Source organism: Rhizobium indigoferae, assembly GCF_034554815.1.
In the GTDB taxonomy this organism is placed as follows: domain Bacteria; phylum Pseudomonadota; class Alphaproteobacteria; order Rhizobiales; family Rhizobiaceae; genus Rhizobium; species Rhizobium leguminosarum.
The window spans coordinates 3322151-3433133 of sequence record NZ_CP140635.1 but is presented as its reverse complement, the minus strand read 5'-3'; the positions used below and the strand labels follow the sequence as shown (position 1 = coordinate 3433133).

The following is a 110983-nucleotide window of genomic DNA, read 5'->3' as shown; positions in this document are numbered from 1 at the left end:
CGGCAAGGCTGACGCGATCGTTCGGATTCCTTTCCGCAGCATCCAACAGCAGTGTGCGGATCGGTGAGGAGGGACCTTCGTTAAGTGCGGTCAGCGCCACCATATTGGCGGCGATCGAGGCGATCTCCTCGCGGATCGCGCCATCGCGCCCGGTTGAGGTCTTTGCCTTTTCCAGGCGCTCGGCAAGGGCGGCACTGCGCGTGCGGACATCTTCGCCGATCTCAGACGTGACGACGGCGGTGTCGAGCGCGGATGCGACCGTGTCTTCGGCCGGCATTTCCGCCGGCAGGTCCGCCACCATCCCGGCAAGGCCGGCGTCGCGCAGCACCCGGTTGACCTTGCGGATTTCGGCGTTGGCGGCCTTCAACTGCTCCTTCAACTTGGTGATCTCCTGCTGGCGGCGCGCGACCAGGGTTTCCTTTTCGGTGGCGGAAGCGCTCTCGCGCGCGGCCTTATCCTCCAGACGGATTACCATATGCTGCTGCTGCGTCAGTTTCTGTTCGGCATCCTTGGCGCGCTTCTGCAGCAGGCTGACGTCCTGGCGCAGCGTGTCGCGTTCGTCGCGCAGCGCGTTGACACGGAATTTCAGGCTCTCCGCCTCGGTCTCGCGCGCGGCCAGGTCGATCCTCAGCCCATCGGCCTGTTCACCGAGCTTGCTCAGGCGCGTCCGCATCGTCGCCAGTTCGCTTTCCTTGTTGGCAGCGGACTGCTCGGCAATATGCAGGTTGGTCTTCAACTGGCTGATATAGTTCTCGGCCTTGCGCAGATGCGAGCGCTGGTCGGCTGCTTCGACATGCATCTCGCCGATCTGCGCCTGCAAATCGCCGATCTCGGCGGCAAGCCTGCCGGCGTCGACGGCGAGGGCGTCGTGGCGAAGCTGGAACGACAGGGATTTCTCGCGCTCACGCAGAAGGTCCTGGGTGGTGCGGGCGTTTTCGGCGGCATAAAGCGCGCGCACCATGTCTTTCTGGGCGCGAACCTCTTGTGGGCTCAGCGGCATCGTCGCTTTCAGCCGGTTCTCTGTATACCAGACAATACGGCGGTGAACGGCCGGCGAGACCAGAAAGACGAGGAAGGCCGCGGTCAGGAAGCCCAATCCGAACAAGAGAGCATATTCGATCACGGCGCGGCCATCGGTAAGAAGGTTGATACGGGTCAGCCGCGATGATTAAGCAGGCATGACGCGCATGGCAAGGCCGCCGGTGGGGACGGCGGCAGATTCCGGCGGCTTTGCGGCCTCAGAAGGGGTTCCAGGTCGGCGCCTGAGTGATCTTGAGATAGCCGACGTTGACGCCGAGGCGGGCGCCGACGCCGGTGCGGATCGGCACGACCAGCACGTCGTTGTTCTTGAGCAGCGTCATGCCGAAGCCGGCGATCACATAGGCCGAGCCGCTGACGCCGCCGAAGCGGGCATAGATGCCGTTGATAGAGGGCAGGTCGTAGACCAGCATCATCACGCGCGAGCCCTGGCCGCCGTAATCGAGGCCGAGCGAGGGTCCCTGCCAGTAGAGATTATGTTCGCCAGCGTTCTTGGTGTTCAGCTGGCCCTCGCCATAGGTAAGGCCGGCGATGAAGGCGCCGCCACCTTCTTGTCCGAGGATATAGCCGTTCGGCAGGCCGTATTTCTGGAAGGCACTCTCGACGACCTTGGCAAGTCCGCCGCTGGCGGAACCGAAGAAGGAGTGGCCGGCGTCAACGATTTCCTGCATCGTGTACTGGCCGTTGTCCTGGGCAGCGGCCGGTGCGGCAACCATCAGCGAGGAGAAGACGAGGGCCGAAAGCAACCTGCAGAAGCCGATGAATCGGTGCGGAAATCGAGGGCGCATTGTGTCATCCGTTCGTCGTTTGGCTAGGAGCGGGCAACCGCTCGCGGCGATTGGTGCATTTTGCGCCGATGATCTTAACAATCGGTTTACCAAATATGGTGTCATTATGGCATCGAGTACGACCGCAAACTTCGCGCAATTTTGATGAAGTATATTCCGGGCGCAATGAAATTGCCGCCCCTCAGGAGACGATGATGTCCAAGAACCCCAATCTCACCCTGTCCGGCCCGGATCTGGCCGCGCTTCTTTGCAGCCGCGTTTGCCACGATGTCATCTCGCCCGTCGGCGCGATCAATAACGGGCTGGAACTGCTGGACGAGGGCGGCGCCGATTCCGATGCGATGGACCTGATCCGCACCAGCGCCCTCAACGCGTCCGTCCGCCTGAAATTCGCACGCCTCGCCTTTGGTGCGTCGGGCTCCGTCGGCGCCTCGATCGACACGGGCGAGGCCGAACGCGCTGCCAAGGATTTTGCCGTCGCCGAGAAGAAGACCGAGGTGATCTGGAACGGACCGCGCGCCATCGTCGCCAAGAATCGTGTCAAGCTGCTGCTCAACCTCTTCCTCGTTGCCTATTCTGCCATTCCGCGCGGCGGTGTACTCGAGGTAACGCTCGAAAATCCCGAATTCGATGCCAGGTTCAAGCTCACGGCCAAAGGCAAACTGATGCGCTTGCCGCCGAAATTCGTCGAGATATCGACCGGCAACATCGAGGAGGCGATCGACGCCCATTCGATCCAGCCCTATTACACGGTGCTTCTGGCGCAAGAGTGCGGAATGACGCTCGATCACAGCGCCAGCGCAGACGAACTGGTGTTCACGGCAGTGGCCGCGGTGGCCTGATTTCGGAGCGCGGACGCGTGTCGGCGCCCGTCCGGTAACGATTCGTTAGCCTGATGGACCTATTCTCCAGGGTTGTAAGAGGCCTCTTGCTGCGACGAATGCGGGGGCAAAGGAGCGGCCATGCAAAGGTTCATGATCACCGATAATTCGGACATCGTCCGCAAGGTCGGCAAGCGCATTCTCTCCGAACTCGATTTTCTCGTCAGCGAAGCCTCCAACGCCGGCGAGGCGCTGCAGCGCTGCCAGGCGGAGCTGCCGGAATATCTGATCGTCGATTCCGGCATGGAAGGCGCCCTCGATCTCATCGCCGCCATCCGCGCCATGGACGGCGGCAAAGAGGTCAAGATCTATTACTGCGTCGTCGAGGCGGATCTGAAGAAGCTGATGGCGGGCAAACGGGCCGGTGCGACCGACTTCCTGCTGAAGCCGTTCGATCGCAAGATCCTGACCGCGGTTTTCGGAAACCGCGCGATCGCCGCCTGACGCAGATTTCTTCCGCCAATATCGGCGTCGCTCGAGCATCATGCCGAACGTGCAAGTGCGTTCGGCCGACACCACGTTCCATTTTCTTTAACGAGATATAGAGGATCAGGCCGGTCTAGCCTGAATCTTTCGTCATGGTGGTTCCTTATTTGCTCAGGGCAGAAACGAAAAATCCCGCCGGAAAGGCGGGATCTTCGTTTATCCGATAAGGGGGATCGGGAAAAATCAGGCGGTTTCGGCGTATTCGGCCCCATCCGGCTCGCGAAGTACGTAACCACGGCCCCAGACGGTCTCGATATAGTTGGCGCCGCCGGCAGCGTTGGCGAGCTTCTTGCGGAGCTTGCAGATGAAGACGTCGATGATCTTGAGTTCCGGCTCGTCCATGCCGCCGTAAAGGTGGTTCAGGAACATTTCCTTGGTGAGGGTGGTGCCCTTGCGGAGCGAAAGCAGCTCCAGCATCTGATATTCCTTGCCCGTCAGGTGGACGCGCTGGCCGCCGACTTCGACAGTCTTGGCGTCGAGGTTGACGATCAACTCGCCGGTCATGATGACCGACTGGGCATGGCCCTTGGAGCGGCGGACGATGGCGTGGATGCGAGCGACGAGCTCGTCCTTGTGGAACGGCTTGGTCATGTAGTCGTCGGCGCCGAAGCCGAGGCCACGAACCTTGTCTTCGATGCCGGCCATGCCCGACAGGATGAGGATCGGTGTCTTGACCTTGGACAACCGGAGAGTGCGAAGCACTTCATATCCGGACATGTCGGGCAGGTTCAGATCGAGAAGGATGATGTCATAATCATACAGCTTGCCCAGATCGACGCCTTCTTCACCGAGATCGGTGGTATAAACATTAAAACTCTCTGATTTCAGCATCAACTCGATGCTCTGCGCCGTCGCGCTGTCATCCTCGATTAGAAGTACCCGCATAATTATCCCCTTTACCGCCGCCGAAAGGTGGTCTGGCCCCCTACACGATACCGAACACGCTACGTGATTTGGAAGCTGCCACGAAATGGTTAACAAATTCTAATTCACTCTGGCAAGGAGTATCGAATTTATTAAATAATTTTTCCATTTCTCTGTTTTCCAATAGGAATCTCAAAAAGGCGTTCCTCAACTTTAACATTAGGAAACAGCGCTAAGTGATTCATCCGACTCGCCAATGAAAAGGTTCGAACTTCATGCCGTGGCATTTACCGACCCTTAAATCATAGGGCCTATCATTAACGATGCCCGTAAACGAAAGGTTACCAGCGGTAGGTATTTGTTAATATCGCAGGAAATTTTTTAGCAAACCGTGTCAAAGCGGCGCGCAGGGCGGTTTCAAGTTGAGCCGGGGTCTCGCATCACGGGAGTAATGCGTATGAAGTCGCGAGAAAGTCTCGTTCGCCTGAAGGAATTTCAGGTGAACGAAAAACGACGTCAGTTGCAGCAATTGCAAATGATGATGTCTGAATTCGAACGGATGACGAAGGATCTGGAGAGCCAGATCGTCGTCGAGGAAAAGAAGTCCGGTATTTCCGACCCGAATCACTTTGCTTATCCGACCTTCGCCAAGGCCGCGCGTCAGCGGGCCGATAACCTGCAGGTTTCGATCAAGGAACTGAAGATGCAGGAAGAGACGCTGGAAATGGCGCTCGAGGAGATGCAGGCGGAATATGCAAGGGCGACGGCGCTGGAAGAGCGTGACAGCGGCGCCCGAGCAAGGGCGTAAGTGAAAAACGGTGGGCGCCGGTTTCGGCGCCTGGGATCGCCGCTGAGAAGCCATGTATGACGGGCGCGCTGTCCGTCATACATGGCTTTTGGTGTTTTCGCCTATCGGCGAGCGCCTCGGCGCAGCTGTCGCCGAAATCGAGGCTGTCACGCCGAAGGCGATTGAAGAAGCTACCTCCAAAGCGGGTCACATCGAGCGTGATTCAGGCGACGCGAGTCATGACTTTTTATGCGCCGCCCCAAACCTGCAGCCTGTCTTTGAGCGACGCGCATTAGAGCGCCGTGCGTCCTTTCGGACGCGCAAAGGACGCTCCAACTCTTTCAATCCGCGCATCGTGCTTTCTGACAACCGATTCCGATTTTCGGGCAGATGCGCTAGTTCACGACATCCTTCCATTCCGGATGGCGTTGCGCCTGCGCCTTGAAGAAGGGGCAAAGCGGAATGATCTTCCATCCGCCGGTGCGGGCTGCTTCCACGGCGTGGAGCGCCAATGCCTGGCCGACACCCTTGCCGCGCAACGCATCGGGAACGGCCGTGTGATCGATGATGATGAGCTTCGGCGATGTGCGCGAATAGGTCATCTCGGCCTCGTGCCCCTCCACCTCGGCCGCATACCGGCCGCCGGAGGCGCCTTCCTCGTTTCGAATGTTCATTGTCTTTCCTCGTAACGGATAGTGTCGTAGCGGACCGTGACATGGCCGCGCGGTCGTGCCAAGCCGTGGAGGCAAGACAGATACAAGACGGAGTGTTCATGCAAAATATCGGATCGATACGAGGTTCAGGGCAATGAAGGCGCTCTCGATGATTCGCCCCGTGCTTCTCGTGGCCGCGCCGTTCTTCCTGGCGCTCGGCCTCGTGTTACCGCTGGTCCATTTCGAGACGCTGTATTTCTTCGACGAGACGCCGTCCCTCATCGAAGTCATCGTCTCGCTTTGGCAAGGCGGGGATGGGCTGCTGGCGGCGATCGTTGCACTGGTTTCGATCCTGCTCCCGTCTCTGAAGATGATCGGGATCGCCGCAGAAGCGACGGCCACCGGCGGTCAGGCCGGCAGCCTGTTCTATCGTCGTGTCGTACCGCATCTGTCCAAGTGGTCGATGATGGACGTGCTGCTGGTCGCGATCGTCATTGCGGCGGCGAAGACGACGGGGCTGGCGGATGCCTTCACGCAGCCAGGCCTCTGGTGCTATGCGGCCTCGTCAATGATTTCGGGCCTTCTTCATTCCCTGATGGGAGATGCGTCCGGCCCGAAATAGATGTCGTCGATGCTGGCGAGTGATCAGTGACGATATTGCTGAATGCGCGTGGTGCGCAGGCCAGCGAGACCGTGGCTGTTGATCGACGACTGCCAGGAGAGGAATTCTTCGACCGTGAGCGTATAACGCTCGCAGGCCTCTTCCAAGCTCAACAAGCCACCGCGAACAGCCGCGACAACCTCTGCCTTCCGGCGAATCACCCAGCGCCGCGTATTCGGCGGCGGAAGATCCGCGATCGTCAGGGGGCTGCCATCGGGGCCGATGACATATTTTACTCGGGGACGTATCATTTCGGTCATTGGACTCTCTACACAACGCAAGACCACGAACCCCACTCTAGCCTGCCACATTTAAAAATTGCCTAAACCCATCGTAAGACTTTGATAACAAATTTAGATGCCCTCGGGCCGCGGATTTGGGGGCGGCCGCCTGCCGCTACGTCAATTTGTAGCGCCCGCATGGGAGCCATGCGGAATAAAGATTAGCTGATTTCCCGGGATGATCTTCTAAGTGCTGCAACAAAGGAATGAGCGCAAGACTTCGACTCCGCTCTTCCCGCTGCATTAGTCCAGTTTGCGCTTTTGACGCTTCGTGTCCTCGGAATGCGGGGCAGAATCTGCTGCTGCTCCGGCGCGAGCTTCTCGCCGCCGGCAGCGAGGCCGAGCCGATGCTGGCCTTACGAGGATACGAAGATGGAAAGACCTGAGCGCGCAGTCGACGACTGCGCTGAGGATGCTGCATTTTCGCCGTCGAAGGCCGTGGGCGCCGGGGCTTCGTTTAACGACGGCAAGGAACGGCTCGGGGAGATGGCGAAGCTTGCGGGCTTCGATTTTTATCTGCTCTCGGTTTTCCCGCGCGGCGACCGTACGGCTTTCATCGAAAACCGGCTGATCAGCAACTGGCCGCTAAGCCTGGTCGGCTTTTACGAGGCCGCCGATCCCTTCTATTGCAGCAGACTGTTGACCGCGATGAAGCGGACGATCGTGCCGATCTTCTGCAAAGAGGGGTCGTTTGCGGGCAGCGCCGCCAATCAGGAAAACCGCAGACTCAACACGCTCTTTCAGATGCACGGGCTGAAGAATACCTTCGCCTTCGCGCTTGCATGACGCTGACCTGAAACAATACATCTTCGCCTTCTCAGGCGACTGTCCTATGCCCACGCGGGAGCAGGCGATGGCGCTGCTTTACGGCTGCATGGAGCTTCTGGACAAGGTTTCGCGCAATGGCAACCCGGAAACGGTCCGTCGGAGACGCTCACCCGGCGCGAAATCGAATGCCTGCGACGCCGCCTGATTCCTTAAATCGGAATCGACTTAAGGAATCAGGCGGCAATTCAAAGTGCTACAGCGTCCTTTGCGCGTCTAAAAAGACGCGCGGCGCTGTAGTCGGCGGCCGGCAAGAGCGGCGACGAGATCGCGATCGTTCTCGATCTCTCGTCGCATACGGTGGCAGGTTATCTGAAGAGCGCGATGCGCAAACTCGACTCGGCCAACCGCATGCAGGCGGTCGCCAGAGCATTCCGGTGCCGGATGCTCTAAAGCGCGTGGCATCGCGCTTTAGGTCTTTGTTTTATGCATGTCGGTTTCGCAAAACCGCTGCACACTTTTCGGCGACATGCACAAGGCAGCCGGTCTCTTCTCACAAAGCTTAAAGCTTAGAAGCCTTTTCCGCGGGTCAGCTCCGACACGACGGTTCCGAAAATGATGCGCATGTCCATCACGATCGAAAAATTCCCGACGTAATAGAGATCGCTGGCGATGCGGGCGCGCGCCTTGGCCGGACGATCGGTCGGGCCGCGCAAGCCGCGCATCTGGGCAAGACCCGTCATGCCGGGGCGCATCGCATGGCGCTGATGGTATTCCGGTACGAGCTCTTCGTAGAGCATGCCGCCGGCGCGCATGCCGATTGCATGGCAACGCGGGCCGACGACCGACATGTGGCCCAGCAACACGTTCAGCAGCTGCGGCAACTCATCGACATTCGTGCGGCGCAGGATGGCGCCGATGCGAGTTATGCGCGGATCGTTCTTCACCGTCTGGGCAACGCCGGAGACGTCGCAGAGGTCGGTGCGCATGGAACGGAACTTGTAGACCTTGATGGCCTTGCAGTTCTTGCCCCAGCGGGTCTGCTTGAAGAGCACCGGTCCCGGGCTGTCGAGCTTGATCAGCAGGGCGACGAACAGAAGGAACGGGGCGAGGACGAGGAGGGCGCTCAACGACGAAAAAATGTCGAACGCCCGCTTCAGGACCAGATCCACCAACGGCGCCTGCGGCGCATCGCTATGGATAACAGGGGTCTGGATCTTCAGGCTCGGCTGCTGGCGGCGGCTCGGCCGGAAGGAGTCTGTCGAAATGCTGTTGTTTAGTTCCGTGATGCTCAAGGATCGTACTCTGTTGTCTTCGAGGGGGGCGCGGCGGCAATAGGCGATCAATGGTTAACCCTGTCACCAGGGCTGCACTCAGGTCTTGGTAACCCTACTAAAACGGAAAAATGCGACAATTGTGTAATGGTGTCCAGAGAAATATCGCATCGCAGCAAATCTTTCGCATGTGCGTTAAGTTGAGGCAAGCTCATGATATTTCGTTAAGAATTGGAATTTTGTCAAAGTTTCTAGGCCTTTGGCAGGGCTTTACAGGGGGGTGGCGACGTGCCGTTTCGACACGTGACCCAGGTCTCTTAAGCATATTTCTTAACGGAACACGGGGCGAAATTTTTCTGATGAAGATATCGATCACTGTCGAAGCCGTGCCGAAATGTGACAAAATCAAGGCAGGATTGATGGCGCGCAGCGTCTTGAAAAGATGCAGGGCAACGAATTTGCGGCCCGAATCGCTCAGTGAGGCCCGATAACGCGAATCACTTCACAGCTGGAGAGGGGATCGTGGATGCGCTTTACGGAGGGACGCTTGCGCAGTTGAGGCGCGCATGCCCGAGGCCGGTCGCGGATTGTCGCGACAGGTCTGAGCTCATGGTTACGATGCAGAGAATCGCGCCGCTTGCCGGTATTCAACGATCCCAAGGATGGTCCCTAAGGATGGTCACGCCGGTTCGAGGACGCGTTTCCTGCCGCCCCAGGAGATGAAGTTCGGGTTGGCGAAGTCGAAATCGGCCGCGGTTCCCGTCTTGCCATAGGTCAGCGGCGTTCCGTCCAGCGTCACCGTCGAACCGCCAGCGGCGCGCAGCACCGCATCGCCGGCCGCGGTGTCCCATTCCATCGTGCGGGTGAAACGCGGGTAGACGTCGGCCTTGCCTTCGGCCAGCAGGCAGAACTTCAGCGAGGAGCCGATATTGGTGCATTTGAAGATCGCGTGGTCGGCGAGGAAGCTTCCGGTCTCCGGGCTGTTGTGGCGAAGGCTTGCAAGCGCCAGCCTGTCTTCAGGCTGTTCGCGCACAGTGATTGTGCTGCGTGCGCCAACCGTGAAATCGTCCGCGACGACAAGCCTTTCGGCGTGGCCGCGTTCTCCCGAGAAGGCAAGTCCGAGCGCTGGCGCGTAGACGATGCCCGCCACCGGGGCGCCGTTCTCGATATAGGCGATGTTGACGGTGAATTCCTGCCGTCCGTCGACGAACTCGCGGGTACCGTCGAGAGGGTCGACAAGAAAGAAGCCACGGCCGGCAATGTCGGGCACTTTTCCGGCGGCGACCGATTCTTCCGCCACGACGGGTATTTCGGGATAATCTCTGGCGAGATGAGCGAGGATGATGCGTTCAGCCTCCTCGTCGGCGACCGTGACCGGACTGGCATCCGCCTTCATGGCGACGGGGAAGCCTTCGCGCAAGACCGTGATGATGGCCTTGCCGGCTTCGAGTGCCGCCTTTTCAAATGTCCTCAGCATTGTCCTTTTGCCGTTCGCCACGCGGCGAGCACCCCGTTGTCGCTCGTCCGCAAACCATCCCTATTACAACCAGATACTTAAGTTATATGGTGTTCCCCGTCATGCTCTGCATCCCTCAATGCACAGCTTGATGATGCTACCATAAGTTTTCGGCCTTGTCAGACGAAGATGGGGCATTGTTCGTGAAATGGCATTCGTCAAAGAGGCTGCCTTGGGGTCTGAATTTGCTCCATCTTCCAATTCTGTGGAATAGCTTACGCAGCAAGCGGGGCAGGAAATCGACGGCGATATCTCCGCATGGTTAAGCCAGTGGCAGTTTCTGGCTAAAAATAGGCCCTGCTCTGCCGTTTTTCTGTGGATTTTGGTTCAAAACGCGCCAGTTAGGCCTGTTCTGACAAGAATCTGTCGGAGTAAATCCTTTTTGTCTTCACATTTCCAACGAAACCGCTATGCATTCGGCCTATGAGGTTCTCTGAAACGGAGAACTGAAGAACCAAAAAGAGATGCAGCGTGTTTCGCTCGCATCCAGGGGAAAACGACATATGGAGTATTTCGTCCAGCAGCTCTTAAATGGGCTGACGCTCGGATCCATTTATGGCCTTGTGGCTATTGGCTATACGATGGTTTACGGCATTATCGGCATGATCAATTTCGCCCATGGCGACATCTTCATGCTCGGTGGTTTCGCCGCTCTTATCGTCTTCCTCGTCCTCACATCCATCTTCGCAGGTCTTCCGGTGGCAGTTCTGCTGCTGGCGATGCTTGTCGTCGCGATGTTGATGACGAGCTTGTGGAACTGGACGATTGAGCGCGTCGCATACCGTCCCCTGCGCGGTTCCTTCCGCCTGGCGCCGCTGATTACCGCGATCGGCATGTCGATCACGCTGTCCAACTTCATCCAGGTCACACAGGGTCCACGCAACAAGCCGATTCCGCCGATGGTGAGCTCGGTCTACCAGTTCGGCAACATCTCGGTGTCGCTGAAACAGATCATCATCATCGTGATCACGGCAGTGCTGCTCACGATCTTCTGGTACATCGTCAATCGTACCGCACTCGGCCGTGCCCAGCGCGCCACTGAGCAGGATCGCAAGATGGCAGCGCTCCTCGGCGTCAACGTCGACCAGACGATCTCGATCACTTTCGTTATGGGTGCGGCACTCGCAGCCGTCGCCGGCACGATGTACCTGATGTATTATGGCGTCGCCTCTTTTAACGACGGCTTCACGCCCGGTGTGAAGGCCTTCACGGCAGCCGTTCTCGGCGGTATCGGTTCGTTACCCGGCGCCGTCTTCGGCGGCCTCCTTATCGGCCTTATCGAGTCGCTGTGGTCGGCATACTTCACCATCGCCTATAAGGACGTCGCGACCTTTGCGATCCTGGCTTTCGTGTTGATCTTCAAGCCGACCGGCATCCTCGGGCGGCCGGAAGTCGAGAAGGTATAACGTCATGGCAAACATCGAAAATTCTGCAGGCAAGCCCGATGCCGGACTTGTCCGCAAAGGCCTTACCGAAGCTCTTTTCGCCGCCGTCCTGTCGTTCGGCATGTTCGTTCTCTATGTCGGCCTCAAGACCGACCAGAACATCAGCAACGAGCTGATCATTGTCCAGCGCTGGGGCCTGCTTGCGATCTTCGTCGCGGTCGCCGCCATCGGCCGCTTCGCCACGGTGGTTTTCCTGCGGCCGCATCTCGATAGCCGCAAGCTGGCAAAGTCGAGACAGGGCGAACTCGACATCTCAACCGAGAAGAGCTTCTTCCACCGGCATTTCCTGAAGATCGCGCTGATCGCGCTGCTGCTTTATCCCATGGTGGTGGTGGCGATCAAAGGCCCTCAGGGCTCGCTGACATATGTCGACAATTTCGGCATCCAGATCCTGATCTATGTGATGCTCGCCTGGGGGCTGAACATCGTCGTCGGCCTCGCCGGCCTGCTCGACCTCGGTTATGTCGCCTTCTATGCTGTTGGCGCTTATTCCTACGCACTGCTTTCGAGCTATTTCGGCCTGTCCTTCTGGGTGCTGCTGCCGCTTTCGGGCATCTTCGCGGCACTCTGGGGTGTCATTCTCGGCTTCCCGGTGCTGCGCCTGCGCGGCGATTACCTGGCCATCGTGACGCTTGCCTTCGGTGAAATCATTCGTCTCGTCCTCATCAACTGGACTGAAGTGACGAAGGGCACTTTCGGTATCTCGAGCATCCCGAAGGCAACACTCTTCGGCATTCCCTTCGATGCGACGGCCGGCGGCTTTGCCAAGCTCTTTCACCTGCCGATCTCCTCGGCCTATTACAAGATCTTCCTCTTTTACCTGATCCTGGCGCTCTGCATGCTGACGGCCTATGTCACCATCCGGCTGCGCCGCATGCCGATCGGACGCGCCTGGGAAGCCTTGCGCGAAGACGAGATCGCCTGCCGTTCGCTCGGCATCAACACGGTCACGACCAAGCTCACCGCCTTTGCTACGGGCGCGATGTTTGCCGGTTTCGCCGGCTCGTTCTTCGCCGCCCGCCAGGGCTTCGTCTCGCCGGAATCCTTCGTCTTCCTGGAATCGGCCGTCATTCTCGCTATCGTCGTTCTCGGCGGCATGGGTTCGTTGACCGGCATCGCGATCGCGGCCATCGTCATGGTCGGCGGCACCGAGTTGTTGCGCAGCATGGACTTCCTAAAACTCGTCTTCGGACCCGATTTTACGCCGGAACTCTACCGCATGTTGATCTTCGGCCTCGCCATGGTCGTCGTCATGCTGTTCAAGCCGCGCGGCTTCGTCGGCTCGCGTGAGCCGACAGCCTTCCTCCGAGAGCGCAAGGCGATATCCGGAAGCTTCATCAAGGAGGGCCATGGTTGATGAGCCCCGTAACGAATACGATGTCTGACGACACTCTTCTCAAGGTCGAACACCTGTCGATGAAGTTCGGCGGCCTGATGGCCATCAACGACTTCTCCTTCGAAGCCAAGCGCGGCGATATCACCGCGCTGATCGGGCCGAACGGCGCCGGCAAGACCACCGTCTTCAACTGCATCACCGGCTTCTACAAGCCGACGATGGGCATGATCACGTTCAACCAGAAGAGCGGCAAGCAATACCTGCTGGAGCGCCTTCCGGACTTTCGCATCACCAGGGAAGCCAAGGTCGCACGTACCTTCCAGAACATCCGGCTGTTCTCCGGCCTGACCGTTCTAGAAAACCTGCTGGTTGCCCAGCACAACAAGCTGATGAAGGCATCGGGTTATACGATCCTCGGCCTCATCGGTGTCGGCCCCTATAGGCGGGAAGCGGCCGGGGCGATCGAGCTTGCCCGTTTCTGGCTTGAGAAGGCCGACCTGATCGACCGCGCCGACGACCCCGCCGGCGACCTGCCCTACGGCGCCCAGCGGCGTCTCGAAATTGCCCGCGCCATGTGCACTGGCCCCGAGCTGCTTTGCCTGGATGAACCGGCTGCCGGCCTCAACCCACGGGAATCGGCAACGCTCAACGCGCTGCTGAAGAGCATTCGCGCCGAAACAGGAACGTCGATCCTGCTGATCGAGCACGACATGTCGGTGGTCATGGAAATCTCCGACCACGTCGTCGTCCTCGAATATGGTCAGAAGATTTCCGATGGCACGCCGGATCACGTGAAGAACGATCCGAGGGTTATCGCGGCCTATCTCGGTGTCGAGGATGAAGAAGTGGAAAAGGTGATCGCAGCCGTCGAGCAGCTCGAAGGAGGCGCAAACTGATGGGCGATGAAGTAATGACCGGTCAACCGCTCCTTCAGGTCAACAGCGTCGAAACCTATTACGGCAATATCCGCGCGCTGGCCGGCGTCGATGTCCACGTCAACAAGGGCGAGATCGTCAGCCTGATCGGCGCCAATGGCGCCGGCAAGTCGACACTGATGATGACGATCTGCGGCAGCCCGCAGGCCCGCACCGGTTCGGTGGTCTTCGAGGGCCGCGACATCACCCGCATGCCGACGCATGAAATTGCCCGTCTACGCATTGCACAGTCGCCAGAAGGCCGCCGCATCTTCCCGCGCATGACGGTTCTGGAAAATCTTCAGATGGGCGCAGGCCTCGACAATCTGAAACACTTCGCCGAAGACGTTGAGAAGATCTTCACGCTCTTCCCGCGTCTCAAGGAACGTCACGCCCAGCGCGGCGGAACACTTTCGGGCGGTGAGCAGCAGATGCTGTCGATCGGCCGCGCGCTGATGGCGCGCCCGAAGTTGCTGCTTCTCGACGAACCCTCGCTCGGTCTTGCGCCGCTGATCGTCAAGGGCATCTTCGAGGCGATCAAGAAGCTCAACGAGGCGGAGGGGCTGACCGTTTTCCTCGTCGAGCAGAACGCGTTCGCCGCACTCAGGCTTTCTCACCGCGCCTACGTGATGGTGAACGGCAAGGTGACGATGAGCGGCTCCGGCAAGGAGCTTCTTGCCAATCCCGAGGTCCGCGCCGCCTATCTCGAAGGCGGAAGACACTAGGTCGAAAGGAGAGTTTGACATGCAGGGACTTTTCTTCGAAGCGGATGTCGGCCCCCTTGTGGCGATCCGTGTCATCGTCTTGCTCTTAGGCTTCTGGACGGCCTGGCGCGCCGGCAAAGCGGTTGCCGAGGGCTGGAGCGACTATCCACTGGTCATCGTCTATACATTTCTGCTCGCCTGGGCGATGCAGTTCCTGCATCATGCCCTGTTCAATGGGCCGATGCTTAGCACCTTCTACTATATCCTCGATTTCGTGACGCTGCTGGTCTTCTCGACGGCCGGCTTCCGCCACCGCCGCACCAATCAGATGGTTAACAACTATTACTGGCTGTACGAAAAGACTTCCGCGTTTTCGTGGAAGGACAAACATTGACAGTCCGTTGAAACTAGGCATGAATTGCCTTCCGAGTGGAACAGCTTTCCTGGCGCAGTCAATGGTGGGTAGTGCGCTGGGCCTTGGACCGGAACCCGCCCAAAAATTGGGAGTAATAATATGAAGAAGTCTCTTCTGTCGGCAGTGGCTCTGACGGCGATGCTCGCCTTCAGCGGCAACGCGTGGGCCGACGTTCTCATCGCTGTCGCTGGTCCGCTGACTGGTCCGAACGCCGCGTTCGGCGCTCAGCTCCAGAAGGGTGCCGAGCAGGCGGCCGCCGACATCAACGCTGCTGGCGGCATTAACGGCGAGCAGATCAAGATCGAACTCGGCGACGACGTCTCCGACCCGAAGCAGGGCATTTCGGTTGCCAACAAGTTCGCTGCTGACGGCGTCAAGTTCGTCATCGGCCACTTCAACTCGGGCGTTTCGATTCCGGCTTCGGAAGTCTATGCCGAAAACGGCATCCTCGAAATCACCCCGGCCGCGACGAACCCGACCTTCACGGAACGGGGCCTCTGGAACACGTTCCGCACCTGCGGCCGTGACGACCAGCAGGGTGCCATCGCCGGCAAGTATCTTGCCGATCACTTCAAGGACGCCAAGATCGCTGTCGTTCACGACAAGACCCCCTACGGTCAGGGCCTTGCCGACGAAACCAAGAAGGCTATGAACGCCGCCGGCGTGACGGAAGTCATTTACGAAGGCATCAATGTCGGCGACAAGGACTTCTCGGCCCTCATCGCCAAGATGAAGGAAGCCGGCGTCTCGATCATCTATTGGGGTGGTCTGCACACCGAAGCCGGTCTCATCATCCGCCAGGCGGCTGACCAGGGCCTGAAGGCGACGCTGGTTTCGGGCGACGGTATCGTTTCGAACGAACTGGCCTCGATCGCTGGCGACGCTGTCGCCGGTACGCTGAACACCTTCGGCCCCGATCCGACGGCGAACCCTGCGAACAAGGAACTCGTCGAAAAGTTCAAGGCCGCTGGTTTCAATCCGGAAGCCTACACGCTCTATTCCTACGCTGCGATGCAGACGATTGCCGGGGCCGCCAAGGCTGCCGGCTCGCTGGATCCTGAGGCCGTTGCCAAGGCCATGAAGGAAAAGGGCCCGTTCCCGACCGTTCTCGGCGACATTTCGTTCGATGAAAAGGGCGATCCGAAGATCCCCGGCTACATCATGTACGAATGGAAGAAGGGTCCGGACGGCAAGTACAGCTACTTCCCGCAGGGCATGTAAGCTTCGCTCCCCTTTATGGGACATGATTATCGAAGCCCGGTTCCGACCGGGCTTCTTTCTTTTTGCGGACGTTTCAATTTTCGCCTGGCTGGTCTAACTCTTGGCATCGTTTTGAAGCGTTGAGTGGAACCGTCATGTCCAAACCCCGCATTCTCGTCACCCGGCGCTGGCCAGCCACGGTGGAAGCCGTCCTTGCCGAACGTTTCGACGTGACGTTCAATCCTGACGATATTCCGCTCGGTGAAAACGAGCTAAGGCTGGCGTTCTCGACTTATGATGCCGTATTGCCGACGGTTTCCGATCGGTTGCCCGCCGCTGTCTTCGACGGCGTGCCTGTTGTCACCAAGATCCTTGGCAATTTCGGCGTCGGCTACAATCACATCGATATATCCGCTGCCAGGGAGAGAGGCATTGCGGTCACAAACACGCCGGGCGTGCTGACCGACTGCACGGCCGATATCGCCATGTTGCTGCTGCTCTCCGTTGCCCGGCGCGGCGGTGAGGGCGAGCGGCAGGTACGCGCTGGTGCATGGAAGGGCTGGTGCCCGACGCATATGGTCGGCGCCAAGGTGACCGGGAAGACGGTCGGCATCATCGGTTTCGGCCGGATCGGCAAGGCCTTCGCGCAACGCTGCCATTTCGGCTTCGGCATGGACGTGGTGTTCTTCAACCGTTCGCCGGTCGATCCACCGGAGGCGGCGCGTTACGGCGCGCGGCAGCTGCCGACGATCGAGGCCGTGCTGGCGGTGGCTGATTTCGTCTCGCTGCATTGCCCCGGTGGAGCGGAGAACCGACACCTGATAAATGCGGCACGGCTTACGGCGATGAAGCCGGGCGCCTTTCTCATCAATACGGCGCGTGGCGACGTGGTGGATGAGGCGGCGCTGATTGCAGCGCTCAAGGCGGGCACAATCCGCGGCGCCGGGCTTGACGTCTACGAGGCGGAACCTGATGTGCCGGAGGCGCTGCGGCGGATGGAGAACGTCATGGTGCTGCCGCATCTCGGCAGCGCCACGGAAGAGACGCGGACCGCCATGGGCATGAAGGTGGTCGACAACGTGGCGGCGTTTTTCGAGGGCAGGGATGTGCCGGATCGGGTGGTTTAGCGACCAGCCGCCAACGCCATCTCACATCTCGTGCAGCACATGCGTGGCCTTCACGGCGGCTGAGGCACGGTTCTCGACGCCGAGCTTCACATAAATCTGTTCGAGGTGCTTGTTCACCGTTCGCGCCGACAGTCCCAATATTTCGCCGATGTCGCGGTTGGCCTTGCCCTTGGCAATCCAGAGCAGCACTTCGGATTCGCGCTGGGTGAGCGAAAACCGCTGGCGCAGCACCGCGTCGTCGCTGCGCTGATTGGCGGCAGTGAGGCGGAAGAGATATTCGTCAGGGCCGATTGCGCCGAGGAAGGCGAGCTGCAGCGCCGCTTGGCCGGCATGGGCAACGGAGATGATGCCGTCGCGCACCGCGGCGACGCGGTCGCGCATCCAGTCGGCGATATGGTGGACGACGATTTCCATGCCGTCGTCGCTGCCCATGGCCGCATTGACCAGCCGTGTGGCTTGCGGCGTTGACCAGTGGATGGCACCGTCGCCCTTGACAGCCAGCAGATGGCGGCCGGCCGCGTCCAGCGCGATGCGGGCGCTTTGGGCCGAGCGAGCGTTGCGCAGATGGACACGGATGCGGGCGCGCAGTTCATCGATGTTGATTGGCTTGCTGAGATAATCGACGCCGCCGGATTCCAGCGCGTGCACGACATGCTCGGTCTCGGTCAGGCCGGTCATGAAGATGACAGGCACCTGTGCCACAGCGGCATTCGCCTTCAGCCGACGGCAGGTCTCGAAGCCGTCCATGGCGGGCATCACCGCGTCGAGCAGGATGATATCGGGCGTGATGCGCTCGACGATACCAAGTGCGGCCGTGCCCGACGTGGCGATCAGCACCGAGAAGCCGGATTGTTCGAGTGCGTCGGTCAAGAAGCCGAGTGCTTCGGCCGAGTCGTCGACGAGCAGAACGATGTCGCGGGGGAGGGCCGGCTCAGGCAATGGGTTCCACCTTTTCGTCGAAGTCGTGCAGGAAGGTCATGAAGCCGGCGAGATCGAAGGCGGCGACATAGGCGCGAAGTTCCTCTGTGAATGGCTGATTTGCCTCCACCTTGGCAAGGTCGGAAAGCTTGGCTTCGATACCTCTGATATAGCCGATCTCGCCGAGCCGCAGCAATTCCTGGATATGGGCAGCACCTGGGCTCAGCATCGGCGCTTCGATCTTAACAGGAACGGCTGGCGCGGCATCGGCAAAGATCCATTTCAGGCCAAGATGCAGGGCGAGCTTGTCGCGCAGCTGGCGGATGTCGACCGGTTTGCCGATCGCATCGTTATGGCTGTCGTCACTGTCGCTGAGAACCGCTGCATCACCAATATTGGCCGAAAGCATCAGCACTGGCGCCGTCTGACCGGCCTCGCGCAGACGCGAGACGAGCTGCCAGCCGTTCATGCCGGGCATCAGGATATCGACAAGGAAGAGGTCCGGTATGATGCCCTCGATCAGCGTCAGGCATTCGCCGCCGCCTGCCGCCGTCAGCACGATGAAATCGAGCGGCGCCAGGATTTCGCGCATCATCTCGCGGTGGTCCTCGTTATCGTCGACGACCACGACCGTGCGGCGCGGGCCGTCGTAACCGACAATGCGCTTTTCTTGCGGTGCGGCGGCCACGGCGCGCATGACGGCGGACAGCATCAGCCGGACGCGGAAGGTCGAGCCTTCGTCCTTCACGCTCGAGACCGAAATCTCGCCGCCGAGCGTGTTGGTCAGAAGCCGGGTGATGGTGAGGCCGAGGCCAAGCCCCGGCATTGGCCGCACGCTTTCAGCCTCGCCGCGCTGGAAGGGTTCGTAGATGCGGGTCAGGTCTTTCTCCGTGATGCCGCGGCCGGTGTCAGTGACGGTGAAGGTCGCGACTTGGCTGCGATAGCCGACATCGAAGGTGACGCTGCCTTCGTCGGTGAACTTGATGGCATTGGAGAGCAGGTTGACCAGGATCTGGCGCAGGCGCTTTTCGTCGGTGCGGACGAATTGTGGTAAGGTCGGCGATCGCTCATGGATGAAGGTGAGCCCCTTTGCCTGCGCCTGCGGGCGGAACATATCGACGATTTGGTCGAGGAAATCCTGGATGTTGATCTCGTTGGAATAGACCTGCAGGCGGCCGGCCTCGATCTTGGAAATATCGAGCAGGCCGTCGATCAGCCCGGAGAGGTGTTCGGCGCTGCGGCGAATGACCTTGATCGAGGATTGGCGCGGCGCCGGGATGGTCTCGTCGCGTTCGAGGATTTGGGCATAGCCGAGTACGGCGTTCAGCGGCGTCCGCAGTTCATGGCTGAGCCCGACGACGTAGCGGCTCTTGGCGCGGTTGGCGGCCTCGGCCGTCTCCTTGGCGTTCTGCAGGGCGGCGTCGGTCTTCTTGTGGGCGGCGATTTCCTTGAGCAGCAGTGTGTTCTGGCGCGAGGATTCCTCCTCGGCAACGACGCGGCTGTCATGGGCGAGCACATAGAACCAGCAGACAACGCCTGAGATTACCGAGAAGACGAAGAAGACGATGAAGATGGTGCGGTTGACGACTTCGGCGGTCGCGGGTGAGGCGGAGGCGACCTGATGGGCGATCATCGCCAGGATCGCGCCGATGGCCGTCAATGCCAGCACGACGGCGATGCCGTAGCGGCCGAGGCGCGTCGTCAGCTTCCCCAGAATGGTTTCCGGCAGCAGCGCCTTGGCGACGGTGCCGACCTGCGCGTTGAAACGGGCGGCGGGCTTGCACATGTCGTGGCAGCGGCTGTCGAGCGAACAGCAGAGCGAGCAGATCGGCGCGGCATAGGCCGGGCACCAGGCCATGTCCTCCGGTTCGAAAGGATGTTCGCAGACGGAGCAGGTAATGCTCGTCAGGTTCTTCCAGCTCTGGCGCGGCTTGCGGGCGAGGTAGAACTTGCCCTTCGTCGCCCAGGCGATGACAGGCGAGGTGATCAGCGCGATGACGAGGGTGATATAGGGGGCGAGCGAGGCGGCGATGTCGCCGAAGGCACCGAAATGGGCGATCAGCGACACCGTCGCCGACAGCGTCATGGCGCCGAGGCCAACCGGGTTGATGTCGTAGAGATGGGCGCGCTTGAACTCGATGCCGGGGGGAGCAAGGCCCAGCGGCTTGTTGATGAAGAGATCGGCGGAGATCGTGCAGAGCCAGGCCATGGCGATGATCGAGAAGATGCCGAGCGTTTCCTCCAGCAGCCGGTAGATGCCGAGTTCCATCAAAAGCAGGGCGATTGCGACGTTGAAGACCAACCAGATGACGCGGCCGGGATGGCTGTGGGTGAGCCGCGAGAAGAAGTTCGACCAGGCGAGCGAGCCGGCATAGGCGTTCATCACGTTGATCTTCAGCTGCGAGACGACGACGAATGCGGCCATCAACAGCAGCGCCGCATTGTGCCAGGGGACCATGTAGCCGAAGGCTGTCAGATACATCTGCGCCGGGTCGGCGGCGCGATCGAGGGGGACGCCCGAGGTGAAGGTCAGCACGACCAGGAAGGAACCAGCAAGCAGCTTCGGGGCGCCGATGATGACCCAGCCGGGCCCGGCGAGAAAGATCGCCAGGCGATGGCGCCACTTGCGCTGTGGGTCCGGCGGCAGGAAGCGCAAGAAGTCGGCCTGTTCGCCGATCTGCGACATCAGCGCCAGGATGACGGCAGAAGCAGCGCCGAACTCCACAAGATCGAATTCGGCGATGGTGCCGGGCGGGCCGGAGGCATGGCGGATGCCGGCGAAGGCGCGCCAGAGATCGAATTTTTCCCAGTCCAGCAAGGCGATGAAGATGAAGGGAAGGATATTCAGCACGATCCAGAAGGGCTGGGTCATCAGCTGGAACTTGCTGATCAGCCGCACGCCGTGCGTCACCAGCGGGATGACCATGACGGCGCTGATGATGTAGCCGATCCAGAGCGGGATGCCGAGAGTGAGCTCCAGCGCTCCGGACATGATCGATGCCTCGATCGCAAACAGCATGAAGGTGAAGCTTGCATAGATCAGCGAGGTGATGGTCGAGCCGATATAGCCGAAGCCCGCGCCGCGCGTCAGAAGATCGATGTCGACGCCGTGGCGGATGGCGTAGCGGCTGATCGGCAGGCCGATCGCCAGCATGGCGACCGAGGCGACGATAATGGCGTAAAAGGCGTTGGTGGTGCCGTAGGAGAGGGTGATCGCGCCGCCGATCGCCTCCAGCGCCAGGAAGGAGATCGCGCCGATCGCCGTCTGCGAGATGCGCTGCGAGGAGAAATGGCGAGCGCTCTTTGCGGTGAAGCGCAACGCGTAATCTTCCAGCGTCTGGTTGGCGACCCAGCGATTGTATTCGCGTCTCACCGGAATGATGCGTTGGCGCGCTGCCATGTCTTCCTTTCCGGCATTCCGGTTGGGCTCATCGTCTCTCTGGCAGTTTTGGCGGGATGGTTGGGAAAGGCAAGAGGCGGGCACCGACTGGTTCACAGAATGGCAATATATTTGCAATTGATCCGTCACATAAGAGCTCTAACTCTCCCGGCGTTCGTTCAACCATTTCGGGTATCACCATGTCTGTTTTAAGCCTCTGCCGCCTGAGCACCGCCCTCGTCTGCCTTCTTTCGATCGTGCCATCGCTTGCCAGCGCCGAGCAGGCCACGGCGGCCAACGTTCCTTATGTGGAGGCCGGAAACACCAACAAGCGCGGTGACGCCTGCTTCTCGACGGCAGACACCAACGCCGCCGTTCACCTTCTCTCCGGCTTCCTCGAAATCTGGACTCCGCGCACGCCTTTCGTCGATGCGGGTGTCGAGGCCCCGGCCAAGGACAATTGCCCGGCTGTCGCCAAGACGGATTGGGACGGTATTCCCGCCAGCAAGACCGACGGCCATATCGTCAACCAGGCCGTCCATGATGCGAACATCGCCTATGTCGTCAATGCGACGCGGGCGCGGACGGCCGATCAAGCGGTGGCCGCCTATCTCGACGATCGGCGCGGCAAGAATGCCAGTATCGTCGACGGCCTCGGCCCGCTGACGGCTGCCTGGAAGGCCGGCTCGAAGCAGAACACCACGATCACCGCGGTGGCGGTCGATGCGACGACGGTCAAATACGATGACAAGGGCAACAATCGCGGCGCCGGCAGCAAGCCGGATACGGAAAACAAGACCGATGCCAACCCCGACATGGGCCTTGCAATCGACTTCATCAACGCCGCAAGCGGTGACGGTTCGACGGAACCGGCCAAGCGCTATTTCAAATATGGCCGTCCCTACCGCTGGAGCCAGGACGTATCGGTCGTCCCGACGCTGGAGCCCGCCAAGAGCGGCAAGCCGGTCGAGGACGGCGGTTTCCCCAGCGGGCATACGGCGGAAGCCTGGCGGGATGCGCTGGCCATGGCCTACCTCGTGCCGCAGCGTTTTCAGGAAATGATCACGCGCGCCAGCGAGCTGGGTGAAGACCGCATCCTCGCCGGCATGCATTCTCCTCTCGACGTGATGGGCGGCCGGATGCTCGGCACCGCTACGGTCGTCTACAATCTGAACAAGGCCGACAATGCGGCGCTGAAGAGCGATGCTTACGCCCAAGCGCAGGCATGGCTTATCGCCAAGTCAGGCGTTGCGGATGCAGGAGCGCTGGAAGTCGCTGCCCACGCGGCACCGCTTGCCGCAGACCGTTTCGCCGATCAGGACGCCAATCGCGCCTTCGTGCTGCAGCGCCTGAGCTACGGCCTGCCGACGATCCATGCGACCGATCAGCCGGCGCGGGTGCCGCAGGGCGCCGAAGCGCTTCTCGAAACGCGTCTGCCCTATCTGGACGGCGAGCAGCGCCGCGACGTGCTGAAGACGACGGAGATCGCCTCCGGCTACCCGCTCCTCGACGATGCGGAAGGTTACGGCCGTCTCAACCTGTTTGCCGCCGCCGACGGTTACGCTGCGTTCGAACAGGAGGTGACCGTGACGATGGACGCGGCAAAGGGCGGGTTCAATTCGATCGACACCTGGCGGAACGACATTACCGGCAAGGGCAGGCTGGTGAAGCGCGGCAACGGCATCCTCGGGCTTTCAGGCGCCAACAGCTATTCCGGCGGCACCGTGCTGGAAGAGGGCGCGCTGGTGGCCTTGTCGCCGTCGGCCTTCGGTCGTGGCGGGCTGACGCTCAATGGCGGCTCGCTCGTTCTGGCGGCCGACAAGCCTTTGACCGTGAGCGGTGACTATCAGCAGGTCGCCAATGCCACGGCGAAGTCGGCGCTCGGCGAAAACGGCGCGGGCACGCTGGTTGTCGAAGGCAAGGCAGTGCTGGCCGGTGACCTCGACGTGACGATTGCCGATGGCTATGCCCCAACGCCCGGAACGAAGATCGAAATCCTGAAGGCGAGTGCCGTGACTGGCACCTTCGGCAAGGTCACGGTTTCCGGCCACAAGGCGAGCCTCTCTTACGGCCCGACATCAGTCACTTTGACGATCGACGGATAAATTCCGGTATCGAGACAGGGCATCTCCCGCTGCGGGGATGCCCTTCCTTCCCTGGTCTGCCTGTTTGACCCCCGCGCCTACGTCATTTTGCGTATGTGTTTTTGCGCCGCAGCGCCCGATAGTCCCTTAAGCAACAGTTAATCTCCGTTTCCGGCCTGTTGCGGAACAAGAAGAGGGGCTCAACCAGATGAATCTCAGAACTACTATTACGGGCGCTGCACTCGGCGCCGTCATGGCGGCCTCGGCTGCCTTCAGCGGTGCTGTTGCCGCCGACGACACGATCAAGGTCGGCATTCTGCACTCGCTTTCCGGCACCATGGCCATCTCCGAGACCACGCTCAAGGACGCCATGCTGATGCTCATCGACGAGCAGAACAAGAAGGGCGGCCTTCTCGGCAAGAAGCTTGAGGCCGTCGTCGTCGACCCGGCTTCCGACTGGCCGCTGTTTGCCGAAAAGGCACGTGAGTTGATCCAGAAGGACAAGGTTGCGGCCGTCTTCGGTTGCTGGACGTCCTCGTCGCGCAAGTCCGTTCTGCCGGTTTTCGAAGAGACCAACTCGATCCTCTTCTACCCGGTCCAGTATGAAGGCGAAGAGTCCTCGCGCAACATCTTCTACACCGGTGCTGCTCCGAACCAGCAGGCCATTCCTGCTGTCGACTACCTGATGGAAAAAGAGGGCGTCAAGCGCTTCGTTCTCGAAGGTACGGACTACGTTTATCCGCGCACGACCAACAAGATTCTCGAGGCATATCTGATTTCGAAGGGTATTCCGAAAGAAGATATCATGACCAACTACACGCCGTTCGGCTTCTCCGACTGGCAGACCGAAGTTTCCAAGATCAAGGAATTCGGTTCGGCCGGCAAGAAGACCGCCGTCGTCTCGACGATCAACGGCGATGCCAACGTTCCCTTCTACAAGGAACTGGGGAACAAGGGCATCAAGGCAACCGACATTCCCGTCGTCGCCTTCTCGGTCGGCGAAGAAGAGCTTGCCGGTCTCGACACCAAGCCGCTCGTCGGCCATCTCGCTGCCTGGAACTACTTCGAGTCGGTCGAAAGCCCTGCCAACAAGAAGTTCATCAAGGACTGGCACGCTTTCACCAAGAACGACAAGCGCGTGACGAACGACCCGATGGAAGCCGCCTATATCGGTTTCAACGCATGGGTTAAGGCCGTCCAGGCTGCCGGCACGACCGACACCGACAAGGTTCTCGACACCATCATCGGCGTCAGCGTTCCGAACCTCTCCGGCGGTTATGCGACCGTCATGCCGAACCACCACATCACCAAACCGGTGCTGATCGGTGAAATCCAGGCTGACGGCCAGTTCGAAATCGTCCAGCAGACACCTGCCGTCGTCGGTGACGAATGGTCGGATTACCTGCCTGATTCCAAGGACCTGATCTCCGATTGGCGCAAGCCGATGTCCTGCGGCAACTTCAACGTTGCTACGGGCAAGTGCGGTGGCAAGGGTTCCTAAGTACGACCCCGATCCAATGATTGCCTGAAGGCTTCCGTCCGGGTTTGATCCCGGGCGGAAGCTCCGTCCCAGCGATTGCGCCGCGAGGCCAACACTATCAAGGGCGAGAAAGCCGATGTATCGCGCCATAAAGATTTTCCTCATCACGGTTTGCCTGACATTTTCGGGCCTGACATTTTCGGGCGTGATGATCTCGAGCGAAGCCCAGGCTCAGGACGATATCCATGTGCTCATCGACGCGCTCGGCGTCGGCGACTTCCCGGAACGCGAAGCGGCCATCAAAGCGCTGGTCGCCTCCAAGGGCCAGCATGTCAGCCAGATCCTGCAGCAGTTGAGCGACGGCCTTCTCTACGTCAATTCTGATGGCGGCCCGGTTCTTCTCCAGGGGGGTACCGATGACGAACCGACCTATTCCGATCCGATCACCGGCGAACTCGCTGCAGATGTCGATCCGGATCTGATGACGAAGGTCAAGATCAACAACGCGCTTCGCGGCGTCATCAGCGCCGCCACCAGCCAACTGACGCTGATGAGCCCGGACCGTTCCGCGCGGCTTGCCGCGGCGCAGGGCCTCCTGAAAGATGCCGACCCCGCCAATCTCGACCTGCTGAACTCGGCGCTGGCGGCCGAAAAGGACGCAGAGATCAAGAATACGATGGAAGCGGCGCGCGCGGTGCTGCTGCTCAAGACGGATGCGAGCGTCGAAGACAAGAAGGCTGCGATCGATACGATCGCGGCGCGCGGCAATCGCGATGCGCTGACCATCCTCACGACCACACTCGAAACCGCGCCTGAAGATCTGAAGCCGGCGATCCAGGCGGATATCAGTTCCATCAATCGCAGCCTGGCGCTGTGGGATATCGTCCAGAACATCTGGTACGGATTGTCTCTCGGCTCGGTACTGCTGCTTGCCGCGATCGGCCTTGCCATCACCTTCGGCGTCATGGGCGTCATCAACATGGCGCATGGCGAAATGGTGATGATCGGTGCCTATACGACCTATGTCGTGCAGGAATACATAACCTCCGCCTTTCCTGAGCTTGCCGATTATTCGCTGGCCTTTGCTGTGCCTGCGGCCTTCGTCTTTACCGGCTTCGTCGGTCTGTTGATCGAACGCGCCGTCATCCGCTATCTCTACGGTCGGCCGCTCGAAACGCTGCTCGCCACCTGGGGTGTGTCGCTGATCCTGCAGCAGGCGGTGCGCAGCATTTTCGGCCCGACCAACCGCGAGGTCCGCAATCCGACCTGGATGTCCGGCGTCTTCGATCTCGGCGGGCTCTCCATCACCTGGAACCGACTGTGGATCATCGTCTTTTCGATGGTGGTCTTTGTGGCGCTGCTCCTGCTGCTCAAGCGGTCCGCCTTTGGCCTGCAGATGCGCGCCGTTACGCAGAATCGCCGCATGGCATCGTCGATGGGCATCCGCACCGGTTGGGTCGATGCCTTCACCTTCGCGCTCGGCTCGGGCATTGCCGGCATCGCCGGCGTGGCGCTCAGCCAGATTGACAACGTCTCGCCAAACCTCGGTCAATCCTACATCATCGACAGCTTCATGGTCGTCGTCTTCGGCGGTGTCGGCAATCTCTGGGGTACGCTGGTCGGTGCCCTCTCGCTCGGCGTCGTCAACAAGTTCCTCGAGCCCTTTGCCGGCGCCGTGCTCGGCAAGATCCTGGTGCTCGTCCTCATCATTCTCTTCATCCAGAAGCGTCCCCGCGGGCTCTTCGCACTCAAAGGAAGGGCGGTGGAAGCATGATTACGGCCTTCCTTCTCCGATCACTCGATCGCAAGATCGTCATTGCCATCGCCCTCCTGCTTCTGGTCGCGGTCCTCGTGCCGGTCCTGAACCTGATGACGGGGCCGACCAATCCGCTACACGTGCCGACTTATATCATGTCGCTGTTCGGCAAGTATCTGACCTATGCGCTGCTGGCGCTGGCGCTCGACCTCGTCTGGGGCTTCTGCGGCATCCTCTCCCTCGGCCACGGTGCCTTCTTTGCGCTCGGCGGCTATGCGATGGGCATGTATCTGATGCGCCAGATCGGCACGCGCGGCAGCTACGGAGATCCTGTTCTGCCCGACTTCATGGTGTTCCTGAACTGGAAGGATCTGCCTTGGTTCTGGTACGGCTTCAACCATTTCTGGTTTGCGGCGCTGATGGTGCTCGTCGTACCCGGTCTGCTCGCCTTCGTCTTCGGCTGGTTTGCCTTCCGCTCACGCGTCAACGGCGTCTATCTCTCGATCATCACCCAGGCGATGACCTACGCGCTGCTGCTGGCCTTCTTCCGCAACGACATGGGCTTCGGCGGCAATAACGGCCTTACTGATTTCAAGGACATTATCGGTTTCAACGTACAGGCTGACGGCACGCGTGCAGCCCTCTTTGCCGCAACTGCGATCTTCCTCGCTCTATCGCTGATGATTGCTTCGGCGATCGTACGCTCGAAGTTCGGCAAGGTGCTGGTCGGCGTGCGCGATGCCGAAAGCCGCACGCGCTTCCTCGGCTACCGCGTTGAGCATTTCAAGCTCTTCACCTTCGTCGTCTCGGCGATGATGGCGGGCATTGCCGGCGCGCTCTACGTGCCGCAGGTGGGCATTATCAATCCCGGCGAATTCGCCCCTGCCAATTCGATCGAAGTCGTCATCTGGACCGCGGTCGGCGGGCGGGCGACGCTGATCGGGCCGATCATCGGCGCGATCCTCGTCAACGGCGGCAAGACGATCTTCACCGGCCTCTTCCCGGAGTTCTGGCTGTTTGCACTCGGCGGTCTCTTCGTCGCCGTCACTCTGTTCCTGCCGAAGGGCGTCGTCGGCACGATTGCGCAATATCTTGGCAAGCGGAAGCTTGTCTCCAAGGCGGCCCCGCCGGCGGCTGAGGAAGACGGTATCGAGCCGAAAATCCAGGCAGCGGAGTGAGCGCCATGATTCCCGACGTCAAACCCAATAGCGTGCTTTATCTCAACGGCGTTTCGGTTTCCTTCGACGGCTTCAAGGCGCTGAATTCGCTGTCGATCGTCATCGAGCCCGGTGAACTTCGCGCCATCATCGGCCCTAACGGCGCCGGCAAGACGACGATGATGGATATCATCACCGGCAAGACCCGGCCCGATGAGGGTGAGGTGTTCTTCAACGGTACGATTGATCTCACCAAGAAGGATGAAGCCGATATCGCTCAGCTCGGCATCGGCCGCAAGTTTCAGAAGCCGACAGTCTTCGAAAGCCATACGGTGTGGGACAATCTGGAGCTGGCGCTGAACCGACGTCGTGGTGTGTTCTCGACGCTGTTCTACCGGCTTTCGGGCGAGGACAAGGCACGCATCGAGGAAATCCTCGACACGGTGCGGCTGACGCACCGCCGCGACGAATTCGCCGCCAATCTCTCGCACGGGCAGAAGCAGTGGCTGGAGATCGGCATGTTATTGGCTCAGGAGCCGAAGCTTCTGCTCGTCGACGAACCGGTGGCCGGCATGACCGATGCGGAGACTGCGGAAACCGCAATCCTGCTCAAGGATATCGCCAAGACCCGGTCGGTCGTCGTCGTCGAGCACGACATGGGCTTCATCCGCGATCTCGGCGTCAAGGTGACCTGCCTCGCGGAAGGCTCGGTGCTGGCGGAAGGGTCGATCGATTTCGTCAGCTCCGATCCGAAGGTGATCGAGAACTATCTGGGGCGGTGAGGATGATGGGTCCATTGAATGATGGGGAGGGGTCTATTGCGGTCCCACAAAGATTCGGGAGACGGCATCATGCTGACAGTTGAAAACGCAAACCTGCATTATGGCGCCGCTCAGGCGCTGCGCGGCATCTCGATCAAGGCCGAGATGGGCAAGATCACCTGCGTGCTGGGGCGTAACGGCGTGGGGAAGAGTTCTCTTCTGCGCGCCGTTACCGGCCAGCATCCGCTGTCGGCGGGCACGGTCACCTTCAACGACACCAGGCTCAACGGCTTGCCGCCCTTTGCCCGTGCCAAGCAGGGCATCGGCTATGTGCCGCAGGGACGGGAGATCTTCCCGCTGCTCACCGTCAAGGAAAATCTCGAAACCGGCTTTGCACCGCTTGGCCGCCGCGACCGCAACATCCCCGATGATATCTTCAGCCTCTTCCCGGTGCTGAAGTCGATGTTGTCACGTCGCGGCGGCGATCTTTCCGGCGGGCAGCAGCAGCAGTTGGCGATTGGGCGCGCCATGGTGACGCGGCCTAGGATTCTCGTGCTCGACGAACCGACAGAGGGCATTCAGCCCTCGATTATCAAGGACATCGGCCGGGCGATCCGCTACTTGCGTGACTCCACCGGCATGGCGATCCTTCTCGTCGAACAATATCTGGATTTCTGCCGAGAGCTCGCCGACTACGTCTACATCATGGATCGCGGCGAGATCGTCCATGAAGGGCTTGCCGAAACGCTGGATACACCGGAGGCCCGCCGCCACCTGACTGTCTGACCGGCAAATGCCGCATTTTGCAGCAAGGGACACGGAGCCTGGAAAATCTTCCTCTGCCTCTGCTGGTCTGCTCCAGACGGCATAGGAATTGCTTGCTTTCCGTCATCCGCGCGATTGAATGAAAACGGTGGCGCGACCGAAAGGGACGATATGACGACCGTGGCGGCGAGTACGAGACCGCAGAGAGCGGAAGGGCGCGGGCATCTGGCGGCGAAGCTGTTCGATGGCCGCACGCGCATTCGTGAACTCTATCAGGAAGGGGCGGCAAAGATCCGCCTGCCGGATACCTTCGATGCCTCGATGGAAGCAGTCATCATCAACACAGCAGGCGGACTGACGGGCGGCGACCGGATGGACTGGAGTGTTGATGCCGGCGCCGGCACGCGCATCGACGTCACCACCCAGGCTTGCGAGAAGATCTACAAGGCATCGGCCGGTACCGCCGAGGTGACAACCAGCATCAAGGTTGGAGCTCAAGCCCGTGTCGACTGGCTGCCGCAGGAAACGATCCTCTTCGACCGGGCAGCGCTTTCCCGCCGCTTGGATGTCGATCTTGACGAAGACTCCGAATTTCTGGCCGTCGAAGCCGTGCTGCTCGGCCGCAAGGCAATGGGTGAGACGGTGGAGACCGGGTTGTTTCGCGATCGCTGGCGCATCCGCCGCTCGGGGCGGTTGATCCATGCCGAAGAACTGAGGTTGTCCGACGGCGTAGCGGCCCTTGCCGCGCGCCAGGCCGTGCTCGGCGGGCAGGTGGCGTTTGCGACGCTGCTTTATGCCGGGCCGCTTTCGGAAGCCTATCTTGGCAAAGTCCGGCCGCTCGTCGAAGGATCGATGGGCGGTGCAAGCGCCTGGGACGGCAAGCTCGTTGTCCGCCTTGCAGCAGCCGACGGCTTCTCACTCAGAAAAATCCTGATCCCGGTCATTTCCGCCTTGCGAAATGGTGCGCCTGTGCCGAAAGTCTGGAATCTATGAATCTGGAGCATGATGCCGAAAAGTGTGAGCGGTTTTCGGGCGACGTCATACTCTAACTCTTTAATGTAGAACAGGATCATCCTGTTCCAGGCATGAAGCTGATGGGCAAGCAATGAACCTCACTCCGAGAGAAAAAGACAAGCTGTTGATATCAATGGCGGCGATGGTGGCACGCCGGCGGCTGGAGCGCGGCGTCAAGCTGAACTATCCCGAAGCGATCGCGTTGATCAGCGATTTCGTCGTCGAAGGCGCTCGCGACGGTCGCCCGGTTGCCGAGCTGATGGAAGCCGGCGCCCATGTGATCGGCCGCTCCCAGGTGATGGAGGGTGTTGCCGAGATGATCCACGACGTGCAGGTGGAGGCGACGTTCCCGGATGGAACCAAGCTCGTCACCGTGCACGAGCCGATCCGGTGAGGAGATAGGAATGCTCGAGCTCAGGCCCAATTGCGAATGCTGCGACAAGGATCTGCTGCCTGATAGCACTGAGGCACGGATCTGCACCTATGAATGCACTTTCTGCGCGGATTGCGTGGACGGTGTGTTGAAGGGTGTCTGCCCGAACTGCGGCGGTAATCTCGTCGCGAGACCTATTCGGCCGGCGGCCATGCTTGCTAAAAATCCGGCTTCGAGGAAGCGTGTGCTGAAGGCCGAGGGCTGTGCGCCCAAGGCGGCTTAAGGAGGACGAGATGATTCCAGGTGAGATCATTGCCGCAAGCGGCGACATCGAACTGAATGCCGGCGCGCAGACGGTGACGCTGGAGGTTTCCAATACAGGCGACCGACCGGTCCAGGTCGGCAGCCACTATCATTTCGCCGAGACCAATGCCGGGCTTTCCTTCGATCGCGCGGCGGCGCATGGCAAGCGGCTCGATATTCCGGCGGGAACGGCCGTGCGCTTCGAGCCGGGGCAAACGCGCTCGGTGACGCTGATCCCACTTTCCGGCAAGCGCGAGGTCTATGGCTTCCGTCAGCTGGTGATGGGTAAGCTTTAAGAACAACAGGCTGGAGGAATGCATGCGTTTAAATGTCTGCCTCGTCGGGGCGGCGATGCTGCTGACGGCAGGTGCTGCCTCCGCTCAGGATATCGATTGCAACAATCCCAAGACGCAATCGGACATGACTGGCTGCGAGGCGGCGCGCCATGAGGCCGCCGACAAGGCGCTCAATGCGCAATACAAGAAGACCCGGGCCGCCATGGTGGCGATCGACAAGGATCTCGACGGCGATATGAAGGGCGCAGAGCAGGCGCTGGTCAAGGCGCAGCGCGCCTGGATCGATTATCGGGACGCCGAATGCGACGCCTTCGGCTTTCAGGCCCGCGGCGGCACGATGGAGCCGATGCTGGTCGCCGGATGTCTCGCCAACATCACGGACAAACGTACAAAAGAGCTGAAAGAGCTCGAAGACACGATGAGCAATTAAGGTGATCAGGAAGATCATGATCGTCGGCAATGGTGAGATCGCGGAGGCAGAGGCAGGCATCATCGATGCCGCCGATTTCGTCGTCCGCTTCAACGATTGCCGCTCCTATGACACCGGCGGCCGGCGCACGGATGCCGTCGCAGTCTGCAATACCGGCCGGCCGGCGAAGGCGATGCTCGGTTCGCTTGAGTGGCGCGCTCATCCCGGCGTCGTTTCGGCTCGCGAAATCTGGAGCGTGCGCGACCCGGAAAAATTCGCGGCGATGCGGGCGCCGCTTGCCGTCTCGCATCCGGAACTCGACGATTTCTGCGACGACTACACCGATGAGTTCAGCGCCTTCTGCGTCGACACCGACAAGGCGCACATCGTCATCGGCAAATCGGTTCACGAGGCCGTCGATGCCTCGCTTTCGGCCCTTGCTCCGGCGCCCTATGTCGTGCCGAGCAGTGGCATGATCGTCATTGCCGAGGTTTTGAACACATATGCCGAGGCCGAGGTGACGCTTGCCGGCTTCGGTCACGCCGGCTGGGAATGGCATCCATTTGCGGCCGAACGACAGCTTGTCGATAGTTATATTGCCGCCGGCCGCCTCACACGGCTTGGCGGAGAAACACCTGTTTCTTCCTCCCAAGGAGCCTGATGGATGCCCTATAAGATCTCGCGCGCCGCCTATGCCGGCATGTTCGGACCGACCACCGGCGACAAGGTGCGCCTTGCCGATACGGAGCTTTTTATCGAGATCGAGAAGGATTTCACCACCTATGGCGAGGAGGTGAAGTTCGGCGGCGGCAAGGTGATCCGCGACGGCATGGGCCAGAGCCAGGTGACGCGGGCGGATGGCGCGGTCGACACGGTCATCACCAATGCGGTGATCGTTGATCATTCGGGCATCTACAAAGCCGATATCGGGCTCAAGGACGGGCGCATCGTTGCGATCGGCAAGGCGGGCAATCCCGACATGCAGCCTGGCGTCAATATCATCGTCGGCCCGGGCACGGAGGCGATCGCCGCCGAAGGCAAAATTATCACCGCCGGCGGCATGGACAGCCATATCCATTTCATCGCGCCGCAGCAGATCGAGGAAGCGCTGATGAGCGGCATGACCTGCATGCTCGGCGGCGGCACGGGACCGGCGCACGGCACGCTTGCCACCACCTGCACGCCCGGTCCCTGGCATCTCGCGCGCATGATCGAGGCGGCCGACGCCTTTCCGATGAACCTTGCCTTTGCCGGCAAGGGCAATGCCTCGCTGCCGGGGGCGCTGACCGAAATGGTGCTGGCCGGCGCCACCTCGCTGAAACTGCACGAGGATTGGGGCACGACGCCAGGCGCCATCGACTGCTGCCTGTCGGTTGCCGACGAATACGACGTGCAGGTGATGATCCACACGGATACGCTGAACGAAAGCGGTTTCGTCGAGGATACGATCGGCGCCATCAAGGGCCGCACCATCCATGCCTTCCACACGGAAGGGGCGGGCGGCGGCCACGCGCCTGACATCATCAAGATCTGCGGCCAGCCAAACGTCATTCCGTCGTCGACCAATCCAACACGGCCCTATACGGTCAATACGATCGCCGAGCATCTCGACATGCTGATGGTCTGCCACCATCTGTCGCCGTCGATTCCCGAAGACATCGCCTTTGCCGAAAGCCGCATCCGCAAGGAAACAATCGCTGCCGAAGATATTCTGCACGATATCGGCGCCTTCTCGATCATTTCGTCCGACAGCCAGGCGATGGGCCGCGTCGGCGAAGTGGCGATCCGCACCTGGCAGACGGCCGACAAGATGAAGCGTCAGCGCGGCCGGCTGAAGGAGGAGAAGGGTGACAACGACAATTTCCGCGTCCGCCGCTATATCGCCAAATACACGATCAACCCGGCGATCGCCCATGGCCTCAGCCGTGAGATCGGCTCGGTCGAAGTCGGCAAACGTGCCGACCTCGTGCTGTGGAATCCGGCCTTCTTCGGCGTGAAGCCCGACATGGTGCTGCTCGGGGGCTCGATCGCGGCCGCGCCGATGGGTGATCCAAACGCTTCGATCCCGACGCCGCAACCGGTGCACTACCGGCCGATGTTTGCCTCCTACGGCAAGAGCCTCACCAATTCCTCCGTCACCTTCGTCAGCCAGGCGTCGCTCGATGCCGGCCTGAAGGGCCGGCTCGGCGTCGCCAAGGAGCTGGTCGCGGTGAAGAATACACGGGGCGGCATCTCCAAGGCATCGATGATCCACAACGACCTTACACCCGAGATCGAGGTCGATCCGGAAACCTATGAGGTCAGGGCGAACGGGGAATTGCTGACTTGCGAGCCGGCGACGGTGCTGCCGATGGCGCAGCGCTATTTCCTGTTCTAGACCCACGTCCGATGTGCAACGGGCGGTTCCGATGAGGACAGGTATCCGCTGGTTGTTGCGGATCGTATTCCTGCTTGTGCTTTTGGTGGCCTGCGGAACCTTCATTCCCCGGCCGCTGATTGCGCCGGTCAAGGCGTCGTCCGTCGCAGTGACACATCGGATTCTCCTGCTGTCGGGACCAATCCATACCGATATTGCCATTCCGCTCGACGAGGAGACGCGGGCTGCCTTTTCCTTCCTTGGTAATACCGATTTTCCGCTCGCCCATCCGAATGCGGAGTGGCTCATTATCGGCTGGGGCGGTCGTGCTTTCTATCTGGAAACGCCCACATGGGCGGAACTGAAAGCACTGCCGGTGCTGCGCGCGCTGACGATCGACCGTTCAGTGCTGCATGTGGACCTTGCCGGTCATATCACCGAGCCGCAGTCCAACGTCGCGGCATTCAATGTCAGTGACGATCAATTGATGCGGCTGCGCGACTTTATCTCGGACAGTTTCGTGCGCGACGCGGGCGCGGTCGTGCCGATCCCGGATGCGGGCTACGGCGAGATCGACCGGTTCTTCGAGGCCAAGGGATACTTCAATGCGCTCTTCGGCTGCAATACCTGGACTGCCGCTGCCCTCCGCTCGGCCGGGCTTCGAACCGGCTTATGGAACCCGTTTCCACAAGCATTGCGATTGTCTGTTGCTGTCTACAATTGAAGCAACCGTCGGGCCATCCCGCTCTTAAAGTGAATTGTGAACAGCACTCTCCATCCGGTTGTAAAAATCGGTGAAAAAATCGCTGTTTTCCCCAGCTAAACCATTCTGGAACAACGGCACTGCACAATTGAATAAATCAGTTATATATCAATAGTTTAAGTGTATCTCGATAGTGTTCGATTCAGGGATTGGAAAGCTGCATCCCCTGCTAGAAAAATTCTGTCCACCGAATCGTCCAAAGTGGCTCGAATTTTAACGAGTTGATTAAGAACCCCGCAGCAATTGGGCTCTTATCAATGCCTTGAAACGCCGGGCAAGAAGGTTGATTCTCATGAGAAACTGGATTTCGCTGCAGGCCGATTTTGGCGATCTTCAATACCGCAGGAACGTCTATGTCTTCGCCCTGAAGATGAGCTTTCTTGCCGTCATTCTCTCCGGCGTCATTATTGCGCTGACGATGCCGTCGCTTGATCTTCTCGGACTTTTGCCGGTGACGCTCGCACACGCAATTGGCTTCAGCGCGATCTTTTCCTGGCTGATCGGCGGCACGGTTTCCGGCATGCTGTCGCTGTTTGCCGGCTTTGCCATGCGCGATCTTGCGCTCTCGCGGGCGGAATTCGAAAAGCTGAGCCGCACGGATACGCTTTCGGGACTGCTCAACCGGCGTGCCTTTACTGAGGCGCTCGATAACGTCGATAGCAACGCGTCGCTGGTGATTTTCGATGTCGACCGTTTCAAGGCGATCAACGACCGCTTTGGCCACGGTTGCGGCGATTCCGTCATCATCGCAGTTTCGGCCATGCTGACATCCGCCTTCGATGAGATGTCCGTCGTCGCACGCCTGGGTGGCGAGGAGTTCGGCGTCATTGTCTCCGGCGAACCTCTTGAGGCGCGGATTGAGCGGATCGAGGGTGTCCGGGCTCGGATTGCTAGCGGCGCCATCAAGGCCGAGGGGCACGAGATCCGCATCACCGTTTCCGGCGGTGTTGCCGATCTCGTCGCCGGGCGTAACAAGCAGGCGGTCTATGCCTCCGCCGACCGGGCGCTCTATCTCGCCAAGGCGCTCGGGCGCAATCGCGTCGTACACGAACGGGAAGGCCTTCATCACGCCTGGCACGGGCTCGTCGATAACGGCGTTGATGGCGAGAACAGAGGCCCGGAGAGCGACAATGTGATGCAGGCTTACGGAATATAAAAGCCCAAGCCGGACGAAAGGCCATTGGTGCTTGCATCGGGAAGAGCTATTTTGCATGGTCGTCCTCTCAGCAAAACGGACATGTCATGCAGCGCGTCACCTCCTATCTTCCCGCCGGAACCCCTTCCTCCCACCCGATCGCCCAGGTCAAGCTGCCGCATGATCTGCGCCATCTGCGCCGCAAGCTGCTGCATCTGGAAAATGGCGAGATGGTCATGCTCGATCTCAAGGATCCGGTGCTTTTCGCCAATGGCGACCTGCTGGTGCGCGACGACGGCGAACTGATCGAGATCCTCGCCGCCGACGAGAAACTTTTCGAAATCCGCGGTCGCGACCGCACCCATCTGGTCGAGCTCGCCTGGCATCTCGGCAACCGGCATCTTGCCGCTCAGATCGAGGAAGACCGCATCGTCATCCTCCGCGATCATGTCATCCGCACCATGCTGCAGGGCCTCGGCGCCGTCGTCCTCGAGATCGACGAGCCGTTCCAGCCGGCGCGGGGCGCCTATCATTCTCAAGGCGGGCATTCGCATGGGCATGATCACGATCACAATCATGACCACGGGCATGACCACGGGCATGATCATAGTCACAGCCATGACCATGATCACGAACATGGCTATGAGCATGAGCATGAGCACCGCCACGATCGCGGTCATGATCATGACCACAAGCACGACTGAGCCTTGATGACCAGGGATCGCGAGCTGCAGGCATTGCTGCGCCTGACGGCATGGCTGTCACCAGCCTTTCCGATCGGAGGCTTTGCCTATTCGGGCGGGCTGGAGCGGGCGGTGGCCGACGGGCTCGTTACGGATGCGGCCTCGCTTGCGGCCTGGATCGGCACGCTGGTCGGCAATGGTTCGGCCTGGAACGATGCGGTGCTTCTGGCCGAAAGCCATAGGCAACAGGCACAGCCCGCACGCCTTGCCGAAGTCGCTGCACTCGCCGAGGCGCTGGCCGGATCACGCGAGCGGCATCAGGAAACGATGCTGCTCGGCGAGGCTTTCCTCGCAGCGGCGCGGGCCTGGCCGGACGGGGTGTTCGAGCGGCTACCTGACAAGGTCGCTTATCCCATTGCGGTCGGGGCGGTTACAGGCGCCCATGGCATAATGCCCGAGAAGGCGCTCGCCGCCTTTCTGCATGCCTATGTCTCACAAGCGGTTTCATCCGGCATCCGCCTCGGTGTCGCCGGGCAAAGGGATGGCCTCGCCGTTCTTGCCGGTCTGGAAGACCATATCGCGGAGGTCGCCCGGCGGGCGGCAGCCTCGGCGCTTGACGATCTGGGTTCGGCGACGGTGCAGGCCGATATTGCCAGCCTGCGCCACGAGACGCAGGCGACGCGGCTGTTCCGTTCGTGATTGTCTGAAATTATCGCTGTGGCTGCGTCATTTGACGGTGGCGCCGGCGGGCGGCTTCGCTATCATCAAGGTTCGATTGGAGTAAGGCATATGAAATCAAGAAACGGACCTTTGCGTGTCGGCATCGGCGGGCCGGTCGGCTCGGGCAAGACGGCGCTGACCGAAAAGCTCTGCAAGGCGATGCGCGACGACTATTCTGTCGCCGTCGTCACCAACGATATCTACACGACAGAGGATGCCGAGGCGCTGGTGCGGATGCAGGCATTGCCTTCGGACCGCATCGTCGGTGTCGAAACGGGCGGCTGCCCGCATACAGCCATTCGCGAGGATGCGACGATCAATTTGCAGGCGATCGCCGGCCTGAACCAGCGGATTCCCGATCTCGACGTCGTCTTCATCGAATCCGGCGGCGACAATCTGGCGGCGACCTTTTCGCCCGATCTTGCCGATATCACCATCTATGTCATTTCCGTTTGCCAGGGCGAGGAAATCCCGCGCAAGGGCGGGCCTGGTATCACCCGGTCGGACCTGCTCGTCATCAACAAGAAGGATCTGGCGCCTTATGTCGGCGCCGATCTCGAGGTGATGGACCGGGATGCGACGCGCATGCGCGCTTCGCGCCCCTTCGTCTTCTCCGACATGAAGCGCGGCGACGGTGTCAGCTCGATCGTCAGCTTCCTCAGGGAGCAGGGCGGTCTCTAGATCCAGATTTTAGGCCGGATCAAAGTCGAAGAATTAGAGGATGATATCGTCCGAAAACCGCTCACACTTTTCGGCATCATGCTCTGACGGTTAGATCCGTCGGAGCAGGTTGACGTCGCTGATGGCGATCGTCCGGCCGCGCACCGTGACACCTTTCGTCTTCAACGTCGAGAAGGCGCGCGAGAGCGCCTCCGGTGCGAGGCCAAGCTTGCGGGCGAGCAGGTTTTTCGGAAAGGGCAGCCGCAGCGAAGCGGCCGCACCGTTCTCGGCGCAGTGGGTCAGCAGATAATGCGCCACGCGCTGCGGCGCGGTCTGCATGCGGTCGCTTGCCAGGCATTCCATCATCGAGATCAGATGCAGTGACAGGCTGCGCGTGATCGCCTTGCCGATCCGCGGCCGCTCCTCCAGCAACAGCCGAACCTTTGCGATATCAAAGCACGCCAGCACGGCATGATCCATTGCTTGCGCGCCGTAGTGATAGGTTTCGTCGGCGTGGATCAGGCATTCCGCGAAGCTGTCGCCGGGCTCGCAGATGCGGATATCGGCCTGCCTGCCGTCGCCGTTGCGACGATAGAGCCTGACATAACCGCTCAGCACGCAATAGAAATAGGCCGCCTTGTCGGCCTCCTCGATGAGAACGTCATGCGGGTCGCAGAGGCGAACGGTGGCGCAGGCGCGCAGGGCTTCAGCCTCGTTGTGGTCGAGCCCGGCCATGAGGGCGGCCTTGGCGAGCACAGCGGCCTCTTGGCCGTTGAATGTCAGCGTCCTGTTCATCTCCCGGTCTCCTGATATGGCCGGTCTTTCCAATTCCATGTGCATGCCGGGCAAAATACGGGAAGGAGATGGCGGTGGATTTGATTTCGGTCAATCGCCAGAAGTGAACAGCAAAAACGAAACGGGCCGGGAGATCGCTCCCGGCCCGTTCATTTCCTGGGCTTTGCCTATTCCGCCGCGAAGGGCGGCAGGCGCAGCACGTTGGTGTCGTTGCCCTTGGCGCTCTTGCGCTTGCCTTCCGGCTTTTCGATTGCGGTCAGGCGCTCCTCCAGCGAGTCGATTTCGCTGCGGTTCTCGCGGGTGACGCGGGTGAGATCCTCGCGCGACAGCGGCAGCTCCTCCTCGTCCTTCCTGCCGACCAGGCGGCCGAAAGCCCAGCCGAGCAGGCGGGACAGGTCGTCCATGATCAGGAAGAAGGAGGGCACGACGACGAGCGAGAGTACGGTCGAAACGATGATGCCGCCGATCACTGCAATTGCCATCGGCGCGCGGAACGAGCCGCCTTCGCCGACACCAAGCGCGGAAGGCAGCATGCCCGCCGACATGGCGATCGAGGTCATGATGATCGGCCGGGCGCGCTTGCGGCCGGCTTCGACCATGGCCTCGACACGAGGCATGCCCTGATGGCGCATCTCGATTGCGAAATCGACCAGCAGGATGGCGTTCTTGGTGACGACACCCATCAGCATGAGGATGCCGATCATGACAGGCATCGACAGCGGATTGCTGGTGAGGATCAGGCCGGCTGCGACGCCGCCAATGGCGAGCGGCAGTGAGAACAGGATGGTGAAGGGCTGGATCACGTCCTTGAAGAGCAGGATCAGCACCGTCAGCACCAGCAGCAGGCCCATCAACATGGCGTTGACGAAACTCTGCTGCATCTCGGTCTGCACCTTGGTGTCGCCGCTTTCGGCAAGGTGCACCGTGGCCGGGATATTGGCGTCGTTGACGATCTGACGGAAGCGGGCCGAAGCCGTGTCGAGTGCCACGCCCTGCGGCAGGTCGGAGCCGATCGAGACGACGCGGTTGCGGTTGTTGCGCTTGATCGAGCTTACGCCTTCCGAATAGTCGATATTGGCGACGCTCGCGAGCGGAACGGTGCCGCCGCTGGCGGTCTGGATCTTCAATGTCCGGATGGCCGCCAGATCGCGACGCATGTCGAGTGCGGCCTGAACGCGGATCGGGATCTGGCGATCGTCGAGCGAGATCTTGGCAAGGGCGGCATCGACATCGCCGATGGTGGCGACGCGGATCGTCTCGGAGATCTGCTGCGGCGTAATGCCGAGGCGGGCCGCCTCATCCATGCGCGGGTGAACCTGCAGCTCCGGACGGGGCAGGGAGCCGTCGGCGCTGACATTGGCAAGCAGCGGATCGGCGCGCAGCTTGGATTCCAGAATGCCTACGGCGTCGTTCAGGTCCTTGTCGTTCTTGGAAAGGAAGTTGAAGGAGAGGTCGCGTTCGCCGCGGTCATTGAGCTTCAGGATCCGGACGTCGGGAATATCGCGCAGCTTGGCGAAGACTTCCTTTTCGATATCCCATTGCGGGCGTTCACGGCCGTGGACCTCCACCTTCGGCAGTTTCGGGCCAATGACGGGGATATGGCCGAGCACGTCGTTGACCATCTTCTTGACCAGCGATTGGTCGAGCTTGTCGAGTGCCAGCGTGATGGTCGCACGGCGCAGTTCGAGATCACCCTTCGGCGACGCGCCGCCGAGGACGAAGACGCTTTCGACGCCATTGATGTCCTTGACCCTGTCATAGATCGCATCCGTCGTCTTCTCGGTATCGTCAAGGCGCGCATTGGGCGGCAGCTCGACGGAGAGAACGATGCGTGAGGCATCTTCCGGCGGCAGGAAGCTGCCGGGAACCTGCATCAGCAGCAAAACGGAGCCGACCAGGAAAGCGAACGCGACAATCAGCGTTGCATACCGCGTGTACCAGCGTCCAGTCGTGCCACGTATGAGACGGGTGTATCCCCGCATCAGCAGGCTGTCATTGTCGTGATGGTCTTCCATGCCGTCTTCGGCGCGCATCAGATAAGCGGCCATCATCGGGGTGATCAGTCGCGCGACCATCAGCGAGAAGAAGACGGAGAAGGCGACGGTCAGACCGAACTGGATGAAGTACTGGCCCGGAATGCCCGGCATGAAGGAAACAGGCACGAAAACGGCGATGATGGTGAAGGTGGTGGCGATGACGGCAAGGCCGATTTCGTCAGCCGCCTCGATCGCCGCTCGATAGGGCGTCTTGCCCATCTTGATGTGGCGGGCAATGTTTTCGATTTCGACGATCGCATCGTCGACAAGGATACCGGTGGCCAGCGTCAGAGCGAGGAAGCTGACGAGGTTCAGCGAAAAGCCCATCATGTCCATGACCCAGAAGGTCGGGATCGCAGACAGCGGAAGGGCGATTGCAGAGATCAGGGTCGCACGCCAGTTCCTGAGGAACAGGAGGACGACGATGACGGCGAGCAGCGCACCTTCGAGGAGCGTATGAATGGCGGCTTCATAGTTGCCGTAGGTGAAATAGACCGAATCGTCGATCAGTTCGATCTTCACATTGGGGTTTTCGGCCCGCACCTTGTCGAGGTTCTGCGCCACGGTTTCGGCGACGCTGACCTCACTGGCGCCCTTGGAGCGGAAAACGCCGAAGGTAACGACCGGCGTATCGTTGAAGCGCGAGAAGGATTTCGGCTCCTCATAGGTGTCCTTGATGACGCCGAGATCGGACAGTTTGACGAAGCGGCCGTTCGGCAGGCCGATCGTCGTGTTGGCGAGGTCGGCGACGTTGCGGGCGTCGCCGAGAACACGGATCGCCTGTTCGCTGCCCGCCACCTGGCCACGGCCTGAGCCGAGGTCGATGTTGGTGCCGCGCAGCTGCTGGTTCACGCTCGCGGCGGTGATGCCGTAGGCATTGAGCTTGTCAGGGGTGAGTTCGATGCGTACTTCGCGCTCTGCACCGCCGTAACGGTCGACACGGCCGATGCCGGCCTGGCCCTGCAGTGAACGCTTGATCGTATCGTCGACGAACCAGGAAAGTTCTTCCAGCGACATGGCAGGCGAGGAAACGGCGAAGGTCTGGATCGCCTGTCCCTCGACATCGACCTTGGAGACGATCGGTGCTTCGGCCGTCGCCGGCAGATCGCTGCGGATGCGGTCGATCGCATCCTTGGTGTCCTGTACGGCCTGTTCGGTCGGCACTTCCATCCGGAACATGACGTTGGTTTGCGAGCTGCCGTCGGTCACCGTCGACTGGATTTCGTCGATGCCGGTGATGGAGGCGACTGCGTCTTCAATCTCCTTCGTCACCTGCATTTCGAGTTCAGCCGGCGAAGCGCCGCTCTGCGTCACGCTGATCGAGACGAGCGGCACGTCGATATTTGGAAAACGCGTGATCGGCAGCGAATTAAAGGACTGCATGCCGATGAACACCAGCAGGCAGAAGGCCAGCAGCGGCGCAATGGGATTTCGAATGGACCAGGCTGAAAAATTCATCGGATGGTCTCTTTAGTTGGAAGCCGGGAGCTGTTCACGCACCGGCGTGATGTGGTCGCCGTCGCGGACGTAAGCGCCCGCCTTGGCCACGACCTCGTCGCCGGTCTTCAATCCATTGATGACCTCGACATAGGCGCCGTCCTGGATGCCGGTCTCGATCTTGGCGAATTTCACCACGCCGTCCTCGACTTTGCGGGCGGAGGAACCTTCGTTGCCGGTGAGTACCGCGGTCAGGGGAAGCGCTACGCCTTGCGTCTCGCGCACGATGATCTCGGCGCTGCCATACATGCCGGAACGCGCCTTGCTGTCATCATCGATGGAGATATGGACGAGGCCAAGGCGGGTAACCGGATCGACAGTCGGCGAAACCAGGCGGACGGCGCCCGAAAGCTTGTCGCGGCTGCCGGAAAGCGAAATTGTTGCCTTTTGGCCGGCCATGATCCTGACAACATCGCTTTCGGCGACCTCAGCGACAAGCTCGATATCGCCATCGCGGATGATGGTGAACAGCGGATCGCCATTGCCAGCGGCAATGGCGCCGACCTTGGCGTTCTTTGCCGAGACCGTGCCGGCGACCGGCGTCTTCACATCGGTGCGCGCCAACTTCAAATCTGCATCGGCGATCTGGCTGTCGAAGACCTTGAGATCCGCTTCGGAGACCTCGATCGCCTGTTCGGCGGAGACGACGCGGGCATTGGCTGCGGCGGCAGTCGCATCGGCCTGTTCGACCTGGGCGGTGGAAACGGTGCCCTTCTTGCCCATTTCCTGGGCGCGGGCCTGCTGCTGCCTTGCCTGTTCGGCATTGGCCTGCGCCTCGATGAGCTGGGCGCGCAGCTGGGCGAGGCTTGCCTCGCCCTTGGCCTTCGTCGCCATCATCTGGCTCTTTTCCAAGACCAGTGCGTCATCGTTGAGCGTCGCCAGCGTGCTTTCCGCCTGAACCTTGTCGCCGACATCGGCTTTCAGCGTGCGAATCGAGAGGCCTTCGACCTGCGGCTGGATATAGACTTCCTCGACGGGCTTGACCGTTCCTGTGCCGATGACACGGTCGACGAGGGTGCGGTTCACCGCCGTGGTGACGACGATCGCCGGCAGGTTCTGCTGCGGTTTTGCGACCGGCGCTTCCTGCGATAATGCGGTAGATGCAGCAAGTACCGCTGCAAAAAGAGTAAAGGCGCCTAGAATTCCAATCGGCTTGCGTGCCATGCGTCTTCGTCCAATCTTATGATAAGGTTGGCCGAACTCGAGCGTCTGCCACTCAGCGCGCGATCAGGCCACTGCCCTTCCTGCATTCTCAGAGGTATCCGCCGATCCTTTGCCGTCTTCATCCCTCGTCGGCAAATTCGGCTTGTAGGTGGTATCGATTTGCTCGATCTACAAGTCCGGCAGAAAACAATTCCCCATTAGGCGATAATAATTACCATTCTGACGTCAATCAATCACCGCAAGGTTATGTCAACATTACGAAGATTGATCGCGCCTCTATCTCTAAGACGTTTGACGCCCGATAAATGCGACAGTTGCAAGGGATTTTTTTCGGTTGCCGGCTGCTGATGATTTAGGCCGGCCGGCCTCAAATCTGAATCACCATCCAAATCAAATAAATAGAGCACGATGTCGTCCGAAACCCGCGTACACTTTTCGGCATCATGCTCCAGAGCATGTCGCGCAAAAGTGTGCAGCGGTTTTGCGATATCGACATGCGTAAAAACAAAGACCTAAAGCGCAACAAGCGAAATTGAAAGATCGCGACGCGCTTTAGAAAAAGATAAAACGCGCGGGAAAACTCCCGCGCGTTTCGCTTGGCATCTTGCCGAAACTACTTGGAAGCGGCGTCGGTGATGTCGTGCGTCCAGGCGCCTGATGGCTCCTTGCTGATGATCTTCTGGTCGAGCAGCGCCTTTGCCGTGCGGGCATAGAGCGCCTCATCCAGCTTGCCGGAGCTGTCGCCGACCAGCTTGGCGACTTCACCCATCATGCGCTTCTGATGGTTGTCGTCCTGGCCGCCATTGTCCATGACGATCTCGGCGGCTTCGTCGGGATTCTCGGTGGCATATTTCCAGCCCTTCATCGAAGCGCGGACGAACTTGACCATCTTCTCCTTGAAGGCCGGGTCCTTCAGCTTGTCTTCCATGGCATAGAGGCCGTCTTCAAGAAGGTCGTTGCCCATTTCAGTGTAATTGAAGACCGTCAGTTCTTCCGGCTTGAAGCCGGCATCGATCGCCTGCCAGTATTCGTTATAGGTCATGACGGAGATGCAGTCGGCCTGCTTCTGGACGAGCGGCTGCACATCGAAGCTCTGCTTCAGCACGGTGACGCCGTTCGGACCGCCTTCTGTGGACAGGCCGAGCTTGTTCATCCAGGCGAAGAAGGGATACTCGTTGCCGAAGAACCAGACGCCGAGCGTGTGGCCCTTGAAGTCGGCTTCGGTCTTGATCGGGCCGTCCTTGCGGCAGACCATTTCCAGGCCAGCCTTCTGGTAGGGCTGGGCGATGTTGACGAGCGGAACGCCCTTTTCGCGGGCAACCAGGGCGCCGCCCATCCAGTCGACGATGACATCGGCGCCGCCGCCGGCGATCACCTGCTCGGGGGCGATATCGGGGCCGCCTGGCTTGATGTCGACGTCGAGGCCTTCCTCCTTATAGAAGCCCTTGTCCTTGGCGACGTAGTAACCGCCGAACTGGCTCTGCGTGACCCATTTCAGCTGCAGCACCACCTTGTCGGCGGCCATGGCATGGGCCGATGCAAGCGACATCGCGCTCGCCATCATTGCAACCATCAACTTTCTCATTTTCTTATCCTTACCCTCTGAAGTTATGCCCGGGATCCGTTTCTGGAGCCCGTGCGCGCCTAGCCACCACGGATAGACGGATGCCAGAACGTCACCGCCCGTTCGGTCAGGGCGATGATGCCATAGAAGATCGAGCCGGCCAGCGCCGCGACGGCGATTTCCGCCCAGACCATGTCGACATTCATGCGGCCGATCTCGGTGGAGATGCGGAAGCCCATGCCGACGATCGGCGTTCCGAAGAATTCCGCAACGATGGCACCAATCAGCGCCAGCGTCGAGTTGATCTTCAGTGCGTTGAAAATGAAGGGCATTGCCGCTGGAAGCCTGAGCTTCAGCAGCGTCTGCCAATAGCCTGAGGCATAGGTGCGCATCAGGTCGCGCTCCATGCTGCCGGAGGCGGCAAGGCCGGCGACGGTATTCACCAGCATCGGGAAGAAGGTCATGATGATGACGACGGCGGCCTTCGACGGCCAGTCGAAGCCGAACCACATGACCATGACAGGGGCGACGCCGATGATCGGCAGGGCCGAAACCATGTTGCCGATCGGCAGAAGGCCGCGGCGCAAGAAGGCGATGCGGTCGGCGAGCACCGCGACGACGAAGCCACTGAGGCAGCCGACGATATAACCGATCAGCACCGCCTTGAAGATCGTCTGCCTGACGTCCGCGCCGAGGATCGGCAGCGACGCCATGAACCGCGCGCCGATGGCGCTCGGTGGCGGCAGCAGGATGAAGGGAACGCCGGCGCCACGCGTGACCGCCTCCCAGAGAATGAGGATCCAGGCGCCGAAGATCGCCGGGATCAGCAACTGCAGTGTCGACTTGCCGAAAGTGGTGACGGGCTGCAGTTTCGACAGCTCGGTGACGCATCGCCAGGCAAGCAGCCAGCAGGCGAAGAGCAGTAGGAAGAAAGCCCGCGTCCCTGCGCCCTCGTTGCCGGAAAGAGCGGAAAGCAGCATCCAGGCGGCGCCATGCGCGCCGATAAACAGCACGGTGGCTCGATAGGCCGGCGGTTGCGGCGCTAGGGACAGCAGGGCAGCCGCGATGACGATGATGAAGATGAGGCTTGCCGTGCCGTCGGTGAGGGGTCGCGTCGCGCCCTCGGCCAGGAGCGGCAGGGCCGTCAGTGCCCCGATGCAGAGGAGGAGAGCAACCACGCCTTGCCAGGAGAAGGTCAGATGTCTCATGCTGGCCTCCCGCCCATGGCGCGGTCGACGATTTTCGCCGCAACGCCGACAATCGCAACCAGGATGCCGGCCAGCAGCGATCCGGCGACAAGTGCCGCCCAGATATCGATGGTCTGGCTGTAATAGGAGCCGGCGAGCAGCTTCGAGCCGATGCCGGCGACAGCACCCGTCGGCAACTCCCCGACGATGGCGCCGACGAGGCTGGCGGCGATCGCAACCTTCATCGAGGTGAAGAGGAAAGGGATCGACGCGGGAACGCGCAGCTTCCAGAAGGTCTGCATCGGGCTGGCATAGTAGGTGCGCATCAGGTCGAGATGCATGATCTCGGGCGAACGCAGACCCTTCACCATGCCGACGGCGACCGGAAAGAAGGAGAGGTAGGTGGAGATCAGCGCCTTCGAGACGAGGCGGGAGGCGTCGGAATCGAGATTGAGGAGATGTGCAACGGCATTGTCGCCGGTCAGCACGTTATAAGAGATGATGACGATCATCGGCGCGATGGCGAGGATCGGTATGGTCTGGCTCGCCACCAGCCAGGGCATCAGCGAGCGGTCCATGGCGCGGTTATGGACGATCAATACGGCGAGAAGGATGCCGAGCAGCATGCCGAAGCCGAATCCGAGCAGAGTGGAGGAGAGCGTTACCCAGCTGTGATAGACGAGGCTGCGGTTGCTCGAAAGGCTGCGCAGGAAGGTGTTCTCGTAGACGTTCTGCGCCACCTGGTGCGGCGCCGGCAGGATCGGCTTCGGCTGGGCGAGCGTCTTGCCGATGAATTCGAGGGTCGAAGGTGTGGCGCCGGCGCGGCCGTCCATGTCGCGCTGGAACGGCGCGTTCATGAGGATGGCGGCGACATACCAGATGACGACGAGCGCCAGCAGGATGGTGGTGACGGGGACGATCTTGTCCTTGAGGGTGTCGGCTTTCATGGGATTCGCTCCCATGTGGTGTTGAGCCTGCAGAGCCCGGAAATCAAACCCCTATTCCTCATGCGTGCCCCGTCCTCAGCCCTTCGCGGACGCGATGGGCAATCTCCAGGAACTCGGGAGTTTCGCGGATGTCGAGCGGGCGCTCGGCCGGCAGGGTCGAGTCGATGATATCGGTCACGCGGCCCGGGCGCGGAGACATCACCACGATCTTGGTCGAGAGATAGACCGCCTCGGGGATGGAATGAGTGACGAAGCAGATTGTCTTGTTGGTGCGGGTCCAGAGTTTCAGCAGCTCTTCGTTCAGATGGTCGCGCACGATCTCGTCCAGGGCGCCGAAGGGCTCGTCCATCAACAGCAGGTCGGCGTCGAAGGCGAGCGCGCGGGCGATCGAGGCGCGCTGCTGCATGCCGCCGGAAAGCTGCCAGGGGAATTTCTTCTCGAAGCCCGAAAGACTGACGAGATCGAGCGCTTCGGCGACGCGCCTCGTCCGGTCGGCGCTGGAATAGCCCATGATCTCCAGCGGCAGGGCGATGTTGTTTTCAATGGTGCGCCAGGGATAGAGCGCCGGCGCCTGGAAGACATAGCCATAGGCACGGGCCTTGCGGGCTTCCTCCGGCGTCATGCCATTGATCAAAATCTCGCCCGAAGTGCTCTTTTCGAGATCGGCGATGACACGCAGGAAAGTGGTCTTGCCGCAGCCCGATGGACCGATGAAAGAAACGAAATCGCCCTTGCGGACGTCGAGATTGACATTGCTCAGTGCACGCACCGGGCCGTCATTCGCCTGGTAGGTGAGACAGAGATCCTTGGCGGATACGACGGAGGGTGCTTGCATCAATGCGACCAGTCTTGTTTTCCCCGCGGGAGCGCGGTTTGCATGTTATCATTACCGCCGGTTTTATCGACGACACACTCCATGGAGGATGAGGATGGACGCGACATCAAAGCCCACCTGCCACATCGTTCGCCCCAATCATGCCTATGACGGCAAGCAGGGGCTCAGCTATTTCGCAGGCATCGCCGCCGAGACGGTCGGCGCCAAGGGTATCTGCATGCACCTTCTGACGATCCCGCCAGGCGTCCGCGCCAAGGCGCATCTGCACGAGGCGCACGAGACGGCGATCTACATGCTCTCCGGCGAGGCCCATACCTGGTACGGAGACGAACTTGAGCATCACGTCATCGTCCATGCCGGCGAACTTTTCTATATCCCGGCCGGTGTGCCGCACCTGCCGGCGAACCTCAGCAGCACGCCGTGCACGGCGATCATCGCGCGCACCGATCCGAACGAGCAGGAAAGCGTCGTGCTTCTGCCGGAGTTGGACGCTTTGGTGCCGGCGTGAGGTCATTGGCATAGAGGAAGCGGTCTCCGATTGATGGCCGTATCGTCATGCGCCATCGTCATACGCCGCTTGCCGGAATGCCGCTGCGAGTCACCTTGCGCGGCGCGGTGATGTCCTTCCACTGGGAAAGCGCCTTGCTGACAGCCGTGACCGGCTCGCGCCTGACGAATTCGCCGTGGCCCTCGCGGGTCTTGATCGCGCCTTCCTCGATCGCCACGACGCCGCGTGTCAGCGTGTAGCGGGGCAGGCCGGTTACTTCCTTGCCTTCGAAGACGTTGTAGTCGATCGCCGACTGCTGGGCCTTGGACGAAATGGTCTTGGAACGTTGCGGGTCCCAGACGACGATGTCGGCATCGGCGCCGACAAGGATCGCGCCCTTCTTCGGATAGATGTTGAGAATCTTGGCGATGTTGGTCGAGGTGACGGCGACGAATTCGTTCATCGTCAGCCGGCCGGTGTTGACGCCATGCGTCCAGAGCATCGGCATGCGGTCTTCGAGGCCGCCGGTGCCGTTCGGGATCTTGGTGAAATCGCCGACGCCGAAGCGCTTCTGCGCCGTGGTGAAGGCGCAATGGTCGGTGGCGACCACCTGCAGCGAGCCGGAGGCAAGGCCTGCCCAAAGCGAGTCCTGATGCTGCTTGTTGCGGAAGGGTGGCGACATCACCCGGCGAGCCGCATGATCCCAGTCGGGATTGGAATATTCGCTCTCGTCGAGCGTCAGGTGCTGGATCAGCGGTTCGCCATAGACACGCATGCCTTTGGCGCGGGCGCGGCGGATCGCCTCGTGTGCCTGTTCGCAGGAGGTGTGGACGATATAGACCGGGCAACCGGCCATATCGGCGATCATGATGGCGCGGTTGGTGGCTTCGCCTTCCACCTCGGCCGGGCGGGAATAGGCATGCGCCTCGGGGCCGTTATTGCCCTCGGCGAGCAGCTTTGCCGACATCGAGGCGACGACGTCGCCGTTTTCGGCGTGCACCAGCGGCAGAGCGCCGAGTTCGGCGCAGCGCTGGAACGACGCGAACATCTCGTCATCGTCCACCATCAGCGCGCCCTTGTAGGCCATGAAGTGCTTGAAGGTGTTGATGCCCTTGTCGCGGACGATGGTCTCCATCTCCTTGAAGACCTGCTCGCTCCACCAGGTGACCGCCATGTGGAAGGAATAGTCGCAATTGGCGCGGGTCGATTTGTTGTCCCACATGGTCAGCGCCTCGAGCAGCGACTGGCCGGGGGCGGGCAGGGCGAAATCGACCACCATCGTCGTGCCGCCGGAAAGGGCGGCGCGCGTGCCGCTTTCGAAATCGTCGGAGGAATAGGTGCCCATGAAGGGCATTTCGAGATGCGTGTGCGGATCGATGCCGCCCGGCATGACGTAACAGCCGGTCGCATCCAGCGTCTCGTCGCCCGAGAGGTTCGGCCCGATCTCGATGATCTTGCCGCCGTCGATTTTCACGTCAGCCTTATAGGTCAGGTCGGCGGTGACGATGGTGCCGTTCTTGATGACAGTGGTCATGGCTGCTGTTCCTTTTCCCTGCGGTCTTATTGCTCTGGCGGCTCTGTTGCCATTGTCGGCGTGCCTTTTCTAAAGAGCGCTGAACCCTTGGCAACAAGGCTGTAGACTGCCTCTTCACTCAACTCATCGGCCAAGTCATGCTCTTCCTCATAATGCCAGTCGGGCCGCTCAACGACATCGGCGCCGCCGACTGACAAGGACCAAAAACCATCGCTTTCGCGAAAGTAGAAATCCTTGCCATCGATCAGTCCGGTTGCTTGTATGGGTTGGCTGCCTTTGGGACGTTCGATCAAGATTCCGGGCATGGGAGGGCCGAGTTCGATCCGAACGACACCGGGCCCAGGCCCAGAGATATAGTAGGTTTGGTGGAGCGAATCTGGGGCTCGGTCATCTGAATCGGCCAGTTGAACCCCAGAAGGTTTATATCGCCAAAAACTCGATATTTGCGGAAGCCTGATCCGCTCGCCTGCCGTATTGATGCCAATGTAGAATATCTGCACACCAGGGACGTCGCCCCACGGTCCTTCGCTCACTGGCGTCACATTGGCGGTGGCCCATGCGAGGTCGTCGGCAGTTCGCTGAATTCCGAACTTAAAGGCATCGGCATAGTCGAGATAAGTCGTTGGCAAGTCTGGCGCCATCACACCACAATCTCCGCCGTCTCCACCACCGCATGGAATAGCACATCGGCTCCCGCCATCGCCCATTCCTTGGAGATTTCCTCAGCCTCGTTATGCGAGAGCCCGCCGACGCAGGGGCACATGACCATCGTTGCAGGAGCGACCTTGGCGGCCCAGCAGGCGTCGTGGCCGGCGCCGGAGATGATGTTCATGTGGCTATAGCCGAGCCGCTCGGCGGCTTCGCGCACCGACGTGACCAGTTTCGGATCGAAGGTGATCGGCTCGAAGTGGCCGATCGCTTCGATGGAACAGCCGACACCGAGCGCATCGGTGATCTCAGGCGCCTTCGCCTCGATCTTTGCCCGCATGCGATCAAGCTTCTCCTTGTCAGGCGAGCGGATGTCGACGGTGAAGACCACTTTGCCGGGCAGCACGTTGCGCGAATTCGGCGAGAAGAATACCTGTCCGACGCCGCCGACGGCGCCCGGCTGTTCGCCCATCGCCACGTCCTGGACCATTTCCAGAATGCGGGCCATGGCGAGACCGGCATTGACGCGCAGGTTCATCGGTGTCGAACCGGTATGGGCTTCCTTGCCGGTCAGCGTGAATTCCAGCCACCAGAGGCCCTGGCAATGGGTGACGACGCCGATCTGCTTTTCCTCGGCTTCGAGAATCGGCCCCTGCTCGATGTGATATTCGAAATAGGCGTGCATCTTGCGGGCGCCCACTTCTTCATCGCCGACCCAGCCGATGCGCTTCAGTTCGTCGCCGAACAGATTGCCGTCGGGGTCCCTGCGGTTATAGGCAAAGTCCAGGCTGTGCACCCCGGCGAAAACGCCTGACGCCAGCATGGCAGGGGCAAAACGCGCGCCTTCCTCATTCGTCCAGTTGGTAACGACGATCGGATGTTTGGTCTTGATGCCGAGATCGTTCATGGTGCGGACGACTTCGAGGGCCGCAAGTACGCCGAGCACACCGTCATATTTGCCGCCGGTCGGCTGGGTGTCGAGATGCGAACCGACATAGACGGGCAGGGCATCGGGATCGGTGCCCGGGCGGGTGGCGAACATCGTGCCCATGCGGTCGATACCCATGGTCAAACCGGCATCGTCACACCATTTTTTGAAAAGGCTGCGGCCCTGCGCATCGGCATCCGTCAGCGTCTGGCGATTGTTGCCGCCAGCGATGCCGGGGCCGATCTTCGCCATGTCCATGAGACTGTCCCAGAGACGGTCGCCATTGACGCGCATGTTCTCGCCTGGTGCTGCCACCATTCTTTATGCCCTCACCTGTTTGCGGCAGTCATGCAAAGAGGCATGCCCGCCTGTTCCCGTGGTCCTTTCCTGCGCCCCCTTATTGGTTTTGTCGAGCGCCGGAAAATCGCCAGTTGCCTTTGTTTTGCATCTGACGGATAATTTGACCGATTGGTAAACATTACAACTTCCACCGCCGGGCTCAAGACGAAAATCACGAAAATTGCTGATAAAAATGCGGGCAGTTGCTCAAGGACGCGGCGAGGGTCGTCCCCAACCCAAATTTGAGCGAAGAAGTTGAATTTCAAGGGGAAACGACAGCCTGTGACCATACCGAGAGCAGCGAAAACCCTGAGGCGGACGCGAATCCAGGAGGAGAAGGAAGAGCAGATCCTGGAAGCGGCGCTCGACGTGTTTTCGGCAAGCGGCTTCCGCGGCTCGACCATCGACCAGATCGCCGAAGTGGCCGGCATGTCGAAACCCAACCTGCTCTATTACTTCCGCACCAAGGAAGCCATGCACCGGGCGCTGATCGACCGGGTGCTCTACACCTGGTTGGAGCCGTTACGGGCCTTCGACGCCGAGGGCAATCCCGAAGCGGAAATCCGTAGCTACATCCGTCGCAAGCTGGAAATGGCGCGCGACTTTCCGCGCGAAAGCCGGCTCTTCGCCAATGAGGTGCTGCAGGGCGCGCCGCATATCGAGGACGAGCTGAAGGGGCCGCTGAAGGAGTTGGTCGATGAGAAAGCCGAGGTCATCCGCGCCTGGGCGAAAGCCGGCAAGATCGTCAAATGCGATCCCTACCACCTGATCTTCTCCATCTGGTCGACGACGCAACATTACGCCGATTTCGACGTCCAGGTGCGTGCCGTGCTGGGGCAGGAACATTCCGGCGAAGGGCGTTTCGAGGATGCGGCGCGGTTTCTGGAACAGCTCTTCATCGGCGGGCTGCGACCGGATCCCCTTGGCGGCTGAGAGTTTTACCCTCTCCTCGGAAGCGGCACCCGGGCAAGAATATCCGTCACGCCTTCCATCGTATAAGGCTTCTGTAGCACAGGCGCGTCCGAGTGGCTGTTTGCCTGGGCGATGCCTTCCCCATACCCCGTGGCAAAAACGAAGGGCACGCCATCGGCTGCCAGCCGGTCGGCAATCCCGAAACTCGTCTCATCGCCAAGATTGACATCGAGAAGCGCCAGATCGAAGGACTGGCCGGCGAGAATTTCCATCGCCTCAGTGACACTTGGTGCCGTTGCTACGTTGGCGCCCAGGCGGCGCAGGATGTCTTCGCCATCCATGGCGATGATCAGATTATTTTCCACCAGTAGCACGTTCAGGCCGGAGAGCGGCTGATCGTCGGGAATCGTCTTGCGTCCGGTCGCTCCGACCGGAAGCGGATTTGACCGTTCGCTCGTCGGGCCGACGACATGTCGCGCCGGAATAGAGAAATCGGCCTCGAGCCCATCCTCGACGTAGCGGACCTCCGCCTTGCCGCCAAGGTCATAGGGGATCGAGCGGCGGATGATGGTCGAACCGAAGCCATGACGTTTGGGTTCGACGACGGGCGGGCCATCCTTTTCGCGCCAGCCAATGCGCAGATTACCCTCGTCGTCGCGATGCCAGCGGAGTTGGACCGTGCCGCTGCCGGTACCGGAAAGGCTGCCATATTTGGCGCTGTTGGTCATCAGCTCATGGAAGACAAGGGCGGCGGTGGAAAAAGCCTGCGGTTCCAGCAGCACGTCCTCGCCGCCCATCTGAATGCGTTGCGCATTTTTCCCGAGATAGGCGGCGGTCTCTGCCAGCAGCAATTGCCGGAGCGAAGCGGGCGCCCAATGATCGCGGGTGATCTGGTCGTGGGCGCGGGCGAGCGACTGGATGCGGCCCTCGAGCTGGCGAATGTAATCGCCAAGGCTGACCGACGTTGCCTGCGACTGCCGAATGATGCCGGTGATGAGGCTCAATATGTTGCGGACGCGGTGGTTCAGCTCGGCGATCAGCAATTCCTGGCGCTCGTTTGCCGTCTGGCGCGCCATGCTGACCTCGTCGGTGAGGCGCAACACCACCTCGATCAATGTGACGCGGATGGTTTCGGCGACACGGCGCTCGGCTTCCGTGAAGGGGAGGGAGCGGCCACGCACCAGTTCCGACCAGGCCTCGAAACTCTTGCGCGGCGTCAGCCGCGGACCATTGGGCCCGTATTCCACCGGCTTGTGCGGGTCGCCGCCCCAGCGAACAGTGCGCACCAATTCCTGACGGAAAAGCACGACATAATCGCGCGGCGATCGTGAGATCGGGATGGCGAGCATGCCTGCCACCGTATCGTCGACCTCAAGATCCGGATAGGTTTCTGCGAGCCTGTCCACGGCGTAGATGCGGCCGGCGGCGTTGCGGTTGAGGTGTCGGACGAGGGCTGCGAAACTTCTCTCATCCGGCCCGATGCCGGCAAGTGCCAGTCGGCCGTTGATCCAGACGCCGATCCCGTCGGCAGGAATGGCGTCGGCGAGCGCCTCGATCAGCCAAGCCGGATCGTCGAGCAGGCTGGCATTGTCTGCGACGGAGGTGAGAAGCCGGTCGGCGATGCGGCGCGCCTTGGTCTCGTAATCGAGAGCCAGTCGCCGTTCGCGGCTTTCAAGGCGCGAGGCAAACATCTGGCCGAAGAGTTCGGCGGTGGAGCGGCTTTGGGCCGAAGGCAGACGTGGACCGTAGTGGTGGCAGGCAAATAGGCCCCAGAGCTTGCCGTCGACGACGATCGATATGGAAAGCGAGGCGCCAACGCCCATGTTTTTCAGATATTCGATATGGATCGGCGAGACTGAACGCAAGACCGACATGGAGAGGTCGAGCGGCTCGCCGTGCTCGTCGAGCGGCGGCAGGATCGGGACCGGGACGGAGTCGACATCGGCAATGATTCGGAACAGGTTGCGCAGATAAAGCGCGCGCGCCTGAACCGGAATGTCGGAAGCCGGATAGTGCAGCCCGAGGAACGATCCGATGCCGGCCCGGGCGGCTTCCGCCACCACTTCGCCGGAACCGCTTTCGTCGAAACGGTAGACCATGACCCGATCGAAGCCGGTGAGCGCCCGCGCCTGTCTTGCGCCTTCGCGGAAGAAAGCTTCCAGTGTTTCCGTGTGATCGAGGCGGGACATCATGCTGCGCATGGAGAGCGACGCAGCGTCGTGCCGGTCTTCCTGGCAGCGCTCGCCTTCGATGATGACCTGACCTTCGTTCAGATGCACGGCAAGGTCGAACCTGTTTTGATCGGGCGTCAGAGCAATGCCGAAAATACGCTCGACGACGTAGGAACCGCGCAGCGTGGTAAGTTTGTTGCGGATTGCGTGGAGTGCTTCGGGGCTGATCAGAGAGATAACGGGACGGCCGAGCGCATTGGCCTCTGTCACTCCGAGAAACTCCGCCAGATTTGCGGAGGCGCGGATGACAATCCAGTCTGAGGATACCGCCAAGAGAAAGCCGAAGGGCTGGACCGAGCCGAGCTGGTGGATCGGCTCACGGTCGCAATTGGTGAGATCGACGGGTTCGTGCGTGCCGCTCATGGGACGGCTTCCAGTTCGACTTGCCCCGCTTTGAGGAAGAGATCGAAGACATCGCGGGCTGCGGCGACAGCAGCACCGGGATCGTCCACCTTGCTCGCGTCAAGACGATCCATGAAAAGCCGCATGGCGCCCTTCGGCCCTTGCGGGCTCAAGTAGCTGCTGGGCAAGTGGTCAGGCACGGCCTTGGCGAGCAGCGCGCCGCCGAGCTTGGAGCCCTCAAGGACATAGGCGGCACCCCAGACTGCCGCTTCGCAGCGCAATGCCGGTCGCGGAAGCGGTACGGGCAATCGATCATCGAGTTCCCTTATATCGGCGGCCAGCAGATGCGCGCGTCTTCGTTCCGGCCAGTCCGGCAGCAGGCTGTTGATTCCGGCTTCCTCAAGCGCATGTTCGACTGATGGTACGACCCGGGCATGCGCGCGCAGGAACGCTTTGTAATCCTGGGTGCGTGAGAGGTTGAAACTGCCGAAGAGGGTGTCGACCGCGGCGTGGCAATCTGCAGTTTGTGCGCGGAGGGCGCTGCGAAGTGACATGCTGACGTTTTTCCGAGTGATATGGCCGCCGCCCAAAAGGGACGACGAACTAGCGGATATACTGCGGCATCGCGTTATTTCCAGAGAAACGCCTAGGAATAACATGGGTTTCTCGCCGCTCGCAGACGCGCGGCGAGCGCTTCAGCCCATCATTGCCGGCAGCCCCGCGGCGAGCGTATCAATCGCGAGCCGCACCTTCGGCAGCATCACCGGGGAGCGCAGCCAAACGGCATGGGCATCGAAGACATTGGCCGGTTCATGCTTCAACACCTGAATGAGCCGGCCCGCCAGCACCTCCTCGCGGACCAGCCAGCAGGGCAGCCAGGCAAGACCGCGCCCGGCGACGGCCGCATCGGAAATCGAAGCGAGGTCGTCGAGCCGCAGTCGCGCCTTTGGCGCCAGCCGCCGCCCGGGATCGGCTGCAGTCGGAAAGATCCAACCCTTGTCATCGTCGCCCCGCCTGTAGACGATGCCTTCATGCTGGGGAATATCGAAGACTGTCTGCGGCGCGCCATGTTTTTCCAGATAGGCGGGTGATGCGCAGACGGTCATGCGCTGGCGGGCGATCGCCCGGGCCATCAGATCCGGATTGTCCTTCAGCGGTCCGTTGCGGATGACAAGATCGAAGCCGTCCTCGAGCAGGTCGACGATGCGGTCGTTGAAGGAAAGGTCGAGTTCGAGGTTCGGGTGTTCATCGAGCAGGCGTGCGAGAATCGGCGCGATGCAATGGCGGCCGAAGAGCACGGGCATCGAGATGCGCAATCGGCCGCGCACATCGCGCCGGCCGGATTCCAACATGGCTTCGCCCAGGCGGATTTCCTCGACCGCCCGCAGGCAGCGCTCGTAGAAGAAGCGGCCTTCCTCGGTCAGGCTCTGCATGCGCGTCGTACGGTTGAAAAGCCGCACGCCGAGACGCTGTTCCAGCCGTGCGATGGTCTTGCCGACCGCCGAACGCGTGAGATGAAGCCGCTCGGCAGCGGCCGAAAAGCCACCTGCCTCGACGGCTTCGACAAAGATCGAGATACCCTTCAACTGTTCCATTTGTTTCCTTCTTGGAACCATTCTGGAGAATAAATATCGCAACTGGTGCGAAATATTCAACGATATGGTTTCGGCTCCCTGCAATGGACAAGGAGCAAGACAATGCAGACAACACGGCAATGGCAGATCGACACGATCGGACCGGAGCGCCAGCTGACGATCGGCGAGCGGAGGCTCGAGCCGGTTTCGGGAAACAAAGTTCTGGTCCGGACGGAAGCCGTTTCGCTCAATTTCCGCGACCGGCTGGTGCTGGAGAGCGGCATGGGATTGCCGCTGCAATTTCCCTTCGTCCCGGCTTCCGATATGGCGGGGGTTGTGGAGGCGGTCGGACCCGAAGTCAGCCGTTTCAAGCCGGGCGACCGGGTCATCTCGACGTTTTCGCCCGACTGGATCGACGGACGCGGGTTGGGCGATGCGCGCACGCCACCCTACAAGACACGCGGCGGCTTCTATCCTGGCGTGCTCTCGCAATATACCGTGCTGTCGGAGGAGTGGTATTCACGCGCGCCTGAGACGCTCGATGCGGCGCAGGCAAGCACCTTGCCCTGCGCCGGGCTGACTGCCTGGTTCGCACTGATCGAATGCGGCGGTCTGAAGGCCGGCGACAAGGTGCTGGTGCAAGGCACCGGCGGCGTGGCGCTCTTCGGTCTGCAGATCGCCAAGGCGCACGGCGCGGTGGTCTTCATCACATCAGGCAGCGCCGAGAAGCTCGGGCGCGCCGCTGCCCTCGGCGCAGATCACGTGATCAACCGCCATGAGGGCGACTGGGTTGAGCAACTCTATCAGTTGACCGGCGGCTATGGCGCCGATCACGTGCTTGAGATCGTCGGCGGCCCGCATCTCGGCCAGGCGCTGAAGGCGGTGGCGATCAATGGCCGTATTTCCGTTATCGGCGTGTTCGAGGGGTTCGAGGTTTCCGGCCCGGCCGGCCCGCTGCTGCTCAAGGCGCCTGTTGTGCAGGGCATTTCCGTCGGCCATCGCCGTGCGCTGGAAGACTTGGTGCGGGCAATCGACCAGACCGGGCTGAAGCCCGTGATCGACAAGCGCTACGCCTTCGACGAATTCCCTGAGGCGCTCGATCATCTCTATCGCGGGCCTTTCGGCAAGGTGGTCGTCGAGTTCTGACGGTCGCGATTTGCGCTTCTGCCTGCTGCATAAAATTATGCCGCAATTCAAAGTGCGACAGCGCCGCGCGTCTGAAAAGATGCGCGGCGCTGTCGGCGGAGAAGGGAGGCTGATCAGGCGGCAGCGGGAACGCCCTCTTCGAAAGCGAAGCCTTCATCGGCCCAGCCGGTCACGCCGCCGATCATCAGTTTCACCGACAGGCCGAGGCGGGAGAGGCGAAGTGCGGCCTTGTCAGCGCCGTTGCAATGCGGGCCGGCGCAATAGACGACGAAAAGCGTGTCGGAGGGCCAGGCCGACATGCGGTGCGCAGTCATCTTGCCATGCGGCAGATTGAGGGCACCGGGAACGTGGGACTGTGCAAAGAGCGTCGGCGAGCGCGCGTCGAGCAGAACGAAATCGACCTTGCCCGACGCAAAGGCGGCGTGAACATCGGAGCAATCGGTCTCGAAGGCAAGCTTGGCTCCAAAATGGGCGGCGGCGATTTCAGCGGCGGCGGCGGGGATTTCTGCGACAGGGCTTGGCATTGCGATTTCCTCTTGGGTTCGAATTGCCGCCTGGTATCGCCGATGCTAAAGCTTTGCGAAATTGGCCATCATGACTGACAGCGTAAAGATCATGCCAAACTCATCGCCACAGCAGACGAAAGGACCGCTGGTCGCAGTGCTTGCCTATGACGGGCTCTGCACCTTCGAATTCGGCATCGCCTACGAGGTCTTCGGCCTGCCGCGCCCGGAGATGGGTGAGGATTGGTATCGCTTCTCGGTCTGCGCCATCGAGCCGGGGCCGCTTCGCGCTGCGGGAGGGCTGACGGTCGCGGTCGACAAGGGCCTGGAGGTACTCGATGAGGCGGACCTGATCGTCGTGCCCGGCTGGCGGGCAATCGATGCGCCGGTACCGGCACCACTCGGCGCAGCGCTCAGGGCAGCGCATCAGCGCGGCGCGCGCATCATGTCGCTCTGCTCGGGCGTTGCGGTTCTTGCCGGATCGGGGCTGCTTGCCAACCGCAGGGCGACGACACATTGGCGCTATGTCGCCTCGATCGCCGCACGTTATCCCGACATCAGGCTTGATGCCGACGTTCTCTACATGGATGAAGGCAGCCTGCTGACGGCGGCGGGGAGTGCCGCCGGCATTGATCTTTGCCTGCATGTGGTGCGCGGCGATTTCGGTTCGGAGGCTGCAAACAGCGTGGCAAGACGGCTCGTCGTGCCGCCGCACCGCGAAGGCGGACAGGCGCAGTTCATTCACGCGCCGGTTCCCGAGGAGCGCGAGGGCATCCGCTTGGGGCCGCTGATCGAATGGATGCGCGAAAGCCTGTCCGAGGACCAGCCGATCAGCCTGCTTGCCAAAAGAGCCGGCATGAGCATGCGCACCTTCCAGCGGCGCTTCGAAGCGACAACGGGTGTCAGCGTCGGCGAATGGTTGCTCACGGAGCGGCTGCGGCATGCCCGCGATCTGCTGGAGAGGGAGCTTGCCGTTTCGCTCGACGATATCGCCGCCGCCAGCGGCTTTGGAACACTGGCGACGATGCGCCATCATTTCCGCAGGCGTCTGGGGACGAGTCCCAATGCCTATCGGAAGTCATTCGGCAGGTAGACTGGCCTAACGCTTTCGAACGTTGCCGGCAAGATTGCAACGCCGCGGATCGATCTATTCCGCGGCGGTGCAGATCCTTACTCCGCCGCCTGGCGCGCCATCGGGTTGTTCGGGTGCGTCGTCCAGTTGGCATAGTTGGGGTCGACGACGCGGCCGGTGCGCTTGTCGAGAGTGCCGGCGGGAAGCTGTTCCATGGTGATGCAGTTCTCGACCGGACAGACGCTGACGCAGAGATTGCAGCCGACGCATTCCTCGTCCATCACCTCGAAATGACGCGCGCCATCGACGAAGTTGGTGATCGCCTGGTGCGAGGTATCTTCGCAGGCGATGTAGCAGCGGCCGCATTTGATGCAGGCGTCCTGGTCGATCTTCGCCTTGGCGATGTAGTTGAGGTTCAGATACTGCCAGTCGGTGACGTTGGGCACGGCGCGCCCGGTAATGTCGTCGAGGCTGCGATGGCCTTTTTCGTCCATCCAGTCGGAGAGGCCAGTGATCATCTCCTGGACGATCTTGAAGCCGTAGGTCATCGCCGCCGTGCAGACCTGAACGTTGCCGGCCCCGAGCACGAGGAATTCGGCCGCGTCACGCCAGGTGGTGATGCCGCCGATGCCCGAGATCGGCAGGCCGTAGGTTTCGGGATCACGGGCGATCTCGGCCACCATGTTGAGCGCGATCGGCTTTACCGCCGGGCCGCAATAACCACCATGGCTGCCCTTGCCGCCGACCGTCGGGTTGGGGGCGAAGTTGTCGAGATCGACGGAGACGATCGAATTGATCGTGTTGATCAGCGACACGGCATCGGTGCCGCCGGCCTTGGCGGCGCGGGCGGGACGGCGGACATCGGTGATGTTGGGAGTCAGCTTGGTGATGACGGGCATGCGGGTGTACTGCTTGCACCAGCGCACGACCATCTCGATATATTCCGGCACCTGGCCGACCGCCGACCCCATGCCGCGCTCCGACATGCCGTGCGGACAGCCGAAATTGAGCTCGATGCCGTCGGCGCCGGTCTCTTCGACCAAGGGTAGGATCGCCTTCCAGGCCTGCTCCTCGCAGGGTACCATGATCGAGGCGATCAGTGCCCGGTCCGGCCAGTTCATCTTCACCTGCTTCATTTCGCGCAGGTTGGTGTAGAGGTCGCGGTCGGTGATGAGCTCGATATTGTTCAGACCGAGCAGGCGGCGGTCGGCGCCCCAGATCGCGCCGTAGCGCGGGCCGTTGACGTTGACGACGGGCGGGCCTTCCTCGCCCAGCGTCTTCCAGACCACGCCGCCCCAGCCGGCCTTGAAGGCGCGCTCGACATTGTAGGCCTTGTCGGTCGGCGGCGCAGACGCCAGCCAGAACGGGTTCGGGGATTTAATACCGACGAAATTATTGCGGAGATCAGCCATTGTTCATTCTCCCCTTCAAGCAACCGCGACAGCCGGAGCGGCTGCTGCGGACAGGGTGCGATGGATGGATTCAGCCGCGTCGCGACCGTGGGCGACGGCGGAAACCGTGAGATCTTCACCGCCGAAGACGCAGTCGCCGCCCGCCCAGACGCGGTCGAGCGAGGTATGGCCGTCGCCATCGACGGCGATGCGGCCGGATTCCATGCGCAACGAACCGAGTCCAGAGGCGTCAAAGGTCTGACCGATCGCCTTGAAGATCTGGTCGGCGGCAATGACACCGGTTTCGCCGGTGCCGACCAGGCGGCCTTCGAGAATCCTCGTATATTCCACCTCGATGGCGGCGACTTTGCCGTCCTGTGACAGGATCGATTTCGGCGCCAGCCAGTGGCGGATGATGACACCCTTAGAGCTAGCCAGATCCTGCTCGAATTCGGAGGCGTTCATGTGTTCCTTGCCACGGCGGTAACAGATCGTCACCTCCTCGGCGCCGAGCAGCTTTGCCTGCACGGCGGCGTCGATCGCCGTCATGCCGCCGCCAAGGACGACGACGCGGCGGCCGACGGCGATTTCGCTCTTGTTTTCGGCCTGACGGAGAGCCGCGATGAAATCAACGGCGTCGTCGACGCCTGCGAGGTTCTCGCCCTCGATGCGCAGCGCGTTGACGCCGGCAAGGCCGATACCGAGGAAGACGCCATCATATTGCGCTTCCAGATCGGAAAGCGAGAAATCGCGGCCGAGACGCTGCCCATGCCGGACCTCGATGCCGCCGATCGAGAGGACGTAATCGACTTCCTTCTGGGCGAAGTCGTCGACGGTCTTGTAAGTGGCGATGCCGTATTCGTTGAGGCCGCCGGATTTTTCCCTGGCATCATAGATAGTGACGGAATGGCCCTTGACGGCCAGGCGATGGGCGGCGGCAAGGCCGGCTGGGCCTGCGCCGACAACGGCGATCGTCTTTCCGGTCGGTTCGGCCCGGGCATAGAACTGCTTGCCGGCCTGCATGGCGGCATCGGTCGCATAACGCTGCAGGCGACCGATCTCGACGGGCCGCTCCTCGGCCGTGTTGCGCACACAGGCCTGTTCGCAGAGTTCTTCGGTGGGACAGACGCGGGCGCACATGCCGCCGAGGATGTTCTGGTCGAAGATCGTCTTTGCCGAGCCGATCGGATTGCCGGTCGAAATCTGGCGGATGAACAGCGGAATGTCGATCGAGGTGGGACAGGCCGTCATGCACGGCGCGTCATAACAGAAATAACAGCGGTCGGCGGCGACCAGCGCCTCGTGATTGTCGAGGCGCGGATGAAGATCGGAAAAATTAGCCTCATACTCGGCGGGCGAAAGCCGGCCGGCATGAATCCCAGTTTCCAGTCGTTCCATTGAAGTTCCCTCATTATTGGTAAACGGCCTGTGAGGGAAAGCGTAACTCAGGTTTAAAAATTTATCAAACGGTAAAATTTTGACGATTTTCTCTCGCTGTCACGCCAGTAATCCGCTGTTTTTGCTGGAAGAATTTATTCGGCCTGCATCGGTAAAACGGCTGAACGCGCGACGAGGGAAGGGCATCCGAAAAAAGATTCAAAAAAGTCGAATTTTTTTCGGATGGCAGGGAACCAAAGTTTGATGTCGTCGTTATTGCGATATCCGGATGGTGATCGCATCGACCCAACATGCGCGCCCCCAACCCACTATCCGGACGTACTCACGGTCCCCTCCCGGTGAGTGAAGACAGCCGGTGCGCCGCCCTCGCACCGGCTGTTTTTCGTTCTCGATTGTCTCCAGGGCTTTCACACTCGCTTGAAGATCTCGAATTCGGTTTCCGGAATGGTCAGACGATATTCAATGCGGCCGGGAACGAGGTTCAACTCCGCTTTGCCATTGACCGACGATGGCACGACACGCTCCAGCACGGTGCGGCCGAAGCTGTTGTCGCTGAATTCGTGGACTTCCGACTGATCGTGCAGAACTTCCGCCCAGGCGACTTCGATTGCCTTCCTGTCGTTGATCATGGCTTCGCGGCAATTCAGCGTGATGGAGGCGGCGCCGCCTGATATCGCGCCAAAGGAGGCGGAGTTGACGATGAGTTCGTGGAGGGCGAGCCCGAGATGCACGGCGGCATTCGGTGTCAGGTGAGCGTTGATGCCATAGATCGGCATGGAGCCGGCCGTCTCCGGCCAATAGGGGGCGAACTGCTTTTCGGCGAGTTCGAAGAGGTAGGCGCCGCGCCAGCTGGAATCCGTGATCAGGTCCTGCGAGTTGGAAAGTGATTGCAGCCGCCCGCGGAACTTGAGGAGGAAGCTGTCGAGAGAGAGCGTGTTGCGCGCCGTCTGCGTGGCAATGCCCTGGATGATGGCGAGAAGGTTTTTCGAGCGATGAGAGAGTTCGCGCAGCAGTGATTTCAGAACTTTTTCGCGATGCCGGCTTTCGGTGACTTCAGTCATGACGGACAGAAGTCCATGTACGCCGCGTTCGCCGGTGCGCTGGATCTTCAGTTCATACGTGCGCCTTTCGCCGTCGACGTCGATCTCAACTTCGGCATTGTTGGGGATGCCGGTTTCCAGCACCTTGTGTTTCAGCGCGGTCAGATATCGCCCATGGGCGTCGCCGAAAAGGGCGGCGTCGCTGCCGCCGGGCATAAAGAGCGCTGCGAAATGCGGCGGCAGATTTTCGGCGTAGAAGATCGACAGCCGGGCGTCCTGGCAGAGGATCGAAATCCCGGCGCTGCCGAGCGCGCGTTCCATCATTGCGGCTTTGCCTTCGAAGGTGAAAGGCATGCCGTACAATGGTTCAGTCGTATTCACGCGGCCGCCTTTCCTTGTGACATCTTGAACGTCGCTGAAGGGAGCGCCCTTACAGACACCGCCTGCCAACTCTAGAACAAAGCGCTGCAAAAACCGTTAAAGCCACCGGAGCGTCCCGGTAGCACCGGAACGCCTGCTTTGGCGATTTGGTTCCGAAGGCCGGAAAATTGCGTCTCAGGCGGCTACTCTGGTCGATTCATTGAAGAAAAGCGCTTGGCTGATCAGTGCCTTGACCATGTCGGGATTGAACGGCTTGGTGACAAGGAAAGTCGGTTCCGGGCGCTCGCCGGTCAGAAGCCGTTCCGGGAAAGCGGTGATGAAGATCACCGGCACGCTCGACGTCTTGAGGATGTCGTTGACTGCGTCGATACCGGAGCTGCCGTCGGCAAGCTGGATGTCGGCCAGCACCATGCTCGGCTTGGTCTTGTTGTAGAGCGCCACGGCCTCGGCATGCGTACGGGCAATGCCGGTGACGCGATGGCCGAGGCTCTCGACCATCTGCTCGATATCCATGGCGATCAGCGGTTCGTCCTCGATGATCATGATATCGGTTGCGACCTGACGGGAAATCTCCTGCGACGCCACGTCGAGCAGATGCATGACATCCTGTTCTTCGGTTTCCAGGATTTCGGCGATTTCAGCGACGCGGAAATTCTCTACGGAGGCGAGCAGGAAGGCCTGACGGGCGCGCGGCGAAACCTTGGCAAGGTTCAGCGTGGCACGTTGCTCCCAGGCATAGGGCGAGGTCGGCTCTGGAATCTGGACTGCGGTGGAACCAAACAGTTGCGTGAACAGTTTGTAGAGTGCGACCCGGTCATTCGCCGTATCCGGGAAAATCGACAGATCGGCGATGATGGCTTCGAGAACGGCGGCGACGTAAGCGTCGCCTGAAGTCTGAGTGCCGGTAAGGGCGCGGGAATAGCGGCGCAGATAAGGAAGGTGCGGCGCAATCCGAGTAGAAAGTGTCATTCATGGCTCCTGCATACAGGCCGGCATTGGCTTCAATGAGCGGTTAACGCCGCCTTGGTAAAAAAGTTCCGGAATCGCAGGAACTTTTTTCGTCGCGCCGCATTATTCCAGCCGACGAAGAAAGGGCGTAGCGTTTTGACCCATGCAGCGGCAAATACCAGCGACATCGACAATCGAACGTTCGATGTCGATGGTTGAAATTGTGATTGATCCCATCCACGCCCCGCGAACAGACAACCGGCGAGAAGACGAATTGATGACTACACGCAAGAAAGAAGCAGCCGATCAGCGAAAGCTGGAGCTGCGGGCAAGCGACATCTTGGACCCGAACAATCAGATCGGCGTCAGGCTGAGGTCGCTTTATGCGGCCGCACAGGATGAGGCGATCCCCGATCGTTTTCTCGACCTTCTCGAAAAGCTCGACCATGCTGAAATGATGGCTTCTGCCAAGATGGCCGAATAGGATCGCCCGCATGGAAGATAAATCGCAACCCAGCTTCAAGCGGGAATTGCTGGCGGCACTCCCAAGTCTTCGCGCTTTCGCAATCTCGCTCATCGGGCGGCACGACCGTGCCGACGATCTCGTCCAGGACACCATCATGAAAGCCTGGGCCAAACAGGATCATTTCGAGATGGGCACCAATATGAAGGCCTGGCTCTTTACGATCCTGCGCAACGAACTCTACAGCCAGATGCGCAAGAGCGGCCGCGAAGTGCAGGACAGCGACGGGCTGTTCACTGAATCGATGGCGATGCACCCCTCGCAATATGGCGCTCTCGATCTGCAGGACTTCAAGAAGGCGCTCGACCAGCTGCCGCCGGATCAACGCGAGGCGATCATCCTCGTCGGCGCCTCGGGTTTTTCCTACGAGGAGGCGGCCGAAATCTGTGGCTGTGCCGTGGGCACCATCAAGAGCCGCGTCAACCGGGCCCGCCAGCGGCTGCAGGAGTTGCTGCAGATATCTGGAGAGGCTGATTTTGGCCCCGACGCCACCTCGGCGCCGCTAACGTCGAAGGCCTTCGCGTTCTGACAAGAGTTATATTTGGGAGGAAAGCCGGTCGCCCCTCGGGGCGCCGGCTTTTTGTTTTGGGAGAAGGGCGCATATCCAAGTCGTGGATAGCTGTTCAAGGCAACTACCTCACGCTCCCTCATTCCTGTGACACGCGCACAGCGTGAGGGAGCGTGAGATGGCGCCCTTGCCTAATTTTCCGCTCGTATGTGAGGGGGAAAGTGTTCACTCTCTCCATTTTCGTAGCGAGTACGCATAGAGCGAGTCCCTCAATCAATCGTCGCGCTTCGAGCCCACCAGATTGGCTGCGACGATTGCTGCCAGAACACCGGCGGTCAGCAGCGGCTGGGCGCGGATAAGGCCGAGTCCGACCGTTGCCAGAGATTCCACCGCAGCACGGCGTTCACGGGCGCGGCGTGCTTCCCGGGTGTTGATGATCGACATCGCGACCAGGGCGATGATGGCGATCAGCAGCGCGCAGGCGGCCAGGAAGAGGGCAGCCCCGACTGGGCCGTAGATGCCGGCGAGCCAGATGGCGCCGGCGGTGACGGCCAGCGCGTAGGCGGTGAGAAGGAAGAGCACGGCAAGCGCAATGAAGATGCCATTGCGCTTGGCGCGCGCAACGGTCCGGTGCACGCTTGCGCCCGTCAGCAGGCTGAGGATCGAAAACAGCATCGCGCTTCCTCAGCGCCGGGCGAGGAAGGCGATGGCAAGGCCGAAAGCGGCTGCGGCGCCGATGGTTGCCAGCGGATGCTTGCGTACGGTATCGCGCATTTCCGTCGCGCCGCGCTCATAGCCGTGCTGCAATTCGCGCAGCAGATCCTCGCTGCGGCCAAGCAGTTCTTCGTAACCGGCGCCGGCCTGGCTGCGGATTTTCTCGCCTTGGTGGCGCGAGCTCTTGCCGACGAGGCGCGTCAGTTCCGCGAGTTCGTCGCGCAGCGCCTCGATCTGCTCCTCGATGCCGGATTCCAGATTGTGGAAGGTGCCGTTGCGGCGGCTGCGGGCGGACTGGAAGATAGAATAGCTCATGGCTGTCTCCATTGGCTGGGGCGCGCGCAAGCCCGCCTGTTTCGCACGAGGGTCACCACCGTCCGTTGCATGAATGATATCGCCCGGCATTGACCCAGATCATGCCGAAAACGTGCCGGACGATCAAAAGTTCCGCGGAGCAGTGCTCAGGGGCGGGAAACGGCACTGTGGGCGAGCACGAAGGGCGTGCCGTCGGCCGGCACCTGGTTGATGCGCAGCGCGCAACCGAACACCGACAGCATCGTTTCGTCCGTCAGCACTTCAACGATCCTGCCGGCGGCCGCGAGCCGGCCGGATTTCATCAGCACGATGCGGTCGGCAAAGAGCGCCGTCAGATTGAGATCGTGCATGACGGCGATGACACCGCCGCCGCGTTCGCAGAAATTGCGGGCAAGCGTCATGATGGTCAACTGGTGGCTGATGTCGAGGCTCGAGACCGGTTCGTCGAGCAGCAGCCAGGAGGGCTTGCCGTCGACGACGGGCTCGGCGATCTGGCAGAGAACGCGGGCAAGCTGCACACGCTGCTGCTCGCCGCCGGAGAGCTCCTGATAGAAACGGCCTTCGAAGCCGGTCAAGTCGACGGAGGCTAGTGCTGTGGCGGCCGTTTGCTCGGCCTTGTCGGGATGCAGGTTGAGGCCTGATGTCAGGCCCATGCGGACGATCTCGCGTACGGTAAAGGGAAAGGAGATGGTGCTCGCCTGCGGCAGCACACCACGAATGGCGGCAAGCTGCCAGGGTTTCAGCCCCTGCACCTCGTCGCCGCCGATGCGCACCGAGCCGCTATAGGCAAGTTCGCCGGAGATGGCTTTCATCGTCGTCGTCTTGCCGGAGCCGTTCGGCCCGGCAATCGCCGTCAGTTCGCCGGCCTTTGCCGTGAAGGCGACGTCGCTGATGATGGTCTTGCCGGAAAGGCGCACGGAGACGCCGGAAACTTCGATCATCGCAATGTCACTCACGGGGTCACTCACCGGGGTCACTCACAGGGCAAGGCGCGAACGCTGTCTCAGCAGGATCCACAGGAAGAACGGGCCGCCGACCGCCGCGGTGATGATGCCGATCGGCAGCTCGGCCGGGGCAACCAGGGTGCGAGCCAGGACATCCGCGAAGATCAGAAGAGAGCCGCCGAGCAGTGCTGCGGCCGGCAGCAGGAAACGATGGTCGGGGCCGATCGCCATACGCAGGATATGCGGCACGACGATCCCGACGAAACCGATACCGCCACTGACGGCGACGGACGCGCCGGTCGCCGCGGCGACGCCGACGATCGCGACATTCTTCAGCCGCTGCACCGGCACGCCCATATGAAAGGCGGCCGCTTCGCCGAGCGTGATGGCATTGAGGCCGCGGGCCATGAAGGGCAGGGCGATGAAGGACAAGAGGATGATCGGGCTGGCGGAAGCGATTTTCGTCCATGTGGCGCCGGCAAGCGAGCCCATGCTCCAGAAGGTCAAGTCGCGCAGCTGCTGGTCGTTGGCCATGTAGATCAGCAGTCCTGTTATGGCGAGGGCGAGCGCACCGAGCGCGATGCCGGCAAGCAGCATTGTCGCAACCGAGGTCTGGCCATGACGGGTGGCGATTCTGTAGAGCAGTAGCGTCGTGACGAGGCCGCCGCCGAAAGCGGCCGCCGGCAGAGCGTAGATGCCGAGAAGCGCCTGGAGTGGAGCTGCAAGGCCGCCGCCGAGCACGATCATCGCCACCGCGCCGAGGCTTGAGCCGGCGGAGACGCCGACCAGGCCGGGATCGGCCAGCGGATTGCGGAACAGGCCTTGCATCACCGTGCCGGAGACGGCCAGCGAGGCGCCGATCAGGAAGCCGAGGATCGCCCTGGGCAGGCGGATATCGAAGATGATGATCCGGTCACGCGTGCTCAGCGCAGTCTCAGGGCCGGACATGTTGCTGATGACGTCGAGGATCGAGGCATCCGAGGCGCCTGTCGTCACGGAAAACAGCATCGAAAAGACCGAGCCGACGACGAGCAGCGCGATCGCCAGCAAGGCGAGCCGCGTCCTGTCGCCCGCCTGCCTGATTTCGCGGATGTCCGCCATCGGGAATGGTCGCCTTCGTTCCGTCATGGCTTGCGGCAGGGCCATGATCAGCCCCCGTAGATCGCCGTGTTGAGCTCCCGCGCGGCGGCTGCGGTGCGCGGGCCGAAGCCGAGCAGGTAGACGCCGTCCATTCGGATGATCGCTTTTTTCTCGCCAGCCGGCGTCAGCGCGATCGCCGGCTGAGCCAGCAGGTCCTCGTTCTTGGTGCCGGCGCCATCGCCGCGGTTCATCATCAGGATGATGTCGGGCTTGGCTTCGATGATCGCCTCGTCCGTCAGCGGCTTATAGCCCGGGAATGCGCCGACGGCGTTGATGGCGCCGGCGAGCTTGACGATGCCATCGGCGGCCGTGCCGGTGCCCGATGCCATGATCCGGCCGTTCTGGGCGCTGAGGATGAAGAGAACGCGCTTGCGCTCGGCCTCCGGGCGCTTTTCGGCATCGGCGATCGCCGCGTCGAGATCGGCCGCGACCTTTGCTTCAAGTGCCTTCGCCTTGTCGGGCACGCCAAGCAGCGTGCCGACACGGTCGATCTTGGCGATGATACCGTCGCGGGTAAAAGCGCTCGGCACGGTTTCGAAGGGCACGCTGGCATTCTTCAGCACGGTCAGCGCCTCCTGCGGGCCTGAACCGTCGACGGCGATGATCGCCGTCGGGTTCATGGCGAGGATGCCTTCCGGCGAGAGCGCGCGCATGTAACCGACGTTGGGCAGCTTCAACGCCGCCTCCGGATACATGCTCGTCGTGTCGCGGGCAATCAGCCGGCTTTCTTCGCCGAGCGCATAGACGATCTCGGTGATGTCGCCGCCGACCGAAACCAGGCGCGAGGTGTCGAGCTTCTTTTCTTCAGCGTGGGCGGCGCGGACGAAGGCGAAGCCTTCGATTGGGCGCGCCGTCGGGATCAGCGGCAGCGCCATGACGGCCGCCGTCAGGGCCAGTTCCCAAGGGCGGATCCGGCGCAGATTGTTACGCATCGTCATCGTTGCGATCCTTATGCGGCCACGCTTGCTGCCCGCGGCAGGTTTTCCATGATCTCGCGCCATGCGGCGCGTTCGTCGGAACCTTCCTGCCGCTTGCCGAAGAACTGGATGATCATCTCGCCTTCTGCGTTGTAAGCCTCCAGCGAGGTGACGTGGCCGTCCGTGGTCGGCTTGCGCACGGCCCAGGTCTCGGCGATGTGATCCTGGCGCAGATGCAGGTGGAAAGTCGGGTCCATGATATTGATCCACGGTCCCATCGACTGCACGTTGAAGATCGGGCCGGAATGGATCTGGACGATGCCGTCATTGGCGACAAAGCACATGATCGGCAGGCCAGATTTCACAGAGGCATGCATCATGTCTGCCGTTGCGCTGTTGTCGAGCCTCCAGGCATAGTCGTCGCCGACAGTGCGCACCGCCGCCTGGCGGCCGATCTTCAGGCGCTTCAGCATGCCGAAGAACTGATGCGTATCGGTGAGCTTGCTCCAGTTGTCGCGCAGTTCGTCGCGGCTGACGTCGGCAGTATCATCGGCGGCGTTCGAGGTTTCAGCCTCGACAAATTCCTGCGATTGGTCTTCCAGCTTCAACTCGGCGACGATCGCCTGATAGGCCTCGAGATTCGAGCTCGGGCGCATGTGCACCTTGTGCACGGCGTTGCCTGTCTTGTCGAAATATTGCAGGCTAAGGCGCTCCTGGTCGCCATCCTTCTTGGATACGGCGAAACCATGCTCCCAGCGGCTCGGGAAGATGCGCAGGTCGATATTCTCGCCGAGAACGATCGCGGCCTGCGCACCGCTCTTGATGTTTTCGAAGACACCGATCTTCTCGTGCACGGCACTTTCGTTGCGCGACAGCGCCATCACTTCGCCGAGGCCTGCCACGCGTTCGAGAAGCTTCAGTGCACTGCCATCGATGCGGGTCACGCTGATGCCGGTTTCGGCGGCGACGAGGGCTGCCTCGGAAATCTTCAGCTGCGCGGCGATATCGCGCTCGCGCATTTTCGGATTCTCGGCGCGAAACGCGCGGATTTCGGCTGGCGCCGGTCTTGTCTGTTCGGTCATGTCCTACCCTACTTATTGAGAATGAGCTTGCCCTGACGGGTGATCTTCAGGCGATAGACCAAGCCGTCGTGTCTAATCATGATCTCGTTCGTGCCGCGGAAGAGATCCGCGCTTTCGACGATCCGGTGCTGCGCCGCAGGCTCGCTCTGCAGCGGCACGTGCTTAAAGTTATCTGGCTTTTCAACCATCATTTCAGTTGGCAATTCCGTGAGACCGGTGATCAGGGTCCCCGGTTGTGATGACAATTATCTTGACTTTCTTACTCATAGTTTTTTAAAGACGCAATAGGAGACTAATACAGTCAAGTTTTTGAGATTGCTGATATGAAGCCGCCTGGGCGGCGGTTCGCGACAATGGCGGAGAAGATGATGACGGTTAGGTTTGCGGCTGTTGCAGCCGGCATGGTGATGGCGGTTTCAAGCGTATGCCAGGCGCAGGATGCGGCAACCGCCAAGCTGGATGTCGAACTCAACGCTTTGGCGCCGTCGCAAAAGGGCTGCATGATGACCTTCGTCGCCGAGAACAATCTTCAGGCGCCGATCAACAAGATCTCCTTCGAGCTCGCTTTCTTCAACGACAAGAATGCCGTCGACCGCATCACCGTGCTCGATTTCCGCGATCTGCCGCAGGGCAAGAAGCGCGTGCGCCAGTTCGATATGCCGAATGTGAAGTGCGAAACGGTCACGCGCATCATCATCAACGACACGCCGGTCTGCGACGGCCCGGCGACGGGCGAATGCATGAAGGGTCTTGTTACCCGTTCACAGATTTCCGTTCCCTTCGAGGGCTAAGAATACGCCGGGAATGAATCCCGGCGGGCATGGTCAGACTGTCCGAGGCATACAAATGGCAATTTCAGCGAAGTCCAGATCGAGACAGGTGCTCATCGGGGAGCCGGACGCTGACGGCAGTCTGAACGACAATAACATACATCCCGGCCACGAGCTTTCCGACCTGCGCAATGTGCAGCGGCAGCCGGCTGGCGAGGCTGTGGTCCACTACGCGCGTTTCGCGCAGATACCCTCCTTTCCCGATCATCCGGTAGCCGAGCCGATAGCCTCCGTTCCTGCGCCGCCGCTGGATGCGGCGGTGGAAAAGCAGGAGGACGAGAAAGCGCCGGTGCGGCGACGGATGGCGCTGACTTGTATTGGTTCGTTCTTTTTTCATGCAGGTCTGGTGGTTGCGCTTAGCGTGTTCATGCCGACGCCGCCGAACGAAGCGATTGAAGATGCTGGTGAGGCTGTCAGCGTCGTCGTGTATGGCGACTCTGACGTTGACCAGACATCGGCCGGCGATCCAGAGTTAGAGCGCCAGCCCGAGCAAGTTGCCTCTGAGGAGGTTGAGCCGGATACAGTTCAATCGGAGGAGGCCACGGAACTAGATGCCACGACCGTGCCGCCGGAGCAGGCCCAGCCGGTCGAAACTGAAACGATGGAGACCGTTCAGTCGGTGCAGGAAGTTACGCGGGTTTCCCCTGAGGCCGTTGTTGCCGCCGAGCCAGAGGTGCTTGTCTCCGAGAGCCCTGCAGAATCTTTCGTCGCTCAGCCGATGGCAACGGCTGTGCCCGAACAGCCCATGCCTGATATCGCGCAGGCAACAGTACCGGAAGAAGTAGTGCCAACGGCTGTCCAGCCCACCGCAGTTCCGCCGGAAGAAGTAAAGCCTGTCGAGACTGTCGAAGTCTCGCCGGAACCTGAAGACAAGCCGGTGCCGAAGGCTGAAAAACCGAAACCCGTTGAAAAGAAGCAGTCTCAGAAGAGGGCCAAGCCTGCTGGTGGGAAAGAGGGCTCAGATCGTGAGGACTCGACGAGGGGCATGGTGAACGGCCAGGACGGGCCGCAAACTGACGGCACGTCAACCACGACAGGCGGAACTGACGGTATGGGAAGTGCTGCCGTAGCCAACTACCCTGGTAAGATACAGAAGCGGATCCGTCGTGCTGTTCGCGTGCCTGATGAATACAAAAACAAGAGCGGCGGTATGACCGTAAGGATTCAATTGACGATTAACGGAACAGGCAGGGTAGCGTCGGTCTCTGTTGCTCGCAGTTCGGGTATTGCAGAATTGGATAAAGCTGTTCTGGATGGTGTGCGGCGCGCGGCGCCGTTTCCGCCGCTGCCCTCGGAGTGGGGTAAGCCTAGCTGGACTTTCGCCCAGGAAGTTCAGGTCACTAGATAATATGATAAAAATAATCAACTTTATACTTTACTCTAAAAATCGAGTTTAATAAGGTCCGCTCGCACACGCAGGAATCGTGTGACGATCAACGAGCGAACGGGTGGTATATGGCTCGCAAGGGCAAGAAGGGTTCGAACCGGGAGGTCCGCGACAGCGCGGGCGAGGACGCCGGTCAGGCATCCCTTGGGCGATCCAAACTGGATGGCCGCAGTTTCCTCTATGTCGGCGGCCGTGACTGCCAGGTGGCGCATCTTCGTCAGATATGCAGCAATTTCGGTGCAGAGCTCATTCATCACGACGGCGGCTTACGCGAAGCGGTTTCGCGCATCGATACCGTCCTTCCCTCGGTCGACTGCGTGTTCTGCCCGATCGACTGTATCAGCCACGATGCCTGCCTGCGCGTGAAGACCGGCTGCAAGAAGTTCGGCAAGGCCTTCATCCCGCTTCGCAACGGCAGCAAGTCCAGCCTGGAGCGTGCGCTGCAGACGATGAACGAACGAGACAATTCCCGATGAACGACCAGCGCCCCGACGGCTTCACCATGATCGGCCTGCACAAGCTTGCCGCGCAGACAGGCGAGGGCCTCGTGCCCGAACTCTACGAGCTTTTCCAGCAGCATGCCGAACGCCAGCAGATCTACCAGAATGTGATGTTCTTTCCGACCTGGGAAGCGCGCATGCCCGGAGAGGCGGCAACAAGACCGCTTGGCCCGGCGGCGGCAAACGGCGATAATGTTCTCGCCTTTCCCTCGCGTGCGGCAAGGGCGGGCAAGAGGAAGGCGTAAGGAGATTTCATGTATATCGCAATGAACCGCTTCAAGGTTGCAACCGGGAGCGAAGGCGATTTCGAGACGGTCTGGCGCAATCGCGATTCCAGCCTGCCCGAGGTGCCCGGTTTCGTCGAATTCCGCCTGCTGCGCGGCAAGGTCAACGACGAGGAAGGCTACACGCTCTATTCCTCGCACACGGTCTGGAAAAGCGAAGCGGATTTTCAGAACTGGACGAAGTCCGAGAGCTTTCGTGCAGCGCACCGCAATGCCAGCGATCACAAGGCGATCTACAAGGGACCGCCAGTCTTCGAAGGCTTCAACGTCGTCGACGGCATATGAACGAAGGGCCGGATCGCATCGCGGTTCTGCCGGTCCTGCCGTCGCTCGATATCGATGAGACGCTTGCCTTCTACCGCGATGCGCTCGGCTTTACCGAGATCGTCTATCGGGCGGCGGACTATCTCGTCCTGCGGCGCGACGACATGGAGCTGCATTTCTGGCGGACGCAGGATGCCACGCTTTGCCAGAACAGCTCCGTCTATCTCCGAGGCGGCGGCATCGGCGCCCTCCACGCGGAATATCGCGAAAAGGGCGTCGAGCGCCTGAGCAATATGGAGGTGCGGCCATGGAACATGGAGGAGTTCTACATCCATGATCCGCACGGCAATCTGCTGCGCTTCGGCCGTGTGCCGCAGCCGCGTGACTAGAGCAACTCCAGCCAAAGTGCGCAGCGGTTTTGGGTCCGGATTGCGAGAAAACAAAACATAGAGAAATTCCCTCGCTCGGGAATAACGGAAATGCCCTATGCCTTGACGCGGAAGACAGCGCCTGCCGCAACGGCCAGCCAGCCAAGCATCATCGCCCAGCCGCCGGTCGGCGCGGCATAGGGGAAGAGGCCGGAGCCGGTAAAGCGCAGGGTGACGAGATCGCCCGCAAAAAGCAGCGTTCCGACAATCAACAGGAAACCGGCCAGCCAGGCGGTTCTGAGCCTGGTGTTGCCGAGAGCCAATGCCAGCAGGGCAGGGGCGTGGACAAGGCACATGGCAGATGCGGATGCCGCAAGATTGGCCTCGCCGCCGCCATGGGCAGCAAGGGCGGCAAGCGCCACGCCGGCTACGCCGAACAGGCCGGCAAAGAGATAAAGCACCGGTTCCAGACGCGCGTTCAAGCTCATGGTTGTTCCTTGTTGTCAGGCGCCCTGTTCTGCATATGGTAGGCGAGCCGTTCGACCGGCGCCCAGATGAGATCGCGCAGCGATTGGCTTGCGATCGTCTCGTCCAGGGCGCGGCGGAAGCAGAGCAGCCATTCGTCGCGTTCGACAGGGCCGATCTCGGCGACGAAATGGCGGCTGCGCAGGCGCGGATGGCCGCGCTTATCGGTATAGAGCGGCGGGCCGCCGAGATAACCGCTCATATATTCGTAGAATTTCTCTTCACTGCCGTTAAGGCTCGGCGGATGCACGGCGCGCACGTTTCTCGCCTCCGGCAGCGTGTCCATCAGCTCATAGAAGCGGTGCGTCAGCGCCCGTACGACAGGATCGCCGCCGACCGCCTGATAGAGTGTGGTGACCTTCTCCGTCATGAAACCATCCCATGCCATCCTAATACCCAGGCCCTTCATGCACCGGGCGGAAAATGATCGCAACTGTCATCAAGGTGCCGCGGCATTTCGCGCATAATGCAGGCACGGCAGGGGTAGTGCCGATTCTCCTTGACAAAACCGTCCGGACGGTATCTTTTAATTTGCATGTCGAACGCTCATCATCGCAAGAAGCAGCCCGTCCTCGTGCGCCAGCAGTTGCTGGAGGTCGCCGCGCGCCTTGCTGCCAGCGAAGGCATGGCCGCCGTCACGCTCGATGCGGTTTCCGCCGCGTCCAGCGTCAGCAAGGGCGGGCTGCTGCATCACTTCCCGACGAAGAATGCGCTGCTCGACGCCTTGTTCGAGAGCCTGCTCGAAAAGTTCGACGCCGATATAGAGGAACTGATGCGCGGCGATCCGCTGCCGCAGGGCCGCTTCACCCGCGCCTATCTCAGGGCGGTATCCGGTCTCAAGGATCGTCCCGACGATTCCAGGAATTGGACGCAGGTGACGATCGCGCTTCTTGCCGAACCCCGGTTGCGTCTTCGCTGGCGCCAATGGGTACAGGCGCGGTCGGAGGAATATATCGGCACCGATTCCTCCCTCGACGCACAAGTCGTGCGTTTCGCCGCCGACGGACTTTGGTTCGCAGATACGTTGGAAAGCCATGATATCAACGGCGTTCTGAGGCGGGATCTCATCGATCGCCTTGTCGAACTGACCGGCAAGTAATTCGAAAGGGATTTGCCATGAGCCAGGCCGCCGTCTACGGGCTGCTGTTTGCAGCTATTGTGCTCGAAGTCATTGGCACGACCGCGCTGCAGCTATCGCAGCAGTTCACCCGCATCGGGCCGACGGCACTCGTCGTCGCCTGTTATGCGGCTGCCTTCTATTGCCTGTCGCTGACGCTGAAAAGTATCCCCGTCGGCATCGCCTATGCGATTTGGAGCGCTTTGGGAATCGTGCTGATTTCCTCGGTCGGTCTGGTTTTCTTCAAGCAGCGCCTCGACCTGCCGGCAGTCGTGGGACTCGGGCTGATCATATCGGGCGTTGTGGTCGTCAATCTATTCTCGAAATCCGTTTCGCATTGATATTGCTGTGATATTTGCAGGCCGTTTCTCCGCCTCAGGCCGGTAAATTTTCCCCTTTGTCAAAATACTGACAAAGGTCTATGTGTTCTTTGGACGTAGAGGAGACGAGGCGCAGCCAGCGCCATTTTCCAAAGCGCTTTGAATCCTGCCTTCCCGCCTATCGATACTTCCAGGTTCTACAGGAGCACATCATGGCCATTCGCACCGTCGTCTGGGGAGAGAATATCCACGAGAATACCAATGAAATCGTCCGGGATATTTATCCCGAAGGCATGCACACGACGATCGCCAACGCGTTGAATACCGATTCCGATATCTCGGCGACGACAGCGACGCTGCAGGAGCCGGAACACGGCCTCAGTGAGGCCCGCCTTGCCGAAACCGACGTGCTGAGCTGGTGGGGCCACAAGGATCACGGCGCGGTCTCCGACGTCGTCGTCGAGCGTGTTGCCAAGCGCGTCTGGGAAGGCATGGGCCTGCTGGTGTTGCATTCGGGGCATTTCTCGAAAATCTTCAAGCGGCTGATGGGTACACCCTGCGCGCTGAAATGGCGCGAGGCGGGTGAACGAGAGCGGCTGTGGACGATCAATCAGCGCCATCCGATCGCCGCAGGCATCGGCGAGCATTTCGAGCTCGAGAACGAGGAAATGTACGGCGAGCAGTTCTCGGTGCCGGAGCCGCTCGAAACGGTGTTCATCTCCTGGTTCCAGGGCGGCGAAGTGTTCCGCTCGGGCCTGACCTGGCGCCGTGGCGCCGGCAATATCTTCTATTTCCGCCCCGGTCACGAGACCTATCCGACTTATCACGACGTCAATGTCCAGAAGGTGCTGATCAACGGCGTGAAGTGGGCCTATAACCCTGAGGGGGCGTTGACTGGTATCACCGACGCTCCAAATGTCCCGGTAGAAAAAGCACTGGAGCCGATCGTCGAACGCGGCCCGAAACTGCACCAGGCCGGCGAAGCCGGTTACCGCTGAGGAGCATCCATGCGATTACTCGTTCTTGGCACCGGGGTGATGGCGAAAAACCAGCTCGCCCGCTTCCCCCTTATCGACGGCGTGACTGTGGTCGGTGCCGTCGACACCGATCCTGAGCGGCTTTCGGCCTTCGCCGACAAGTTCAACATCGAAAAGCGGTTTCTTTCACTGGAGGAGGCGATCGCCTGGGGTGAATTCGATGCGGCGACGAACGTGACGCCCGACCGCATCCATCACCCGACGACGATGGCTCTGATTGCCGCCGGCAAGCACGTCTTCTGCGAAAAGCCGCTGGCGGAGAACTATGCGAAGGCGCTAGAGATGACGGAGGCGGCCGAGAAAGCCGGCGTCATCAACATGGTCAACCTGACTTATCGCAACGTCGCGCCGCTACAGCGCGCCCGTGAGATGGTGCTCGCCGGCGAGCTCGGCACGATCAGGCACGTGGAAGCCTCCTATCTCCAGAGTTGGCTCGTGTCGCGCGCCTGGGGCGACTGGCGCACGGAATCGACCTGGCTGTGGCGGCTTTCCACCGGCCACGGCTCGAACGGCGTGCTCGGCGATGTCGGCATCCATATCCTCGATTTCGCCGCCTATGGTGCGGCGACCGACATCGACCACGTCTTTGCGCGGCTGAAGACCTTTAACAAGGCGCCGGGCGGCCAGATCGGCGAATATCTGCTCGATGCCAATGACAGCTTCACCATGTCTGTCGATTTCGCCAATGGTGCACTCGGCGTCATCCATGCCAGCCGTTGGGCGACAGGGCATTTGAACGAGTTGAAGCTGCGGATTTATGGCGAGAGGGGCAGCCTTGAGGTCATCCATCGTCCCAGCGGTTCCGAGCTGCATGGCTGCCTCGGCGAGGATGTCGAAACCGCCACCTGGACGAAGATCGAGGTTGAACCGGTGGCGACCAACTACGAGCGTTTTGCCGAGGCCGTGGCAAGCGGCATCCAGCCGGATCCGAACTTCCGCCACGCCGCCAACCTGCAGAAGGTGCTCGATCTTGCGATGGTGACCGAGCGCGAGCGGCGCGAGCTGAAGGTCTGATCCTGTCCGCTGGATAGGCCGCCGTTCATCCGACGGCAGCTTATCCAGCGCATCGGCGCGTTGATCCGCTTTTCGTTTGCGAGATTTTGACGCTATGCTTCTGCTCATGGGCAGCTCGACGCTTTCCTTTGGTCCGTTCCTTTACGATCCCGTGACAGGAAGCCTGTGGCGGGAAGGGAAATCCGTTGCGACGGGACCACGGCCGGCAGCTCTGCTCGGTTTGCTGCTGGAGGCTGAGGGCCGCGTCGTCACCAAGGCGGATCTTATGGACCGGGCCTGGCCGGGGCTTGCCGTGGAGGAGGGCAACCTCACGGTTCAGATTGCCACGCTCAGGAAGATTCTCGGCGCAAGACCCGATGGCACGGAGTGGATCGTCACGGTTCCCAGGGTCGGTTATCGCCTGCCGCGCCAGGACGATGCCGGGATGGCGCCCGTGGCGCCGCAGCCGCCCTCCGTCGCGGTTCTTCCCTTCGTCAATCTCGGCGGCGATGCTGACCAGGATTATTTTGCCGATGGCGTGGTGACGGAGATCATCACCGCCCTTGCGCGCTTCCGCTCCTTTTCGGTCGTCTCGCGCCATTCCGCCTTTATTTACAAGGGACGCAGCATCGATGTGCGACAGGTGGCGGCGGAGCTCGGAGTACGCTACGTGCTCGAAGGCAGCATCCGGCGGGAAGGCGGGCAGGTGCGTATCAATGTGCAGCTGGTCGACGGCGTGACCGCTACCAATCTCTGGGCCGATCATTTTGAAGACGGCATCAGCCACATCTTCGCCTTCCAGGACCATATCACCGAACGCGTCGCCTCGATCGTTGAGCCGGCGATCGAGATCGCCGAAATCCAGAGGTCACGCCGTGACCGGCCGAACAGTCCGGCAGTTTACGATCTCTATCTGCGTGCGCTTGCCGCGATCATCGACGAATCGATCGAAAGTAATGCCGCCGCCTATGCCTTGCTGCAGGAAGCGCTCGCCATGGAGCCGGAAAATGCGATGCTGCTTTCCCATGCCGCATGGGCGCTCGAACATCGCATTACCATGGGTTGGCCGCGGCTCGGGACGGACGACAAGGCGGAATGCATCAGCCTTGCCCGTCGCGGGCTTCAGCATTCGGCCGGCGATCCCCGCGTGATGGCCCATTGCGGCATGGCATTGCTGCAGACGGGCAAGGATTATGAAGGCGGCATGGCCGTGCTGGAGGCCGCCGCTGCCGCCAATCCCAATGATCTTCTGGTCGCGGCATGCTCCGGAATTGCGGCCTTGCACTGCGGCGATATCGAACATGCGCTCGAGCGACTGCATCGCGCCGTGAAATTGGGACCCCGCGATCCGGATGCGCGTTTTTCGCTGACGGGCATCGCCATGGCCGAAATCTTTCGCGGCAATTACGAGGCGGCAATTTCATACGCCTCTCGTTCGCTGGCGCTCAATGCCCATTTCGACCCGACCTACTGGATGCTGATCGCCGCACATGCGCATCTCGGCAATATGGAGCAGGCGCGCCAGTTCCTCCATGCGCTCGAGGCGATGGCACCTGATGTGACGCTGGAAGGTATTCTGGCGGGTCAGCCGGCCAAGGATCCGCAGCGTTTTGCGCCGGTTCTGGAAGGGCTGGCGCGCGCCGGGATGCGGCCGCGGCCATAGGCTTTTGCAAGTTTTTGCAGCTTTTAGTCGGACTTTAAAGACCCAGCCCCGTCGCTTCGGCCACGCTGATCCCATCAATCAGGATGGAGGATCGGCTCATGCTTTCCAGCATGCATATTCTATCGCTCAAACAGGGCAAGCTTTACGGCGACCGAATTCCGATAGAGGCGCTGCCACAGGGGTTTGGAGCCTTTCCTAGGAAAGGCTCCAAGTTGCCACTGCACCTTGTCGTTCTGTTCTCGCTGATCGGCAGGTGGCGCGAGCGCACGAAAAAAAGCCCCGCCGAAGCGGGGCCGGAAGTTGCCGAGCCGCAACAGGCGGCTTCGGTTGCCTGATTATTCTATGACCTGCACCACACGGTGGCTGCGGGGTTCGACAATCACGCGTTGATTGTTGATGACCGTATAGGCATATTTCGGATTGTCAGGCACCGGCGTCACGACGACGTCTGCCGGAAGCGGCTTGCCGACGACGATCGGTTCCTGGACCACCACGGAGGCGGTCGGGGCCGGCTGCTGCTGGACATAGGTAACGACCTCGCGCGGCGGCGGATCGACAACGGCACCGGCGACACCGCCTGCCACACCGCCAATGGCAGCACCCACGGGGCCGCCGACGATTGCGCCGGTGATGGCACCACCGGCTGCACCGGTCACGGCTCCATCAGCGAGCGCATTGGTTGCAAGTGATGACAGCGCAAGGGCGCTGGAGACAAGTAGGACCTTGTACATTTTGCTTCTCCTTTGCTGGGGTTGCGTTTGGGTAACGACCACGCCAATCCGAGGTTCCAGCAGGAGAGAGTCACGCTTTGGAAGGCCGGTTCACATTATGTGAGGCGGCTGAAGCCGGGTTGGGAGGCTTTATTCCAGCCGCCGGCGGAAGAGCCAGGCGGCGGCGCTGAGCGTAACGGTGGCGATCAGCGCCAGCGGGATCGTCTGGTTCACCACCTCGCTCAGCGGAATATCCTTGAGGAAGACGCCTTTGACGATCACCAGGAAATAGCGCAGCGGATTGATCAGGGTCACCGGCTGCAACCACCCCGGCATGTTCTCGATCGGCGTCGCAAAGCCTGAGAGCAGCATGGCCGGAACCATGAAAAGGAAGGCGCCGAGGATCGCCTGCTGCTGCGTCATCGACAGCGCCGAGATGAAGAGACCGAGGCCGGCGACCGAGCCGAGATAGAAGATCGCGCTGCCGTAAAGCAGGAAGAGCGAGCCGCGCAGCGGCACTTCGAAGAGGAAGACGGCGGCCAGGATATAGACGGTGATGTGGAAGAGGCCGATCATCATCGGCGGGATCAGCTTGCCGATCAGGATCTCGTGGATGCGCAGCGGCGAGACCATCAGCTGGTCGAAGGTGCCGAGCTCGCGCTCGCGGGCGATCGACAGCGCGGTGACGATCAGGCCGATCAGCAGCGCGATGCTGGCGATCAGGTTCGGCACCATGAACCATTGGTAGGTGAGGTTCGGGTTGAACCAGTTGCGCGGCACGGTCGACACGATATCGGCGCCGGCGCGTTTGCCGGCCGGGGTCTCGGCAGCGAGCGCTGCACCGATCTGCGAGAGATAGCCCGCGACGATCTGCGAGGCGTTGGAGCGGCGACCATCAAGCACCATCTGCAGGTCGGCCGGCGCTCCCGCCTCGATATTGCGCGAAAAGTCAGGGCCGATCTCGACGGCGGCAATGGCCGTCTGGTTGTCGATCGCCACCCGGACCTCCGCTTGGCTGGAGGCGATCTCGATCTTCCGGAAAGTCGGCGAGCCATCGATGCGCTCGATCAGTTCCTGGCCCCAGTGGCCGCTGTCGCGGTTGAGGATCAGGACGTCGACATTGCGGACCTCGAGCGTCGCCGCATAGGAGAAAACGAGAAGCTGGACGATCGGCGGGCCGATCAGGATGGCGCGGCCCTTGGGGTCGCGCAGGACGGCAAGCAATTCCTTGACGATCAGGGCGTAAAGCCTTGTCCACATCTCAGCCGATCCTTTTTCTGGTGCTGCGGGCGGCAAGCATGAACATGATGGCGCCGATCGTCAGCATGACCGATATCGCCCGCAGGAACATCGGCCAGATGTCGCCGGCGAGGAACACCGTCTGCAGGCTGGGGATCAGGTAACGCGCCGGCACGATGAAGGTGATCCACTGGATCACGGTCGGCATGGAATTGATCTCGAAAAGGAAGCCAGACAGCAGGAAGGCCGGTAGAAAGGCGGTTATCAGCGCCAGTTGCGAGGCGAGGAACTGGTTCTTCGTTGCCGTCGAGATCAACAGGCCCTGGCCGAGCGCCGGGATCAGGAAGGCGGCCGACAATGCGTAAAGCGCAGCGACAGAGCCGCGGAACGGCACGCCGAAGAGGAAGACCGCAAGCAGCACGCAGAGCGTCATCGAGGTGAGGCCGAGCAGGAAATAGGGCAGGATCTTGCCTGCGAGCAGCTCGACCGCCATCACCGGCGTCGCCATCATCGCCTCCATTGTGCCGCGCTCCCATTCGCGAGCGACGACGAGCGAGGTCAGGAGCGTGCCGACCAGCGTCATGACGATGGCGATCGAGCCCGGCACGAGGAAATTGCGGCTGGTCAGTTCGGGATTGAACCAGAAGCGTTGCTCGACCGAGATGGCAGGACTCTGCACGGCGACGTCCGCCTGCCTCTGCCGCTCCCAGTTGGCGACGGCGCCTTGGGCATAATTCTGCACGAAATTCGCCGTGTTCGGATCGGAGCCGTCGACGATCACCTGGATATCGGGGCGATTGCCGGCGGTGTAGCGCGTGGTGAAGTCGGCCGGAATGACGACGATGCCGCGCACCTTGCCGAGCACGAGGTCTTCCTCGAACAGACGCCGGTCGCGTCCCATGGCGACATCAAAATAGCGTGAGGCCTGGAAACTGGCCGACAGATCCTGCGTCAGCGGCGTCATATCCTCGGTCACGAGGCCGATGCGCGTGCGGGTGGTATCGAGCGAGACGCCGTAGCCGAAGAGAAAGAGCAGGATCAGCGGCAGCACGAAGGCGATGAGGATGCTGCTCGGATCGCGGATCGCCTGCAAGCTTTCCTTGCGCACCAGAGCTGAAAGACGCCGAAGCCTGCCGGAAGAGGCGCTCATGCGACATCCTCCGCTTCCGATTGCTGGACGAGGGCGATGAAGGCATCCTCCATCGTCGGGTCCGGCTGCTCCTTGGTCGCGATCCGGGCCTTCAATTCATCGGGCGAGCCGAGCGCAATCGAGCGGCCGCGGTAGATCAGCGAGATGCGGTCGCAATATTCCGCCTCGTCCATGAAATGGGTGGTGACGAGCACGGTGACGCCCTTTTCGACCAGCGCATTGATATGCGTCCAGAATTCGCGCCGGGTAATCGGATCGACTCCGGAAGTCGGTTCGTCGAGGAAGAGGGCGCGCGGCTCGTGCATGACGGCGCAGGCTAGCGCCAACCGCTGCTTCAGGCCGAGTGGTAGGTCCTTGGCCGGTTGGCCGATATGGCGGCCGAAATCGAAGATGCCGGCCATGAGATCGATGCGCTCGCGCCGGTGTTTTCCGCGAAGCCCATAGACACCAGAGAAGAATTCGAGGTTCTGCATGACTGTGAGATCACCGTAGAGCGAGAACTTCTGCGCCATGTAGCCGAGCTGGTTGCGGGCTTCTGCGGCATCGCGGCGAAGATCGAAACCAGCAACACGGCCTTCGCCGCCGGTCGGCTTCAGTAGGCCACAGAGCATCTTGAAGGTGGTGGACTTGCCGGCGCCGTTCGGACCGAGCAGGCCGAAGATCTCGCCACGGCGGATATCGAAGCTGATGTCATCGGCAGCGGTGAAATCACCGAAGCGCTTGGTCAGTCCCTTGGCCTCGATCACCGGCCGATCGCCATCATCCTTCACTGGCTCCTGCGCCTCTGCCAGCCGCGAGCGGCCGCCGGGACCGCCGCCCAGCATGTCGATGAAGGCATCCTCGAAGCGCGGCGGGGCAGGGGCGAGCGTTGCGCCATCGCCCGCCTTGCCGATATCGGGCTTCTTGCCCTTCGCCGCGACGATGCGGATCGCCTCGCCCTGGATCACGCCGTCGATGACGCCATCGGCCTGCAGGAGTTCGGCGAGCACCTGCCGGCGGCGGCCGCTGACATCGGATACCCTGAAGACCCGGTCCTTGACGCGCTCGGTCATTTCCATCGGTTTTCCCGAAAAGAGCAGCTTGCCCTGGTTCAAAAGCAGCACGTGATCGCAGGCTTCCGCCTCATCCAGATAAGCGGTTGACCAGAGCACGCCGATGCCTTCCTTCGTCAGGTTCTCGACCATCTTCCAAAGGTCGCGGCGCGAGATCGGATCGACGCCGACGCCCGGCTCGTCGAGCAGCAGCAGGCGCGGCTTCTTCAGAAGCGCGCAGGCAAGGCCGAGCTTCTGCTTCATGCCGCCGGAGAGTTTTCCGGCCAGCCGGCCGGTGAAGCGTTTGAGGTCGGTGAAGGTGAGCAATTCGTCGAAGGCGCCTGCTCGTTCGCTCTTCGGCAGGCCGCGCAGATCGGCATAGAGATCGAGGTTTTCCTGCACCGAGAGGTCCTCATAGAGACCGAAGCGCTGCGGCATGTAGCCGATCGCCGCCTGGATGCCGGCAGCGTTTTTGCGCGTATCGAAGCCGAGAACCTCCATCGTTCCCACGTCGGGCAACATCAGACCGGTCATCAGGCGGATCAGCGTTGTCTTGCCGGCGCCATCAGGGCCGACGAGGCCGGTGATTGCGCCGCCGCCGATCGCGCCGGAGACGGCGTCAAGGGCGGCCGGCGCGGTGCCGAAGCGCTTGGTGACGCCGTCGATCCGGACGAGCGGCTTGTCGTCCCGGCCGGTCTCGGCGGCGCTCATTGTCCGCCCGCAGTCGGCGTGGGAAAGCGCACGGTGACCGGCATGCCTTGGCGCAGATCTGGGCCGGGCTTGTCGATGACGATCCTCAGGCGATAGACGAGGTCGGTCCGGAGCTCCGGCGTCTCCACCGATTTCGGGGTGAACTCGGCGACCGGCGAGATGAAGCCGATCGTGCCTTCATAGGGCTTGTCAGGTGACGTATCGGAGGCGACAGAAACCTTCATGCCGGGATGGATGCGGCCGAGATCAGGCTCGGCGACATAGCTGCGCACCCAGACAGGTTCGGTCAGAGACAACACGAAGACCGTGTCCGCCGGCGAGACGATCGCGCCATTTTCCCGCACGCGCGAGAGGATGACGCCGTCGTTCGGGGCGCGCAGCTCGGTATCATCGAGCGAAGTGCGGGCGGAGGCGAGTGTTGCCTGAGCCGCCTTCAACTGGGCGTCGGCGGCGGCGATATCCTCAACACGGGAGCCTTCCAGCAGCAGTTTCAGTGCTTCGTTGGCGGAATCGGAGCGTGCGGCGGCCATCGCCCTTGCGGCAGTCGCCTGGTCGAGGCTCGCCTCGGAGATCGTGCCCTGCGGGCGCAACTGGCGGGCGCGGTCATAGGCGAGGTTGGCATTGCGGAGATCGGCGAGACTTTCGTCATAGGCGGCGCGCGCTTGGGCGATCTCGGTCGGCCGCGGACCGGCCTTCAGCTTGTCGAGCGTCGCCTGAAGGGCTGCGGCATTCGCCTCGCCCGAGCGGACCGCGAATTCATAAGGAGCTGCATCGAGCTTTGCGAGAACGTCTCCGCTCTTGATGACGTCGCCTTCGTCGGCGTGGAGTTCGGCGAGGCGGCCGCTGACACGGAAGCCGAGCGAGACCTGACGGATATCGACATTGCCGTAAAGGACGAATTCGCGGCTGGCCTCTGGCAACCAGCCGAGCTTTTGGGGCAGGGCGTACCACCAGGCGGCGGCCCCTGCCGCAACGAGAAGAACGATGGCGATGGGAAGGATGCGTTTCATGCTGCACTTCCATTCAGCGGGCCGATGGCATCGACCAGCTCTGCGGCCAGGCCGCGCACGGTTTCCACCTGTTCGGGGCCGACGCCATCCCACTCCATCTGGGCGAGCACGGCTGCATGGGCAACGCGAAAGACGAGGATGCTGCCGAGAAGGGTGAAGGTGCGCAGGCGCACATGTTCCGAGGCGGGATCCTCATGAAGGATGGCGCCGATCAGCCGCCGGCCCATCTCAATCATCGGCCGCATGAGGCCCTGATAGACCCGTGTGAAGGCTTCCGTCGGTTCCATCTGCTCGCGGATCAGGAAGCGCGCCCAGGATTCGGATTCCCTGCCGACGAACAGCGTCACCATGGTCTGCAAAATCTCGGTCAGGAAATGGCGGGCCTCAGCTTCACCAAGCGGTTTGCCCGCAGCATCGAGCGCCAACAGATGCGCGCCGACGCGCGCCCTCATGTCACCGACATGCGTATTGATCCGCATCATCAGATATTCGGCCGTGGCGATGTAGAGGCCTTCCTTGCTGCCGAAGTAATAGGGGATGGCCTGCAGGTTGACGCCGGCCGCTTCCGTGAGCTGGCGCGTCGAGGCGCCGTCGAAGCCATAGCGGCCGAAGACGTCGAGGGCAGCGGACAGCATCTTCTGGCGTGCTATTTCTGCACGGGCGGAGGCCGGTGGCTGGTTGTCGTGTTCTTGGGTCATGACAATTTTATAGCATTGGCAGGGAAATAAGTCAATCGATTGATATATTTCTAGGCGGCGCTATCACTCTTGCCTTCGCTGATGCGAAGGCAAGAACCAGAAGAAGGCATCCGCTATCCGGATGTCTTCAATTCGATGGACGCAATGCTTGGGTGGCGATTAGAGGCCTAGGAAGTAATTCCGGCTCGACGGAGCCTTGGCGGGGGCAAACCAACGCCCCTGCCAGCTTGCCTTGGCGTTGAGGAAGCCACCCGATTCCGCCTTGGGCGGCCGGCCCGTGGCAATCAACGACTGGCGCAATTCCTCCTGCAGCTTGGCGCGCAGGACATAGTGGTCATAGACGTCGAGAATGTGGATCGCATAGGCGACGGCAAGCGACTGGTTGCCGCGGACGATCAGCAGGTTCTCGTCGTTCTGGTAGGAGGCCTTGTAACCCAAGTTGTGGCTGCCGGTGATGACAGTGCAATTGTCAGGATGGAGCGGGTCGATGACGACGATCTTGTCGTGGATGATCGCGTGGCCGGCGCTCAGCAATTCGGGACGAAGATCGCCGAACTGGGCGGAGATGGCCGCTGCGCGCACCATGACGACACGGCCGGTATCGCCGTCCGGCCACCAGATCGCCCGCTGCGGCAGGTCCCTGACCTCGCCACCCGGCTGATGGACATAGGTTGTGGGTTCACCGGGTTTTGCCGGCGGCAGTGCTGCCGGATTGCTGATCGCGCCCTGGACGAGCAGGTCCGGTCGCTTGACGGCAAGCTCCGCTGCCTGGCCGATGACGTTCTGTTCGCCGCGCACACCGGGAAAGAAGGTGAGGAACAGGATGGCGCTGTCGGCATGCTCCATCAGCGAATAGACGCGGCTGAGATCGACGGGTGTCGGTGAAGTCTTGTTCTTGCTCGGCGCCTTGGTGTTGGGTGAAAACAGGATTTCGACGGTGGTCTTTCCGTCCTTCAGCGTCACCGGCCCGGTCGGCGCGGCATTCGCCAAGCGCAGGGCGGGGCCCTGCACGCCCTTGCTCGGGGCAAAGCCCTCGGCGGTCTCACCATGGTTGGAAACGGTCAGCGGAACGCCCACAGGTTGCGGATCGTCCCGCAGAAGCTTCCAATAGGCGAGGAAACGGGCGGCGACATTCTTGTCCTCGATCAGGATGACGTTGTTCGACTGGGTGCAGAGGCCGGTTTCGGTCCAGTTGGTGCTGCCGGTCATCACGGCTCGCGCGACGCCACCCTCGACATAGACGGCGAACTTGTTGTGGCCGATATGGCTGTTGTTGTTGAAGAGGCGATCCTGCATGCGCTCCGCCGCGGGGGCGGCGGCATGGAGGCCGATGCGCGCATCATGGTTGCCGGTATCCCAGACGACCGGTTTCCTCGGCAGCGGGTCGCCCTTCTTGTTGAGATCGGTCGAGCCCGAGGTGGAAAGGATCACATGCGCCTTGCCGGCCTTGACCAGTGCCGTCAGCCGCTCGATCAGTTCGGGATCGTGCAGCTCGTAGAGCGCGAGATAGAGCTCGCCGTTGCCCGTCTCGGCGCGGTCGATCAGCATCGTCAGGAAGCTCAGCACATCGGCGGTCAGGAACAGGCGGATCGGATCGCCCTTCTTCGGGATGTGCGCCTTCAGCGTCTTCAGCAGGCCTTCGGTAATGCGCATCGCCGGGCCGGGGGCAATATTCTCCGGCTTGACGCCCTGGACCTTTTCCAGCTGGCGCAGCAGGTTCTGCGTCGAAAGGATGCCGTTGGTATAGGTCGCCTTGATAGCGCCGCCGCCCGGGAAATCATGGGTGACGTCGATGCTCTCGGTCTTGCAGGGTTCGTCCAGAAAAAAGAGCGGCCGTGGCGGCCCGACATAACGCGGCTTGCCGTTTTCGTCGCGATAGGGGGCGGTATCGGAGGCAGGAACCGGTTTCCGGCCGGGGCCCGCAAGGCCGACCGGCGTAATTTCATAGTGAATCCTGAAATCGATCGGCCGAACGGTCGCCTCGTCGCGGGAGCGGCGCAGCGTCAGGTCGCGCCATTGATATTGCTGGATCGGCCAGACCGAACTGTCCTGCTCCAGCCAGTCTGGATTCGACTGGTCGGTAAAAGCGATCCAGGTCGGCAGGATGCGCCGGGCGCCGGCCTCCGGCCCGGTCTCGTGTACGCGGGTGATCATGAAGCCGAGGCAATCGGCAATCGGGCCGTCAGCCATCCAGGCGAGGTAGGCGACCTCGCCGTTGCACCATGCGCCTGCCTTGGTAATCCTTCCCATGCCTGCCTCCCGCCCGTTGTTTGCTCAGACCACGATTGCATCCGCCATGACGATGAAGATCGCATGCGCCTGCCATGCCACCCGTTGCCGGGGCAATTGGCTCTGCAGGCATGCGCACCCCAGATCTCGAGTGAACCAACTCTATCGTCGGTTGCGTCCATTTCAACACATATAGGCTAACGATACTAAAGTAACGTGACATCGCTCATGGCGGGACGCGTGCCTGATTGGGATCGAGATGCGCGGTTCAGCGTCTATCGGATCTGGCGATCTCAGCTGTTCCGGAAAGAAGGCAAAGAGGCCCGTGGAGAACGGACCTCTCAGGGTTCTCGGGGTGGGAAGAGGAACCAAGCCTCGGGGTCGGCTGCTAACAGGTAGCGATACAATATCGCTAATTTTCACGACACTAATATGTCTGCTGCCTGCCGACTGCGAAACAAAAGAAGTGCCACTTTTTTGTGATTCCTGTGGCTATGTTTTGACACAAAACTGCCTTGCTCTTTCCGTATCGCCGGTTCGATGCGTATTCAAATTTATATCATCGCGCTGCTGCTCAGCGCCATCATGTGGTCGATCTCGTTCGATGCGGCGCGAGAATCCTATCATGCCGCGCAAAGCGCAGGATTGATGCCGAACCTGCACCTCAACAAGAAGCTGGATCGCATTCTGTAGACTGCGATGCAGCGCGTCCAGGTCATCAACACGTTTTCTGATGTTGCGTTGTTGGCCTGCAGGCCAGCAGAGATATTTCCTTGTGCGTCCCGAGCCCTTCCGGACAGAAAGTCAAATTTCGTAAAATTTGACCGATCCGCTTAAAAGCCCTGAAAATACTGATGTGTAGAGTGACCTCATGAAAGCGACCGAGGTGTGGACAGACGCATCGATCGTTTGGAGCCGGGCAAACCGAAAGCCCGCCGATCCGCAAACGGGGACTTCGACATGCACAGAACGCTTGCCGCCATCGCCTTGACTCTGACCATCGCCGCCGCTGCCGAGCCGGCCTTCGCCATCGGTCCAGCCAGCCTTGCCCGCGACCTGATGTACACCTCCGCCATCGGCCATTCACCGGAAGTTCCGTTGACGACACGCGCCGGTTTCGTGCGCCCGGGCGTTCCTTTCGTCCTGCGCAGCCCCGCGACCGTCGAGGGCGAGGGCTCCCGGCTCAAGACCTATTCGCAGAGCCTCACCGTTGTCGTCGGTTACGTGTTTTCGACGGCGGTCGAGGCCGTGCAGGCAGTTGCGTTTCTTCGCTGACACTTAGCCAGAACTTAGGCCGATCCGACCTACGATCGTCCGCATCTAGAGCAATTTCAGCAAAAGTGCGCAGCGGTTTTGCGTCCAGAATTGCGTGAAAACAGAGAGATAGAGCATTTCCGTGATTCGAAGAAAAACGGAAATGCTCTAGGCGTCGAGCCCACCGCGCACGTCGAGATACCAGTCGACGAAGGCCTTGACGCCGACCTCCAAGGTCGTATCCGGCTTGTAGCCCGTCAGCGCGACGAGCAGATCGGGGGCGGCGAAGGTACGCGGCACATCACCCTTTTGCATCGCCAGCATCTTGCGGATGGCTGGACGGCCGAGCGCCTTTTCTACCGTTTCGACGAAATCCATCAGGCTGACCGGCTGGCCTCCGCCAATATTGACGACGCGAAAGGGCGCCTGGCGCGAAAGCGTTTCGACAGCCACGTCGTCGAGACGGTTTTCCTCACTCGGGCCGATTGCCGACAGTCTGACGATCGCTTCAATAAGATCATCGATATAGGTGAAGTCACGGCTCATATTGCCTTCGCCGTAGATCTCGATCGGCTGGCCTTCAAGCATGTTCTTGGTGAATTTGAACAGCGCCATGTCGGGCCGGCCCCATGGACCATACACGGTGAAGAACCGAAATGCCGTAGTCGGAATCTTGTGAAGATGGGCATAGCTATGCGCCATCAGCTCCATCGATTTCTTCGTCGCAGCATAGATGGTCAGCGGCTCGTCGGCGCGATCGGTCTCGCGAAAGGGGACGGTCGCATTGGCGCCATAGATCGATGACGTCGAGGCCAGCATCAGATGGCGGATTTCGACGCGCCTCGCGATTTCCATGATGTTCCACGAGCCTTCGACGTTCGAACGAAGATAGGCCTCTGGATTTTCCAGGCTGTAGCGCACGCCGGCCTGTGCGGCGAGGTGGATCAGAATGTCGGGCCTGGCTTCCAGAACGGCCGCTTCCAGGGCTGGGCGGTCCTCGAGCATCGCGATGACGGGTTTGAAGGTCGGAAACTGGGAGAGTGCCGCATGGCGCATCTCCTTGAGCTTGACGTTGTAATAGGGAGTGAGGCCATCGAAGCCTGTGACGTCATGCCCTTCTTGCAGCAGGCGCCTGGCCAGATGAAAACCGATAAAGCCGGCAGTCCCTGTAATGAAGTAGCGCATTCCCACCTTTTCTCGGCTCCCTGCCGGCGGCAAAGAGCCGATTCCGTATCAAGTGACCCCACTTACAAGATAAAAAGAGGTCGAGTCGATAGGTCTTTGAAAGAGAAGGTCACAGCGCTGTCTCTACTGTCGGCGGCCTGTCCGCCGCTGCCTTGCCGGATGAGGGAAAGACTATCGATATCGTCTGACGATCGGCCGCGGCTCTCGGCTGTTATGCTGCGTTGCAACATCATTGCTTGCATGTTATGGCCGGCCAGTCGTCTGCAAGCAGGTCAGGATCGATGAGAGATATAATTTTTTGGATTCTCTGCGCGTTTCTGACCGTTGCCATCGCGATCGTGTCGTTACGCTATGTGACGAACTTCTGGCTTCTGTCCTTCGTCTACAGCTTTCAGGTTCACCTCGGCGTCGTGTTCGTCGCCGCCAGTCTCGTCGTTCTGGGCATCAAAAGGCAGATTTACGGCTTTATCCTTCTGCTTGCCTCGCTTTTTCTCGTCGTTCACGGCGTCATCATGCTGGGCGAGTTCTCGCAGGACGACAGAGCGATGAAAAAGCCGCCGCTTTTTCGTCTGATGTCGTTCAACATCGCGATCGACAATTGGAAAAACTCGACTGAAATCACCGACATGGTGATCGCGTCGAATGCCGATGTCGTCAATCTGCTCGAAGCCAAGCCGCTAACGTTCCACCTGCAGCAATTGTTCAAGGCCTATCCCTACCATATCGGTTGCGATGCCGGGAAGGATACGTGCGATACGCTGGTGCTCTCCAAACGCCCGTTCGTCAGCCGGCAGGTCGCAAGTATGGGCAGTCTGCGAAAAAACAGGCTTGTTATAGCAAGCGTCGACTTCGGCGGCGAGACTATCAATCTGGTTTCAGCGCACCTGACCAAACCATATTTCGACGATTTCCAGATGGCTGAATTGGAAGATCTCGGCAAAGCGCTCGGCTCGATCGACGGCCCTCTGGTGCTGTCAGGTGATTTCAACTCCTCGGCGATCGCCCCGAGCATCCAAGCTTTCCTGCGTGAGCAGAAGCTGAAAACGATCACGCCAGAACCGGCAACATGGCCGATCGGCGCCGGCGCGCTCGGGATCGCCATCGACCACATATTTGCGCGCACGCCGCTTCATCTGACATCGCTGAAACGTCTCAATGATAATCTCGGCTCGAACCATTCGGGCCTGGTCGCCGACTTCGTTCTCGACAAAGACGGCGAAACTTCACCGGCAAAATGACTTTGCCTGGGCAAGGAAATCTTGCCGGGGCTACAAATCAGAATCTGGTTCGGCCGCCTTTTTTGTCGATCATCTGAAACGTTTTGCCGTCGGTCTTCACGTTGACGCAATCGGTCTTCTTGCTCGGGAACAGGACGCACACTTGGCCATTGGTTATCTTGTAGCCATTCTTATTGCCGTCGCGATATTCGTAGCCGTTCTTGCCTTCTTTCAATTCGGACGTACCGGGCAGGTGCTGGCGAATTTCCGACTCGCTTGCGGTTCGCATGCTTGCCGTTTCGGCAAACGCCATTCCCGGCACCATGATTGCAAGAAATCCGGCGAGGACGGGCAAGGTACGCATCAAGGGGATATCTCCGGTCATGTCTGTCGGTACATCCATTCTACGAGAACCCCAAGAGGAAATTCAACAGTGAGGATGGTTGCGCCGGAAAATGCCCGACCATCGCTCCGGCTGCGATTTTATGTTCTTCCAAACTCATCGACGATGCGGATGATGTCGTCCTCGCCGAGATAGGAGCCCGTCTGAACCTCGATGAGCTCGAGAAGAATCTTGCCGGGGTTGGCGAGGCGGTGGACTTCGCCGAGCGGAATATAGACGCTTTCGTTCTCGCGCAGCATCCGCACGTTCTCGCCGACCGTCACCTCAGCCGTTCCCTTGACGACGACCCAGTGTTCGGAGCGATGGTGGTGTTTTTGCAGCGACAGCTTCTTGCCCGGCGTGACGAAGATGCGCTTCACCTGGAAACGATCGCCGTTGAAGATGGAGGTATAGCCGCCCCAGGGGCGATAGGATGTCGGATGGGTTTCGGCGAATTTCGCCGTGGCGGACGTAGAGGCCAGCATCTTGACCAATTGTCCGACATTCTGGCTGTCTTTGAGCGGTCCGACATAGACAGCGTCTTCGCTGGCGATGACGGCGACATCATCCATGCCCTGGACGGCAAGATGCACGCCATGGGTCATGACGAGCGAGTTGCGGGTATTGACGACGGTGGTGTTGGCGGCGGCGACGTTGCCGTTTTCGTCGCGTGCGCCTGATTTCCAGACGGCATCCCAGCTACCCATGTCCGACCATTTGAACGGCGAGGGGACGATTGCGGCCTTGGACGTTTTTTCCATGATCGCATAGTCGATGGAGATATCGGGGCTCTTGGCGAAATGGTCGGCGTCGAGGCGGGTGAAATCGAGGTCGCGGCTTGCTTTCGAAACGGCCTTGCTGGCCGCCTTCAGCACATCGGGCGCATATTCCTGCAGTTCGGCGATGAGTTCCGGCACCGGGAACATGAAGATGCCTGAGTTCCAGTAGAAGCCGCCGTCGGCGAGCATCTGCTCGGCCTTCTCAAGTGCCGGCTTTTCGACAAACCGCTTGACCTTGTGTGCACCGTTTTCGAGGGCATCGCCGATCTCGATATAGCCGTAACCCGTCGCCGGCTCCGTCGGGGTGATGCCGAAGGTTACGAGCTTGCCGTCGGCAGCGGCATCGCGGGCGATGCGGATGCAATCGAAATAGCTCTTGTCGGCAAGGATCTCGTGATCCGAGGCGAGCATCTGGATGATGGTGTGCTTGCCGAACAGGTCGGCGGCAAGCGTTGCCGCCGCGGCCACCGCTGCGGCTGTGTTGCGGGCGACCGGTTCGAGCAGGATCGCTGCGAGCGGGATGGCGCGCTCGCGAGCCTGTTCGGCGACCAGGAAGCGGAATTCCTCATTGGTGACGACGATCGGGGCTTCATAGAGCTCGGGATCGGAAACGCGTTCGAGAGTTTCCTGAAACAACGTCTTGTCGCCGACAAACTGGATGAATTGTTTCGGTGCGGTGGCACGGGAAAGCGGCCAGAGCCGCGTGCCTTTGCCGCCGGCCATGATCACGGGAATGATTTTCTGCGTCATAGGCGGGTTCCTTGAAATAAACGGCTTGTTCGTCGCATGTTGCCGGGCGCCTGCCCAGTCTCTTATTCGATTGAGCCCGGTATTCAGCAGGTCCCGGGCTGCAGCTTCGCTGCCGGCCTCCGTGTAGCAGCGCATTTCCGGCGCATTGCCCGACGGGCGGAAATGAATGATCCTGCCATCCCTTAGCGTCACGCGAAGTCCGTCGATGTCGGATTTTGTCGCTACCTCGCCGATCGGCTGCAGGAAAGCCGAGAGATTTTCTTCCGAAGCGCGCAGATGCGCCATCAGCGCGGCACTCGTCTCCAGCGGAAAATTCTCCAGGCGATCGGCAGCGGCAAAGGGCAGGTGATAGGACGCGGCAACGGCAGAAAGCGGCTGCCTGCGAATGGCAGCGAGCGAGAGGATCGCGAGCATCGGGATAAAACAATCGCGCGTCGGCAGAGCTCGCACGGCTCTGTCGTTGATGTCGAATGGGGTTGCAGTCAGCAGCCCGCCATTGGCTTCAAAGCCCATGACATGATCTTCGCCGGCCGCTACGGCCTCTTCCATGCCAGCGATGACGAAGGGCGAGCCGACGCGGGTGCGCCTGACGACGAAAGAGCCCGCGGCCTCGATGCCAGAATTGGAGGTAACCGGTGTCACCACCGTGCCGGCGCCGAGGAAATTGGCTGCCACAAGGCCGAGTAGGTCACCGCGCAGCGGTGTGCCGGTTTCGTCTGCGACCAGCGGGCGGTCGCCGTCGCCATCAGTCGAGACGATTGCATCGAACTTGTGCTCGGACACCCAGCGCTTCATCAGCGTGATCGTCTCGTCGGAAACGGCTTCGGTGTCGACGGGAATGAAGCTCTCCGAACGTCCGAGAGCGGTGATCTCGGCGCCGTAATGGGCGAGAACGTCAACCAGCAGGTCGCGGGCGACGGTGCTGTGCTGGTAGACGCCGATCTTCAGGCCGGACAGCGCGCCTTGCGGAAGCAGGGCGGCATTGCGTTCGAAAAAGAGCTGCCGGCAAGCAGCCTCGTGGTCTTCCGTCACGGCCGGTGCTTGTACCACCGTTTCGCCGTTTCGTTCGATCTCGGCAGCCAATGCGGTAATCGCCGCCTCGTCCGATTTGTCGATCTCGCCATCCGGCCGATAGAACTTGATGCCGTTGCGGTCGGCCGGAATATGCGAGCCCGTGATCATCAGGCAGCCGGCGTTTCTTTCAAGGCCATAGAGGGCGAGTGCGGGTGTGGGTACATTGCCGCAGTCGAATATCCGGAAGCCGAGCGCAGCGAGTGCATCGGCGCAATTTCCTGAGATTTCAGGGCTAGAATCGCGAAAATCGCGGCCGATCAGAATGGCATCGCCAGCTTTGGCCCTACCAGTTCCGAGCAGATATTTGCCGAACGCTGTGGCATAAAGGGCGGAGGCATGTCCCTTTAGATCCACTGAAAGTCCGCGAAGGCCGCTCGTGCCGAATTTCATAGGAAGACATGACTCCGATTTCACAATCAAGGTTCTACTCAGGCCGCCTGCCGGCGTAAATACCGAAGCTATCATATAGTTAAACACGGACGACGGTGCCTCGGACAGCCTCTCGCAATCCTCGCTCACCGAATTCTCAAGGTGTGAACCTATCGCCGAGCCGGCAGGCATTGCAGCGTAGATCGATTTTGTTAGAACCGTGTGTCCGTTGTTTCGTCCTATGCGAAGGATTTTCCTAGATGAGCGATACATCCGTCAGTCTCGAGGAGAGCTGGAAGGCTGCGCTGGAGGGGGAGTTTTCAAGCCCCTACATGCAACAGCTCAAAACCTTCCTCATCGCGCAGAAGCAGGTCGGCAAGCGGATATTCCCCAAGGGCAGCGAATATTTCCGCGCTCTTGATCTGACGCCAATCTCCAACGTCAAGGCCGTCATCCTCGGCCAGGATCCCTATCATGGACTCGGGCAAGCCCATGGGCTGTGCTTCAGTGTCCGGCCGGGCGTGCGCATACCGCCCTCCCTCGTCAATATCTACAAGGAAATGGAGACGGATCTCGGCATAGCACCGGCACGTCACGGTTTTCTCGAACATTGGGCAAGACAGGGCGTGCTTCTGCTGAACAGCGTGCTGACCGTCGAGGAAGGGCAGGCGGCTGCCCATCAGGGCAAGGGGTGGGAACGCTTCACGGACGCCGTCATCCGCAAGGTCAACGATGAATGCGAATCCGTCGTCTTCATGCTCTGGGGCTCCTATGCTCAGCGCAAGGCCGCCTTCGTCGATACGACGCGCCATCTTGTGCTCAGGGCGCCGCATCCCTCGCCGCTTTCGGCCCATAACGGCTTTTTCGGCTGCGGGCATTTTTCGAAGGCGAATGCCTTCCTGCAATCGCGCGGGCGCGCGCCGATCGACTGGCAATTGCCGGCCAATCCCCATGATGCTTAAAGCGCGTCGCAATCGTTCAGATTCGCTCCTCGCGCTTTAGCTCTTTGTTTTTACGCATGTCGTTATCGTATAAACCGCGGCACGGTTTTGCGCGACATGCTTTAGATGTGAACGCGAGTCGGTGTTCGTTCACCAAAAGAAGACAATGCGTTTTGGTCTGCGGGTCTGTTCTGTGGGCGCTTCAGCGCGCATCTTAGCCTCATCGAAAGCCCGCAACGGCGGGCATGAAAGGGGTTTCATATGCTCGATCAGATCAAGGGTCTGCACCACGTCACGTCGATGGCGGAGGACGCCCGCACCAACAACCAGTTTTTCACCAATGCGCTCGGCCTGCGCCGCGTCAAGAAGACGGTGAACTTCGACGCGCCTGATGTCTATCACCTCTATTATGGTGACGAGACCGGTGCGCCCGGCACGGTCATGACCTATTTCCCGTTCCCGAAGATGGCGCAGGGCCGTCCCGGTACCGGCGAAGTCGGCACGACGGTGTTTTCCGTTCCGCAGGGCTCGATCGGCTTCTGGAGCGATCGGTTTGCCATGCTTGGTGTCGGCGGCCTGAAGGCCGAGGAAAGTTTCGGCGAAAAGCGGCTGAACTTCTCCGGGCCCGATGGCGACGGCTTTGCGCTCGTCGAGGTCAAGGATGACGCCCGTCAGGCCTGGACACATGGCGGCATCAGCGAGGACCATGCCATTCGCGGCTTCCACTCCGTCGCCATGCGGCTGAGGGACGAGGGCGCCACGGCCGAACTGCTGAAGTTCATGGGCTATGAAGTTGCCGAGGAAAGGGACGGCGTCAAGCGGCTGATCATGCCCTCCGGCAATGGGGCGCATCGCATCGATCTCGAGACGATGCCGAACATTGCCCGCGCGCTTCCCGGCGCCGGCTCGGTCCACCATGTCGCCTTTGCCGTCGAAAACCGCGAGAAGCAGCTCGAAGTGCGCAAGGCGCTGATGGACACCGGCTATCAGGTCACGCCGGTGATCGACCGCGATTATTTCTGGGCGATCTATTTCCGCACGCCGGGCGGCGTGCTGTTCGAGGTCGCGACCAATGAACCCGGCTTCGACCGTGACGAGGATACGGCCCATCTCGGCGAAGCACTGAAATTGCCGCAGCAGCACGCCCATCTTCGCGCGCTGCTCGAGCAGCACCTGCAGCCGCTCGAAGCATAGGGAGAGGCGATATGACCGAAACTGGATATGTGCACCGGCTGCATGCCGGCGCACCTGATAAACCCATCCTGCTGCTACTGCACGGCACCGGTGGCGACGAGAACCAGTTTTTCGACTTCGGTCGGCGCCTGCTGCCCGAAGCGACGATTCTCTCGCCGCGCGGCGACGTTTCTGAACATGGCGCGGCGCGGTTCTTCCGCCGCACCGGGGAGGGGGTCTACGACATGGCCGACCTTTCCCGGGCGACGGAGAAGATGGCGGCCTACGTCAAGGCATTCGCGGACGAGTACCAGGCTTCCGATGTTCTCGGCCTGGGTTTTTCGAATGGCGCAAACATTCTTGCCAATGTGCTGATCGACAAGGGTATCTTCGATGCCGCGGTTCTGATGCACCCGCTCATTCCGTTTCAACCCGAAGCCCAGTCGACGCTGGCGGGAAGAAAGGTGCTGATGACGGCCGGGCAGCGAGACCCGATCGCGCCTGTTTCCATGACCGAGGCGCTGTCCGAACACCTGAAAAACCGAGGGGCGGAGGTCAGAACGGTCTGGCATCCCGGCGGTCACGAGATTGCGCCGCTCGAGATCGATGCGGTTCGCGATTTCCTCGGCGGTTATTGACGCGTGCACCGCCGCTCGGCGGGAAAACGATTGCGGGACCGGAAATGCCGGTCCCGCATCTTTGCTGAAACAAGGATCCTATCATCGTGATCGGACATTAGGGGCGAGGAGGATATTTGCCCCTGATTGCCTTCATGTAGAAATTTCCCGGTGATTCCGCCATCGTCAACCCGACGACGACGCCCTTGGGAACGCCTTCATATTCTCGCCTCTGACCGTTGGTCAGATAGACCCGTAGATGCCGGCTGTCTTCGTCGTAGGTGATCGCCTCGATAAGTTTCGAATCAACCGCAGTTTCCACTTTGCACCCCGCAGTTTTGGATCTGAGATTCCTGATCAAGAAATGTCATTCACACTCGCAATGCGCCATCATTATGCTGCGCCGCGGGGGCGTCAAGCATGATCTTCTTTAACGTTCATTTTTTCGTAATGGCTCTCGTTATAGTTGATTTTCACAGCTTTTCGGACGCCTTGCCTGTGGAAATCCGATACCTGCGGCTCCTCCATTTGGGGAATATTAGCCGATAATGTCGCGAGAAACGCAATAATCGCCGTTTTAACGCCGGATTAACCATTAATTAGCAAACTATAGCATAATATTAACCGCAGCACCCTCCCAAGTATGAATGAATACAAATTGCCGTTTCTCGCGACAGTCGCTTTACTATCGTTGGCGAGTTGCGTGAGCGGGCCTGACCACCTGGTGGTTCGGGCCCACCTGCCGATTTTCGATGGCGGACGGCTGCGCGCTCAGGTGAAGACCACGCAGGAGACTCTTGCGCTTTCAATCGGGAGCTACAAGGATGGACAATCATCCTTGCTTGATGTGCAGCGTTCGGTGGCGACCGGCCAGGCGAACGTGGCGCAAGCGGCGCAGCATATGGCGAAGAACTATGTCGCCTCCAAAGTGGTGGTTCCGGTTACAACTTCGGTGGAGCCGCGATCAGGCCAACTTCTTATGAATACTGAGCCTCATGCCGTTGCAGCGATGGATAAGAGATGGATTATTTCAGACAACCCGCCATTCGGTCGGGTCTCATAAATGGGTTACATGTTTAACTATCTAGGGCCGTGGCGACAACAGATACCGATACTGGCTGGCAACCGCAAAGGACGCGCTCGGTTGACGTTTGCCGAAGGCGAATTCGCTGCGGTCTACGCGATGAGCGATGTTCACGGATGTTATAATGAGCTCGTCAAGGCGCAACGCCGCATCGAGGAGGATGCCGCGCGCATTCCGGGACCGAAACTCATCGTCATGCTCGGCGATTATGTCGATCGCGGGCCTGATTCGAGCGCGGTGCTGGAGTTCCTGAGCAAGACCCCGCCGCCGGGATTTCAACGTTTCGTCCTGTGCGGCAATCACGACGCGGAGCTGGTGAAGCTCTATCGCAAACCGGCGCGCATTCTCGAATGGCTCGGCTTTGCCGGACCGGAGACGCTGCACTCATACGGTATCGATATCGAGCATCTGCTGCAGTCGGCGGCTGGAAACGAAACAATTGCCCGCGTCATTCGCAACATGATACCCGAACGACATATCCAATTCCTGGAATCGCTGCCGATCATGCTGCGGATAGGAAGGGTTCTCTTTGTTCATGCGGGCATCAAGCCGGGCATCGACCTCAAAAAGCAGAAAGACAGCGACCTCATGTGGATCCGTCAGCCCTTCCTGGATGAAGGACCGCAGCTTCCTGTCCTCGTGATCCACGGGCATACCCCGGCGCGAACACCGACATTCGGGCCGCAACGGATCGGTATCGACACTGCGGTTTCGGCGACGGGCCGGCTGACCGTGCTGACGATAAAGGGAACACGGGTCGGGATCCTCTAGCGACCTGCTTCCCAAAAATCGGAATCGAATTTCGGGGCAGGATGCGAGGATTGAAAGAGTTAGAGCGTCCTTTGCGCGTCTGAAAGACGACGGTGCTGTCAAACCAAACGCCGCGGATTGTGTTCCGCGGCGTCAGGAAGATCAGATGTTCAGCAGGCTATTTCAGGTGTTGGTCACATCGTGATAGAGATTGGTGCCGATGCCAGTATAGGTAAAGCCGTACTTGCGGACCTCGTCGCTGCGGTAGATATTGCGCAGATCGACCAGGATCGGAGCGCGCATCGACTGCTTCAGGCGGTTGAAATCGAGCGCGCGGAACTGGTTCCACTCGGTGACGATGACAAGCGCATCCGCACCAGCGGCTGCTTCGTAGGGTCCGCTTGCATATTCGATGTTCTCGATCACCTTGCGGGCGTTTTCCATGCCCTCGGGGTCGTAGCCGACCACTTGCGCGCCGTTGTCCTGCAGGGTTTGGATGACTGCGATTGCCGGGCTGTCGCGCATGTCATCGGTGTTCGGCTTGAAGGTCAGCCCGAGGATTGCGATCTTCTTGCCGCGAATGTCTCCGCCGACGGCCGAAATGACCTTGCGTCCCATCGCCCGCTTGCGGTTGTCATTGATCGAGATCGTCGTCTCGATGAGACGCATCGGCGCATCGTAATCCTGCGCCGTCTTGGCAAGAGCTAGCGTATCTTTGGGGAAGCACGAGCCGCCGTAACCCGGCCCGGCATGCAGGAACTTGGAGCCGATACGGCCATCGAGACCGATGCCGCGCGAAACGTCCTGAACGTTTGCGTCGACCCGTTCGCAGAGATCGGCGATCTCGTTGATGAAGGTGATCTTCATCGCGAGGAAAGCGTTGGCCGCATATTTGATCAGTTCCGAGGTGCGGCGGGTGGTGAAGACCAGGGGTGCCTGGTTGAGGTAAAGCGGGCGATAGACCTCGGTCATGGTTTCGCGTGCCCGGTCGTCGTTCAGCCCGACGACGATACGGTCAGGACGCTTGAAATCCTCGATGGCGGCGCCTTCGCGCAGGAATTCGGGATTGGAAACGACGGCGACATCCGCCGTGGGATTGGTTTCGCGCATGATGCGCTCGACTTCGTCTCCCGTGCCGACCGGTACCGTCGACTTGGTGACGATAACGGTGAAGCCTTCCACATAGGTGGCAATCTCGCGCGCAGCGGCGTAGACATAGGAGAGATCCGCGTGGCCGTCGCCGCGCCTGGAGGGCGTGCCGACGGCGATGAACACGACGTCAGCGCTGCGGACACTTTCGCCGACATCCGTCGAAAATGACAGCCGGCCGGTGCTGGTGTTTTCAGCGACCAATTGCTCCAGACCCGGCTCGTAGATCGGAATGCGGCCTTCGCGAAGCGCTTCGATCTTACTCAGATCCTTGTCGACGCAGATGACGTCGTGGCCGAAATCCGCAAAGCAAACGCCTGAAACGAGGCCGACATAGCCTGATCCAATCATCGTGATGCGCATATTTCCCTCAAATCATTAGAGTAGAACGTCATGCTGCGTCGCAGCATGAGTTCGTCATAGTTAATCTGGACGAAAAGACAATACCGAAGATCGCCTGAAACCCACATCGGAAGCCGAACTCCGGGCACCGCAGCTTGCCGCACGCTGCCCCGTCGATAGCCAAAACATAGGTTTGTGTGGGCGATATGACAAGTCGAGCGGCTCGTCAGAGCAGGCTCGACTTCAATCCGGAAACAGGATCAATCTGTCTATGTCGCTGCCTCGGCTGTTATAGCCGGTACCAGACATAGGGGTCTGTTCCCGATTGGATCTTGTCCCAGCGCAGATCGGTATCGCGCCAGCTCTTGATGCTGCTTTTCCTGTTGTCGAGGACGAGATCGCCCCTGTCGGTTCTGACGACGAGGACCGCATGTCCTTCACCGGAGGGCGTATATGCCGTCGCGATCCGCAACGCGCGCGACGACCAGCCCATCGCAATCAGCCGGCTGCGTTTGGTCAATGCGAAATCTTCGCAGTCGCCGCTGCGCACATTCACCTTCCAGACGTCGCCGTTCAGTTCGCTGCTGGAGTCGTTGCGTCCGATCATCGTCCGATTGACCGTGCTGTTCACATTTTTCAGCTGCAACATCTGCTCGTCGGTGAGCGCAACGACCGAGAGCCCATTGTTGTCACGGCATTCGGCCGGGTTCTGGGCGCAGAACAATACCTGGGCGAAGGGTGGGATGATCTTGCCTTTTTCGGAGATATAGCTGACCGCCGAACTACCGTTCAGGCCGCGGGCGAAACCTGCGGGACCGGCGGCAAATGCCGAGCAGGCATTGCCTGCTGTAAAGGCCAGCGCCAGAAGTGTAACGAATGTTTTCTTCATCTGTTAAATCCCCGTTCAGGGCAACCGATTGAGATCAGGCTTGCCTTTTTTCTCGGTCAATGGCATGGCGATCTGATGATCTGCCAAGTATTGGGCGCAGAATATCTGTCCCGTTTCTGCTGCTTGGAAGGAGCATAGCCGGGCCTTGTCTCGATTGGCTTAAACCTATCCCGACAATTTTAAACGATGTGGAATTCTGTTACACTTTAGCACGCAGGTGCTTGATGTTCAACTTATGTTTGTACGAGTAAATTAAACTCTTCGGTTGTAATGGCTTTGGTCGCTGCCTACTCTGGTAAATTAATTCACATGTTCTCCCACCTCATTAATAGGCGGGTCGTGCGAGAGGTTTTGCTTTTCGCCTTCATCGGCCTCGTTATATTGACGCTCATACCGTTCGGGAGTGTTACACCCCTGGCTTTCGCCTTCGCGGCGATCGGAATGTTTGCTCTCGCCATTATCTCGGGACTGCTGTTCGGAGAGCCGAGACAGAGCAGATGGGTGTTCGGCATCGCTCTGTTTCTATTGATTGTTTTGACAGGATGGACGTTTATTCAGACGATCGAACTGCCTTCGCGGTGGCTGGCAAATCCCGCTTGGGATGCCGCGCGTCACCTTGCGGGTGTCGATTACGCAGCGATCTCCGTCGAACCGGCCGACACGTTCGCGTCGATCCTCTGGGTCGCTCTGCCTTTCGTCACGTTCCTGACCGGGCTGCTCTTATGCGATACCGATCAGCGCGCGAGGAAAGTGCTTGCCGGCCTCGGGCTTTCGGCGGGCATCATCGCTGTTTTCGGCCTGCTGCAGTTTTTGCTGTTTCCCAACATCCTGATCGTCGTCGAGAAACACGCCTACCTCGACAGCCTGACCGCGGTCTTCGTCAACCGTAATACCGCAGCGACCTTCCTCGGGCTTGGAACGCTGCTCATGCTAACCCTGGTCAGGGACGTTGCCCGTGCCTATTCGAACCATCCGACCGGCGAGCCGGGCCGAAACGCGCTTCTCTTGAGATCGTGGATCTATATCCTGCTCTTATGCGCATGTTTCACCGCACTGATGCTGAGCCGCTCTCGCGCCGGGATATTTGCGACCTTTGTTGCCGCTCTCATCTATTTTCCATGGCTCGTCATCAATTGGAACGGCTCGAGGCGTCATTTGAGACCGGCGCCAAGATGGCGTTCGATGCTGAAGCTCCTCTCGGCGATTGCTTTCATCGTAGTGTTACTGACGATGTTTGCAGGCCAGGCGATTTTGCGCGCGCAAGAGCGGCGGCTCGAGGATGATGATCGGTTCTGCATCCTGCCGGGCATATGGCGTGCCATTTCGGATCATTGGTGGACGGGGGAGGGGCTCGGAACTTTTCGGACGGTGTTTTCTGCCTACCGCGATCCGGCCTGCGGAATTTTCGGGATCTTCGACCGCGCACACAATTTCTATCTCGAAGGATTTCTGGGCCTCGGAATATTGTTCCCGATTACGGCAGTCCTTACCTTCTCGGTGCTTGCCAGGGTGTTCTGGCGCGGGTTCGCCCAAAGACGGCGTCTGAGGCCCTATGTCCTTCTTGGCCTGGCGGCGACGGTTTTGGTCGCCCTTCATGCGGCGGTCGATTTTTCGCTGCAGATACCGGGTTTTGCGGTGTTTTACGCCGCCTTCCTCAGTGCGGTTGTCGCGATAAGTCTCGGGCGCAGCAACGGAGAGTTGGGCATGGCATAAGAGCAGCCGTTAACCACTTAAAGTTTAAATGGATGGATTTTAATAAGATTTTCGGAAAAGATCGATTGTGCAGGTGCGAACAGTTGACTCTGAAACCCAAGAAATTTTATAGCGGGTGCAGCCTTCGGATTGTTGCGACGCCAGAAAAGTCGGACCGAAGTCGTTTTTCGCTTCCTAAAGGGCTCGCCGTTGCCAGCCTGCCACAGTTAGGGGAATGTTAATCGGCTTTCAGTGTTATTGATCGGGGATCGTCTTGTATTTTGTCAGATTGCGGAGCAGTAGCTTCAGAGGCGTCAACACAGGGTATTCTATGGGTTGTTCTCGTATCGGTAGTACACGCGTCGCCATTGTTGTAGCGCTGACGACTATATTGGCAAGCTGCACATCGTTGCCAAGATCTGGTCCTGATCACAAAGATGTTGATCGGGATGCAGCAGTGAAAGTGACAACGAAGGAGCGTCGCGTCGGTATCGATTACGCCCTGATTGATCTCAGCAAGAACGTTCTGCCGTATTTTTCCGCTCCCCAGCCGACCTCCTTCAAGGGGTTTGGCGGTGGTCGAGGCGGGGCGCCTGAAATTCCGCTCGGTTACGGTGACGTCGTTGAGGTCGCCATCTTCGAAGCTCAGTCCGGCGGTCTTTTCATTCCGTCCGATGCCGGTAGCCGACCGGGCAATTACATCTCTTTGCCGAGCCAGACGATCGATAGAAACGGGACGATCACAATTCCCTATGCGGGTCGGGTTCCGGCTGCCGGTCGCCTCAAGGAGACCGTGGAACAGGACGTCGAGGATCGCCTGGCGAGCCGCGCGATCGAGCCGCAGGTGGTTATTACGACGACGACAAGTCGCTCCAGTCAGGTTGCCGTGCTCGGGGATGTCAACAATCCCCAGCGCGTCGAGATTAGCCCAGCGGGTGAGCGTGTTCTCGATGTCATTTCCGCTGCGGGCGGTTTGACGACCAACAATATCGAAACGAATGTGACGCTGCAGCGCCGCGGCAAGACGGCTACCGTCGCCTACAATACGCTCTTAAAGAACCCGGCCGAAAATATCTACGTCGCACCGGATGATACGATCTCGATCGATCATGAGCGCCGTACCTATCTTATGCTCGGCGCCGCAGGCACCAGTGGCCGCTTCGACTTTGAAGAATCCGACCTGACACTTGGAGAGGCAATCGCCAAGGCAGGCGGCCTGCGTGATGATCGCGCCGATCCGGCCCAGGTCCTGCTCTATCGCCTTGTCCCCAAGAAAACGGTTGAAGCGATGCACGTGGACGCGACGAGATTTGCGGGTGAAACGGTTCCGGTGATCGTGCGCGCTAATCTTCGCGATCCGGCCACCCTGTTTGCTGCTCAGCAATTCAAGATGGAAGACAAGGATATTATCTATATTTCGAATTCGGACTCTGTTGAATTGGTCAAGTTCCTTGACATCGTAAACTCGGTATCGTCCACTGTTTCCGGCGTGGCCGACGATGCAAACGATACCCGTAACGCGGTAAACGATCTTGGAAATTGATTGAAATAGGTGAGCCGTCATCGATCGTGAGTGATCAATGACGGCGGCCTATGTAGCGGATTTGATGAAGGACTATGGTTATGGCAAGGTCTGGTTTTTATCGTAAGCTTGCGTATAGCGGAATTGTCGTCGCGATGTTTGCCGGCATGAATTCAAGCGCTTTTGCGGCAGCTTGCTTGGGTCCGGCAAGTCTGACTTCCGGCGATATCAGTGGATTTTCAGCCAATCCCGCCGTTCTCCTCGATATGTCCGATCCGTTGGTTTTGTCATCGCGTGTTCGCGCTCTGGTCGGGAGTAGCAATGACGCGCTGTCGCCGGTGATCGAGCAGGCCAAGAAGGCCAGTGCCGCACAGATGGCGGCTATCGGCTCCGGTCTGGCGCGGGCCGCAAACAGCTGTCAGGTGCCGGATCCGCAGTTCAAGCTGGCGATCGAAAAAGCCGTTGCCGACGCGGCGATTGCCGATCCCAATCTCGCGCCGCTGCTTGCCGCCTTTGCAAAGGTCCTTGCCGAAGGCGGGACCGCGGCGCTCGGCCCGGGTGGAAGTGCTGCAGCAGCCGCATCCGGCATCGGCAACAATGGGTCTATTGGCCAGACGGGGCCTGGGGCAGACGACGGTACGCCGTTTGACGGCAGCGCGACGACCGCCGGCACGCTGAAGGTTTCGAATGCCGGCGCAGATAGTTCATCTTCGAGTTCCACGACCACGACTACGACCATCGTTAGCACAGGAGCGGGAGGACAGTCGTCCACTGACCCGACGCAGTCGACGAGTCAGAGTGTCCCGGTCATACAATAGCTGGAATTGCCCGTAGATCTTAGCACTTGACGCCTTTGTTGGAGATCGAAATTGCTATCGCCAGATAAACTTACGCCACGTATCGACCCCTCCCGCGATACGGGAAACGAAGCTGACTTCATCGATTTCGACAAGCTCATCGCAATCGCCCGCCGACAGTGGCGGATGGTTGCGGCGTGCGGTTTCGCCTTCGCCATTCTGGGCATTGTGTATGTCCTGACCTCGGTGCCCGTCTACACCGCCGACACAAGCGTGCTGATCGACCGCAGCGATAGCCAGGTGATCAACCAGCTGGCGGCTTTCGGCCAGATGGACGATGACGAAGGTACTGTCCTCAGTCAGGTCGAGCTTTTGAAGTCCGACACCATCGCCTATGCCGTCGTCGACAAGCTGAAACTCGTCGACAATGCGGAGTTCATGGGACCGAAAAGCTCGCTTTTTTCGGTCTCAACGCTGAAATCCTTCGTGAATTTTCGGTCGTGGTTTGCCGATGACGCAGCCGTCGCACCCGATCCGGAAATGAGGCGGCGGAGTGCTGCGGAGACTGTTGCAGGCAACATCGATGTCGAACGCGTTGGCAAATCCTATGTTCTCGATGTCAGCTTTACCTCGCAGTCACCGGATCTAGCGCGTGATATCGCAGCTGCCATCGCCGACGTCTATCTGGTTGACAAGCTCAATTCGAAATACGAGGCGACACGTCGGGCCGGCGAGTGGTTACAGGAGCGTATCGAAGAGCTCCGGCAGCAGGCGCTGGACACTGACCTCGCCGTGCAAAAATTCCGCAGCGAGCATGGACTTGTCGAGGCTGGATCCGGTACGCTGATTAGCGATCAGCAGCTTTCCGAGATCAATACCCAATTGATCAATGCGCAGGCCGAGACTGCGAAGGCCGAGGCAAAATATGCGCGCGTCAAGTCGATCATCGACGCTAAGCAGACCGATGCGATCGTCACCGATGTGCTCGACAGCTCCATTTCGAACGACCTGCGCAAGAAGTATCTGGAGGCTTCCAAGCTCGAAACTGAAATTGAGGCGCGGCTCGGTCCCGATCACGTCCAGGCGGTTCGGCTTCGTGCGGAAATGGAAGAATATAAGAGGCTCATGTTCGATGAGTTGAACCGTATCGCCGAGAGCTACCAAAGCGAACTGCAGGTCGCGAAATCGCGGGAAAACTCTTTGCGCGACAGCGTTACACAGGCGACGGGCGTAGCCGCAATGGCTGGCGAAACCCAGGTGCAGCTTCGCGAACTCGAGCGCACGCGCGATACCTATAAGAATCTCTATCAGAGCTTCTTGACGCGTTATCAGGAAGCAATTCAACAGCAGAGCTTTCCGATCACCGCTGCGCGAATCATCACGACGGCGGAGACGCCGACGAAGCCGAGCGCTCCGAAGAGAGCTCTCGTCGTTGCTTTCGCGATGTTCATGGGATGTGCATTTGGAAGTGGTATAGCGGCCTTCCGCGAATTCCGGGATCGGTTCTTCCGCACCGGCGATGATGTCCGGGACGTGCTTGATGTCGAGTCTCTCGGTGTCATGCCGCTGATTGAAAATAACGTCGACGATCCGACGCTCGTTGATCCCAGCAATCCACGAAGCATCGCCAGGGGCGGGAAGACCACGACCTATGTCGAAGAGCATCCGCTCTCGGCATTTGCCGAAACGCTTCGAAGCGCCAAGATTGCCATCGACCTCAGTGCTGCCGATCAGCGCTGCAAGGTCATCGGCGTCGTGTCGAGCTTGCCCGGCGAGGGGAAGTCGACGACATCCATCAATTTTGCCAAGCTCCTGGCGATGCAGGGCGCGCGTTGCCTGCTTATCGACGGCGACATGCGCAATCCTGGTGCCACCCGGGCGATCGGCCGCCATGCCGAGGCCGGGTTGCTCGAGGCGATCGTCGACAGCCGTCCGCTCAAGGATTTGATCCTTCTCGATCCCAAAACAAAACTCGCATTTTTGCCGACGGTGGCACGGTATCGTGTTCCGCATTCGTCGGAGTTGCTTGCGTCACGCGGCATGGATCAGCTTCTTCAAACGGCGCGTCAAAGCTTCGATTATATTATCGTCGACCTGCCGCCCTTGGCGCCGGTTGTGGATGCGCGCGCCATCAATTCGAAGCTCGATGCGGTCGTTTTCGTTATCGAGTGGGGAAAGACATCGCGCAAGGTCGTGCAGTCGACACTGCTGTCCGAACCGGAACTCTATGCGAAATGCGTCGGTACTATATTGACCAAGGTCGACCCGTCGCAGATGAAACTTTACCGGACATTCGGTTCGAGCGAGTATTATTATAAGCGTTATTCGCGATACTATACCGAAAGCTGATGTTCCGCGGTCAGTTCGTTTCGGTTACCAGGATCGCTTTCATTATCGTCACCCTCGTCTTTTTCGTGCTGGCCGGTCGAGAGCTATACGCTTCGATAAGAACGGCCAGCATCTCGATCGTCGCCGAAAGGATCGAGCGTGGAGAGACAGTCGCGGACGATGTCGTGGCCAAATACGCGTCGCATAGTGTCGACGTTGTTGACGGTCATTATTGCCGATCCGACATTGTGGCTGCTGGCGTAACCCTCGTTCTGGCGCAACTCGATCGGCAGAATGTCAATGTCAACTACGACACCTGGGCCGCTGCGGCGTCGAGTGCGCGCCAGTATCTGCGGTATGCGCTTTCGTGCATGCCGACGAACAGTAATTTTTGGCTTCGCCTTGCGGCCGTGCAGTCGATAATTGCGGAGGAGCCGGCTGCGGTTGCAGGAATGATGAAGCGCTCGGTTGTGCTTGCGCCCTACGACCAGGTGATGATCCTGACGCGGTTTTACTTCTGGAACGATTTTACGGATGCAACACTTGCGGCGGCAAGGAACGCGCTCGACAGCGATCTTACGACGATGCTGAAACTGGGCGATCGTTGCAGGGTGAATGCCACGATAAAAGAGATCAGCCCACAGCTTCGTCCAATCTTCGATCAAGCCTGGACGAGCGTTGGAGATTCTGCGACGGCGCGGTTCCGGCAGCGTTGCAGCAAGTAAATCAACAAAGCAGGCTTTTGGACAGTTCCAAGCCCAACGGCACCGGACTGCATATAATTCGTGCTGTTCCGGGGTGGTCGTTCCGAACATTGCTGAAAGCTCGAAGCGGTGTAAATGGTTGCCGACTGCTCATTCTCGTGACGGGGCTCGACTTGTAAAACGCCCGCCATCTGCTCGGCGGGCGTTGCTTTTTAGTTGGTTATTGAATGATCAGACGTCTGCGTCCGCGCCAGTGATGTTGAGTGTCAGAACGCCGACATCGGTGTGGCCTTCGCCGTCGGAGATCTTGTAGAACTGGATAGTTTCCGTGACGTGATCGCCCGGAGCAACATCTACTGCCAGATCATAGGTGAATGTTCCATCCGCTTTGACATGGAACGTGCCATACGTGCCGGCGACGTCGGTCGTTGCGCTTGGATCGCCGTTTACGGCCGTGTTGGCGAACTGTCGGAGGAAGAGATGACCATTGTCGCCGGCAATGTCGTTGTCCAAGGCGTTGCCGCCGATGGCGTCGCCCTCGGTGAAGCTGTAGTGATCGTCGACCGCGATCGGCTTGACCTGGGTTACGCCCTGGATGTTCAGGGTGAACAGGCCGACATCGGTATGACCGCTGCCGTCGGAGATTTTGTACGAAACCTTCTCCTGGAGCAATTCACCATTGGTGAAGTTGACCTTGGCAGCATCGCTTAGCACATAGGTGTAGCTGCCA

At 60.4% G+C, this 110983-nt stretch carries 112 protein-coding genes and 2 pseudogenes (2 of these 114 cut by a window edge); 63 read left to right on the top strand and 51 right to left on the bottom strand.

Features of this window, described 5'->3' with window-relative positions:
* Nucleotides 1–1123 carry the 5' portion of a coiled-coil domain-containing protein gene (locus tag U5G49_RS17180; protein WP_193445010.1) on the bottom strand. The gene continues 38 nt to the left of window position 1, outside the view, so only the first 1123 of its 1161 coding nucleotides appear in the window; the start codon lies at nucleotides 1121–1123; its stop codon lies beyond the left edge, outside the window.
* Nucleotides 1124–1238: 115 nt separating this feature from the next.
* Complete coding sequence (locus U5G49_RS17175) at nucleotides 1239–1826, bottom strand: DUF1134 domain-containing protein (RefSeq protein ID WP_028733268.1); 588 nt, start codon at nucleotides 1824–1826, stop codon at nucleotides 1239–1241.
* A 194-nt stretch (nucleotides 1827–2020) separates the two neighbouring features.
* Here U5G49_RS17175 and chpT point away from each other — a divergent pair, with 194 nt between their 5' ends.
* Together chpT and U5G49_RS17165 are read left to right on the top strand one after the other, a co-directional pair.
* Nucleotides 2021–2668, top strand: coding sequence for a histidine phosphotransferase ChpT (gene chpT, locus U5G49_RS17170; RefSeq protein WP_112904771.1), 648 nt, complete (start codon nucleotides 2021–2023; stop codon nucleotides 2666–2668).
* A gap of 120 nt (nucleotides 2669–2788) precedes the next feature.
* The gene (locus U5G49_RS17165; protein ID WP_010069020.1) at nucleotides 2789–3151 is read left to right on the top strand and encodes a response regulator; all 363 of its coding nucleotides are present in this window, start codon (nucleotides 2789–2791) and stop codon (nucleotides 3149–3151) included.
* Nucleotides 3152–3376: 225 nt separating this feature from the next.
* Here the strand turns inward: U5G49_RS17165 and ctrA are convergent, their stop codons facing one another.
* Nucleotides 3377–4078, bottom strand: a complete 702-nt coding sequence (ctrA, locus tag U5G49_RS17160; protein WP_003542362.1) for a response regulator transcription factor CtrA — start codon at nucleotides 4076–4078, stop codon at nucleotides 3377–3379.
* A gap of 436 nt (nucleotides 4079–4514) precedes the next feature.
* Between ctrA and U5G49_RS17155 the strand changes: the two genes are divergently transcribed.
* On the top strand, nucleotides 4515–4865 hold the full coding sequence (locus tag U5G49_RS17155) for a hypothetical protein (protein WP_026188505.1): 351 nt from the start codon (nucleotides 4515–4517) through the stop codon (nucleotides 4863–4865).
* Between the two features lie 374 nt (nucleotides 4866–5239).
* Here the strand turns inward: U5G49_RS17155 and U5G49_RS17150 are convergent, their stop codons facing one another.
* Nucleotides 5240–5518: a GNAT family N-acetyltransferase gene (locus U5G49_RS17150; RefSeq protein WP_112904768.1), complete on the bottom strand. Its 279-nt coding sequence runs from the start codon at nucleotides 5516–5518 to the stop codon at nucleotides 5240–5242.
* A 55-nt stretch (nucleotides 5519–5573) separates the two neighbouring features.
* Between U5G49_RS17150 and U5G49_RS17145 the strand changes: the two genes are divergently transcribed.
* Complete coding sequence (locus tag U5G49_RS17145; RefSeq protein ID WP_193445011.1) at nucleotides 5574–6119, top strand: paraquat-inducible protein A; 546 nt, start codon at nucleotides 5574–5576, stop codon at nucleotides 6117–6119.
* Between the two features lie 23 nt (nucleotides 6120–6142).
* Here U5G49_RS17145 and sciP read toward each other — a convergent pair whose 3' ends face one another.
* Nucleotides 6143–6418: a CtrA inhibitor SciP gene (gene sciP / locus U5G49_RS17140; protein WP_007533628.1), complete on the bottom strand. Its 276-nt coding sequence runs from the start codon at nucleotides 6416–6418 to the stop codon at nucleotides 6143–6145.
* A 393-nt stretch (nucleotides 6419–6811) separates the two neighbouring features.
* On the opposite strand from sciP, the gene U5G49_RS37145 reads away from it, so the two are divergent.
* The 3 genes from U5G49_RS37145 to U5G49_RS37135 all read left to right on the top strand — a co-directional run bounded on the left by U5G49_RS37145 (nucleotide 6812) and on the right by U5G49_RS37135 (nucleotide 7657).
* Nucleotides 6812–7225, top strand: a complete 414-nt coding sequence (locus U5G49_RS37145) for a hypothetical protein (protein ID WP_376770327.1) — start codon at nucleotides 6812–6814, stop codon at nucleotides 7223–7225.
* 46 nt (nucleotides 7226–7271) lie between these two features.
* Nucleotides 7272–7412, top strand: coding sequence for a hypothetical protein (locus U5G49_RS37140; protein ID WP_245268239.1), 141 nt, complete (start codon nucleotides 7272–7274; stop codon nucleotides 7410–7412).
* Between the two features lie 152 nt (nucleotides 7413–7564).
* The gene (locus U5G49_RS37135) at nucleotides 7565–7657 is read left to right on the top strand and encodes a hypothetical protein (RefSeq protein WP_370090421.1); all 93 of its coding nucleotides are present in this window, start codon (nucleotides 7565–7567) and stop codon (nucleotides 7655–7657) included.
* A gap of 116 nt (nucleotides 7658–7773) precedes the next feature.
* On the opposite strand, the gene U5G49_RS17130 is transcribed toward U5G49_RS37135, so the two are convergent.
* Nucleotides 7774–8499: a sugar transferase gene (locus U5G49_RS17130; RefSeq protein WP_018243308.1), complete on the bottom strand. Its 726-nt coding sequence runs from the start codon at nucleotides 8497–8499 to the stop codon at nucleotides 7774–7776.
* Between the two features lie 658 nt (nucleotides 8500–9157).
* Nucleotides 9158–9955, bottom strand: a complete 798-nt coding sequence (cysQ, locus tag U5G49_RS17125; protein WP_028733272.1) for a 3'(2'),5'-bisphosphate nucleotidase CysQ — start codon at nucleotides 9953–9955, stop codon at nucleotides 9158–9160.
* 542 nt (nucleotides 9956–10497) lie between these two features.
* On the opposite strand from cysQ, the gene U5G49_RS17120 reads away from it, so the two are divergent.
* The 7 genes from U5G49_RS17120 to U5G49_RS17090 all read left to right on the top strand — a co-directional run bounded on the left by U5G49_RS17120 (nucleotide 10498) and on the right by U5G49_RS17090 (nucleotide 17135).
* Nucleotides 10498–11400 carry a branched-chain amino acid ABC transporter permease gene (locus tag U5G49_RS17120; protein ID WP_017965841.1) on the top strand — a complete coding sequence of 301 codons (903 nt, stop codon included), beginning with the start codon at nucleotides 10498–10500 and terminating at the stop codon, nucleotides 11398–11400.
* A gap of 4 nt (nucleotides 11401–11404) precedes the next feature.
* Nucleotides 11405–12796, top strand: a complete 1392-nt coding sequence (gene livM, locus U5G49_RS17115; RefSeq protein WP_193445012.1) for a high-affinity branched-chain amino acid ABC transporter permease LivM — start codon at nucleotides 11405–11407, stop codon at nucleotides 12794–12796.
* Nucleotides 12796–13671: an ABC transporter ATP-binding protein gene (locus U5G49_RS17110; protein WP_193445013.1), complete on the top strand. Its 876-nt coding sequence runs from the start codon at nucleotides 12796–12798 to the stop codon at nucleotides 13669–13671. Before livM ends, U5G49_RS17110 begins: the two co-directional genes overlap by 1 nt.
* On the top strand, nucleotides 13671–14414 hold the full coding sequence (locus tag U5G49_RS17105) for an ABC transporter ATP-binding protein (RefSeq protein WP_018243304.1): 744 nt from the start codon (nucleotides 13671–13673) through the stop codon (nucleotides 14412–14414). Before U5G49_RS17110 ends, U5G49_RS17105 begins: the two co-directional genes overlap by 1 nt.
* A gap of 19 nt (nucleotides 14415–14433) precedes the next feature.
* Nucleotides 14434–14787 (top strand): DUF6867 family protein, encoded by a 354-nt coding sequence (locus U5G49_RS17100; RefSeq protein ID WP_018243303.1) that lies wholly within the window; start codon nucleotides 14434–14436, stop codon nucleotides 14785–14787.
* A 120-nt stretch (nucleotides 14788–14907) separates the two neighbouring features.
* On the top strand, nucleotides 14908–16029 hold the full coding sequence (locus tag U5G49_RS17095) for a branched-chain amino acid ABC transporter substrate-binding protein (RefSeq protein WP_018243302.1): 1122 nt from the start codon (nucleotides 14908–14910) through the stop codon (nucleotides 16027–16029).
* A gap of 134 nt (nucleotides 16030–16163) precedes the next feature.
* Nucleotides 16164–17135: a 2-hydroxyacid dehydrogenase gene (locus U5G49_RS17090; protein WP_193445014.1), complete on the top strand. Its 972-nt coding sequence runs from the start codon at nucleotides 16164–16166 to the stop codon at nucleotides 17133–17135.
* A gap of 21 nt (nucleotides 17136–17156) precedes the next feature.
* On the opposite strand, the gene U5G49_RS17085 is transcribed toward U5G49_RS17090, so the two are convergent.
* Nucleotides 17157–18074 (bottom strand): response regulator transcription factor, encoded by a 918-nt coding sequence (locus U5G49_RS17085; protein ID WP_018243300.1) that lies wholly within the window; start codon nucleotides 18072–18074, stop codon nucleotides 17157–17159.
* Nucleotides 18067–21453, bottom strand: a complete 3387-nt coding sequence (locus U5G49_RS17080; protein ID WP_112904762.1) for a hybrid sensor histidine kinase/response regulator — start codon at nucleotides 21451–21453, stop codon at nucleotides 18067–18069. Before U5G49_RS17080 ends, U5G49_RS17085 begins: the two co-directional genes overlap by 8 nt.
* A 179-nt stretch (nucleotides 21454–21632) precedes the next feature.
* On the opposite strand from U5G49_RS17080, the gene U5G49_RS17075 reads away from it, so the two are divergent.
* From U5G49_RS17075 to ureG, 18 genes are all read left to right on the top strand, one after another.
* The gene (locus tag U5G49_RS17075) at nucleotides 21633–23537 is read left to right on the top strand and encodes an acid phosphatase (RefSeq protein WP_193445015.1); all 1905 of its coding nucleotides are present in this window, start codon (nucleotides 21633–21635) and stop codon (nucleotides 23535–23537) included.
* Nucleotides 23538–23724: 187 nt separating this feature from the next.
* Nucleotides 23725–25017, top strand: a complete 1293-nt coding sequence (gene urtA / locus U5G49_RS17070) for an urea ABC transporter substrate-binding protein (protein WP_026230747.1) — start codon at nucleotides 23725–23727, stop codon at nucleotides 25015–25017.
* Between the two features lie 115 nt (nucleotides 25018–25132).
* Complete coding sequence (gene urtB, locus U5G49_RS17065) at nucleotides 25133–26770, top strand: urea ABC transporter permease subunit UrtB (protein ID WP_193445016.1); 1638 nt, start codon at nucleotides 25133–25135, stop codon at nucleotides 26768–26770.
* Nucleotides 26767–27930, top strand: a complete 1164-nt coding sequence (gene urtC, locus U5G49_RS17060; protein ID WP_018243295.1) for an urea ABC transporter permease subunit UrtC — start codon at nucleotides 26767–26769, stop codon at nucleotides 27928–27930. The genes urtB and urtC overlap by 4 nt, the downstream gene beginning before the upstream one ends.
* Nucleotides 27931–27935: 5 nt before the next feature.
* Nucleotides 27936–28691 carry an urea ABC transporter ATP-binding protein UrtD gene (gene urtD, locus U5G49_RS17055; protein WP_018446880.1) on the top strand — a complete coding sequence of 252 codons (756 nt, stop codon included), beginning with the start codon at nucleotides 27936–27938 and terminating at the stop codon, nucleotides 28689–28691.
* Between the two features lie 69 nt (nucleotides 28692–28760).
* Nucleotides 28761–29456, top strand: a complete 696-nt coding sequence (gene urtE / locus U5G49_RS17050) for an urea ABC transporter ATP-binding subunit UrtE (protein ID WP_003581844.1) — start codon at nucleotides 28761–28763, stop codon at nucleotides 29454–29456.
* A 150-nt stretch (nucleotides 29457–29606) separates the two neighbouring features.
* Complete coding sequence (locus U5G49_RS17045) at nucleotides 29607–30428, top strand: urease accessory protein UreD (RefSeq protein WP_047619088.1); 822 nt, start codon at nucleotides 29607–29609, stop codon at nucleotides 30426–30428.
* 112 nt (nucleotides 30429–30540) lie between these two features.
* On the top strand, nucleotides 30541–30843 hold the full coding sequence (locus U5G49_RS17040; protein ID WP_018243290.1) for an urease subunit gamma: 303 nt from the start codon (nucleotides 30541–30543) through the stop codon (nucleotides 30841–30843).
* A gap of 10 nt (nucleotides 30844–30853) precedes the next feature.
* Entirely contained in the window at nucleotides 30854–31105 is a 252-nt protein-coding gene (locus tag U5G49_RS17035; protein WP_018446878.1) for a DUF1272 domain-containing protein, read from the top strand.
* A 10-nt stretch (nucleotides 31106–31115) separates the two neighbouring features.
* The gene (locus U5G49_RS17030) at nucleotides 31116–31421 is read left to right on the top strand and encodes an urease subunit beta (RefSeq protein ID WP_018243288.1); all 306 of its coding nucleotides are present in this window, start codon (nucleotides 31116–31118) and stop codon (nucleotides 31419–31421) included.
* Between the two features lie 22 nt (nucleotides 31422–31443).
* On the top strand, nucleotides 31444–31851 hold the full coding sequence (locus tag U5G49_RS17025; protein ID WP_112904757.1) for a lysozyme inhibitor LprI family protein: 408 nt from the start codon (nucleotides 31444–31446) through the stop codon (nucleotides 31849–31851).
* 16 nt (nucleotides 31852–31867) lie between these two features.
* Nucleotides 31868–32491, top strand: coding sequence for a Urease operon accessory protein (locus U5G49_RS17020; protein ID WP_193445056.1), 624 nt, complete (start codon nucleotides 31868–31870; stop codon nucleotides 32489–32491).
* Nucleotides 32492–32494: 3 nt separating this feature from the next.
* Complete coding sequence (ureC, locus tag U5G49_RS17015; protein WP_018243285.1) at nucleotides 32495–34207, top strand: urease subunit alpha; 1713 nt, start codon at nucleotides 32495–32497, stop codon at nucleotides 34205–34207.
* A gap of 31 nt (nucleotides 34208–34238) precedes the next feature.
* Nucleotides 34239–34910: a TIGR02117 family protein gene (locus tag U5G49_RS17010; protein WP_130758886.1), complete on the top strand. Its 672-nt coding sequence runs from the start codon at nucleotides 34239–34241 to the stop codon at nucleotides 34908–34910.
* A 331-nt stretch (nucleotides 34911–35241) separates the two neighbouring features.
* Entirely contained in the window at nucleotides 35242–36105 is an 864-nt protein-coding gene (locus U5G49_RS17005; protein WP_193445017.1) for a GGDEF domain-containing protein, read from the top strand.
* An 86-nt stretch (nucleotides 36106–36191) separates the two neighbouring features.
* Nucleotides 36192–36788 carry an urease accessory protein UreE gene (locus U5G49_RS17000; protein ID WP_018446872.1) on the top strand — a complete coding sequence of 199 codons (597 nt, stop codon included), beginning with the start codon at nucleotides 36192–36194 and terminating at the stop codon, nucleotides 36786–36788.
* Between the two features lie 6 nt (nucleotides 36789–36794).
* Nucleotides 36795–37466, top strand: a complete 672-nt coding sequence (locus U5G49_RS16995; protein WP_018243281.1) for an urease accessory protein UreF — start codon at nucleotides 36795–36797, stop codon at nucleotides 37464–37466.
* Nucleotides 37467–37556: 90 nt separating this feature from the next.
* Entirely contained in the window at nucleotides 37557–38168 is a 612-nt protein-coding gene (gene ureG / locus U5G49_RS16990) for an urease accessory protein UreG (protein WP_003590582.1), read from the top strand.
* Between the two features lie 90 nt (nucleotides 38169–38258).
* On the opposite strand, the gene U5G49_RS16985 is transcribed toward ureG, so the two are convergent.
* From U5G49_RS16985 to U5G49_RS16955, 7 genes are all read right to left on the bottom strand, one after another.
* Complete coding sequence (locus U5G49_RS16985) at nucleotides 38259–38942, bottom strand: Crp/Fnr family transcriptional regulator (RefSeq protein WP_193445018.1); 684 nt, start codon at nucleotides 38940–38942, stop codon at nucleotides 38259–38261.
* Nucleotides 38943–39109: 167 nt separating this feature from the next.
* Nucleotides 39110–42436: an efflux RND transporter permease subunit gene (locus U5G49_RS16980; protein WP_018446868.1), complete on the bottom strand. Its 3327-nt coding sequence runs from the start codon at nucleotides 42434–42436 to the stop codon at nucleotides 39110–39112.
* 12 nt (nucleotides 42437–42448) lie between these two features.
* A complete protein-coding gene (locus U5G49_RS16975) occupies nucleotides 42449–43639 on the bottom strand; it encodes an efflux RND transporter periplasmic adaptor subunit (protein WP_018243278.1) in 1191 nt (396 codons plus the stop codon).
* 613 nt (nucleotides 43640–44252) lie between these two features.
* Nucleotides 44253–45224 (bottom strand): ABC transporter substrate-binding protein, encoded by a 972-nt coding sequence (locus tag U5G49_RS16970; protein WP_018243277.1) that lies wholly within the window; start codon nucleotides 45222–45224, stop codon nucleotides 44253–44255.
* 59 nt (nucleotides 45225–45283) lie between these two features.
* Entirely contained in the window at nucleotides 45284–46411 is a 1128-nt protein-coding gene (locus tag U5G49_RS16965; protein ID WP_018243276.1) for an ABC transporter permease, read from the bottom strand.
* Nucleotides 46408–47337, bottom strand: coding sequence for an ABC transporter permease (locus U5G49_RS16960; RefSeq protein ID WP_018243275.1), 930 nt, complete (start codon nucleotides 47335–47337; stop codon nucleotides 46408–46410). Before U5G49_RS16960 ends, U5G49_RS16965 begins: the two co-directional genes overlap by 4 nt.
* Nucleotides 47338–47395: 58 nt before the next feature.
* Nucleotides 47396–48172, bottom strand: coding sequence for an ABC transporter ATP-binding protein (locus tag U5G49_RS16955; protein WP_193445019.1), 777 nt, complete (start codon nucleotides 48170–48172; stop codon nucleotides 47396–47398).
* Nucleotides 48173–48266: 94 nt separating this feature from the next.
* Between U5G49_RS16955 and U5G49_RS16950 the strand changes: the two genes are divergently transcribed.
* Nucleotides 48267–48680 carry a cupin domain-containing protein gene (locus U5G49_RS16950; RefSeq protein ID WP_018243273.1) on the top strand — a complete coding sequence of 138 codons (414 nt, stop codon included), beginning with the start codon at nucleotides 48267–48269 and terminating at the stop codon, nucleotides 48678–48680.
* 58 nt (nucleotides 48681–48738) lie between these two features.
* Here the strand turns inward: U5G49_RS16950 and hydA are convergent, their stop codons facing one another.
* From hydA to U5G49_RS16935, 3 genes are read right to left on the bottom strand one after another with little or no spacing between them, the layout of a single operon-like run.
* Nucleotides 48739–50193 carry a dihydropyrimidinase gene (gene hydA / locus U5G49_RS16945; protein WP_012758671.1) on the bottom strand — a complete coding sequence of 485 codons (1455 nt, stop codon included), beginning with the start codon at nucleotides 50191–50193 and terminating at the stop codon, nucleotides 48739–48741.
* A gap of 26 nt (nucleotides 50194–50219) precedes the next feature.
* The gene (locus tag U5G49_RS16940; protein ID WP_193445020.1) at nucleotides 50220–50837 is read right to left on the bottom strand and encodes a hypothetical protein; all 618 of its coding nucleotides are present in this window, start codon (nucleotides 50835–50837) and stop codon (nucleotides 50220–50222) included.
* Nucleotides 50834–52087, bottom strand: coding sequence for a Zn-dependent hydrolase (locus U5G49_RS16935; protein WP_130717618.1), 1254 nt, complete (start codon nucleotides 52085–52087; stop codon nucleotides 50834–50836). The genes U5G49_RS16940 and U5G49_RS16935 overlap by 4 nt, the downstream gene beginning before the upstream one ends.
* Nucleotides 52088–52363: 276 nt before the next feature.
* Here U5G49_RS16935 and U5G49_RS16930 point away from each other — a divergent pair, with 276 nt between their 5' ends.
* Nucleotides 52364–53041, top strand: coding sequence for a TetR family transcriptional regulator C-terminal domain-containing protein (locus U5G49_RS16930; RefSeq protein WP_018243269.1), 678 nt, complete (start codon nucleotides 52364–52366; stop codon nucleotides 53039–53041).
* A 5-nt stretch (nucleotides 53042–53046) separates the two neighbouring features.
* Here U5G49_RS16930 and U5G49_RS16925 read toward each other — a convergent pair whose 3' ends face one another.
* The 3 genes from U5G49_RS16925 to U5G49_RS16915 form a co-directional block, all read right to left on the bottom strand.
* Complete coding sequence (locus U5G49_RS16925) at nucleotides 53047–55614, bottom strand: HWE histidine kinase domain-containing protein (protein ID WP_193445021.1); 2568 nt, start codon at nucleotides 55612–55614, stop codon at nucleotides 53047–53049.
* On the bottom strand, nucleotides 55611–56147 hold the full coding sequence (locus U5G49_RS16920) for a biliverdin-producing heme oxygenase (protein ID WP_026188502.1): 537 nt from the start codon (nucleotides 56145–56147) through the stop codon (nucleotides 55611–55613). Before U5G49_RS16920 ends, U5G49_RS16925 begins: the two co-directional genes overlap by 4 nt.
* Nucleotides 56148–56288: 141 nt before the next feature.
* A complete protein-coding gene (locus U5G49_RS16915) occupies nucleotides 56289–57188 on the bottom strand; it encodes a LysR family transcriptional regulator (RefSeq protein WP_112904733.1) in 900 nt (299 codons plus the stop codon).
* Nucleotides 57189–57290: 102 nt separating this feature from the next.
* Between U5G49_RS16915 and U5G49_RS16910 the strand changes: the two genes are divergently transcribed.
* The gene (locus tag U5G49_RS16910; protein WP_193445022.1) at nucleotides 57291–58313 is read left to right on the top strand and encodes a zinc-dependent alcohol dehydrogenase family protein; all 1023 of its coding nucleotides are present in this window, start codon (nucleotides 57291–57293) and stop codon (nucleotides 58311–58313) included.
* 113 nt (nucleotides 58314–58426) lie between these two features.
* On the opposite strand, the gene U5G49_RS16905 is transcribed toward U5G49_RS16910, so the two are convergent.
* The gene (locus tag U5G49_RS16905; RefSeq protein WP_193445023.1) at nucleotides 58427–58837 is read right to left on the bottom strand and encodes a rhodanese-like domain-containing protein; all 411 of its coding nucleotides are present in this window, start codon (nucleotides 58835–58837) and stop codon (nucleotides 58427–58429) included.
* A gap of 70 nt (nucleotides 58838–58907) precedes the next feature.
* Here U5G49_RS16905 and ftrA point away from each other — a divergent pair, with 70 nt between their 5' ends.
* On the top strand, nucleotides 58908–59909 hold the full coding sequence (gene ftrA, locus U5G49_RS16900) for a transcriptional regulator FtrA (protein ID WP_193445024.1): 1002 nt from the start codon (nucleotides 58908–58910) through the stop codon (nucleotides 59907–59909).
* A gap of 77 nt (nucleotides 59910–59986) precedes the next feature.
* On the opposite strand, the gene preA is transcribed toward ftrA, so the two are convergent.
* The 4 genes from preA to U5G49_RS16880 form a co-directional block, all read right to left on the bottom strand.
* Nucleotides 59987–61300 (bottom strand): NAD-dependent dihydropyrimidine dehydrogenase subunit PreA, encoded by a 1314-nt coding sequence (preA, locus tag U5G49_RS16895; protein WP_018243262.1) that lies wholly within the window; start codon nucleotides 61298–61300, stop codon nucleotides 59987–59989.
* 15 nt (nucleotides 61301–61315) lie between these two features.
* Nucleotides 61316–62677, bottom strand: a complete 1362-nt coding sequence (locus U5G49_RS16890; RefSeq protein WP_193445025.1) for an NAD(P)-dependent oxidoreductase — start codon at nucleotides 62675–62677, stop codon at nucleotides 61316–61318.
* Nucleotides 62678–63084: 407 nt separating this feature from the next.
* On the bottom strand, nucleotides 63085–64080 hold the full coding sequence (locus U5G49_RS16885; protein ID WP_193445057.1) for a sensor histidine kinase: 996 nt from the start codon (nucleotides 64078–64080) through the stop codon (nucleotides 63085–63087).
* A gap of 192 nt (nucleotides 64081–64272) precedes the next feature.
* The gene (locus tag U5G49_RS16880) at nucleotides 64273–65067 is read right to left on the bottom strand and encodes a response regulator (RefSeq protein WP_018243259.1); all 795 of its coding nucleotides are present in this window, start codon (nucleotides 65065–65067) and stop codon (nucleotides 64273–64275) included.
* A gap of 256 nt (nucleotides 65068–65323) precedes the next feature.
* On the opposite strand from U5G49_RS16880, the gene U5G49_RS16875 reads away from it, so the two are divergent.
* Nucleotides 65324–65530, top strand: coding sequence for a NepR family anti-sigma factor (locus tag U5G49_RS16875; RefSeq protein ID WP_024319398.1), 207 nt, complete (start codon nucleotides 65324–65326; stop codon nucleotides 65528–65530).
* A 10-nt stretch (nucleotides 65531–65540) separates the two neighbouring features.
* The gene (locus tag U5G49_RS16870) at nucleotides 65541–66098 is read left to right on the top strand and encodes an RNA polymerase sigma factor (protein ID WP_003542247.1); all 558 of its coding nucleotides are present in this window, start codon (nucleotides 65541–65543) and stop codon (nucleotides 66096–66098) included.
* Between the two features lie 252 nt (nucleotides 66099–66350).
* Here the strand turns inward: U5G49_RS16870 and U5G49_RS16865 are convergent, their stop codons facing one another.
* The 7 genes from U5G49_RS16865 to hemP form a co-directional block, all read right to left on the bottom strand.
* Nucleotides 66351–66752: a hypothetical protein gene (locus U5G49_RS16865; protein ID WP_047618870.1), complete on the bottom strand. Its 402-nt coding sequence runs from the start codon at nucleotides 66750–66752 to the stop codon at nucleotides 66351–66353.
* A gap of 9 nt (nucleotides 66753–66761) precedes the next feature.
* Nucleotides 66762–67106 carry a DUF883 family protein gene (locus U5G49_RS16860; protein ID WP_018243255.1) on the bottom strand — a complete coding sequence of 115 codons (345 nt, stop codon included), beginning with the start codon at nucleotides 67104–67106 and terminating at the stop codon, nucleotides 66762–66764.
* Nucleotides 67107–67252: 146 nt separating this feature from the next.
* On the bottom strand, nucleotides 67253–68047 hold the full coding sequence (locus U5G49_RS16855; protein ID WP_193445058.1) for a heme ABC transporter ATP-binding protein: 795 nt from the start codon (nucleotides 68045–68047) through the stop codon (nucleotides 67253–67255).
* 36 nt (nucleotides 68048–68083) lie between these two features.
* Entirely contained in the window at nucleotides 68084–69196 is a 1113-nt protein-coding gene (locus tag U5G49_RS16850) for a FecCD family ABC transporter permease (protein ID WP_193445026.1), read from the bottom strand.
* A 2-nt stretch (nucleotides 69197–69198) separates the two neighbouring features.
* Entirely contained in the window at nucleotides 69199–70128 is a 930-nt protein-coding gene (locus U5G49_RS16845) for a heme/hemin ABC transporter substrate-binding protein (RefSeq protein ID WP_130758877.1), read from the bottom strand.
* An 11-nt stretch (nucleotides 70129–70139) separates the two neighbouring features.
* The gene (locus U5G49_RS16840) at nucleotides 70140–71189 is read right to left on the bottom strand and encodes a hemin-degrading factor (RefSeq protein WP_193445027.1); all 1050 of its coding nucleotides are present in this window, start codon (nucleotides 71187–71189) and stop codon (nucleotides 70140–70142) included.
* An 8-nt stretch (nucleotides 71190–71197) separates the two neighbouring features.
* Nucleotides 71198–71380 carry a hemin uptake protein HemP gene (gene hemP / locus U5G49_RS16835; protein WP_012758649.1) on the bottom strand — a complete coding sequence of 61 codons (183 nt, stop codon included), beginning with the start codon at nucleotides 71378–71380 and terminating at the stop codon, nucleotides 71198–71200.
* A gap of 177 nt (nucleotides 71381–71557) precedes the next feature.
* On the opposite strand from hemP, the gene U5G49_RS16830 reads away from it, so the two are divergent.
* The 6 genes from U5G49_RS16830 to U5G49_RS16805 all read left to right on the top strand — a co-directional run bounded on the left by U5G49_RS16830 (nucleotide 71558) and on the right by U5G49_RS16805 (nucleotide 74843).
* Nucleotides 71558–71980, top strand: coding sequence for a hypothetical protein (locus U5G49_RS16830; RefSeq protein ID WP_047619083.1), 423 nt, complete (start codon nucleotides 71558–71560; stop codon nucleotides 71978–71980).
* Nucleotides 71981–72035: 55 nt separating this feature from the next.
* Nucleotides 72036–73367, top strand: a complete 1332-nt coding sequence (locus U5G49_RS16825; RefSeq protein ID WP_193445028.1) for an energy transducer TonB — start codon at nucleotides 72036–72038, stop codon at nucleotides 73365–73367.
* Between the two features lie 107 nt (nucleotides 73368–73474).
* A complete protein-coding gene (locus U5G49_RS16820; RefSeq protein WP_018243248.1) occupies nucleotides 73475–73882 on the top strand; it encodes a DUF2325 domain-containing protein in 408 nt (135 codons plus the stop codon).
* Complete coding sequence (locus U5G49_RS16815) at nucleotides 73879–74151, top strand: hypothetical protein (RefSeq protein WP_028733298.1); 273 nt, start codon at nucleotides 73879–73881, stop codon at nucleotides 74149–74151. The genes U5G49_RS16820 and U5G49_RS16815 overlap by 4 nt, the downstream gene beginning before the upstream one ends.
* Before the next feature lie 9 nt (nucleotides 74152–74160).
* On the top strand, nucleotides 74161–74475 hold the full coding sequence (locus U5G49_RS16810; protein WP_047618859.1) for an antibiotic biosynthesis monooxygenase family protein: 315 nt from the start codon (nucleotides 74161–74163) through the stop codon (nucleotides 74473–74475).
* Entirely contained in the window at nucleotides 74472–74843 is a 372-nt protein-coding gene (locus tag U5G49_RS16805) for a bleomycin resistance protein (protein ID WP_047618857.1), read from the top strand. The genes U5G49_RS16810 and U5G49_RS16805 overlap by 4 nt, the downstream gene beginning before the upstream one ends.
* 95 nt (nucleotides 74844–74938) lie before the next feature.
* Here the strand turns inward: U5G49_RS16805 and U5G49_RS16800 are convergent, their stop codons facing one another.
* Both U5G49_RS16800 and U5G49_RS16795 read right to left on the bottom strand, forming a co-directional pair.
* On the bottom strand, nucleotides 74939–75310 hold the full coding sequence (locus tag U5G49_RS16800) for a DUF423 domain-containing protein (protein WP_193445029.1): 372 nt from the start codon (nucleotides 75308–75310) through the stop codon (nucleotides 74939–74941).
* Nucleotides 75307–75717 carry a group II truncated hemoglobin gene (locus U5G49_RS16795; protein WP_193445030.1) on the bottom strand — a complete coding sequence of 137 codons (411 nt, stop codon included), beginning with the start codon at nucleotides 75715–75717 and terminating at the stop codon, nucleotides 75307–75309. The genes U5G49_RS16800 and U5G49_RS16795 overlap by 4 nt, the downstream gene beginning before the upstream one ends.
* 165 nt (nucleotides 75718–75882) lie before the next feature.
* Here U5G49_RS16795 and U5G49_RS16790 point away from each other — a divergent pair, with 165 nt between their 5' ends.
* From U5G49_RS16790 to U5G49_RS16765, 6 genes are all read left to right on the top strand, one after another.
* Nucleotides 75883–76446: a TetR/AcrR family transcriptional regulator gene (locus tag U5G49_RS16790; RefSeq protein WP_130717588.1), complete on the top strand. Its 564-nt coding sequence runs from the start codon at nucleotides 75883–75885 to the stop codon at nucleotides 76444–76446.
* A 17-nt stretch (nucleotides 76447–76463) separates the two neighbouring features.
* The gene (locus tag U5G49_RS16785; protein ID WP_018243243.1) at nucleotides 76464–76805 is read left to right on the top strand and encodes an SMR family transporter; all 342 of its coding nucleotides are present in this window, start codon (nucleotides 76464–76466) and stop codon (nucleotides 76803–76805) included.
* Between the two features lie 191 nt (nucleotides 76806–76996).
* The gene (locus U5G49_RS16780; RefSeq protein ID WP_193445031.1) at nucleotides 76997–77782 is read left to right on the top strand and encodes a ThuA domain-containing protein; all 786 of its coding nucleotides are present in this window, start codon (nucleotides 76997–76999) and stop codon (nucleotides 77780–77782) included.
* 9 nt (nucleotides 77783–77791) lie between these two features.
* Nucleotides 77792–78835, top strand: a complete 1044-nt coding sequence (locus U5G49_RS16775) for a Gfo/Idh/MocA family protein (protein ID WP_018073767.1) — start codon at nucleotides 77792–77794, stop codon at nucleotides 78833–78835.
* 106 nt (nucleotides 78836–78941) lie between these two features.
* Nucleotides 78942–80477, top strand: coding sequence for a winged helix-turn-helix domain-containing tetratricopeptide repeat protein (locus U5G49_RS16770; protein ID WP_193445059.1), 1536 nt, complete (start codon nucleotides 78942–78944; stop codon nucleotides 80475–80477).
* A gap of 98 nt (nucleotides 80478–80575) precedes the next feature.
* Nucleotides 80576–80812, top strand: a complete 237-nt coding sequence (locus U5G49_RS16765) for a hypothetical protein (RefSeq protein ID WP_193445032.1) — start codon at nucleotides 80576–80578, stop codon at nucleotides 80810–80812.
* Here U5G49_RS16765 and U5G49_RS16760 read toward each other — a convergent pair whose 3' ends face one another.
* The 7 genes from U5G49_RS16760 to U5G49_RS16730 all read right to left on the bottom strand — a co-directional run bounded on the left by U5G49_RS16760 (nucleotide 80813) and on the right by U5G49_RS16730 (nucleotide 89276).
* Nucleotides 80813–81208, bottom strand: a complete 396-nt coding sequence (locus tag U5G49_RS16760; RefSeq protein ID WP_018243239.1) for a DUF1236 domain-containing protein — start codon at nucleotides 81206–81208, stop codon at nucleotides 80813–80815.
* Between the two features lie 129 nt (nucleotides 81209–81337).
* A complete protein-coding gene (locus U5G49_RS16755) occupies nucleotides 81338–82447 on the bottom strand; it encodes an ABC transporter permease (protein WP_018243238.1) in 1110 nt (369 codons plus the stop codon).
* A 1-nt stretch (nucleotide 82448) separates the two neighbouring features.
* Complete coding sequence (locus U5G49_RS16750; protein ID WP_193445033.1) at nucleotides 82449–83576, bottom strand: ABC transporter permease; 1128 nt, start codon at nucleotides 83574–83576, stop codon at nucleotides 82449–82451.
* Nucleotides 83573–85318 (bottom strand): ATP-binding cassette domain-containing protein, encoded by a 1746-nt coding sequence (locus tag U5G49_RS16745; RefSeq protein WP_193445034.1) that lies wholly within the window; start codon nucleotides 85316–85318, stop codon nucleotides 83573–83575. The genes U5G49_RS16750 and U5G49_RS16745 overlap by 4 nt, the downstream gene beginning before the upstream one ends.
* Complete coding sequence (hlyD, locus tag U5G49_RS16740; RefSeq protein ID WP_130652913.1) at nucleotides 85315–86328, bottom strand: secretion protein HlyD; 1014 nt, start codon at nucleotides 86326–86328, stop codon at nucleotides 85315–85317. Before hlyD ends, U5G49_RS16745 begins: the two co-directional genes overlap by 4 nt.
* Nucleotides 86325–87026 carry a CerR family C-terminal domain-containing protein gene (locus U5G49_RS16735; RefSeq protein ID WP_018243234.1) on the bottom strand — a complete coding sequence of 234 codons (702 nt, stop codon included), beginning with the start codon at nucleotides 87024–87026 and terminating at the stop codon, nucleotides 86325–86327. The genes hlyD and U5G49_RS16735 overlap by 4 nt, the downstream gene beginning before the upstream one ends.
* 159 nt (nucleotides 87027–87185) lie before the next feature.
* Complete coding sequence (locus tag U5G49_RS16730; protein ID WP_193445035.1) at nucleotides 87186–89276, bottom strand: phospholipase D-like domain-containing protein; 2091 nt, start codon at nucleotides 89274–89276, stop codon at nucleotides 87186–87188.
* Nucleotides 89277–89795: 519 nt separating this feature from the next.
* On the opposite strand from U5G49_RS16730, the gene U5G49_RS16725 reads away from it, so the two are divergent.
* Both U5G49_RS16725 and U5G49_RS16720 read left to right on the top strand, forming a co-directional pair.
* A complete protein-coding gene (locus tag U5G49_RS16725) occupies nucleotides 89796–89948 on the top strand; it encodes a hypothetical protein (protein WP_018243232.1) in 153 nt (50 codons plus the stop codon).
* Between the two features lie 267 nt (nucleotides 89949–90215).
* Entirely contained in the window at nucleotides 90216–90530 is a 315-nt protein-coding gene (locus tag U5G49_RS16720; protein WP_028733309.1) for a hypothetical protein, read from the top strand.
* A 147-nt stretch (nucleotides 90531–90677) separates the two neighbouring features.
* On the opposite strand, the gene U5G49_RS16715 is transcribed toward U5G49_RS16720, so the two are convergent.
* A complete protein-coding gene (locus U5G49_RS16715) occupies nucleotides 90678–91694 on the bottom strand; it encodes an NAD-dependent epimerase/dehydratase family protein (RefSeq protein ID WP_193445036.1) in 1017 nt (338 codons plus the stop codon).
* Between the two features lie 281 nt (nucleotides 91695–91975).
* Here U5G49_RS16715 and U5G49_RS16710 point away from each other — a divergent pair, with 281 nt between their 5' ends.
* Nucleotides 91976–92932, top strand: a complete 957-nt coding sequence (locus U5G49_RS16710; protein ID WP_193445037.1) for an endonuclease/exonuclease/phosphatase family protein — start codon at nucleotides 91976–91978, stop codon at nucleotides 92930–92932.
* A 37-nt stretch (nucleotides 92933–92969) separates the two neighbouring features.
* Here the strand turns inward: U5G49_RS16710 and U5G49_RS16705 are convergent, their stop codons facing one another.
* From U5G49_RS16705 to U5G49_RS16695, 3 genes and pseudogenes are all read right to left on the bottom strand, one after another.
* On the bottom strand, nucleotides 92970–93275 hold the full coding sequence (locus U5G49_RS16705; RefSeq protein WP_026188498.1) for a hypothetical protein: 306 nt from the start codon (nucleotides 93273–93275) through the stop codon (nucleotides 92970–92972).
* Nucleotides 93276–93394: 119 nt separating this feature from the next.
* Entirely contained in the window at nucleotides 93395–94822 is a 1428-nt protein-coding gene (locus U5G49_RS16700; RefSeq protein ID WP_193445060.1) for a mannose-1-phosphate guanylyltransferase/mannose-6-phosphate isomerase, read from the bottom strand.
* A 42-nt stretch (nucleotides 94823–94864) separates the two neighbouring features.
* Nucleotides 94865–96286, bottom strand: a pseudogene (locus U5G49_RS16695) (phosphomannomutase); the annotation flags it as partial.
* A gap of 239 nt (nucleotides 96287–96525) precedes the next feature.
* On the opposite strand from U5G49_RS16695, the gene ung reads away from it, so the two are divergent.
* The 3 genes from ung (at nucleotide 96526) to U5G49_RS16680 (ending at nucleotide 99017) form a co-directional block, all read left to right on the top strand.
* Complete coding sequence (gene ung, locus U5G49_RS16690; protein WP_193445038.1) at nucleotides 96526–97227, top strand: uracil-DNA glycosylase; 702 nt, start codon at nucleotides 96526–96528, stop codon at nucleotides 97225–97227.
* Between the two features lie 240 nt (nucleotides 97228–97467).
* Nucleotides 97468–98400 (top strand): VOC family protein, encoded by a 933-nt coding sequence (locus U5G49_RS16685; RefSeq protein ID WP_166480927.1) that lies wholly within the window; start codon nucleotides 97468–97470, stop codon nucleotides 98398–98400.
* Nucleotides 98401–98411: 11 nt separating this feature from the next.
* Nucleotides 98412–99017 (top strand): alpha/beta hydrolase, encoded by a 606-nt coding sequence (locus U5G49_RS16680; protein ID WP_193445039.1) that lies wholly within the window; start codon nucleotides 98412–98414, stop codon nucleotides 99015–99017.
* A gap of 97 nt (nucleotides 99018–99114) precedes the next feature.
* Here U5G49_RS16680 and U5G49_RS16675 read toward each other — a convergent pair whose 3' ends face one another.
* Complete coding sequence (locus U5G49_RS16675; RefSeq protein WP_012758625.1) at nucleotides 99115–99357, bottom strand: KTSC domain-containing protein; 243 nt, start codon at nucleotides 99355–99357, stop codon at nucleotides 99115–99117.
* Between the two features lie 402 nt (nucleotides 99358–99759).
* Between U5G49_RS16675 and U5G49_RS37130 the strand changes: the two are divergent.
* Both U5G49_RS37130 and U5G49_RS16665 read left to right on the top strand, forming a co-directional pair.
* Nucleotides 99760–100059, top strand: a pseudogene (locus tag U5G49_RS37130) (TolC family protein); the annotation flags it as partial.
* Nucleotides 100060–100851: a metallophosphoesterase family protein gene (locus tag U5G49_RS16665; protein WP_018243224.1), complete on the top strand. Its 792-nt coding sequence runs from the start codon at nucleotides 100060–100062 to the stop codon at nucleotides 100849–100851.
* A gap of 162 nt (nucleotides 100852–101013) precedes the next feature.
* On the opposite strand, the gene U5G49_RS16660 is transcribed toward U5G49_RS16665, so the two are convergent.
* Together U5G49_RS16660 and U5G49_RS16655 are read right to left on the bottom strand one after the other, a co-directional pair.
* Nucleotides 101014–102342 (bottom strand): UDP-glucose dehydrogenase family protein, encoded by a 1329-nt coding sequence (locus U5G49_RS16660; RefSeq protein WP_113544224.1) that lies wholly within the window; start codon nucleotides 102340–102342, stop codon nucleotides 101014–101016.
* Between the two features lie 268 nt (nucleotides 102343–102610).
* The gene (locus tag U5G49_RS16655; RefSeq protein WP_193445040.1) at nucleotides 102611–103210 is read right to left on the bottom strand and encodes a transglutaminase-like cysteine peptidase; all 600 of its coding nucleotides are present in this window, start codon (nucleotides 103208–103210) and stop codon (nucleotides 102611–102613) included.
* 309 nt (nucleotides 103211–103519) lie between these two features.
* Here U5G49_RS16655 and U5G49_RS16650 point away from each other — a divergent pair, with 309 nt between their 5' ends.
* The 5 genes from U5G49_RS16650 (at nucleotide 103520) to U5G49_RS16630 (ending at nucleotide 110274) form a co-directional block, all read left to right on the top strand.
* Nucleotides 103520–104923 (top strand): O-antigen ligase family protein, encoded by a 1404-nt coding sequence (locus U5G49_RS16650; protein WP_193445041.1) that lies wholly within the window; start codon nucleotides 103520–103522, stop codon nucleotides 104921–104923.
* A 310-nt stretch (nucleotides 104924–105233) separates the two neighbouring features.
* Nucleotides 105234–106445, top strand: coding sequence for a polysaccharide biosynthesis/export family protein (locus U5G49_RS16645; RefSeq protein WP_047618824.1), 1212 nt, complete (start codon nucleotides 105234–105236; stop codon nucleotides 106443–106445).
* A 74-nt stretch (nucleotides 106446–106519) separates the two neighbouring features.
* Nucleotides 106520–107242 (top strand): sugar transporter, encoded by a 723-nt coding sequence (locus U5G49_RS16640; RefSeq protein ID WP_193445042.1) that lies wholly within the window; start codon nucleotides 106520–106522, stop codon nucleotides 107240–107242.
* A 51-nt stretch (nucleotides 107243–107293) separates the two neighbouring features.
* Nucleotides 107294–109570: a polysaccharide biosynthesis tyrosine autokinase gene (locus tag U5G49_RS16635; RefSeq protein WP_047618818.1), complete on the top strand. Its 2277-nt coding sequence runs from the start codon at nucleotides 107294–107296 to the stop codon at nucleotides 109568–109570.
* The gene (locus U5G49_RS16630; RefSeq protein ID WP_193445043.1) at nucleotides 109570–110274 is read left to right on the top strand and encodes a hypothetical protein; all 705 of its coding nucleotides are present in this window, start codon (nucleotides 109570–109572) and stop codon (nucleotides 110272–110274) included. Before U5G49_RS16635 ends, U5G49_RS16630 begins: the two co-directional genes overlap by 1 nt.
* Before the next feature lie 210 nt (nucleotides 110275–110484).
* On the opposite strand, the gene rapA2 is transcribed toward U5G49_RS16630, so the two are convergent.
* Nucleotides 110485–110983, bottom strand: partial view of a calcium-binding lectin RapA2 gene (rapA2, locus tag U5G49_RS16625; RefSeq protein WP_047618813.1) — the 3' portion only. 200 nt of this gene lie beyond the right edge of the window; 499 of the gene's 699 nt are visible here — the last part of the coding sequence; its start codon lies beyond the right edge, outside the window — the gene reads right to left on this strand; its stop codon occupies nucleotides 110485–110487.

Excerpts from the sequence above, each read along its gene's own strand:
- U5G49_RS17175 (WP_028733268.1), bottom strand. The coding sequence starts at position 1,826 with ATGCGCCCTCGATTTCCGCACCGATTCATCGGCTTCTGCAGGTTGCTT.
- chpT (WP_112904771.1), top strand. The coding sequence starts at position 2,021 with ATGTCCAAGAACCCCAATCTCACCCTGTCCGGCCCGGATCTGGCCGCG.
- U5G49_RS17165 (WP_010069020.1), top strand. The coding sequence starts at position 2,789 with ATGCAAAGGTTCATGATCACCGATAATTCGGACATCGTCCGCAAGGTC.
- ctrA (WP_003542362.1), bottom strand. The coding sequence starts at position 4,078 with ATGCGGGTACTTCTAATCGAGGATGACAGCGCGACGGCGCAGAGCATC.
- U5G49_RS17155 (WP_026188505.1), top strand. The coding sequence starts at position 4,515 with ATGAAGTCGCGAGAAAGTCTCGTTCGCCTGAAGGAATTTCAGGTGAAC.
- U5G49_RS17150 (WP_112904768.1), bottom strand. The coding sequence starts at position 5,518 with ATGAACATTCGAAACGAGGAAGGCGCCTCCGGCGGCCGGTATGCGGCC.
- sciP (WP_007533628.1), bottom strand. The coding sequence starts at position 6,418 with ATGACCGAAATGATACGTCCCCGAGTAAAATATGTCATCGGCCCCGAT.
- U5G49_RS37145 (WP_376770327.1), top strand. The coding sequence starts at position 6,812 with ATGGAAAGACCTGAGCGCGCAGTCGACGACTGCGCTGAGGATGCTGCA.
- U5G49_RS37140 (WP_245268239.1), top strand. The coding sequence starts at position 7,272 with ATGCCCACGCGGGAGCAGGCGATGGCGCTGCTTTACGGCTGCATGGAG.
- cysQ (WP_028733272.1), bottom strand. The coding sequence starts at position 9,955 with ATGCTGAGGACATTTGAAAAGGCGGCACTCGAAGCCGGCAAGGCCATC.
- U5G49_RS17120 (WP_017965841.1), top strand. The coding sequence starts at position 10,498 with ATGGAGTATTTCGTCCAGCAGCTCTTAAATGGGCTGACGCTCGGATCC.
- livM (WP_193445012.1), top strand. The coding sequence starts at position 11,405 with ATGGCAAACATCGAAAATTCTGCAGGCAAGCCCGATGCCGGACTTGTC.
- U5G49_RS17110 (WP_193445013.1), top strand. The coding sequence starts at position 12,796 with ATGAGCCCCGTAACGAATACGATGTCTGACGACACTCTTCTCAAGGTC.
- U5G49_RS17105 (WP_018243304.1), top strand. The coding sequence starts at position 13,671 with ATGGGCGATGAAGTAATGACCGGTCAACCGCTCCTTCAGGTCAACAGC.
- U5G49_RS17100 (WP_018243303.1), top strand. The coding sequence starts at position 14,434 with ATGCAGGGACTTTTCTTCGAAGCGGATGTCGGCCCCCTTGTGGCGATC.
- U5G49_RS17095 (WP_018243302.1), top strand. The coding sequence starts at position 14,908 with ATGAAGAAGTCTCTTCTGTCGGCAGTGGCTCTGACGGCGATGCTCGCC.
- U5G49_RS17090 (WP_193445014.1), top strand. The coding sequence starts at position 16,164 with ATGTCCAAACCCCGCATTCTCGTCACCCGGCGCTGGCCAGCCACGGTG.
- U5G49_RS17080 (WP_112904762.1), bottom strand. The coding sequence starts at position 21,453 with ATGGCAGCGCGCCAACGCATCATTCCGGTGAGACGCGAATACAATCGC.
- U5G49_RS17075 (WP_193445015.1), top strand. The coding sequence starts at position 21,633 with ATGTCTGTTTTAAGCCTCTGCCGCCTGAGCACCGCCCTCGTCTGCCTT.
- urtA (WP_026230747.1), top strand. The coding sequence starts at position 23,725 with ATGAATCTCAGAACTACTATTACGGGCGCTGCACTCGGCGCCGTCATG.
- urtB (WP_193445016.1), top strand. The coding sequence starts at position 25,133 with ATGTATCGCGCCATAAAGATTTTCCTCATCACGGTTTGCCTGACATTT.
- urtC (WP_018243295.1), top strand. The coding sequence starts at position 26,767 with ATGATTACGGCCTTCCTTCTCCGATCACTCGATCGCAAGATCGTCATT.
- urtD (WP_018446880.1), top strand. The coding sequence starts at position 27,936 with ATGATTCCCGACGTCAAACCCAATAGCGTGCTTTATCTCAACGGCGTT.
- urtE (WP_003581844.1), top strand. The coding sequence starts at position 28,761 with ATGCTGACAGTTGAAAACGCAAACCTGCATTATGGCGCCGCTCAGGCG.
- U5G49_RS17045 (WP_047619088.1), top strand. The coding sequence starts at position 29,607 with ATGACGACCGTGGCGGCGAGTACGAGACCGCAGAGAGCGGAAGGGCGC.
- U5G49_RS17040 (WP_018243290.1), top strand. The coding sequence starts at position 30,541 with ATGAACCTCACTCCGAGAGAAAAAGACAAGCTGTTGATATCAATGGCG.
- U5G49_RS17035 (WP_018446878.1), top strand. The coding sequence starts at position 30,854 with ATGCTCGAGCTCAGGCCCAATTGCGAATGCTGCGACAAGGATCTGCTG.
- U5G49_RS17030 (WP_018243288.1), top strand. The coding sequence starts at position 31,116 with ATGATTCCAGGTGAGATCATTGCCGCAAGCGGCGACATCGAACTGAAT.
- U5G49_RS17025 (WP_112904757.1), top strand. The coding sequence starts at position 31,444 with ATGCGTTTAAATGTCTGCCTCGTCGGGGCGGCGATGCTGCTGACGGCA.
- U5G49_RS17020 (WP_193445056.1), top strand. The coding sequence starts at position 31,868 with ATGATCGTCGGCAATGGTGAGATCGCGGAGGCAGAGGCAGGCATCATC.
- ureC (WP_018243285.1), top strand. The coding sequence starts at position 32,495 with ATGCCCTATAAGATCTCGCGCGCCGCCTATGCCGGCATGTTCGGACCG.
- U5G49_RS17010 (WP_130758886.1), top strand. The coding sequence starts at position 34,239 with ATGAGGACAGGTATCCGCTGGTTGTTGCGGATCGTATTCCTGCTTGTG.
- U5G49_RS17005 (WP_193445017.1), top strand. The coding sequence starts at position 35,242 with ATGAGAAACTGGATTTCGCTGCAGGCCGATTTTGGCGATCTTCAATAC.
- U5G49_RS17000 (WP_018446872.1), top strand. The coding sequence starts at position 36,192 with ATGCAGCGCGTCACCTCCTATCTTCCCGCCGGAACCCCTTCCTCCCAC.
- U5G49_RS16995 (WP_018243281.1), top strand. The coding sequence starts at position 36,795 with ATGACCAGGGATCGCGAGCTGCAGGCATTGCTGCGCCTGACGGCATGG.
- ureG (WP_003590582.1), top strand. The coding sequence starts at position 37,557 with ATGAAATCAAGAAACGGACCTTTGCGTGTCGGCATCGGCGGGCCGGTC.
- U5G49_RS16985 (WP_193445018.1), bottom strand. The coding sequence starts at position 38,942 with ATGAACAGGACGCTGACATTCAACGGCCAAGAGGCCGCTGTGCTCGCC.
- U5G49_RS16980 (WP_018446868.1), bottom strand. The coding sequence starts at position 42,436 with ATGAATTTTTCAGCCTGGTCCATTCGAAATCCCATTGCGCCGCTGCTG.
- U5G49_RS16975 (WP_018243278.1), bottom strand. The coding sequence starts at position 43,639 with ATGGCACGCAAGCCGATTGGAATTCTAGGCGCCTTTACTCTTTTTGCA.
- U5G49_RS16970 (WP_018243277.1), bottom strand. The coding sequence starts at position 45,224 with ATGAGAAAGTTGATGGTTGCAATGATGGCGAGCGCGATGTCGCTTGCA.
- U5G49_RS16965 (WP_018243276.1), bottom strand. The coding sequence starts at position 46,411 with ATGAGACATCTGACCTTCTCCTGGCAAGGCGTGGTTGCTCTCCTCCTC.
- U5G49_RS16960 (WP_018243275.1), bottom strand. The coding sequence starts at position 47,337 with ATGAAAGCCGACACCCTCAAGGACAAGATCGTCCCCGTCACCACCATC.
- U5G49_RS16955 (WP_193445019.1), bottom strand. The coding sequence starts at position 48,172 with ATGCAAGCACCCTCCGTCGTATCCGCCAAGGATCTCTGTCTCACCTAC.
- U5G49_RS16950 (WP_018243273.1), top strand. The coding sequence starts at position 48,267 with ATGGACGCGACATCAAAGCCCACCTGCCACATCGTTCGCCCCAATCAT.
- hydA (WP_012758671.1), bottom strand. The coding sequence starts at position 50,193 with ATGACCACTGTCATCAAGAACGGCACCATCGTCACCGCCGACCTGACC.
- U5G49_RS16935 (WP_130717618.1), bottom strand. The coding sequence starts at position 52,087 with ATGGTGGCAGCACCAGGCGAGAACATGCGCGTCAATGGCGACCGTCTC.
- U5G49_RS16925 (WP_193445021.1), bottom strand. The coding sequence starts at position 55,614 with ATGAGCGGCACGCACGAACCCGTCGATCTCACCAATTGCGACCGTGAG.
- U5G49_RS16920 (WP_026188502.1), bottom strand. The coding sequence starts at position 56,147 with ATGTCACTTCGCAGCGCCCTCCGCGCACAAACTGCAGATTGCCACGCC.
- U5G49_RS16915 (WP_112904733.1), bottom strand. The coding sequence starts at position 57,188 with ATGGAACAGTTGAAGGGTATCTCGATCTTTGTCGAAGCCGTCGAGGCA.
- U5G49_RS16910 (WP_193445022.1), top strand. The coding sequence starts at position 57,291 with ATGCAGACAACACGGCAATGGCAGATCGACACGATCGGACCGGAGCGC.
- U5G49_RS16905 (WP_193445023.1), bottom strand. The coding sequence starts at position 58,837 with ATGCCAAGCCCTGTCGCAGAAATCCCCGCCGCCGCCGCTGAAATCGCC.
- ftrA (WP_193445024.1), top strand. The coding sequence starts at position 58,908 with ATGACTGACAGCGTAAAGATCATGCCAAACTCATCGCCACAGCAGACG.
- preA (WP_018243262.1), bottom strand. The coding sequence starts at position 61,300 with ATGGCTGATCTCCGCAATAATTTCGTCGGTATTAAATCCCCGAACCCG.
- U5G49_RS16890 (WP_193445025.1), bottom strand. The coding sequence starts at position 62,677 with ATGGAACGACTGGAAACTGGGATTCATGCCGGCCGGCTTTCGCCCGCC.
- U5G49_RS16880 (WP_018243259.1), bottom strand. The coding sequence starts at position 65,067 with ATGACACTTTCTACTCGGATTGCGCCGCACCTTCCTTATCTGCGCCGC.
- U5G49_RS16875 (WP_024319398.1), top strand. The coding sequence starts at position 65,324 with ATGACTACACGCAAGAAAGAAGCAGCCGATCAGCGAAAGCTGGAGCTG.
- U5G49_RS16870 (WP_003542247.1), top strand. The coding sequence starts at position 65,541 with ATGGAAGATAAATCGCAACCCAGCTTCAAGCGGGAATTGCTGGCGGCA.
- U5G49_RS16865 (WP_047618870.1), bottom strand. The coding sequence starts at position 66,752 with ATGCTGTTTTCGATCCTCAGCCTGCTGACGGGCGCAAGCGTGCACCGG.
- U5G49_RS16860 (WP_018243255.1), bottom strand. The coding sequence starts at position 67,106 with ATGAGCTATTCTATCTTCCAGTCCGCCCGCAGCCGCCGCAACGGCACC.
- U5G49_RS16855 (WP_193445058.1), bottom strand. The coding sequence starts at position 68,047 with ATGATCGAAGTTTCCGGCGTCTCCGTGCGCCTTTCCGGCAAGACCATC.
- U5G49_RS16850 (WP_193445026.1), bottom strand. The coding sequence starts at position 69,196 with ATGGCCCTGCCGCAAGCCATGACGGAACGAAGGCGACCATTCCCGATG.
- U5G49_RS16845 (WP_130758877.1), bottom strand. The coding sequence starts at position 70,128 with ATGACGATGCGTAACAATCTGCGCCGGATCCGCCCTTGGGAACTGGCC.
- U5G49_RS16840 (WP_193445027.1), bottom strand. The coding sequence starts at position 71,189 with ATGACCGAACAGACAAGACCGGCGCCAGCCGAAATCCGCGCGTTTCGC.
- hemP (WP_012758649.1), bottom strand. The coding sequence starts at position 71,380 with ATGATGGTTGAAAAGCCAGATAACTTTAAGCACGTGCCGCTGCAGAGC.
- U5G49_RS16830 (WP_047619083.1), top strand. The coding sequence starts at position 71,558 with ATGACGGTTAGGTTTGCGGCTGTTGCAGCCGGCATGGTGATGGCGGTT.
- U5G49_RS16825 (WP_193445028.1), top strand. The coding sequence starts at position 72,036 with ATGGCAATTTCAGCGAAGTCCAGATCGAGACAGGTGCTCATCGGGGAG.
- U5G49_RS16820 (WP_018243248.1), top strand. The coding sequence starts at position 73,475 with ATGGCTCGCAAGGGCAAGAAGGGTTCGAACCGGGAGGTCCGCGACAGC.
- U5G49_RS16815 (WP_028733298.1), top strand. The coding sequence starts at position 73,879 with ATGAACGACCAGCGCCCCGACGGCTTCACCATGATCGGCCTGCACAAG.
- U5G49_RS16810 (WP_047618859.1), top strand. The coding sequence starts at position 74,161 with ATGTATATCGCAATGAACCGCTTCAAGGTTGCAACCGGGAGCGAAGGC.
- U5G49_RS16805 (WP_047618857.1), top strand. The coding sequence starts at position 74,472 with ATGAACGAAGGGCCGGATCGCATCGCGGTTCTGCCGGTCCTGCCGTCG.
- U5G49_RS16800 (WP_193445029.1), bottom strand. The coding sequence starts at position 75,310 with ATGAGCTTGAACGCGCGTCTGGAACCGGTGCTTTATCTCTTTGCCGGC.
- U5G49_RS16795 (WP_193445030.1), bottom strand. The coding sequence starts at position 75,717 with ATGACGGAGAAGGTCACCACACTCTATCAGGCGGTCGGCGGCGATCCT.
- U5G49_RS16790 (WP_130717588.1), top strand. The coding sequence starts at position 75,883 with ATGTCGAACGCTCATCATCGCAAGAAGCAGCCCGTCCTCGTGCGCCAG.
- U5G49_RS16785 (WP_018243243.1), top strand. The coding sequence starts at position 76,464 with ATGAGCCAGGCCGCCGTCTACGGGCTGCTGTTTGCAGCTATTGTGCTC.
- U5G49_RS16780 (WP_193445031.1), top strand. The coding sequence starts at position 76,997 with ATGGCCATTCGCACCGTCGTCTGGGGAGAGAATATCCACGAGAATACC.
- U5G49_RS16775 (WP_018073767.1), top strand. The coding sequence starts at position 77,792 with ATGCGATTACTCGTTCTTGGCACCGGGGTGATGGCGAAAAACCAGCTC.
- U5G49_RS16770 (WP_193445059.1), top strand. The coding sequence starts at position 78,942 with ATGGGCAGCTCGACGCTTTCCTTTGGTCCGTTCCTTTACGATCCCGTG.
- U5G49_RS16765 (WP_193445032.1), top strand. The coding sequence starts at position 80,576 with ATGCTTTCCAGCATGCATATTCTATCGCTCAAACAGGGCAAGCTTTAC.
- U5G49_RS16760 (WP_018243239.1), bottom strand. The coding sequence starts at position 81,208 with ATGTACAAGGTCCTACTTGTCTCCAGCGCCCTTGCGCTGTCATCACTT.
- U5G49_RS16755 (WP_018243238.1), bottom strand. The coding sequence starts at position 82,447 with ATGTGGACAAGGCTTTACGCCCTGATCGTCAAGGAATTGCTTGCCGTC.
- U5G49_RS16750 (WP_193445033.1), bottom strand. The coding sequence starts at position 83,576 with ATGAGCGCCTCTTCCGGCAGGCTTCGGCGTCTTTCAGCTCTGGTGCGC.
- U5G49_RS16745 (WP_193445034.1), bottom strand. The coding sequence starts at position 85,318 with ATGAGCGCCGCCGAGACCGGCCGGGACGACAAGCCGCTCGTCCGGATC.
- hlyD (WP_130652913.1), bottom strand. The coding sequence starts at position 86,328 with ATGAAACGCATCCTTCCCATCGCCATCGTTCTTCTCGTTGCGGCAGGG.
- U5G49_RS16735 (WP_018243234.1), bottom strand. The coding sequence starts at position 87,026 with ATGACCCAAGAACACGACAACCAGCCACCGGCCTCCGCCCGTGCAGAA.
- U5G49_RS16730 (WP_193445035.1), bottom strand. The coding sequence starts at position 89,276 with ATGGGAAGGATTACCAAGGCAGGCGCATGGTGCAACGGCGAGGTCGCC.
- U5G49_RS16725 (WP_018243232.1), top strand. The coding sequence starts at position 89,796 with ATGCGTATTCAAATTTATATCATCGCGCTGCTGCTCAGCGCCATCATG.
- U5G49_RS16720 (WP_028733309.1), top strand. The coding sequence starts at position 90,216 with ATGCACAGAACGCTTGCCGCCATCGCCTTGACTCTGACCATCGCCGCC.
- U5G49_RS16715 (WP_193445036.1), bottom strand. The coding sequence starts at position 91,694 with ATGCGCTACTTCATTACAGGGACTGCCGGCTTTATCGGTTTTCATCTG.
- U5G49_RS16710 (WP_193445037.1), top strand. The coding sequence starts at position 91,976 with ATGAGAGATATAATTTTTTGGATTCTCTGCGCGTTTCTGACCGTTGCC.
- U5G49_RS16705 (WP_026188498.1), bottom strand. The coding sequence starts at position 93,275 with ATGCGTACCTTGCCCGTCCTCGCCGGATTTCTTGCAATCATGGTGCCG.
- U5G49_RS16700 (WP_193445060.1), bottom strand. The coding sequence starts at position 94,822 with ATGACGCAGAAAATCATTCCCGTGATCATGGCCGGCGGCAAAGGCACG.
- ung (WP_193445038.1), top strand. The coding sequence starts at position 96,526 with ATGAGCGATACATCCGTCAGTCTCGAGGAGAGCTGGAAGGCTGCGCTG.
- U5G49_RS16685 (WP_166480927.1), top strand. The coding sequence starts at position 97,468 with ATGCTCGATCAGATCAAGGGTCTGCACCACGTCACGTCGATGGCGGAG.
- U5G49_RS16680 (WP_193445039.1), top strand. The coding sequence starts at position 98,412 with ATGACCGAAACTGGATATGTGCACCGGCTGCATGCCGGCGCACCTGAT.
- U5G49_RS16665 (WP_018243224.1), top strand. The coding sequence starts at position 100,060 with ATGGGTTACATGTTTAACTATCTAGGGCCGTGGCGACAACAGATACCG.
- U5G49_RS16660 (WP_113544224.1), bottom strand. The coding sequence starts at position 102,342 with ATGCGCATCACGATGATTGGATCAGGCTATGTCGGCCTCGTTTCAGGC.
- U5G49_RS16655 (WP_193445040.1), bottom strand. The coding sequence starts at position 103,210 with ATGAAGAAAACATTCGTTACACTTCTGGCGCTGGCCTTTACAGCAGGC.
- U5G49_RS16650 (WP_193445041.1), top strand. The coding sequence starts at position 103,520 with ATGTTCTCCCACCTCATTAATAGGCGGGTCGTGCGAGAGGTTTTGCTT.
- U5G49_RS16645 (WP_047618824.1), top strand. The coding sequence starts at position 105,234 with ATGGGTTGTTCTCGTATCGGTAGTACACGCGTCGCCATTGTTGTAGCG.
- U5G49_RS16640 (WP_193445042.1), top strand. The coding sequence starts at position 106,520 with ATGGTTATGGCAAGGTCTGGTTTTTATCGTAAGCTTGCGTATAGCGGA.
- U5G49_RS16630 (WP_193445043.1), top strand. The coding sequence starts at position 109,570 with ATGTTCCGCGGTCAGTTCGTTTCGGTTACCAGGATCGCTTTCATTATC.